This window comes from Pseudomonas sp. KH_050 (genome assembly GCF_057838875.1).
Map to the genome: position 1 here is coordinate 5,815,001 of NZ_CM174478.1, position 114,845 is coordinate 5,929,845.

Below are 114,845 nucleotides of genomic sequence, written 5' to 3' on the forward strand. Positions count from 1 at the left end.
GTCAGTTTTGAATGCAGTTCCCAGGTTGAGCCCGGGGATTTCACATCCAACTTAACAAACCACCTACGCGCGCTTTACGCCCAGTAATTCCGATTAACGCTTGCACCCTCTGTATTACCGCGGCTGCTGGCACAGAGTTAGCCGGTGCTTATTCTGTCGGTAACGTCAAGACAACCACGTATTAGGTAACTGCCCTTCCTCCCAACTTAAAGTGCTTTACAATCCGAAGACCTTCTTCACACACGCGGCATGGCTGGATCAGGCTTTCGCCCATTGTCCAATATTCCCCACTGCTGCCTCCCGTAGGAGTCTGGACCGTGTCTCAGTTCCAGTGTGACTGATCATCCTCTCAGACCAGTTACGGATCGTCGCCTTGGTGAGCCATTACCTCACCAACTAGCTAATCCGACCTAGGCTCATCTGATAGCGCAAGGCCCGAAGGTCCCCTGCTTTCTCCCGTAGGACGTATGCGGTATTAGCGTCCGTTTCCGAACGTTATCCCCCACTACCAGGCAGATTCCTAGGCATTACTCACCCGTCCGCCGCTCGCCACCAGGTACAAGTACCCGTGCTGCCGCTCGACTTGCATGTGTTAGGCCTGCCGCCAGCGTTCAATCTGAGCCATGATCAAACTCTTCAGTTCAAACATCTTTGGGTTTTTAAGAAACCCTAAACTTGGCTCAGCAATCGTTGGTTACATCTTTGATTTCTCGCGGAGTAACTTGTGATGCTGATAATCTTGTTGACTATCAGTCTGACTCCACAAGCACCCACACGAATTGCTTGATTCAGTTGTTAAAGAGCGGTTGGTTAAGATCTTTCGTCTCAACCGAGGCGCGCATTCTACGCTTTCCTCTACTGCTGTCAAGCGGTTATTTTCAGAAGTTTTCAAAGTTTCCTTTTTAACTTCAACCACTTGGCGCTTCCGATCACTCGTTGGCGGGAGGCGAATTCTACAGCGTTACTCGCTGCTGTCAACACCTGTTTTACACCGCTTTCGACCGAGTGGATCGAACCGTTACCAGGGCCAAACAAACCGACTCTAGCAACTCCTTCTGGACTTCGATGAACTGAAGCAACTCGCTGCCGAAAACTGCGTAACTCATTGTTTAGCAAGGAGTTTTCCGTTTCGACTGCGCCGGAAGTGGGGCGAATTATAGACTTCCAGGATCTGCCGTCAACACATAATTTCACAATTGTGTCATATAGGCCAAAAACGCCTCTAAAAGCAAAAGGCCGGCCCCTTATTCAATAAAGGAGCCGGCCTTTCCCACCCTGTTACTTACAAGCTAGGAAATGCGAACTGCGAAGCTTCATGGCTGGCACGTTGCGGCCAGCGCTGGGTAATCGCCTTGCGCCGGGTATAGAAACGCACACCGTCCGGGCCATAGGCATGCAGATCACCAAACAGTGAACGCTTCCAGCCACCAAAGCTGTGGTACGCCACTGGAACCGGCAGCGGTACATTGACGCCGACCATGCCGACTTCAATCTCGTCGCAGAACAACCGCGCGGCTTCACCGTCACGGGTGAAGATGCAGGTGCCGTTGCCGTACTCGTGATCGTTGATCAGTTGCATGGCCTCTTCCAGGCTATTGACTCGCACGATGCACAGCACCGGGCCAAAGATCTCTTCTTTATAGATGCGCATCGCTGGCGTGACGCGATCGAACAGGCAGCCTCCGAGGAAGAAGCCCTCTTCGTGGCCCGCTACGCTCAAGCCGCGACCATCCACCAGCAGCTCGGCACCGGAAGAAACGCCGTCTTCTATATAGCCACTGACTTTGTCGCGAGCCTGACCCGAGACCAATGGCCCCATGTCCAGGCCACAGGAAGTCCCGGCACCGATTTTTAGCGCCTTGATCTGCGGCACCAGTTTGCTGATCAGCGCATCCGCTACCTGATCACCAACACACACAGCCACCGAGATCGCCATGCAGCGCTCACCGCACGAACCGTAAGCCGCGCCCATCAAGGCACTGACCGCGTTATCCAGATCCGCATCCGGCATCAGCACCGCATGGTTCTTCGCGCCACCCAAGGCCTGCACACGCTTACCGCGCTTGGTGGCTTCGGAATAGATGTATTCGGCAATCGGCGTCGAACCGACGAAACTCAGCGCTTTGACTTCCGGCGCTTCGATCAATGCATCGACCGCACCCTTGTCGCCATGCACCACACTCAGAACGCCTTTTGGTAATCCGGCTTCCTGCAGCAGCTGGGCGATCAGCAAGGTCGAGCTCGGATCACGCTCCGAAGGCTTGAGGATGAAGCAGTTGCCGCAGACAATCGCCAGTGGATACATCCACAGCGGCACCATGGCCGGGAAGTTGAACGGAGTAATCCCGGCAACCACGCCCAACGGCTGGAAGTCGGACCAGGCATCGATGTTCGGGCCGACGTTACGGCTGTACTCACCCTTGAGGATTTCCGGAGCCGAGCACGCGTACTCGACGTTCTCGATGCCGCGCTTCAATTCGCCGGTGGCGTCTTCCAGGGTCTTGCCATGTTCTTCGCTGATCAACTGGGCAATACGTGCTTCGTTCTGCTCAAGCAATTGCTTGAAGCGGAACATCACCTGGGCGCGCTTGGCCGGTGGAGTGTTACGCCAGGCCGGGAATGCCGCCTTGGCCGAGTCGATGGCTTTCTGCACGGTTTCGCGGCTGGCCAAAGGTACTTTGTGAATCGGTTGACCGGTGGACGGGTTGTACACGTCAGCGCTGCGACCGTTGTCGGTCACCAGTTCGCCGTTGATCAAATGCTGGATAAGGCTCATGCAGGGCTCCTGAAAAGTTGTCCACAGGCGCGCATCGCGGCGCACCTGTTGTTCGTTCTATATAGAAGGGCGAATCAATCGATCTTGTTCAGCACTTCGCCGACCGCGTCGAACAGGCGATCAAGATCCTGCGGCTTGCTGTTGAAGGTTGGGCCGAACTGCAGGGTGTCGCCGCCGAAGCGCACATAGAAACCTGCTTTCCACAGAGCCATACCGGCTTCGAAAGGACGCACGATGGCATCGCCGTCACGCCCGGCGATCTGGATCGCGCCGGCCAGGCCGTAGTTGCGGATGTCGATGACGTTCTTGGTGCCCTTCAAACCATGCAAGGCGTTTTCGAAGTGAGGTGCAACTTCTGCCACGCTCTGTACCAGGTTTTCCTTCTGCAACAGATCCAGTGCCGCCAAGCCGGCCGCGCAGGCCACCGGGTGGGCCGAGTAGGTGTAACCGTGAGGGAATTCCACCGCATATTCCGGTGTCGCTTGATTCATGAAGGTTTGATAGATCTCTGAGCTGGCAATCACCGCGCCCATCGGAATCGCACCGTTGGTGACTTGCTTGGCGATGCACATCAAATCCGGGGTCACACCGAAGCTGTCGGCACCGAACATCGAGCCGGTACGACCGAAGCCGGTGATCACTTCATCGAACACCAACAGGATGCTGTGCTGATCGCAGATTTCGCGCAGACGCTTGAGGTAACCCTGAGGCGGAACCAGCACACCGGCGGAACCTGCCATCGGCTCGACGAACACTGCGGCGATATTCGACGCATCGTGCAACTCGATCAGCTTGAGCAGTTCATCGGCCAGGGCGATACCGCCCTGCTCCGGCATGCCACGGGAGTAGGCATTGCTCGCCAGCAAGGTGTGCGGCAGATGGTCGACATCCATCATCGCCTGACCGAACATTTTGCGGTTTCCGTTGACGCCGCCCAGGCTGGTGCCGGCGATATTCACGCCGTGGTAGCCACGAGCCCGACCGATCATTTTGGTCTTGGTCGACTGACCTTTCAGACGCCAGTAGGCACGAACCATTTTCACCGCGGTGTCCGCGCACTCGGAGCCGGAGTCGGTGAAGAACACATGATTCAGGTTGCCTGGAGTCAGCTCGGTGATTTTTTCTGCCAGCTGGAACGACAGCGGGTGACCGTACTGAAAGCCCGGCGAGTAATCGAGGGTGCCCAATTGTTTGGAAACCGCTTCCTGGATTTCCTTGCGGGTATGCCCGGCACCGCAGGTCCACAGACCGGACAGCGAGTCATAGACCTTGCGGCCTTTGTCGTCGATCAGGTAGCTGCCTTCTGCTGCAACGATCAGCCGCGGATCGCGCTGGAAGTTGCGGTTGGCGGTGTACGGCATCCAGTGGGCATCGAGCTTGAGTTGACTGGCCAGGGAGACCGGAGCGTTTTCAGGCAAGTTCATGAGCAAAACCTCGCAAGGCAAAAGGCAGCGTAGGGATCAAAAGCGTTCTTGCAGCTAAATTGCCACGGGGATAAAGTCTGTGAAATCCAACTATTCTAACCTTCAGTCAGGCACACACTAAACTATGAGCAGTCGTCGCCCCGATCCGCTGGCACAAGTCAGTGACTTTGACATCCGCCTGCTGCGCATATTTCGCAGCGTAGTCGAATGTGGCGGCTTCTCCGCGGCGGAAAGCGTATTAGGGATCGGCCGTTCCGCCATCAGCCAGCAGATGAGCGATCTCGAGCAGCGTCTCGGATTACGTTTGTGCCAGCGTGGTCGTGCCGGATTCTCCCTGACCGAGGAAGGCCGCGAGGTCTATCAATCGGCCTTGCAGCTATTAAGTGCGCTGGAAAGTTTTCGTACCGAGGTCAACGGACTGCACCAGCACTTGCGTGGCGAGTTGACCATCGGCCTGACCGACAACCTGGTCACCCTGCCCCACATGCGCATCACCCATGCCCTCGCACAATTGAAGGAGCGGGGGCCGGACGTGCAGATTCAGATCCGCATGATTGCCCCCAACGAAGTGGAGCAAGGGGTACTCGACGGCCGCTTGCATGTCGGTGTGGTGCCACAGGCCAGCGCGCTTTCGGGCCTGGAATATCAACCGCTGTACAGCGAGCGTTCGTTACTCTACTGCGCGGTCGGGCATCCGCTGTTTTACGTCGATGACAAACAACTGGACGATCCGCGCCTCAACAGCCAGGACGCCATCGCGCCGACCTTCCGTTTGCCGGCCGAGATCCAGGCGCATTACCAGGCGCTCAATTGCACCGCCAGCGCGTCGGACCGCGAAGGCATGGCGTTTCTGATTCTGACTGGGCGCTACATAGGTTATCTGCCGGATCATTACGCCAGCCTCTGGGTGCAGCAAGGTCGACTGCGCGCACTGAAACCGATGGCGCGGTTTTATGACCTGAGCCTGGCGTCGGTCACCCGTAAGGGCCGGCGCCCGCACTTAGTGCTGGAAAGCTTTCTGGAAAGCCTGGCGGCAACCCGGTAAATCCGGTTTTTTATGGTGCCAAGGCTTGTCTGATTCTTGTGGGTACGCTATCAAGCCATTGGTCACACCCACAGAACTGCTCGGAAACCTCCATGACCCTTGAAGTCCCTGCTCACACCGGCAAGCCTGCCAGCCGTATTCGTCAAAAGAACGAAGAGGCAATCATCAAGGCCGCTGAAGACGAGTTTGCTCGTCACGGGTACAAAGGCACCAGCATGAATACCATTGCGCAGAACGCCGGGCTGCCCAAGGCCAATCTGCATTATTACTTCACCAACAAACTCGGGCTGTACGTGGCAGTGCTGAGCAACATCATCGAGTTGTGGGACAGCACCTTCAACACCTTGACCGCCGAAGACGATCCGGCCGAAGCGCTCAGCCGCTACATCCGCGCCAAGATGGAGTTCTCCCGCCGCCAGCCACAAGCCTCGCGGATCTTCGCCATGGAGATCATCAGCGGCGGTGAGTACCTGAGCGAGCATTTCAACCAGGACTATCGCACCTGGTTCCAGGGCCGCGCGGGCGTATTCCAGGCCTGGATCGATGCCGGCAAGATGGACCCGGTCGATCCGGTACACCTGATCTTCCTGTTGTGGGGCAGCACCCAGCACTACGCCGACTTCGCCACGCAGATCTGCCGCGTGACCGGCCGCAGCAAACTGACCAGGCAGGACATGGACGACGCCAGCAACAATCTTATCCAGATCATTCTCAAGGGCTGCGGCCTCAAGCCAATCCTTTAAAAGATACCGCACATGCCTTTTACCCTCACCGGCCTTTGCGAATACCGCGAAGAAATTCGCAAAAGCCGTTTCATCGCCCTCGCCGCCCCGATCAGTAGCCCCGTTGATGCTCAAGCCTTTATCGAGCAATACAGTGACCTGAACGCCTCGCACAATTGCTGGGCCTGGAAACTCGCCGATCAATACCGCAGCAGTGACGACGGCGAGCCGGGCGGTACTGCCGGAAGGCCTATTCTGGCGGCCATCGAAGCCCAGGATTTCGACCAGGTCGCGGTGGTGGTGATTCGTTGGTATGGCGGCATCCAGTTAGGGACTGGCGGCCTCGCCCGGGCCTACGGCGGCAGTGCCAATAAATGCTTGCAAGGGGCCGAGCGCGTTGCATTGATCAGTCGGGTACCACTGCATTGCGCCTGTGGTTTCAACGAATTGGCGCTGGTCAAACTGCGGGTGACTGAACTTGGCGGCTTGATCCTGGAAGAAAGTTTTACCGCCAATGGCGTGGAGTTGCAGCTGGCGGTTGGTGAAGCGCAGATTGATATTCTGCAATCGCAACTGGCGGACCTGAGTCGTGGGCGTATTCTGTTGCAACGCTAGTGTCCCGATCAGGACAAAAACAAACCAGAAAATCGCACGCCCCTACAGTGCACCGCGCTGCGGTTTTTTTGGTGCAATCCACCTACCCGCTACTCGCTGAACTTGCCCACATCTACTGTGCACCCGACTGTGGATAACCTGAGCACATTCCCCTGCAACCCTTCTGCAACGTGGCTTTGCGGGCACTGTTCATTTTTTGTCCAATTGCCTGTCGCCAAGACTAATCCCGCTGCAAAACAATCAGTTAGAGCGGTATATCGCCTTTAGAAGAAAGCCCACGAGTGCTTATACCCAGGCTTTTGGCTTGCGCACAAATACTGTGGAGCAACCTGTGGATAAGCCGTGCAAGGCTGGCTCAGTTGCATAGGTGGCATAGCTCGCAGCCGGCTGCTCATTTTTTAATCAGCTGCGACGGGGCAACACCGGGCCTTATCCACAGGCTTGCCCTGAATTGGGGCAGGCGGGGCATCAAGGGTTCAATCCTTGTGGGAGCGGCGGTGTATTGCTGTGCAGTCCACATTGAGGTGACTCCAACTATTCAAGGAGCACACAGGCTAAAGCCTGGAGTATGCTCCAGGGTCAAGCTCCAAAGAGTCTTCAAGATGCGTATCGGTGAATTAGCCCGGGCCAGCGCTGTCAGCCGCGATACTCTGCGCTTTTATGAGCAACTCGGATTGATCGCCGCCCAACGCAGCGCCAACGGTTACTGCGACTACCCGGCTGATCGGGTGCGACTGGTGCTCTACACCAAGACCGCCCCAACGCCTGGGATTCAGCCTCGGTGAAATCGGCAGCAGCGTTGCCGGCCTGTGGAACGCCGTCGACCCGGACAGCGCCGTCACCCAATTGCTGCAAGACAAATTGACCCTGATCGAAACCCGCATTGCCGAACTCGGCGAACTGCGCCAGGAGTTGCAACTACGGCTCAGCCAGAGTTGTCCCTTAAGACCCTGATGTGCTTTTCTCAAGGAACCCGTTTATGAACACTGCAAAAAACGCACTCATCATCGGTGCCTCCCGAGGCCTGGGCCTCGGGCTGGTGAAACGCTTGCTGGCCGACGGCTGGCAAGTCACCGCCACCGTGCGCAACCCGCAGAAAGCCGAGGACTTGCAGGCACTGGGCAAGGTCCGGATCGAGCAACTGGACATGGATGACCAACACGCCGTGATCGCCCTGAGCCAACGGCTGAAAGACCAGGTGTTCGACCTGCTCTTCGTCAACGCCGGGGTCAAAGGCCCGGATGATCAGACGCCCGGCAACGCCACCCTTGCCGAAGTCGGCCGGCTGTTCTTTACCAATGCCGTGGCCCCGATCAATCTGGCCCAGCGCTTCGCCCGGCAGATCCGCCCGGACAGCGGTGTGCTGGCGTTCATGAGCTCGGTGCTCGGCAGCGTGACCATGCCCGATGCCCCGGAGCTGGCGCTGTACAAGGCCAGCAAGGCGGCGCTGAACTCCATGACCAACAGCTTCGTCACTCAACTGGGCGAGCAGAAGCTGACGGTGCTGTCGCTGCACCCGGGCTGGGTGAAAACCGACATGGGCGGTGAAGGCGCGGACATCGATGTCGACACCAGTACCCAAGGGCTGATCGAGCAGGTGAATGCTTATGCGGGTAGGGGTGGGCATCATTTTGTGAACTACCGGGGCGAGACGATTCCTTGGTGAGGACGAAAAGATCGCAGCCTGCGGCAGCTCCTACGCCGACCGCGATCTTTTTCGCTATCCGCGTGTAAACCCGATCCGTAGGAGCTGCCGAAGGCTTCGATCTTTCAGGCCTCACGCAACTATTTGAAGCTATCGCACCAAATCCGGAATCTGAGTAAACTCCAAACCTCGCCCACCCCGGCGACCCTGGATCAGCAGACAGGGCAACACTGAGCTGGCGAACCTGAACCCAACTTTCAGAGGAGCCGGCTAATGCCTGCGACCCGTATCTGGTTAAAAAACCCCCTGGCCATTTTCACTGCCAACGCGCTCGATGCCCGTGGCGGTCTGGTGCTGCAAGACGGTTTGATCATCGAAGTACTTGGGGCCGGGCAACAACCCGCCGCACCCTGTGGACAAGTCTTCGATGCTCGCGAGCATGTGATCCTTCCCGGGCTGATCAATACCCACCATCACTTCTATCAAACCCTGACCCGCGCCTGGGCGCCGGTGGTCAATCAGCCGTTATTCCCCTGGCTGAAAACCCTGTATCCGGTCTGGGCTCGATTGACCCCTGAGAAACTGGCATTGGCGAGCAAAGTTGCTCTGGCCGAGTTGCTGCTGTCTGGCTGCACCACGGCGGCCGATCACCACTACCTGTTCCCCGAAGGCCTGGAAAATGCCATTGATGTGCAGGTCCAGAGCGTGCGCGAACTGGGCATGCGCGCGATGCTCACCCGCGGTTCGATGAGTCTGGGTGAAGCCGACGGCGGGCTGCCGCCACAACAGACCGTGCAGCAAGGTGAAGTGATTCTCGCCGACAGCCAGCGCCTGATCGTCGAATACCATGAACGTGGCGACGGCGCACAAATCCAGATTGCCCTGGCGCCCTGCTCGCCGTTTTCCGTGACGCCGCAAATCATGACGGCCAGCGCTGAACTGGCCAACAAACTCGACGTACGCCTGCACACCCACCTCGCTGAAACCCTCGACGAAGAAGACTTCTGTCTGCAACGTTTCGGCCTGCGCACCGTGGACTATCTGGACAGCGTCGGCTGGCTCGGGCCACGTACCTGGCTAGCCCATGGCATTCATTTCAACCCGGATGAAATTGCTCGCCTGGGGGCGGCCGGCACCGGCATCTGTCATTGCCCGAGCTCGAACATGCGCCTGGCTTCAGGTATCTGTCCAACCCTGGATTTGATCGCAGCAGGTGCACCCTTGGGTCTGGGTGTGGATGGTTCGGCCTCCAACGACGCGTCAAACATGATCCTCGAAACCCGTCAGGCGCTGTACTTGCAGCGCCTGCGTTATGGCGCGGAAAAAATCACTCCCGAGTTAGTGCTCGGCTGGGCCACCCGTGGTTCGGCGCAACTGCTCGGGCGCAGCGATATCGGCGAACTGGCGGTGGGCAAGCAAGCAGACCTGGCTTTGTTCAAACTCGATGAGCTGCGCTTTTCTGGCAGTCATGATCCGTTGTCGGCACTGTTGTTGTGTGGCGCGGACCGGGCGGACCGGGTGATGGTTGCCGGCAAATGGCGGGTAATCGACGGGCAGGTCGAGGGGCTGGATCTGAAGGGGTTGATTGCCGATCACAGCCAGGCGGCCAGGCAATTGATCGCAGGCATCTGACCCGACACCAACCTAATATGGGAGCAGGAAACGATGAGCGACAGACTGCGGTGAGTTGCTAACGTTTCGTTACACCTTGGCGCAGCAGTGGCTGGCAGCACCCGGCGAAATATCCGACCACTACCTGCGCCGAATTCCTGCTGTCGCACCTATTCTTATCGGCGAGAACTGCAGGCTATGTAATGAACCGGCTGGTCAGGTTTTTGCCAAAGTTCTCAGCGTCGACCTGTAGAATGCCACCCTTGCACCTGATGAGATTTCAATATGTACGACTGGCTGAACGCCTTGCCCAAGGCCGAACTGCACCTGCACCTGGAGGGCTCGCTAGAGCCTGAGCTGCTGTTCGCCCTGGCTGAACGCAACAAGATCGCCCTGCCATGGGACAACGTTGAAACCCTGCGCAAGGCTTACGCCTTCAACAACCTGCAAGAGTTTCTCGACCTGTATTACCGGGGCGCGGACGTACTGCGCACCTCTCAGGACTTCTATGACCTGACCTGGGCTTACCTGTTGCGCTGCAAGGCGCAGAACGTGATTCACACCGAACCGTTCTTCGATCCGCAGACCCATACCGATCGTGGAGTGCCGTTTGAAGTAGTGCTTAACGGTATCGCCAGCGCGCTGAAAGATGGCGAGCAGCAACTGGGCATCACCAGCGGCCTGATCCTCAGCTTCCTGCGGCATTTGAGCGAAGCAGAAGCGGAGAAAACCCTTGATCAGGCCTTGCCATTTCGCGATGCGTTTGTTGCCGTCGGCCTCGACAGTTCCGAGCTGGGTCACCCGCCGAGCAAGTTCCAGCGAGTATTCGATCGCGCCCGCCACGAAGGTTTCCTGACTGTCGCGCACGCTGGCGAAGAAGGCCCACCCGAGTACATCTGGGAAGCCCTCGATCTGCTGAAAATCCAGCGTATCGACCATGGTGTACGCGCGATCGAAGATGAGCGGCTGATGCAGCGGATTATCGACGAGCAGATTCCGTTGACCGTCTGTCCGCTATCCAATACCAAGCTCTGCGTGTTCGACGACATGTCACAGCACAACATCCTCGACATGCTCGAGCGTGGGGTGAAGGTCACGGTGAACTCGGATGACCCGGCGTATTTCGGCGGTTACGTCACCGAAAACTTCCACGCCTTGCATACCCATTTGGGAATGACTCAGGACCAGGCTAAACGCCTGGCCCAGAACAGTCTGGATGCACGCTTGGTCAAACCGTAAGACCGCTATCGCGGGTAAAGCTGATTGCCACAGATCCCACGGTCCTGTGGGCGCGTGGCTTGCCGGCGAAGAACGATGCATCTGACAGACCGCAGTAATTCTTCGCGGGCAGGCTGCAGCCAGGTGCTAAGTGACCATCTGCAACTCGGTCACCCTGGCGAATCTGGCAATTTCACGCTGCCCCAATGGGGTGATCTGCAGGGCGCGGGATTGGCTCGGGATGCTCAGCCAGCCAGACTGCATGAACAACTGCAGCAACCCGGCGCCCAATGCGCCACCCAAATGGGCCCGGCGCTCGCTCCAGTCCGGGCAGGAACAGGCAATCTGGGCATTTCGCTGGGCAAGCGCCTGGATAAAAATACCTCGGCTCGCCAACTGATTTGCGCCCTTGTTCGTGACGACGATGCGTTGATGCGTCTGCTCGATCCAGCCGGCATCGAGCAATCGTTGATACAGATCAGCCGCCAGTTCGCCACCCAGATGGTCATGACAAATCCGCGCCTTGAGCAACGAGGACGGCGGGGTCTGGGCTCCTGTCGGGGAGAGGTTGCGCTTGAATATGTCCGGCATCGCCCGTGGTGCGCTGGCGATAGAAGCGTTGGCCAGGGCTTCGACTGCGGCACCTATTTCGGGAGCGGCCAAGCGAAAAAAACGCTTTCGCCCACGCGCTTCGACTTTCAACAGCCCTCCGGCAGACAAGCGCGCCAGATGCGCGCTGGCCGAAGACGGTGACAAACCTGCCAGTAACGCCAACTCTTCGGACTGCCGGGCTGTTCCGTCCATCAAAGCCCACATCATCGCACTGCGCTTCGGGTCCGCCAGCAGCGTAGCAATCTGGCTGATGCAAGGTGCATATTCCATGTGTTCACTCCCTGTTGAATCATTCGTCTACAGCGCTGAGACATAATGGCCAGTAATGTATCACCGGCCAAGACGTGAAAACCGCCAAAAACCGGGCGATGTTACAAACTAAAGCGATCAACTCCTTCGAAACCACCCAATAGTCCAACGTCGACGATTGGCTGCTCAACCGAAATAAACACGGTTCCTCATCCCCGAAATCAACGGCAGAGAAATAGGCCGGCGCTAGTATAAACGTGAAAACCAAGGGCTCCCGCCGCGAGGAAACCTTTGAAGGTGATAGTTCCTGAAAGAATTATCTCTTTTTTGAGGCGGTTAATGATCGACAGCAAATGGGACGGGACTCTGAGCGGATAATTTCTCACAACGCAACTTGATCATTTCACGCAACAAGTTCACCGGTTTACTTAATTGCGCGCGGTGTGCACACAATAAATTCAGCGGCGCGCGCTCACACAGCAACTCGGGCATCAGCACTCGCAACCGTCCTGCCAACACATCGGCGGCCACATCAAGCCAGGACTTGTAGGCAATCCCCGCCCCTGCCACGGCCCACAAGCGCACCACATCGGCATCATCACTGAATCGATCGCCGCTGACCGTCAGCCCCACCTCGCGCTTGCCATCATGGAAACTCCAGTGATCGTGAACCCGGCTGCCAAGCATGAACAACAGGCAATTATGCTGAGCCAATTGCTCCAGTTGCCGGGGCTCACCATAGCGGGCCAGATAATCGGGAGCAGCGCACAACACCCGACGGTTCTGCGGCGCAATCGGCAACGCCACCAGGCTGGAGTCTTCCGGTTCGCCATAACGTATTGCGATATCCACAGGTTGACGGAACAGATCGGCAATCCGGTCGCCCAACAACAAGCGCACCGTGAGCTTCGGGTGTTCGCGCTGGAATTCATCGAGCCAGGGCAACAACAGGTTGCGGCCGAAATCGGAAGGCGCCGACAACTGCAAAATCCCGCTCACCTGATCCTGCCCGCTGGCCAACAACCGCCGGCCTTCGTCGAGATTGCTCAATGCGGCCCTGGCGTACTCGAGAAACCCCTCGCCCTCAGCTGTCAGCCGCAGGCTGCGGGTCGAACGCGCCAGCAACCGGGCCCCCAATTGCTGCTCGATTCGCTTTAACGCGGCACTGGCCACCGCCGCCGACATATCCATCACCCGCGCCGCAGCAGACAAGCTGCCCAAGTCAGCGGCACGCACGAACAACTGCAAATCATCGAATCGCAACATCGCCATCACCGACCGATTATCAAAAAAATATTGAAAGAGAGTGCTGTTTTAGCGGGTTTTATCTGCGAGAGAAATAGCCAATGATCTGCCCAATCGACCATTGCCTCCAGGAGTTCTCATGAAAGCCATTGCCTACTACGCGTCCTTGCCGATCAACGACCCGAGATCCCTGCAGGATATCGAGCTGCCTGAACCCGTGGCCGGCCCTCGAGATCTGCTGGTTGAAGTCAAAGCCATCTCGGTCAACCCGGTGGACACCAAAGTCCGCCAGAACGTCCAGCCAGAAGGCGGCGCGGCCAAGGTTTTGGGCTGGGACGTGGCCGGAGTGGTCAAGGCCGTTGGTAGCGAAGTCAGCCTGTTCAAGGCCGGTGACAAGGTCTACTACGCCGGCTCCATCGCCCGTGCCGGCGGCAACAGCGAGCTGCACGTGGTTGACGAGCGGATTGTCGGCCACATGCCTAAGACCCTTGGTTTCGCTGAAGCCGCCGCATTGCCGCTGACCGCGATTACCGCGTGGGAACTGCTGTTCGAACGCCTGCAAGTGGCTGAAGGTAAAACCGACCAGGGTCAAAGCCTGCTGATCGTCGGTGCCGCCGGTGGCGTGGGTTCGATCCTGACCCAACTGGCCAGCCGACTCACCGCCCTGAAAGTCATCGGCACCGCGTCACGTCCTGAAACCCGGAGCTGGGTGCGTGAACTAGGGGCGGATCTGGTGATCGATCATAGCCAACCGCTGAGTGAAGAACTCCAGCGTGCCGGCCAGACACACGTGACCCACGTCGCCAGCCTGACCCAAACCGACCAACACTTCGATCAATTGGTCGAAGCGCTGGCGCCCCAAGGTAAACTGGCATTGATCGATGATCCGAAGGTGCTGGACGTCACCAAACTCAAGCGCAAAAGCCTGTCGCTGCATTGGGAGTTCATGTACACCCGTTCGCTGTTCGAAACCCCCGACATGCTTGAACAACACAAGCTGCTTGACCGCGTGGCCGAGCTGATTGATGCCGGCACCTTGAAAACCACGGTTGGCGAACACTTCGGCAGCATCAATGCGACCAACCTGCAGCGTGCCCACCAGCTGCTGGAAAGTGGTAAATCCAAAGGTAAAATAGTACTCGAAGGCTTCTGAAACGCAGTCTCCGGGGGAGTCATCCGCAACCGCTGTGGGATGCGGATGACACCGTCAGTCAGAGACTTGACCCTTGTCATATTTACGAGGGCATTCGGGGTCTACACTCGGGGCCACTGCAATGTTGTCTTTTACTTGAGGAGGTCAGCAATGAAGATCCTGATAAAAGAACCGGCAAAATCTCCAAGCCACCAGTGGCAAGTCCGCATCGACCAACATGTGGTGACGTTCCGCAGTGAAGCAGAAGCCCGCGCCTTTGCCCAGACCCTGGAAACCCGACTGCAGGCCCCCCATCAATTTCCCGATCGTCAGCAGCAAGCCGTCAGCTGATTCAGGCCGCCACTTGTGCTGCTATCCGCGCGTTTTGCAGTCGGCGGGTGACCATGGCCACGCTCACCGCAAGTATCCCGCACAGACTGATCACCATCGCCATCGGCATGGCGCTGCCGTCATGCAAAACGCCTACCAGTGACGCCGCCCCGGCGGCGACACTGAATTGCAGACAACCGAGCATCGCCGAGGCACTGCCCGCCCGCGCACCTTGACCGCTCATCGCACAGGCCGAGGCATTGGGAATGATGCAACCCAGACTCGCAATGCAAATAAACAGCGGCACCAGCAGCGGCCACAACTGCGGGGTATGCAATGCGCTGACAGCCAGCAGCGTCAATCCGGCAGCCAGATAAATCCACACCGTACGCGCCAGCAAAAAGGCTGGTCCGTGCCTGGAGAGCATCCGCGCATTGATCTGCGCCACCAGGATAAAGCCCGCCGCGTTGCTGCCGAACAGCCAGCCAAAGTGCTCCGGCGGTACCCCGTAGAGTTTGATGAACACAAAGGGCGAACCGGCAATGTAAGCAAACATCCCGGCGATCGCGATCCCGCCGGTCAAGGCATGCCCGAGAAAGACTTTGTCTGCCAGTAACCGACCATATTGGCGCAAGGCGCCCGACAACGGTTGGCGTGGCTGATGGGCCGGCAGGCTTTCCGGTAGCCCCAGGGCGACGGCCAATGCCGACAGGGCACTGAACAGAGTCAGCACGATAAAGATCGACTGCCAGCCATAGAGATTGACCAACAGCCCGCCGAGCATTGGCGCGAGGATCGGCGCCAGCCCCATCACCAGCATCAATTGCGAGAAGACTTTGGCCGACGCTACCGCATCGCACTTGTCACTGACCACCGCCCGGGAGATCACCATCCCCGCACAGCCTCCCAGGGCCTGCACGAAGCGCGCGCCGATCAGCCAATCGAGACTGGGCGCAAAGGCACAGGCCAGGGATGCCAGGGTGAACAACGTGACCCCGACCAGCAGCGGAATCCGCCGTCCGAAACGATCCGCCACCGGACCATAGGCCAGTTGCCCGATGGACAAGCCCAGGAAATAAGCCGCAAGTGTCAGCTGGATGTGTTTTTCATCGGTGCCGAAGGCCAGGGCCATCGCCGGAAAACCCGGCAGATAAAAATCGATTGCCAGCGGTGCGAAAGCGCTCAGGGCGCCAAGAATCAGGATTGTGCGCAGGTTCATCAGGCATCCAGGTAAGCGTCGGTCAGCAGCCCGACAGTCTAGCCGCGCTTGGATGCCTTGAACATTCCGATAGGTCGCTAACTAATAAAAAGACTCAAGCGAGCTTCACCCCATAGCCTTCTTCGCTGATCAGGCTGATTACTTCATCTGCCGACAGCCGGCTCTCAATGCCCACCTCTTTGGCGCCGAGATCGACCTGAACACTGGCCGCCGGATCCTTGGCCTGTATAGCCTGAGTAATGGCCCGAACGCAGTGACCACAGGACATGCCTTGAACATTGAATACTTGCATGGGTGTAACTCCTTGAATGAGGGAATGTGGCCATCCTCGACCTTGTCACCATGGCAAGGTCAAGTTCTGAAGTGATCTGCCGGGCTGGCAATCGGCGCGCTGCTCGGCCAAGCTTCGTCATCCATGACACGATCAGGAGACTCAGCCCATGCGCTGGTCAGCCTTTAGCCTATTGAGCATCCTCAGCCTTTTCGGTGCCTCGCAAACGGCCAGCGCCGCTGGAGAAGATTACGCTGTGCTGATTATTTCCCGTGAGCGCCTGGAGGTCGCAACCTCCTGCGAAATCGGGGTGTACATCCATGATCATCTGTCAGCTCGATTGTTCCAGGAACAAAGCACCTCGTTCAATCTGCCACCGGGCAATGTTTCGCTACGGCTCAAGCTATTGCCGGGCCAAGCCCCGGGCTGCCAACCGGGCATGCTGGCTCCGGGTTCGCAGACCATCACCCTCAAGGCCGGTGAAATTCAGAAATACCGGATCGCCATGACTCAGGATGGGATGTACCTGAAACGGGCGGGGCTGGGGTATTGATCAGGTTGGGTGTATTGGGCAATTGTGGCGAGGGGGCTTGCCCCCTCGCCACAACAAGCCCCCTCGCCACAGGTTTTGCATTTGGTGCCAACAAAAAACCTATTGACCTTGCCCGCATGGCAAGGTTGATCCTGTAGGCAATTTCTACAGGGAGTTTCCTCCATGCCCGAATCAACCATCTTCGATCTGCCGATTGCCGGCATGACCTGCGCCAGTTGTGCCGGGCGTGTCGAGCGTGCCTTAAACAAGGTCATCGGTGCCAGTGCCGTCAGCGTTAACCTGGCCACTGAACAGGCCCGTGTCCGGGCGCCGAGTGACAGCCTGCCGGCGCTGATGCAAGCCGTGCAGCAAGCCGGTTATAGCATTCCGGCCCAGAGCCTGGAATTGAGCATCGGTGGCATGACCTGCGCCTCCTGCATCGGTCGGGTCGAGCGTGCACTGGGTAAAGTCGCCGGAGTCAAAAGCGTCAGCGTCAACCTGGCCAACGAACGTGCGCACCTCCAGTTGCTGGGCCAGGTCGATCCTGCGACGTTGATCGCGGCCGTCAGCAAAGCCGGATACTCCGCCAGCCTGTGGCAAAGCGAACAAGCGACTTCAACTGATCAAGAACAGCATTTGCGTCGCGAGCGCTGGGCCTTGCTGCTGGCGATCATGCTGGCGCTACCACTGGTATTGCCGATGCTGGTGCAACCCTTCGGTCTGCACTGGATGCTTCCCGCCTGGGTGCAATTTGCCTTGGCGACGCCGGTGCAGTTCATCTTTGGTGCGCGCTTTTATGTCGCCGCCTGGAAAGCTGTTCGGGCCGGTGCCGGGAACATGGACTTGCTGGTGGCGCTGGGCACCAGCGCTGGTTATGGCTTGAGTCTTTATCAATGGGCAACTGCGACTGCGGGCAGCATGCCGCACCTGTATTTCGAAGCGTCGGCGGTGGTCATCGCCCTGGTGCTGCTCGGTAAATACCTGGAAAGCCGCGCCAAGCGCCAGACCGCCAGCGCCATCCGCGCCCTTGAAGCCTTGCGCCCGGAACGGGCGATGCAAGTCATCGACGGCCGTGAGCAGGACGTCGCCATCAGCGATTTGCGCCTCAATGATCTGGTCATGGTCAAACCCGGCGAACGTTTCCCGGTGGACGGTGAAGTGCTCGAAGGCCAGAGCCATGCCGATGAAGCACTGATCAGCGGCGAAAGCCTGCCTGTGCCGAAACAGCCCGGTGACAAAGTCACCGGCGGTGCGATCAATGGCGAGGGCCGTCTGCTGGTGCGCACCCTGGCCCTGGGCGCGGAAACCGTGCTGGCGCGGATCATCCGCCTGGTGGAAGACGCCCAGGCCGGCAAGGCGCCGATCCAGAAGCTGGTGGATAAAGTCAGCCAGGTATTCGTGCCCGTCGTCCTCCTGCTGGCCCTGGCGACCCTGATCGGCTGGTGGCTGTATGGCGCCCCCCTGGAAACCGCAGTGATCAATGCGGTCGCGGTATTGGTGATCGCCTGCCCTTGCGCCCTGGGCCTGGCCACCCCCACCGCGATCATGGCCGGGACCGGCGTTGCGGCCCGCCACGGCATTTTGATCAAGGACGCCGAAGCCCTGGAGCGTGCCCATGAAGTCAGCGCAGTGGTCTTCGACAAGACCGGCACCCTGACCTCCGGCACTCCGCAAATCGCCCACCTGCGCGCCGTCGACGGAAACCAAAGCACCTTGCTGCAACTGGCCGGCGCCCTGCAACGCGGCAGCGAACACCCGCTGGCCAAAGCCGTGCTCGACGCCTGCTCCGCGCGCAATCTACCGGTGGCCGAGGTCAGCGCCAGCCAATCCCTCACCGGTCGTGGCATCGCCGGCACGCTGGACGACCGCCAATTGGCGCTGGGCAATCGACGCCTGCTGGTGGAAAGCGGCTTGAATGCCGGTCCCCTGAAACAAGCCGCCGAAGATTGGGAAACCGAAGGCCGGACCCTGTCCTGGCTGATCGAGCAAAGCCCGCAACCACGCGTACTCGGCCTGTTTGCATTTGGCGACACGCTCAAGCCCAGTGCCCTGGCGGCGGTTCAACAACTGAGCGCGCGCCACATCAGCAGCCACCTGCTGACCGGCGACAATCGTGGCAGCGCCCGGGTCGTCGCCCAGGCACTGGGTATTACCGACGTGCACGCCGAAGTGCTGCCAGCCGACAAAGCCGCGACCGTCATGGAGCTTAAGAAAACCGCGGTGGTGGCCATGGTCGGCGACGGCATCAACGACGCCCCGGCCCTCGCCGCGGCCGATATCGGCATCGCCATGGGCGGTGGCACCGACGTCGCCATGCAGGCCGCCGGGATCACCCTGATGCGAGGCGACCCGCGGCTGGTACCGGCGGCGCTGGAGATCAGCCGCAAGACCTACGCGAAGATTCGCCAAAACCTGTTCTGGGCCTTCGTCTATAACCTGATCGGGATTCCACTGGCGGCATTCGGCCTGCTCAACCCGGTATTGGCCGGCGCCGCCATGGCCTTGTCCAGCCTCAGCGTGGTGAGCAATGCGCTACTGTTGAAAACCTGGAAGCCCAAAGACCTGGAGAAAGCTGAATGAACATCGGCCAAGCAGCCCGGCAGAGCGGCCTGAGCGCGAAGATGATCCGATATTACGAATCGATCGGCCTGCTCAAGGCGGCCCATCGCACCGACAGCGGCTACCGTGTGTATGGCGAGGCCGACCTGCATACCCTGGCCTTCATCAAACGTTCTCGGGATCTGGGATTCTCCCTGGAAGAGGTCGGCAAACTGCTGACGCTCTGGCAGGATCGGCAGCGCGCCAGTGCCGACGTCAAGGCACTGGCTCGCCAGCATATCGAGGAATTGAACCTGAAGATCCGCGAGCTGGGGCAGCTGCGTGACACCTTGCAGGACCTGGTCGAACACTGTCACGGCGATCACCGGCCCGACTGCCCGATTCTCAAGGAGCTGGCGTCGGGCGGATGCTGTGAGAAGGGTGTGGCCTGAGCTGTCCTGGTGCCAGTCAAGGGAATAAGCGTCGAACACAAAATGCCCGCCAGGCCAGAGATTTACAACACTCACAAAAAATCCGGCCGAGGCCGGATTTTTGTTTAGCCGATCACTGCATCCAGGGTGGAGGCGGCTCTTCGGCTTTACTTGGTGGCGCGTCGTCTGCGGCGCGCACCGCTTGCTTACGCTCTTCATCGAGGCGTGCGGCTTCGATCTCACGGATGATGCCGACGACGTCTGCCAGCTCTTGCGGCTCGTCGAACTCACCGGTCAACACGCTAGCCGGGTGCAAAGTGCCGGCTTCGTACAAGGCCCACATCTCCTTGGCGTACTGGGTGCGCCTCAACTCCGGAGCGAAACGCCCGAAATAAGACGCCATGTTGCCGACATCCCGCTCCAGCATGCTGAACGCATGGTTGTTGCCTGCCGCGTCCACCGCTTGCGGTAGATCGATGATCACCGGACCGGTCGGCGTGAGTAGCACGTTGAACTCGGATAAGTCGCCATGCACCAGACCGGTACACAACATCAGCACGATCTGCTGGATCAGGAAGGCGTGGTACTCAAGCGCCTGTTCCTGATCGAGCACTACGTCGTTCAGACGTGGCGCCGCGTCGCCATACTCATCGGCGATCAGTTCCATCAACAGCACGCCTTCAAGGAAGTCGTACGGTTTGGGGACTCGCACACCAGCCCCGGCCAGACGGAACAACGCCGCCACTTCGGCATTCTGCCAGGCGTCTTCGGTTTCTTTCTTGCCGAACTTGGAGCCCTTGGCCATCGCTCGAGCCTGTCGGCTGTTGCGCACCTTGCGACCTTCCTGATACTCGGCTGCCTGACGGAAACTTCGTTTATTCGCCTCCTTGTAAACCTTCGCGCAACGTAACTCGTTGCCGCAGCGCACCACATAAACAGCTGCTTCTTTACCACTCATGAGTGGGCGCAGCACCTCGTCGACCAGACCGTCCTCGATCAGGGGTTCAATGCGTTTTGGAGTCTTCATCAGCTTTTATTGTGGGTCCTTTATTACCAAACACGCGAATGTCACTCGTTATACGGCAATCCTCTCACCGGGGGGAGAGGTTGCCGACCTATGAACGCCTTAGATGCACTCAATGTGCCAGATAAATCAGACAAAACCGCCGACTTCGATCGACCGCTCAGAATCATAGCCGAGAGTCCTGCCAATGTTGGAGACAAGAAATCAGGGAATGTCCGACAGATGCCGACGCCGCGGCACCAGGTCATTCGTAGGATTTTTTCCAAACAGCCTCAATTTTCCCTGCCGCCAGCCGAAGTCATCGGAGAGAAACGGATTTTGTCCAACAATCAGAATAAAGACGCCAGCTCCTCAAAGGGAGGCTCCTGATGGAGACCACCCACCTTGCAGGGTGAAAGGGACTGCAAGCAACACCGCAAGGTTTTACGGCTGCCGTTAATCCGCGAGTCATCAGCACTTCGTGGACTTATAAGAAAAAAAATCTGGAGCGCGGATGAACATCAAACAAAAACTGACATGGGCCTTTGCAGTTATTGCCTGCTTGCCCGTGATACTGGTCGCCACCCTGGTGGTGCTGAACCTGCGCAGCGAGGCCAAGGACGATTTCGTCGACGGCAGTAGTCGCGAAATTCGTCAAGTCAGCAACGCCATGCAAATATTCTTCGATGGCATCAGCCATAACGTCGATTATCTGGCAACCCAACCCCTGATCAAGAATACCGATGACAGCCTCAAGACCTACATGAGTGCCAACGCGGCGGACATTCCACAGGGAGAGATGGACAAAAAGATCTTCACCCTGCTCGAGAGCCTGGGCACCAGTCATCCGTCTTACGCCTACGCGATTGTCGGGACCAATGCCGGCGGCTACGTTTCCTGGCCAGACGATGCCAAGCTGAACAACTACGACCCGCGTCAGCGTCCCTGGTACAAGGCCGCCATGGCCAATCCGGGCAGACCGTTTCGCACCGAGGCTTACTACTGGGCAGCGGAGAACGCGACCTATGTCAGTACCGTGCGCACCATCAGCAACAAACTCGGCAGCCCGGGCGGCGTGGTGAGTATCGACGTGACGCTCAAACAGCTCACCGAAATCGTCAAACAGATCAAACTGGGTGAAACCGGTTACCTGATGCTGATGGAGAACACCGGCACCGTGCTGGTCGACCCCAAGCAACCTGAGCACAATTTCAAGGCGCTTGGCAGTCTGGGCGAGGGTTATGCCCAACTGGCCAAGGCCGGCAAAGGCCTGGTGGAAGTCGAACTGAACGGCGAGCGCTACATGGCCAATGTCTGGCCGTCGGAACAGCTGGGCTGGACCTTTATCGGCCTGATCAAACAAACCGAGGTGATGAGCTCGGCAACCCAATTGACCTGGTTGATTGCGATCATCGCCGCGGTGTTGGCGCTGATTTTCGCAGTGGTCGGTGCCAGTTTCGCCAGCCTGATCGTGCGACCGATCCGCAGTGTTGCCAGCGGCCTGGAGGGGATCGCTCAAGGTGAAGGCGACCTGACGCAGAACCTGCAGATCCGTGGCAGCGATGAAACCGCGCAACTGGCCAGCTGGTTCAACCAGTTTCTGGCGGCGATCCGCAGCCTGATTCAACACATCGGCCAGGCCGCGACCAAGATCCTCGCCACCTCCCAGAGCTCGACCCGGGTCTCCAGCGACATGGCCGAAGCCGCCGGGCGCCAGCGCGAAGCAGTGGACATGGTCTCCACCGCCTTCCACGAAATGGTCGCCACCGCCAACGAAGTCGCGCGTTCCTGCAGCCAGGCCGCGGATTCAGCGGACAGCGGCCAGCGCCAAGCCCGCGAAGGCCAGCAACAGATCGATGCCGCGGTCAGCAGCGTCGATCAGTTGAGCCAGGAGATCGAACAGTCCGCGCAGTCGATGCAGCAACTGGAGCGCGACAGTAATGACATCCAGTCGATTCTGGGCACCATCCGCTCCATCGCAGAGCAAACCAACCTGCTGGCCTTGAACGCCGCCATCGAAGCCGCCCGTGCCGGTGAACAAGGTCGCGGTTTTGCGGTAGTGGCCGATGAAGTGCGAGCCCTGGCCAAACGTACCGCCGACTCCACGGCAGAGATCGACGGCCTGCTCGGCAATCTGGCCAAGCGTACCAGTCAGGTCGCGCAGCAAATGCACGCCAGCCTCGAAGTGTCGCAACAGTCGGTCAGCCGCATCGGCCTGGCGCGTAGCAGCTTCGGGCAAATCCGCGAGTCAGTGGACGTGATCCGCGACATGAATACCCAGATCGCCACCGCCGCCGAACAACAACATCAGGTGGCTGAAGACATCAACCGCCATATCAGCCAGATCCATGGCGATGCGCAATTGGTGGCCGAACTGGCCACCTCGGCGCAGCTGGACTCCCGGAGTTTGGCGGGGTTGTCGAATGAGCTGGATGTTCTGGTGAGAAGATTCCGCACCTGAGGCAAGATCAAAAGATCGCAGCCTGCGGCAGCTCCTACGCCGGCCAGGTGCCACCGCAATTGATCGGGTGAACGCCTCCCCGTAGGAGCTGCCGCAGGCTGCGATCTTTTAGCGGTGTCAGTATTTGAACAACTCCCCCGGGGTAAACCCGAACAACCCCTTGAACGCCGCAATGAACGCCGAGGTCGAGTCATAGCCACAAGACAGCGCGGCAGTGGTCACGCTGTCACCCTCCTCCAACGTGCTGAGTGATGACAACAAACGCATGCGTTGCCGCCAGCCGCGAAAACTCAAACCGGTTTCGCGCTGGAACAAACGCATCACGGTTTTTTCCGAGGTCCCCAAGCGCTGCGCCCATTCGCGCAAGCTGACGTTTTGTTCGGGGCTGGCGATCAACTCGTTGCACAGCCCGAGTAATCGAGGCTGGCGCGGTAGCGGCAAGGAGAAGCCGACTTCCGGCAAACTCGCCAACTGGTCCAGCAACACCTGCACCAGGCGCGCTTCGCGACTGTCACCCGGTGGATAATCCACCGGCAACTGGCAAAAACTCTTGATCAACTCTCGCGCCAGCGATGTCACTTCCAGCACCCGACAACGCTCTGGCGCCCAGGCGCAGTCTTCGCGGCGCACATACAGGCTGCGCATTTCCGCGCGCATGGACGTCACGACCTGATGCTCCAGATCGGCCGGAATCCAGATGCCCCACTGTGGCGGTGCAAAGAAACTGCCCTCGGCGGTGTGTACACCGAGTACCCCGCTGATGGCATAGGAAAATTGCACCCAGTCGTGGCGATGAGGTGGCGTCCAGGAGCCGGCACTCAGGCTTTCAGCCCGGGCATACAGCGGACGCGGCAATGCCGTCAGGGTGGGGATTTGCCGTTCGAGTTGACGCTGTTGTCCGTTAGTCGGCATTGATTGGCCTTATGTCGCAAGACGGCTGATAGCACCGACGTTAGGCTAAGTCATCAATCCTTACAATCTCCCGGGTGCCGGATATGCATGCCTTCAAACACCTCAAACGCGTGGTCACCGACTGGTTCTTGTGCGGCATGCTGGTGGCGACGCTGCTGGCGTACCTGTTCCCGCGCTTTGGCGCCTCGGATGGCGCGATGCATGCCGAGTGGGTGGTCAATACTGGCGTGTTCCTGGTGTTCTTTCTGCACGGGGTCAACCTGTCCAGCGAACAGATCAGCCACGGTCTGAAGAACTGGCGCCTGCACCTCATGGTGCAGGGTTTCACCTTCGGAGTATTTCCGCTGATCTGGCTACTCAGCGACAAACTGCTGGGGACCCACGTCCCGTCGCTGCTGATGCTCGGCTTCTTGTACCTGTGCGCCCTGCCCTCGACCATCTCCTCCTCGGTGGCCCTGACCGGTAGCGCCGGCGGCAACGTACCGGCGGCGATTTTCAATGCCAGTCTGTCCAGCGTGCTGGGGATTTTCCTCACGCCGTTGTGGGTGAGTCTGGTGATGGGTAGCGGCGCGGGTGGGATAGATCTGGGTTCGACCTTGCTTGATCTGTGCGCGATGTTGTTGTTGCCGCTGGTAGTGGGCCAGTTGCTGCGTCCATTCTGCGGACGGTTTTTCGCCCGGCACAAGCGCTATACCAACATCGTCGACAAGCTGGTGATCCTGTTGCTGGTCTACGCCGCATTCTGCAACTCGATGGTTTCAGGGATGTGGCAGCAGCAGGGCAACTCGGTGATTCTCAGCGCTCTGGTCGGCAGCGTGATCCTGCTGGCCATCATCCTCTGGATGACCACCCGCACCGCCCGCGCCTTGAGATTCAGCCCGGCCGACGAGATCGCCGCAGTGTTCTGCGCCAGTAAAAAATCCCTGGCCGCCGGCGCACCGATGGCGGCGCTGATCTTCGGCGCCAACCCGGGCCTGGGTCTGATCCTGCTGCCGATCATGATCTATCACCCGTTGCAGTTGATCGTCTGCTCGGTGTTGGCCGAGGGTTACGCCAATCGCAATCGGCTGATCGCCGAGCAGCAAGGTGCAGCGACGGTCAGCGCTCGATAATCACCGTCACGCCCTGGCCAGCGGCGGCGCAGATCGAGATCAAGCCTCGGCCCTGCCCTGCGGCGTCCAGCAGCTTGGCGAGGTTGGCAACAACCCGTCCGCCGGTGGCGGCAAACGGATGCCCGGCGGCTAATGAGCTGCCCTTGACGTTGAGCCGACTGCGGTCGATGGAACCCAAGGGCGCGTCCAGGCCGAGGCGGGTCTTGCAATACTCCGGATCTTCCCAGGCTTTGAGGGTGCACAACACTTGAGCGGCGAAGGCCTCATGGATCTCGTAGTAATCGAAGTCCTGCAGCGTCAGACCATTGCGCGCCAGCAAGCGCGGCACTGCATACACCGGGGCCATCAACAGCCCCTCCGCGCCTTTGGCGAAATCCACCGCCGCGGTTTCACCATCACGTAGATACGCAAGGATCGGCAAGCCACGCTCCTTGGCCCACGCCTCACTGCCCAGCAGCACCAGCGCCGCACCATCGGTCAACGGTGTCGAATTGCCTGCGGTCAGCGTGCCCTTCGCGCTGCGTTCAAATACCGGCTTGAGCGACGCGAGCTTTTCCAGGGACAGATCCGGGCGCAGGTTGTTGTCGCGGGTCAGACCAAGGAACGGCGTCATCAAATCGTTCTGCCAGCCCTCGGCATAAGCGGCGGCCATTTTCTGATGACTGTCCATCGCCAGCTGATCCTGCTCGGCGCGCGGGATGTTCCAGGTCTGCGCCATCAGCTCGCAATGCTCGCCCATGGACAGGCCGGTGCGCGCCTCGTTAATGCGCGGAAGTTCGGGCTTGAGATGATGGGGTCGCAGTTGCAACAGGGTTTTCAGCTTTTCGACGGTAGTTTTGCTGCGATTGACTTGCAGGAGAATCCTGCGCAGGCCTTCACTCACGCCGATGGGCGCATCGGAGGTGGTATCGACGCCGCCCGCGATGCCGCACTCGATCTGCCCCAGGGCAATTTTGTTCGCCACCAGCAGCGTCGCTTCCAGGCCGGTACCGCAGGCCTGTTGAATGTCATAGGCCGGGGTAGTCGGTGATAGCCGCGAACCGAGCACGCATTCGCGGGCCAGGTTGAAATCCCGCGAGTGCTTGAGCACCGCGCCAGCCGCCATTTCGCCCATACGCAGACCGTGCAGATTATAACGTTCGATCAAGCCTTCGAGCGCTGCGGTCAGCATCGTCTGGTTAGTCGCGGTGGCATAAGGGCCGTTGGAGCGGGCGAACGGAATACGGTTACCGCCAATAATTGCGACGCGGCGCAGTTGAGTCATGAAAAGCTCCCTATGGTTATCTGCAAATGGAAGCGAGCTTGCTCGCGAATCAGCCGCCGCGCTCGATCGGCCCGACCGCGTCAGCGTGCTGACGGCAAGCCTGCTCCCACAAAAGCTGAAATCGCAGGCAGTGAGCTCCGGCTCGAACTAACCTGCTGTGAGTGCTAGCCCCCACAAGCGTAGGCCGTATCTCGCCGATCGAACGATTGTTTGTCATTCACGGTCCACACTTTGAATCCCAGCTGCTGGAGAGCGTTCCATGTCTGACCGCTATATCGACTTCGCCAACTCGGCCATTGGCCACCGCCTGGTAGGGGCCCTTGGCCTGCCGTCACCGGTACGTCTGGAGCGCTGGGAGGCCGGACGCCTGCGGCCCATCGAAGGGGCATTGTTGATTGGCGGCGGCCCGCTGGTGCAGAACATCAATGCGTTCGGCAACAAACTGACCGATGCCATTTACAGCTATGGTCCCGAGCCGCTGGTAGCGCCCGCCTGGATTCCCGGCCACGGCCCGAAACTCAAGGCGGTGGTGTTTGATGCCAGCGCTATCGTCCAGACCGATCAACTCAAGCAATTGCGCGAATTCTTCCAGCCGCTGTTGAGAAACCTCGATCACAGCGCCCATGTGCTGATTCTCGGGCGCGCACCAGAAACCCTCAGCGATCCATTCGCCGCCAGTGCCCAGCGGGCGCTGGAAGGTTTCAGTCGTTCGTTGGCCAAGGAATTGCGCAACGGCGGCACCTTGCAATTGCTGTATGTCGGCGAAGGCGCCGAAGAGCAGCTCGAGGGCGCGCTGCGGTTTTTCCTCTCGCCCAAAAGTGCCTATGTTTCCGGACAAGTGCTGCGCCTGAATGCCTGCGCCAGCCAGGTGCAGGACTGGAGTCGGCCGCTGGCCGGGCGCAAGGCCCTGATCACCGGTGCGGCACGGGGCATCGGCGCGTCGATCGCGCAGACCCTGGCCCGGGATGGCGCCGAAGTCATCCTGCTCGACGTACCGCCGGCCAAAGCCGATCTCGATGCCCTCGCTGCACGCTTGGGTGGGCGCAGTATCGCGCTGGATATTTGCGCCGAAGACGCCGCAACGCAGTTGATCGAAAATTTGCCGGACGGCATCGATATCGTCGTGCACAACGCCGGCATTACCCGCGACAAAACCCTGGCCAACATGACCCCGGAATTCTGGGACGCGGTGCTTGCGGTCAATCTCAATGCACCGCAGGTATTGACCAAGGCGCTGCTGGACAGCGGCACCTTGCGCGACAATGGTCGAGTGATTCTATTGGCCTCCATCAGCGGCATTGCCGGCAACCGCGGGCAAACCAACTACGCTGCGAGCAAGGCCGGGCTGATCGGCCTTGCCCAGGCCTGGGCGCCGCTGCTGCAGGAGCGCGGCATTAGCATCAATGCGGTGGCGCCGGGCTTTATCGAAACCCAAATGACTGCGCACATTCCTTTCGCCCTGCGCGAAGTCGGGCGGCGCATGAGTTCTCTGGGTCAGGGAGGTTTGCCCCAGGACGTCGCCGAAGCCGTGGCCTGGCTCAGCCAGCCGGACAGCGGCGCGGTCAGCGGGCAGGTATTGCGCGTCTGCGGGCAAAGCGCATTGGGAGCATAACCATGGCAGTCAACTGGCACCCCTTGAACCACGCCCCACACTTGCCCGAGCTGTATGTGCGGGCGGCCACGCGGCGCAAGATCACCGGCACCACGCTGCCGGAAGACGGACTACGTTGCTGGGTCGATGTCGACCACAAACGACTGGAGGCTTATCGAAGAGTCTGCGGCTTTGTCGGCAATGGCTTGCTGCCGCAAACCTTCCCCCATGTGCTGGCGTTCGCCTTGCAGATGCAACTGCTTACGGCCAAAGACTTCCCTTTCCCGCTACTGGGGCTTATCCATCTGGCCAACCGCATCCGCGTCTTGCGGCCCATGGGTGGCGTCAGCAGCGTACGGGTCAGCGTCCACGTGCAGAACCTGCAGCCTCACGCCAAAGGTGCGGTGTTCGATCTGATCACCACCCTCGAAGATCCCCTCGGGCTGCTATGGGAAGCCGAAAGCCGCATGCTGTGCAAGGGCGTCGAGTTACCGGGCGAGCCCATCGTCGAAGAGCAAAGCCCGGCAGTGACCTTGAGCGAACTGACTCGCTGGTGGGCTCCCGCGGATATCGGCCGGCGCTATGCCAAAGTTTCCGGGGACTACAACCCGATTCACCTGAGCGCCGCCAGCGCCAAACTGTTCGGTTTCCCCCAGGCCATCGCCCATGGTTTGTGGAACAAGGCGCGCACCCTGGCGGCCCTGAGCGAGCACCTGCCCGCCTCCAAGGTAGAGATCACGGTGGAGTTCAAGAAACCGGTGCGTCTGCCCAGCGAGGTGACACTGCTGACCAGCGCACCGGGCTCCAGTGGAGACTTGCAATTGATAGGGATCGGCGACCTGGAACATATGACCGGCAGTTGGCGGCCGATTACCTGAGACCGCGACTCAACCGCGCCGGATAAGAAACACTCCGGCCAGGATCAGCACCAGCCCGGCAATCTTGCCGGCGCTGATCGGCGCTTCGCGAAAACCCGCCCAACCGAAATGGTCCAGCGCCAAGGCCATGCCCAACTGCCCGGCCAGCACCAGCGTCATGAACAACATGGCGCCGATGCGCGGCCCGGCAAACGCCGCGGTGGTGATGAAGAACGCACCGAGCAGCCCGCCGCTCCAGTGCCACCAGGTCAGGCTTTTCAGCGCGCTCAGGGTTGGCACTTCACGTTGAACCATGACCAACAGCAGCAACGCCACGCACCCGACAAAAAAAGAAACCAATGCCGCCGCCAGAACGCTGGAAACCTGCTTGGCTAGCTGACCATTGATCCCTGCTTGCAACGGCAGAAAGGCACCGGCGATAAAGGGCAGGCAAAGCAGCCACCAGACAGGGGCGGGCATAGTGTTCTCCAGCGGGGGAATGAGGCGCAGCAGTATACGACAATGCCTATAAATGACCGGTGTACGCGAGCCCTTGTAGGAGCTGGCGCAGCCTGCGATCTTTTAAGGATTATCGTGATATCGCGGAAGGAATGCACAACCCTAAGAATTGGCCTGATACACCATCGGCTGCGGAAACAGGTTGTTCAGGGTTTCCAGCAGGCGCACGTGATAGATGGGTTTGCGGAACAGGTCCAGCACCTGCAGCCGCAGCATGTCACTGACGTCGTCCTGGTCGGCATGCCCCGAGGTCACAATCACCGGCAAGTGTTGGCGCGAGGTGTGTTCACGCAGGCGCTTGATCAGCGACATGCCGCTTTCTTCCGGCATGCGCAGATCAGTGATCACCAGCGCGATATCCGGGTTGCGAGTCAAGTGTTGCAAGGCGAGCTTGACCGAGGTCGCGGTAAAGCAACAAAAGCCTTCGCCCTCCAGCAATCCCGCCAATTCAAGGAGGGCGTCCTCTTCGTCGTCCACAAGGAGAAGCTGTTGTCGTGGAGATGATAGGAGATTCATGCGCAGTACCTGTGACTGAGTAGGCAATCGAATAGGATCGAGATTAGCCGATTACGGGACAACCGTCCCGCCAAGTGCCTGCTTGGGTTCGGACAATTGGGTTGCGCGACTCCCACAGGTTATGTGCCAATCACGCCAGCTGCGCCTGGCTCGGATTCCTTGTGGGAGCTTGCTCGCGATTGGGTCTTCCATTCAACAATTGCTCATCTGACGAATCGCGCCCTACACCTTCACCTGACACTCCGGCGAGTCCACCTGGTCCAGTGCCTTATCCACCAATAACTTACTCAGTTCGATCAACTGGTAAATCGCCAACCCCACGCTACGCAGCGAGCCTTCGAGTTCGAAAGCCAGGTCGCTGGCGATGGCCTGGGCGCCAGCCAGCGTTTCGGAGGCATTGGCCAGCAGCGTTTCACTATCAAGGTCTGGGGCTACGGCGAAGAGGTTGAGCGGGTTGGGGATTGCCAGCCTGGGCCTGTCGGATACCGGCGGCAGGTAGTGATCAAGCGCGCGCTGAGCCGCCTGATGGAGTTTGTTGGAGTCGAGTGATTCGTAGGGGGAAATGCTGGGGGTTTCAGGGGGGTTGGGGGTGACTTTATGCATGGTGAAGCTCCATTCAATTAGCTGGAGTTCGCCACCACTGCGACCAAGCAGAAGGGTGGCGAGCTGTACGCAGGTTGGTCGACCAGGGAATGGAAACCCGGCAGGGCCTAGGCCCTCCCACGCACAGCTCGCCATAAAGCAAGCACAAAAAAACCGCTCGCGCGGCACTGTGCGCCATTCTAAACCCGGGCGACCAAACCCGATCGCTGATTTTGCAGCGACACGCGAAGACTAGTCGCTGGCCTGCGCCAAAGCAACACGAAAGCCTGTCGGAAAAGTCCTAAAATCCAATCCCTCGGAAGCAGGCTTGGCGCAACCCCTTGTGGCGAGGGGGCTTGCTCCCGCTGAGGCGCGAAGTGGCCCTAAAATCTGCAACCCAGTTGTGTCAGGCACACCCTATTCTCAGGGTTTGCGACTGCTTCGCAGCCGAGCGGGGGCAAGCCCCCTCGCCACAGTGAGTTACCAGGTCACTAAAGTGCCGCCCGCTTCGTCAACGCCGAATGCCCTGGCGCCAAGGCCAGCGCCAGTTGCGTGCGATTGTGCATCTGGGTCAGGCGCAGCACTTGGGATACGTAAAGTTTCACGGTGTTTTCGGTGATACCCAGTTCGCAGGCGATCTGGTAGTTGGTTTGCCCCTTGCTCACCAGGCGGGCGACGTCCAATTGGCGCGGTGACAGCTGATTGAGGATGGCTGGAATCTCGCCGGCTTGAGTTTCGCTCGCCGCCTCCCGTCGAACCTCGTCAAGGTCTTGATAAAGAGTGTCGATCGAATCGGCGAGGCTTTGCAGTTTTTGGTTCAGATGGCTCAATTGAAGATGTTTCACGCGCTCCTGCACGACCCCTTCCTGGCGCCGCAGGCCTTCGAGCAATTCATCCAGATCGACAGGCTTCTGGTAGTAGTCGGCGACCCCGGCACGCAAGGCTTTGATCACTTGCTGTTTGTCAGACGCCTTGGTCAGCATGATCGCTTCGAACACTCGCTGTTTGCCGGCGAGCTCCTGCAGTGCCTGCACCAGTTGAATGCCGCACGGTTTTGCCAGGTGCAAATCGAACAGCACCAGACCGATTTCAGGGTCTTCGCTAAACCGTTCGATGGCTTGCTTGCTGGATGTGCAGGGAATGCAACGGTAACCGCTGCTTTCCAGAAACCTACACAGTTCGTCGAGCATCTGCGGCTGATGGTCGACTACGAGTACTTTCATCGGAGAATTAAGCTTGATCACGTGCGACTCCATGCCGGGCAAACCGAAGACTGATTTTTCCTGCACCGACAGCCAATGGCTGTCCACGCACTGAAAATAGACGCACTTTTTGACTGTGTACATAACGCTCATAGCTCAGGCGGCTAATTGATCCAGGCGACGGCCAGCAACATCCCGACCAGAACGAACGGCGCAAAGGGTTGTTGGGTCGATTCGTTAGGATCCAGGTATTGCAGATGGGCTCTAAGTTTTTTGTTTATCAGCGGCCAGAGCCTGGGTGCCATGAGCAGCCAGACGATACTGGCGATGCCCGCACCAATGAAGGTTCCCAACAGGTGCATGGTGTCGCTCGCCAACCCCAGTGCTGCCATCAGTTTCACATCACCCGCCCCCAGGCGCCCCATTGCATAGCCAGGCAAGGTGAAGGCCAGCGCCAGCAAGAACGCCCCAACCCCCTGTTCTGCGCTCGCTCCCATCCAGGTGGTGCTGTTCCACAGCAAATACACCAGGGCAATGATCGTCGCGCCAAGGGTCAAACTATTGGCAATTTGGCGTTGCTGAATGTCCTGCGCAGCGCAGAGAGCCAACCAGATAAATAGCATTAAGCTCTGCATCAGGTAAAAAGCGTCCCTTTTGGCTGAATGATTCTATGCTGACATGACGTAGTACTGTCAGGGTAGACGCACTGATGAAGGTAGGCCTCCCAAGAACGCAAAAAGGCGCCGTGGCGATTGAATTCGCTTTGGTATTTGTGATTCTTTCGCGGTATTCATCGAGCACTCCTTTGCCTGCAGTTTGCCACCTGTGGCGAGGGGGCTTGCCCCCTCGCCACCATTAATGTGTCGGACGACATTAACCTTCCAATCAATATCCGCCCTGCCTCGGCGGGTAATTGGCCAATATCCTGGCCACGGTCTCGCGCACGGCGGCGCTACGGTCTGCCGGGTTAGGCGTGCTACTGAGCGTTTGCTCGTCACTGCCTCGCCAGACCAGCTTGCCGTCCCTGGCATCCAGCAGGTCGATCTGAATGGTCGCGACCTTGTAGGTGACATTGCGGGTTTCGTACATCGGCGCTCCCCAGTAACCGTGCCATGGACTACCCCAGTAGCCGCCACCGTAGTTGGTGGTGACTTGTTGCTGACGATTTTCGACGATCAGGTAGGTCTGCACATTGAGGTCGCCTTTGGCGCCGGACGCCGGACGCAAACCGCGTTGATCGAGCTGATCACTGACCGCCTGGCGGATGCGCTGCTCGGTCAGGTCGCTCTTGATCCGTGGATCGTCCGGGCGATATTGCAGAGCGGGTTCTTTCCAGCTCCAACTGCGGTAGGCAGCGAAGTCACGACTGGCATCGAAGTCCTGATTGACCTGGCTCTGGCAGGCGCCGAGCAGTACGGCGAAAGCCAGTAAGGAAAGATGGCGGAACATGATTATTCTCCGGTTGAAGACATGAACCTGAGAGGGAGTGCCTCAATTAGGAGGATACGCCGACATGGCCTTTTCCACAGCTTCGCGTAATGCATCGGCGCGTGCGCTCATGCTGCCCTGGCTGCTGGTTTCGGCGCTGGCGCTCCACACCGGCTGGCCACTCGCGGCGTCGAACAGATCGACCCGCACCACCACCACTTGCACCTCGTAGGTGCGCACGATCGGCACCGTGTTATACATCCCGTAACCGCTGCCGTAACGGTTGTAACCGCCATAGCCATAACCGCCATAACCGTAATCGTCTCGCACCTGACGCAGGCGCGTTTCCAGGCTCACATCGGCGCTGACCCACAGGTCCGCCGGGCGGTTGTCATGCAGCGGGCGCAAACCACGTTGGTCGAGACCATTGCTGACCGCTTCAGCGATCTGCGCTGAATCGGCCCATGCCGAGCCCGTGGGCAAATGCCCGTTGAGCCAGGCCCAACTGCGGTAGCGAGCGTAGTCCCGTTGTGGCGCCGGGTAGGCGCTGGGGTCGAAGGTGTTGGCCGCCTGCGGCGGCGCTGGCGGAATCGGCCTGGAGCTGGCGACATAAGGATTACTGCCCTGACAAGCGCCCAGCCCCAGGCACAACAGGAATAATCCGAAACGGCGTTTCATTTCCCTCTCCACTAAATAGTGGCCTGTGTGGCTAGTTCTGTTAGTCCACCAGACCACTTAAACCGGACGGCAGATCCAGTGCAAATAGCGCCCAAGACCGGCAAAGCTTGGGTGACGACGATGGGCCAGTTCCATTTCCAGCAAGTCCAGCAACTCGGCGCGGGCCTGGAATTCCACCGGCATATAGTCGTGAAAAACCCGTACCCCACTCTGGGTTTCGACCGTCCACAGGCCTTCAAGTTGCGCGGCCAATTCACGCGGATCAAGCGGCTGCTGTGGCGTCAGGCTCTGCTTTTCACCGGCCATGTCGTTCTTGCGCATCTTGCGGAAGTGGCCCTTGAGCAGGTTGCGGTAAATCAGCGCATCACGGTTGTAGAACGCCAGCGACAGCCAACCGTCCTTGGTGGTCAACTGATGCAGCACCGGCAAGATTGCATGGGGTTCGGCCAGCCATTCCAGCACTGCGTGGCACAGCACCAGGTCGTAAGGCTCGGTGAGTTGACCCAGCAGGTCCTGCCAGGGCGCCTGAATGAAGGTCGCGGTCTGCCCGGCCTCGGCGAAACGCTGGCGAGCGCCTTCGAGCATCGGTTCGGCAGGTTCGGCCAACGTCACCTGATGCCCGCGCTGGGCCAGCCACAAGGACATATGGCCCAACCCTGCACCGATATCCAGCACCCGCAGCGGGCGATCCGGCAAGGTTTCGGCCAGATCGGCCTGGAGCACCGCGAGGCGAATCGCGCCTTTGGCTCCGCCGTAGATTTTCTCGGCAAAACGAGTCGCCAACTGATCGAAATGACGATCACCCATCAACTGAACCTCCGTTCACTGTCCGCCAGCTTGCTGCGTACCACCTGCTCCATGTCCAGCCCCAGTTCGCTGCACAGCAACAATAGATAAAGCACGATGTCACCGACTTCCTGTCCGGCATGGGCAAGTTTTTCCGGTGGCAATTGCCGCGACTGGTCCTCGCTGAGCCACTGGAAAATTTCGACCAGTTCAGCCATTTCCACGCTGGCGGCCATGGCCAGGTTTTTCGGGCTGTGGAATTGGCGCCAGTCGTTACGGTCGCGGATGGCGTGCAGGCGTTCGGTCAGTTCGTCTAGGTTCATCGGGCTCTCCTGAAGGCGTATAGCTTCGGGGGGATGATCGCAGGAAGCAAGTGCAGCGGACGGCCTGCTAAACCTCGGTAAGTCTGCAATCATTCGCGAGCAAGTCGGATCGCCGCACCGCCGCGCCCACAAGCATCATGGCGTTCCTGTGGGAGCGGGCTAATCCACAACGCTGAACTCGACCCGTGCCGTCTGCCCGCCTTCATCCAGCACACTGAGCTGATAGCGACCGAGCTGATCGAAGGTTGCGTTGATGCTGTCCTGATTGGCGCTGTCGCCCAGCGGTGCGCCATTGATGAACCACCAGCGTCGCCCGCTGCCGCCCAGGGCCGAGAGATTCAAGCGCAACAGCTCCTGACTGGCGGCCGGGCGCCGCAGTTGGTCGCCTTCGCGCACGCCGACAATCGATAAGGGCGACGCGGCCGACAGCATCGGCCCCGGACATTCTGGATCGTTGGCGGGCAAGCGTGCTTCACGACGCTCCACCCTTGGCAACCAGGGTTCCAGCGGTGCCGGCCATAAGGCGATGTCACGCGCCACGGCACCCGGGCATTTGGCGTCGACCCGCAAGCCCTTGGCGTTGACCTGGATTTTCTCCAGCAAGCCGACACCCAGTGGCTGGTCCAACGCCTGCAAGGTGGGTGGCGTGGTGCCGTCCAGGGTCCAGGCGAATCGCTGGCGCCGGCAATTGGGGTCGCTACGGTTCATGGGCTGGCCCAACGGCCAACAGATCGCCGCCACGCCGACGTTCATCGGCACCGGCTGTACCGGGACGCTGACTCCGCGCTGGCTGTCGCGGTTGATCAATACATCGTGGACTTGCAGCATCAGCGGCGCTGCCGAGGCCAGGCCGAACTGGCCCGGCACCGGGGTACCGTCCGGGCGGCCGATCCAGATGCCGATCAGGTACCGGGGACCCACGCCAATCGCCCAGGCATCACGAAAACCGTAACTGGTGCCGGTTTTCCAGGCCAGTACCGGGCGTTGCACCAGCTCGGCGCGGGGGTCGCGATCGGGTCGCGCCTGGCCGCTGAGAATCCGCCGCACGATCCATGCCGAGCCCGCCGACAACAAGGGTCGCTCACGCAGTACATCGTCCGGTTGCAATCGAATATTGGCGCTCTTGCCGCCACGGGCGAAAGCGCTGTAACCACTGACCAGGTCCTCCAGACGGCTGCCGGCGCCGCCGAGAATCAACGACAGATTCGGCTCGGCCAATGCCGGCAGTGTCAGCGGCACTCCGCCAATGCGCATCTCGGCAGCAAAGCGTTTTGGCCCGTAGGCTTCGAGCAGTTGCACTGCTGGCAGATTCAGCGATGTCGCCAGCGCGGTACTGGCCGGCACGGCACCGCTGAAGCCCATGGAGAAATTGCCCGGCCGATAGTCGCCATAACGGCGCGGCACGTCCTGCAGCAGTGATTCGGAATGGATCAGCCCGGCGTCCATGGCCATGCCATAGAGGAAGGGTTTGAGGGTCGATCCGGGCGAGCGCATGGCACTGATCATGTCCACATGACCGAAGCGCCTGGCGTCGTTGATATCCACTGAGCCGAGGTAGGCGCGTACTGCCATGGTCTCTTCTTCGACCACCAGAATCGCTGCAGACGTATGCTCCGGCAAGCGCGCGCGCCAACCCAGCAGCAAGTCTTCAAGACGTCGCTGCAAGGTCGCGTCGAGGGTGGTGCGGATCAGTGGCGGGCTGTCCGCACGGTTCAGGCGTCGCGCCAGTAACGGCGCGAGGCTTGGTTCCAGGCGTGGCGCCAGCAGCAGGGGTTCTTCCAACGCTTCGTCGACCGCTGACTGCGGCCATACCTGGAACTGCGCCAGACGCCGCAAGACTTTGTCCCGGGCCACTTGAGCCCGCGCCGGGTGGCGGTCCGGGCGCAAGCGACTCGGCGCCTGGGGCAGAACCGCCAGCAGCGCCGCTTCGGCGTGGGTCAACTGCTGCGGTGGTTTGCCCAGATATGCCCAACTGGCCGCCGCCACGCCTTGCAACGTGCCACCGAATGGTGCGCGGTTGAGGTACAGGTTGAGGATTTGATCCTTGGACAGGTGCCATTCCAGTTGCGCGGTGCGCCAGAGTTGCCGCAGTTTGCCGAACAACGTGCGCGAGTGCGGATCAAGCAACCGCGCGACCTGCATCGACAACGTGCTGCCGCCCGACAGGACACGGCCGCCAGTAAGGTTCTGCCATGCGGCACGGCCCAACGCCAACGGGTTCACACCGGGGTGTTGGTAGAACCAGCGATCTTCGTAGGTCAGTAGGGCATCGAGGTAATACGGCGAGACCTGGTGGGTCTCCACCGGATAGCGCCATACACCATTGGCATCGGCAAAACGCCACAGCGGTGTGCCGTCTTCGGCCAGCACCACGCGCGCGAGGTCGTCCTGGGGCAAGGGCAGCGGCCAGAGGCGGTCGGCAAGCCAGAGTAGCGCGATCAAAAGCACCAGGCAGCCTGAAGCCCACCGCAGAAATCTGACCTGTGGGAGCACTCTGCCTGAAACACCTTGCCGTCCCGTTCGCTGGCAAACCCGCCGCCACAGGGATCGCAGAGGTTGAATAACTAATCGCAAACTCAAACCGGCAAACCTCTATGCTTCAGGGAACTCGCCAACACACATGATGGCCCAAGGCTCAGGTCTGGTATCAACGCCAACTCTCTCATCAGGACGCATACATGCAGGTAGAAAGCTTTTTCGAATGGCTCGGCCAGGCACTCGGCTCAGTCATCCGGTTTATCGTCGATGGCCTCAGTGGGTTGTTCAATCTCCTGGCCAATGCCGGCAGCAATTTCGTAGAAGGATTATCCCGCACGCTCGGCATGGATGCCTCGATCATCAGCCTCATCGCGCTGATCGTCGGCCTGATGCTGTTGTACTCGGCAATCCGCGCCTTTATGCGGGCCTCGATCATCATGGGAATTATCTGGCTGATGTTGGGGCTGTGGTTGTTGAGCTGGATTATTCATTGAGCCTGTGGCGAGGGGGTTTGTCGGAACGCCGCATCGCCCCGCTGGGGGGCGAAGCGGCCCTGAAACCTGCAACCACATTTTGTCAGGCACACCGCATTCACAGGCTTTGCGGCTGCTGCGCACCCGAGCGGGGGCAAGCCCCCTCGCCACAGGTACCGCGCCTTGCTCGAAATCATCTTCCCTTGATCACCATCTGCGGTGGAGTTTCGCCCACTGCCTGCCAGTTCGGCCGGTACATCGACTCTACTTGCGGCGGTGGTACCCGGTAGATACCCGGTGTGACGGCTCGCGCCAGGTACAGCAGGTGCGTGGTGCCGTAGCCGTCCAGGTTCATCGCCGCGACGTAGCGGTCATCGCGGAATTCCTGATGCTTGAGGCTGGCGTTCTGCATCGACTCGCGCCATTCCTTGACCTTGCGGCTGGCGTTTTCCAGGCTCGCGGCACTCTGGGCCAGATTCTGGTTTTCCAGTTCCAGTCCCGCCGGCAGCATGTCCACCACCAGGGCGTCCGGCACTCGCTGTTTGGCGCTGACCGCCAGGTGCACCAGCACCAGATCACCGCTGGCCAAGGCCTTGAGGTTCAACGGTTGGCCATTCATGCCCAGGTACTCACGACGAATGCTCAGGTTCACCCCACCGGCGACCGGCGCCTGTTGTGGATAACCGGAAATGGTCAGCTGCTGGTACACAGGTTCGCTGCCTTCATTGTGCAGGGTCAACGGCAAACCCAGCAGCGCACCTTCGAGTTTCAGGCCTGGCTGGTTATTGCTCAGCTCACGGGTTTCATCCCCACTGTGCAATTGCGCCGTCCAGCTGGCTTCGGGTTTGCCCAGCAAGCCACGACCTGCGAGGAACAGTGAGTTGCGCTCCTGGGTCGACAGGTATTGGCTGGCGGCCAGTTGGTCGGACAACTCGAACAGACGCTCCTCACGTTTGCCCTTGGCCAGGTCATTTTCTTCGAGCAGTGCCAGGATCAGCGCCTGATCGCGCAGCGGGCTGCCATAGTCGGCGAGCCAGTCCTTGCTGGTGCGTGAGGCCGTCAACCCTGCGATCAAGGCCTGATCGGCACGTGGCTGGTCACCCATTTTCTGCAAGGCGATGGACAGTTGCACCAGCGGCAGGCCGGAACGGGCATCGGTGCGACGCTCGAACAGACTGCGCAGCGCGCCCAGCGGCGCCTGTTGGCTGCGGGCTAATACCAGACCGGCATAGGCTTGCACCGCGAAGCGCGTGTGTTCGGCATTTTCGCTGTAGTTCACTTCGATCAGGTTGCGCTCCTGCAGATAACGCAGCAGCCGTTCACTGGCTTTTTTCAGCGCCTCGGGCGGCACCGCGAAACCTTGCTCGCGAGCACGCAGCAAGAAGTCGGTGACATAGGCCGTCAGCCAGTACTCTTCTTCACCATCAGCACCCCACAGACCGAAGCTGCCGTTGTAACGCTGCATGCCCAGCAGGCGTTCGATGCCCAGTTCGATCTTGCGCTTGCGATCGGCATCCGGCTCGCCTTCCAGGCCCAAGCGTTTGAGGCTCGCGGCGTCAGCATAAAGCGACGGATACAGGCCACTGGCGGTTTGCTCCAGGCAACCATAGGGGTAAGCCTTGAGCGCGCGGATTTGTTCGCCAAGGTTCAGCGGTGGCCGGCTCGACAGGCTGAGCAGGGCTTCACGTCCGGCGGGTTCGAAAGCCGCCAGTTCAGCTTCCGGCAGCTCCCACGGCTGATCCTTGAGCACCGCGCGGTAATGTTTGAGCATCGCCGGATAAGCCGGGCGCACACCCAGGGTCCATTCGCGGGTAAACGGCGGCAGGCTCTCACCCGGCAGATCGAGGCCATTGACCAGCACCTTGACCTTCCCTTGGCCCAAACCACCGAGCGCCTGCACCGGAATCCGCAGGGTCGTGCGTTGGCCCTGGGTCAGTTGCACGTTGTGGCTCGCTTCACCGAGCAGGCCCAACTGGCCCTCGGCACTTAGCTGCACTGTCAGTTTCTGCGCTTTGCCCGAGAGGTTCGACAGGTCCAGGGCCAGCGTCGTCTGGTCACCACCGGCGAGGAACCGCGGTGCCGAGAGCTCGGCAATCAGCGGCGCGGCGATCACCGTTTTACCTTCGGCCATGCCATAACGGTCGTCGGTCCAGGCCTGGGCCATCAAGCGCAGTTCGCCGTTGAAGTCCGGGATGTCGACGCTGACTTCGCCCTCGCCTTGCTCGTTCAAGGTCACCGGTGCGCTTTGCAGGGCAACGATGGTCACGCTGGTATCGGGGCGCTTGCCGCCCTTGGCCAGTGCCGCGTCACCGCCGAATGCCAGGCTGGCCAAACGGCCCTGCCCGGCCTCGATCAGTTGCCCATAGATATCAAGCTGGTCAGCACCGTAGGCTTTGCGACCGAACAGGCTCGAGTACGGATCCGGGGTCGGGTATTCGGTGATATTGAGAATGCCTACGTCCACCGCGGCTAACAGTACATGCACCTGTTTCGGTACGCTGCCGTCAGCATTTTTCGCCTGGATTTTCACTGTCAGTGGCTGTTTCGGACGCATTTTTTCCGCGGCACTCAGCGTCAGGCCGAGTTTGCGCTGGGTCCTGTCCAAGGGCAGATGCAGCACACCAACCGCACGTTTCGGGGTGATGTTGGCCTTGCGCTCACCGGGACGAATCACCAAGGCGCTGACATACAGGTCATGCCGCAACCATTTCGGATCGAGCTTGACCGCGAAGCTTTTGCCTTCGGCCGGCACGTCGATTTCCTGCCACCACAACGGGCCGTCGGCGGACTCCACCAGCAGATAGCCCTGACCGGCAGCGGGCGGGGTGACGGTCACATTGGCCGTATCGCCATCGCCGTAGGCGGGTTTATCCAGCGCCAGCTTGACTTGATCCGGACGCACTGCGCCGCCTTCGGCGTTGTCCTGAGAGCGGTAGCCTGCCCAGAAACGCAAGCTGCTGACCAGGCCGGTCTGCGGGTCTTCGACTTCGACGCGGTACGGGCCCCACTCCACCGGGAAGCTGACTTTCGCGGTATCTCCAGCCTTGATACTGACGGTTTCTTCGTCAAGGTTGAGGAATTTTTCGTTGAAGTGATAGCTCCAGCCATCGTTCTCCGAGTAGTTCCAGTAGTAATCACGGCGCTCGCGCACCAAGCGCACCTTGAGGTTGTCCGCCGCCAGTTTCTGGCCTTCATTGTTGGCCACCAGCAACTCGAATTCGACCGGACCGTCGCCGTCGGTTTCTTCACCCTCGAACAAGGCGCGCAGCCCTGGCAGCCGATCCGCCGGCCATACCGGCTGGACCACGCGACGAGTAATCGGACGGCCTCCGGACTCCTGCAGGCTGGCCTGCACGATCAGTTGCAGCGGCGACCTGGCTTCGGCCCATTTGCTTTCAAGGGCGATAACCGCTTCGCCATCGGCGTCCAGTGCGGTTTCGTCCAGTTCCAGATCCTGGCTCAACTCTTCTTCGGTGACCGAGCCGAACTGATAGCCCGGCAAGGCTTTGACTGCCTCACGCAGCGGACGCACATAGACCTGGCCGCTCAGGCGATTGCCCGAGGCCGGGGCACCGTAGAGATAGCGGCCGTTGACACTGATCCGGGCGCTGTCCGTTGGTTTGATCGGAGCATCGCTGCCTTTGAGCTCAAGGGCCAGACGCTCGGGCAGGAAGTCCTCGACCAGGAACTCATAGAGTTGCGGCTTGCCGTCGCCCAGATCGAACACCAGTTGCCAGCGTCCGGTCGGCGCCTCGCCGGCCAGTTGCAATTGGTATTGATAGAGGCCGGACGCATCGGCATCCCAGACGAATTTGCGGCTGACCTGTTCATCCGGCCGACGCACTTCAACACTCACTGGCTGAGGCTTGACCGCGTTACCGTCCTTGTCCCGCAGCAAGGCGTTGAGCAGCACGGTTTCCCCCGGGCGATATAAATCGCGCGGACCAAACACGAAGAATTGCAGTGGATGGGCTTGCGGTCCGCCGATATCGAATTCGGCCAGGTCCAGTGCGGCACTGTTCAGGCGCAGCATGCTGGTCTGCTCACCCTGGTGAGCCAGCAGCACTTCGGCTTTTTTCGGCAGAGGCAACTCGGCGTGGCCGCCCTTCTCGGTCTTGCCTTGGCCAACGACCCTACCGTTGCTGTCGAGCAGCTCGAGACTGACGTCAGCCAGGGCTTTGCCGCCTTCCAGCGCTTGCGTGAAGACGTCCAGACGATTCTGATAACGGTGCACCGACAGGCCGATATCACTCAGAGTGAACAGGGTTGCCGGTTGCGAGTAGTTGTAGGTGCCGGAAGCGCGCATCACCGCCAGGTAAACGCCGGGCTGCTGCAACTGTTTGAGGCCGGCGATCGGCAGCAACAGGGTTTCCCGGGTATTGCGTGCCGGGTTCAGGTCGAAACGACCACCGTAGACCAGCTCGGCCATCGGCAGTAGTTCGCGCGACTCATAACTTTGCAGGCTGGAGCTGCGGCCCCACTGGCTGAGAAAAGCCGGTAGCGCCTCGGGTTTGATGCGGAAGAACTCGACGTCGATCTTGTCGACGTTCAGCGCGATCACTGGCAGGCCTTCGGCCAGACGGGTCGGCAGCAGGGTGCCACGGCTGGCGAAGCCTACGGTAGGTTGCAGGTCGCGGGTTTCCAGGCGGCTGACGTACTCGGCGGCGAGCGTGGCGTCGTTCACCCCGCGCAGGCCGGGGTCTATGGTCAGCACCAGTTTGCGTTGCGGCTCGAGGTGGCGCAGACGCAGCTCCATCAGGTTGTCGGAGAGTTCCCAGGCGCCATCGAGCTTGCCGGTTTTGCTGTCCACCAGGTGCAGTTTTTCGGCAAACTTCTGCTCCGGGTCCAGCGGCACCGAGAAACTCACCGACAGCGTACTCGCGCCATCGAGCTGAACCTCGGAAACGTCCACCACGCTTAACTCACGGCCGACGTAGCGCTGCTTCAGCACCTCGATATCCGGCAGCGCCTTGGCCTTCGGCGCGCTGACCGTCGCTGGAGGGGCAGCAGGCGCAGCGGGGGCCGCGGCGGTCGGTGCCTTATCCGGGGTCGACGAATCGCAAGCGCTTAGCAGCACCAGCGCACAGGCCAGGAACAATCCTTTGTTAAGCATGAGGCACTCGTTGGCAGGGGTATCGAAGGTTTGAACTATATATCACTGGCGCCAAACCGGCTGAACGCCAAGATCAAAAGATCGCAGCTTGCGAAAGCTCCTACAGACGGCGGGGTGTCATGCCGTTCCGCAGCCCATATAACCTGCCAACATTGGGGCAAGCCCCCTCGCCACAAAGGCTCGGCACCAAACCTGCTCCTACCGTTACAATGCCCGGTCTTGCAAGGAGCCTGCATGTCCACCCTGATCACCGACTGGCGCCACCGCCTGACCCATCACCGCGTCTGGGCTCTCGCGGCGCCGATGATTCTGTCTAATATTTCTGTTCCATTAGTGGCGCTGGTCGACAGCACGGTGATCGGGCACCTGCCCCACGCCCACCAACTTGGCGCCGTAGCGATCGGCGCCAACCTGTATGTGTTTCTGGCCTGGTCCATGGGTTTTCTGCGCATGGGTTCCACCGGGTTCGCCGCCCAGGCCGCCGGGCGCGCCGACGGTGCGGCGCTTCGGCAAATCCTGTTGCAGGGGTTGCTGTTGGCCATGGGCCTGGCGCTGCTGCTCGGGATCATCGGGGTGCCGCTGAGTGGCGTTGCCTTGCAGCTGATGCAGCCTTCTGCCGAACTCGACCAGATGACCCGGGACTTTTTCCATACCCGACTGTTCGGGCTGCCGGCAGCACTGGCCAGTTTTGCCCTGGTGGGCTGGTTCCTTGGCACCCAGAACGCACGCGCGCCGCTGGCGATTCTGCTCAGTACCAACCTGGTAAACATCGCGCTGAACCTGTGGTTCGTCCTCGGTCTGGAATGGGGCGTGGTCGGCTCGGCACGGGCCTCGGTCATCGCCGAATGGACCGGTGCCCTGATGGGTCTGGCCATGACCCGCAAAGCCTTGCGTGCCTACCCGGGGCACATTGCCTGGGTCGCGCTGACGCTGTGGCAAAGCTGGCGACCGCTGCTGGCGGTGAATCGGGATATCTTCATTCGCAGCCTGGCGCTGCAATCGGTGTTTTTCCTGATCACCGTGCAGGGCGCGCGGCTGGGCGACGCTACGGTTGCGGCCAATGCCCTGCTGCTCAACGGCTTGCTGTTGACCGCCCATGCGCTGGACGGCCTGGCCCATGCCGTGGAAGCCCTGTGCGGGCACGCCATTGGTGCCCGTGACCGGCAGGCCTTGCGCCGCTCGCTGGTGGTGGCCTGTGGTTGGTCGTTGCTGATCAGCCTGGGCTTCGCCGGCTTGTTCCTGGTGGCAGGTCATCTGTTCATCGAATTGCAGACCGATATCCAGAGTGTGCGCGATACAGCCTTCAGCTATTTACCCTACCTCGCTGTACTGCCGCTGATTGCAGTCTGGAGTTACTTGCTCGACGGCCTGTTCATCGGTGCTACCCGGGCCCGGGAAATGCGCAACGGCATGTTGCTGAGCGTCATCCTGGCATTGCCGTTTGCCTGGGCTCTACAGGGCTACGGCAATCACGGCCTGTGGCTGACATTTCTGTTGTTCATGCTGCTACGAAGCCTGACCCTCGGCGCTTTTGCCTGGCATCTGCGCAAAAACGACAGCTGGTTCAGCGCCAGCCACCACTGATCAAAGCACCCTGTTCAGGGCGAATGACGCTCCCAGATATGACGCAAGTGCTCGAGGCGCTCACTCGGGGCGCTGCCACTCAATCGTTCGGGAACACTGGCCACCGGGTAACGCAGACGCAGTCGCAGCCAGCCATCGAGCACGGCGTTGTCCCGAAAGCCGTGCTCGAGTCCCTCCTCCAGATGGCACCAGATAGTGCTGTAGTCATTCCCCGTCGAACGACTCCACTGATAGGCATGGCGCTCCAGCAGGCATGCTTGCAGCTTGTCTTGTTGGCGGCGGCTCAGGCCGGGTTCTATGACCAGCCTGCTGCCCGGCAGTCGTGGATTCATCAGGTGCTGCCAGCCCAGGCTACCCACCGCCTTGTCGGCCCAGGTCCCGCCATACCAATACAACTGACTGATCGGCCCCAACCAGTCACTCAGTTCGCGGGGGTCACAGGCATCGAAGAAATAACTCGCGGTCTGTGGGTTGTAGTAGCTCAAGAGGCCTTTGTAGTGCAGCCCCAAGGTGACGGTGAGCATCCGTCGCAGGTGCATCAACAGCTCCTGTAACGGTGCCGCGCTGACCAGGAACAATCCTGGCCAGGCCTGTGGTTCGGACTGACTGAGCGCAACCAGCGGCGAGTGTTGATCCAGCGCGATCAATAACGGTCCATGTCCACTCAGCGAATGCACATCGGTACTCTCGAAAAGTGCCCGGCAGCGGACTCCGGCAAAGCGTTGGCGCAGCAGCAAGCCAGACTCCGGTGAGCTCGGGAGATCGAGCAACAACCATTGGGCTGCATGCCTTGGCATCCCGGCGATATTCATACCCCACCACTTTTACCGGGCCTGGCCAGCAAGCGACACGTGCAGATGTTTTGTTTGCAGTGAGTGAAGCTGCCACCTTCAGGCAGCAAACACAGCAACACCAGAGGGTGGCTGGCCTGCACCAGCGCCAGCAATTGCTCCTGTTCAGGCAGGGGTGGCGGTTCACTGGCTATCGGGACGCTGGCGGCCGATCGCTGCCGCGCCTCGAGAATGATCTGCGCACTTAAAAGACTGAGACCTGCTGCGTCGAGCTTGACCGCACTGTTGCCGACCTTGAAGTGCATTTCACTGCCAGCCTCGAACCTCAGCTCAAGCCCGTTTGCCAACCGGATGCTTTGCCCGGCCCCGACAAACTTCGCTGGATCGAGGTCAACATGCAGCAATGCAGGCTCCTCGCACGATCCTGCGGCCACAGGAAGTGTCTTATCCCCCGGCACATTCGCCGTACCGAACACCGCCGCTGGCAGGAAGCCAATGATCAGTGGCTGGTCGGGATCCCCCTGGGCAAAACTGACCAGTACCTCCATGCCGGCTTGCAACCCTTGAGTCGTTTCGCCTGCAAGCTCATTCGATACGGGTACCCAACAGGGGTCTTGATTAGAGCCCTGGCCCTGATACAGCCACTCAAACTGCACCGCGATCATCCCCTGAGGGGCTGGCCCGGCATCCACTACCCAGGCTCGCTGGATGCTGCTCATTCGCGGTTCTGGCAACGACCTGGCAGGCACGAAGGCGACTTCCCGGGGCGTAGCGCGGAAATGATTGCGGTACTGACACACCGATGGCAACTCACCGGAAAACGCCGCGCTCGACTCCGACGCCGCTGCCTGAACCCCCTGATGCTGGACGCTGGTCAGTAGCCAGAGGTGGTTCCAATCGGTAAAAGGGTGCCCGGACAAGCGCATGAGTGAACCACTGCGCAGCAACGCGAGATCGCTTTGGCCCTCGGCAACGTGTTCGGCCCGCTCACCGGGCTCATCTGCCCTGAGCTGTACATGCACACTGAATTTGCGGATTGCAGGAGCCTGCCCTTCGGTCGAAAAAAAGCAGCTGTCGCTTCGACGAAAACTCCTCTGCGTATCGGCAAACACCACGCAGTGGCCGCACCGCTGATGCTGAAAGTGATAATGGATTCTTTCTTGCGCACACAGACGCTGGAGAAACTGCAGATCCGACTCTCGATACTGGGTGCAGTAATCTCGCGCCCGATAGTCAGCAGTCAGCTCAAGACAATACCCCCCCTCCCGAATACCGTGTTCATGCAGCACCCGATTGATGATTTCAGGCACCGTAAGGCGGGTGAAAACACGCTGATTGTAACGTTGCGCCAGACACGCCAGCTTCGGCCCCAGCCGCACGCGACAAAGCCTTTGGGGGGCGCAATGAAGGTCTTGGCTGAGCCCGTGAATCTGCCCATGAATACCGCCCTGGCCATCGGAAATCTGAAGGTAGGCGCAGCGATACATAAGCCCCCCCAGGTCCAGCTGCGGGTCATCGATGATCAGGTGCAACTCGAACACGAACGGTTCGCTGATGGATTCGGTGCCGGTAAAGGCCAAAACGTTAAGGGGATGGGGCAGACCCGCTATGTCCAGACGAAAAAACGGTTCGCTGACTGGATTGGACATCGAGGTTTCTCTCTACAGGAGGGCGACCGGGGATTCTCGCTGAGAGACATGGCCGAGTAGAGAGCAAGAGTACAAATCAGGAAATGGACTACATGAAATGCAGACCGGATCTCTATGATCCTTCGAGAGCCAACAGCCTGAGCCGCTTATGTCTGAAAGATAAAGAAAGATCGCACCAGGCCATCTGTAAAAAAACCCACGCGTTGCGGTGAATTTTCAGACAGCCTGGAGCAACCGATTACTGGCTCAAGACGACAGGTAAGACGAGCGAGTCAGGCCCAGGCGCAGAGCGTCGAGGAACTGGGTACGCTCAGCGGCGGTGATCTTCGCGCTGGCAACTTTGTCGCGGTAGTGAGTCATCAACTCTTCCGGGGACAAATGCACATAACGCAGCATGTCCTCGATAGTGTCGTGAGTTTCGATACCGGCGCTGTACACCGAGCCATCCTGGTTCTGGTAGATGTTCACCGAATCGGTGTCACCGAACAGGTTGTGCATATCCCCGAGGATTTCCTGATAGGCACCCACCAGGAAAATCCCCAGCAAGTAATCTTCACCATCTTTCAGCGCATGCACCGGCAGGCTGGTCTCGATGCTCTGCTCATCGACGTACTGCTTGATCTTGCCGTCGGAGTCGCAGGTCAGGTCTTGCAGCACGGCACGGCGCAGCGGCTCTTCGTCGAGGCGGTGCAGCGGCAGGATCGGCAGCACCTGGCCAATCGCCCAGGTATCCGGCAGGCTCTGGAATACCGAGAAGTTGCAGATGTACTTGTCGGCGAGTTTGTCGTTGAGTTCGTCGAGCACCTGACGGTGGGAACGTTGACGGGCTTTCAACGAGTTGTGCAGGCGACGGCAGACGGCGAAGTAGCACTGCTCGCCCAGGGCTTTGTCGGCCAGGGTCAGCTTGCCATCGGCGTACTGGGCGGCAATGTCGCTCATGTAGTGCGTGGCGCGCCAATAGGTCTCGGTAACCATTTCAATGTCGGTCGGGCCCAACAGGTCCACCAGCCATTGCACGGTTTCCGGCAGGTTTTCCTTGTTTTCGATGACTGGCACGTCGTCGTTATGCTTCTCGACGTCGGTCACCTGGACCACCAGCATAGCGTGGTGGGCAGTCAGTGAGCGGCCGCTTTCAGAGAAGATATTCGGATGCGGCAGGTTCTGCGCGTCGCAGAATTCCTTGAGCATACCAACCACGACGCCAGCGTAGTCGTCCATGTCGTAGTTGATCGAGCTGGCATTGCGCGAGTGAGTCCCGTCGTAGTCGACACCCAGACCGCCGCCCACGTCGATGTGATCGACCGGCAGGCCGAGGTTGCGCAATTCGCCGTAATAACGGATCGCTTCCTTGAAACCGTGCTGGTAATCCGCCAGGTTGGCGATTTGCGAGCCCATGTGGAAGTGCAGTAAGCGAATGCCCTGATCCAGGCCGGCCGCGCGGAAACGCTCGACCACCGACAGCAGTTGCGCGGCGGACAGGCCGAATTTGGATTTTTCACCACCGGTGTCCGCCCACTTGCTCGAAGCCAGGGAAGACAGACGCACTCGCAGGCCGACCTGTGGCTTGACTTTGAGCGAGGCGGCTTCTTCGATCACCAGACCGACTTCGGATTCTTTCTCGATCACGATGAACACATTGTGACCCAGCTTCTGGCCCATCAGCGCCAGGCGAATGAACTCGCGGTCCTTGTAACCGTTGCAGACGATGGTCCCACCTTTGGGAGCCAGGGCCAGTACCGCCAGCAGTTCCGGCTTGGAGCCGGCTTCCAGGCCAATGGATACGTCCTGGGTGGCGATGATGTTCTCGATCACCGCTTCTTGCTGGTTGACCTTGATCGGATACAGCGCGGTGTACTTGCTCTGGTATTCCAGACGCTCGATGTTGGCGTCGAACGCGCCGGTCAGCTGCCGTACGCGGTCTTGCAGGATATCCGGGAAGCGCACCAGCAGCGGCAAGGACAGGCCGCTTTTACGCAGTTCGTCGACTTGCTCGTACAGATCGATAGGCGAGCTGTTCGGGCCGTTCGGACGAACTTCGACGCGACCGGCGTCATTGATCGCGAAATACCCGGCCCCCCAATGGCGAATCCCATAAACACTGCGGCTGTCCGCAACTGTCCATTGGCTGCCATCGTCTTTGCGTGTGCGTCGTACGGACATCGAAGTCCCCTATAAATGAAGTCATAGAGCGTCGCCTGAGATCAGGCTGGCGCAGTCTAAAGAGTAAAAGTGACGATTAGCCTGCATTCGAGGGGGATAGACCTCACATACAGCGCGGAGTTTAGAAACCGGTCATGAACAGGCTCTGTGAAAACCATGGAGACGACGGCAAACCTGAATCCGATCAGGGTTGCATCAAGTCGGGGTGGTCTTCACAGAGGCTGCTAGCCGCCGGATTTCTTCGCTTTGAAACCGAGTTTGATCAGCTCTGCCAAGAGTAGCTCGACATGCTCGCCCTGGATCTCGATGACCCCGTCTTTCAACGTGCCACCGGTGCCACAACGCTTTTTCAGGGTCGTGGCAAGCGCTCCGAGCGCGTCTTCAGCCAACGGCACGCCGGTGATGGTGGTCACCGTCTTGCCGCCACGGCCCTTGCTTTCGCGTCGCACGCGAGCAATGCCGTCGCCGGCAGGGATAACAGTTTGTTTGCAGATGCAGGCATCCACCGGCTGGCTACAGTCCGGGCAATGTCGACCTGCGTCGGTGGAGAATACCAGGCCACCAAGGGCGGCGAAGGATGCGGCTTTTTTGGCCACCGGCAATCCTCTTGTGAGGACAAAGACTGGTCGAAGCACAATGGCCGTGCCATCGACCGCGAAGCCCCACTCAGGCAGGGGCAGCGCTACTGAACCGGTACAACACTGTGTATGCGTGTGGGAGCTGACGAGTGCAACGAGGCTGTGATCTTTTGATCTTGACTCAGAAGCAAAGTCAAAAGATCGCAGCCTGCGGCAGCTCCTACAAAAAGCAAAACCGGTCCAGCGTTAAAAGGTCGCGCAGTGTAACGGCAAAAAGCCGACTTGCTAAGAGCCAATCGGCGCCAATTTATGCATCTTATGCGACGTCTGCGCCTTGTGCGCGCAGATAACGCTTCAAGGCCGCCAGAGAGTCCGGGCAATAAGGCTTGCACTGAATATCCTGCATCACCTGGTCGATCGGCATGAAGCGCGCTTCCAGCACTTCCTCCGGCTGCAGACGCAACGGTCCGTCCCAGACCGCCGAAAACGCCGAACACCAGAGCCGATTGCCGGTGTCTTCAAAGAAAAAGTGATCATGAGCGGTCAACGCCACACCGCTCACCCCCAGTTCTTCTTCCAGCTCACGGGCCGCCGACTCGGCGTAGGTCTCGCTCGCCAGCACCATGCCACCCGCCGCCACGTCCCAGTAACCGGGGTAGATGGCTTTGCTCAGGGTGCGCCGATGCACACACAGCTCACCGGCAGAATTGAACAGCATGATGTAGGTGCCGCGCCCGATCAGCCCGCGTTCGCGCAGATCGGAGCGGACCAGGGCGCCGAGCAGATTATCCTGCTCATCGACCCAGGCGATGTGTTCGGCATCCGAGGCCGCGCGATGGGCGGCCTCATTCGAGGTAGCGACCATGACTCAGCCCTGGGAAAGCAATTGACGCAGATCGATGACTGCAGCGTTGGCCCGCGAGATGTAGTTGGCCATGACCAGCGAGTGGTTGGCCAATACACCGAAGCCGCTGCCGTTGAGGATCATTGGGCTCCATACCGGTTCCTGGGAGGCTTCCAGCTCACGAATGATCTGGCGCACGCTGACCGTGGCGTTCTTCTTGGCCAGGACATCGGCAAAGTCGACTTCGATGGCCCGCAGCAGATGGGACAACGCCCAGGCCTGACCGCGGGCTTCGTAGAACACGTTGTCGATCTGCAGCCACGGAGTTTCCACCACCTCTTCATCAACCTGCGGCACCTGACCCGGGGCCATGACTTCGGTTTTCAGCGCAGTGTTGAGCTTGACCCGGCCGACGCTGGCCGACAGCCGTTGCGACAGCGAACCCAGACGGGTGCCCACGTCACCCAACCAATTGTTCAGGTTGTCGGCACGGGAATAGAACAGCGCGCCCTTCTGGTTCGGATCGGACAAACGGGTCTGGTAACGGGTCAGGGAGTTGATCCCTTCCTGATACTCGGACTCGCTGGAAGGCAGCACCCAGCTTTTGTTGTCGAAGTTGAAGCGCGGCTCGGCCTTGGCCAGATCAGCGTCCTCGGCGGACTGCGACTGGGACCGGGCGAAATCCTTGCGCAGGGCACGGCTCAGGTCACGGACCTGCACCAGCACGCCGTATTCCCAGCTGGTCATGTTGTCCATCCACAGGCCCGGCGGGAAACGGTCGTTGGAAATATAACCGCCCTGCTTGGTCAGCAGCGTACCGGCAACGGTCTTCAGGGTTTCCACCGTGGTGTACCCGATAACCATCTGCTTGCCTTGTATCTCGGACGCTACCTGAGCGTTCTGCTGAACCGGAAACAGTGCCGGCTCCTGGCTCCAGTACCAACCCAGGACAATGGCCACCAGCAGGTACAGACCGAGCAACGTAGCCAGTGCACGGCTGAACAGCAAACCTCCGAAATAGCTGCGGGTTGCCGATTTCGGTTCAGCGGCACGTTCAGGCGCGCTGCCTGCGCGGTTCTTCCAGTCCAGCATGGCTATATCCTTTCGATCTCGGAATTCATGGGTTCGACCGTAACCCTACCCCATCGTGCCTCGGCCGGAGCGAATTTATCGCTCACGATACCCGGCGCTGCACGATTGTTGCGGATCACCGGCCCACTATAAATGAAGCACAGTCGCGAGCCTATGCGACCCGTGGGTCAGCAAATGAATTACGCCGCCTCACAGTTTATTGACGTACGACACTCATACAATCGAAAAGAGGTGCTAGCATAGAGCCACCATTCAATCTCAGCATGCCCCCTAACTAGTAGTCAGGATATGACCGAGCCAGAAGACCCCAGCCGTGAGCGCCTCAAGCACCACTTTGCCCAGCGGGTAATTCATCAGGCACGTCAGATTCTTGAGATATGGCAACGCCTGCAGCGTAGTGAATGGTCTACCGTCGACCTGTCGGAGCTGAGCGAAGCCAACCTGCGCCTGCTGCGGTTCGCCGAACGATTCGAACAACCCGAACATGCGAAGCTGGCACGCAGTATCGGCGATTCGCTGCAAGCGGTGGATGCTAACCGCGGGCGTCTGAGCAGCGGGTTGATCACCGATCTCAACCGCTTGATGCAACGCTTGTCACGCACCGGCCTGCGGCAGGGTGACCAGCTCGAACAAACCTTCCTGCCACCGCTGCGCAAGCCGATCTACGTGATGCTGCAAGATCACGACCGTGCCGAGCGGCTGGCCAAGCAGCTTGAGTTCTTCGGGCTCAGCGCTCAGTCGCTGGACAGTGTCGCGGCGTTTCGCTCCTCGCTGGTGGAGCGGTTGCCCGCGGCGATTGTCATGGATGTCGACTTCTGTGGCACCGGCATGGGCCTGAAATTGGCGGCCGAAGCCCAGGAAGGCCTGGAGCACAAGCTGCCACTGTTGTTTTTCAGCCTGCACGAAACCGACACTCCAACCCGTCTTGCGGCCGTGCGCGCCGGCGGCCAGGAGTTTCTGACCGGCACCCTCGAAGCCTCGAGCCTGCTGGAAAAAATCGAAGTGCTGACCTGCGTTGCCCAGTACGAACCCTATAAAGTGCTGATCATCGATGACTCCCGGGCCCAGGCCTTGCACACCGAGCGCCTGCTCAACAGCGCCGGGATCGTCACCCGGACCCTGATCGAGCCGATCCAGACGATGGCCGAACTGGCGGACTTCCAGCCGGACCTGATCATCCTCGACATGTACATGCCAGCCTGCACCGGAACCGAACTGGCCAAGGTGATCCGCCACAACGACCGCTACGTCAGCGTGCCGATCATCTACCTGTCGGCCGAAGACGACCTGGACAAGCAGCTCGATGCCATGAGCGAAGGCGGCGACGACTTCCTGACCAAGCCGATCAAGCCGCGCCACCTGATCACCACCGTGCGCAACCGCGCGGTCCGGGCACGCAATCTCAAGGCGCGGATGGTTCGCGACAGCCTGACCGGCCTGTACAACCACACCCATATCCTGCAACTGCTCGAAGACTGCAGCTTCCGCGCTCGCCGCGAAAGCAAGCCGCTGAGCTTTGCGATGCTCGACATTGACCACTTTAAACGGGTCAACGACAGCCACGGTCATCCCATGGGCGACCGTGTGATCAAGAGCCTGGCGCTGTTTCTCAAGCAACGCCTGCGCAAGACCGACTTCATCGGGCGCTATGGCGGTGAAGAGTTCGCCATCGTCATGCCTGATACCGATGTCGGGTCGGCCTATAAAGTGCTCAATGAGATCCGTCAGCGTTTTGCCGAGATTCATTATCCAGCGCAACCTCAGGATCTCTGGTGCACTTTTAGCGCCGGTGTTGTAGAGCTGAGCGAAGACTCTGACAGCCTGATGATGGCCAGCCAGGCAGACGAAGCGCTGTATCGCGCCAAGCACGCCGGACGCAATCGTGTGCAAGCCGCTCTACCATCAAAGCAAAGTGCCACTTTTTCCTCGTAATCCATCGAGTCGGTCATAACCCTGTAACAGAAACGCAATAACTTCAGGCGCTTACGATTCTGTCGTTGGTAGAGCCACGATGCGCCTGAAGCTGCTGACCAATCTCAATACCCTCCTCTTAGTCGCCGTTTGCCTCGCCCTGGGTGCCACACTCTGGTGGTCGCAACGGGCGCTGGAGCGACCCTACCTGTTGATGGAACGCTACCTGGGCTTGTCCCAGCAGTTCCAGAATCAGGTGGCGCGCAATATCCAGGACTACCTGACCAGTGGCGATGCACTGCGCCTGAGCAGCGCCAGCCAGGCCATCGAAACCTTGCACCAAGAGCTGGACGAGCTGCCGAGCGAGCTGGCCCAGAGCTTGCGCCCAAGCCTTTCGAGCCTGAGTGAGTTCAGCAAGACCGAGTTGCTGGCCGCGGGCAAACTCGCTGGTGATCCACAAGCCTTGCTGCTCCAGGCCGAACGCGAGCTGGGGGCCAATCTGGAGCAACTCAGCCACTACGCAACGGGCGCCAGTAACCCGAATGCCAGCGGCTATTTGCCTTTGTTACTGGTGGCGTCGCAGCACTTGGCCAAACTGTCGCTGGCCCGGGACAAGCTGGTCAGCAGCGGCCGTAGTGAACTGGCGGCGGATGTCGAGCGCGAAGTCAGCAACATCCGCAGCCAGGCCGAGCAGCTGGAAGCCCGGGCATTGTTAGGCGTCACCGCCAGCAGCGAATCGAACAGCGGCGACTTCGCCGCCATGATGGGGCTGGAGAACACTGAAAAAAGCATCGCCGAAGATACTGGCATTGGCCTCAAGCGCGAACTCAACAGCCTGCTGACGCGTTACCCGGCCGAGCTCGCCCGCACTCGCCAGCAGATCCAGCAACGCGCTGAACTCAGCGCTGCGACGCACCTGAAGATCACCGCGGTTACCCAGGCGATTGCCGGCCTGGAACCCGCCGTACGCGCCCAGCACGGGCAGATCCAGAGCGAGGTGAGGATCATCCAGGGCTTGATGATTGGCTTGATCCTGTTGATTGCGTTGCTCATCGATACCTTGCAACGGCGGCTGGCGCGTGTGCTGACCAACCTCGCGCCGGCCTTGTCGACCTGGGCCGAGGGTGACTTCAGCCGGGATATCCAACTGGGCAACACCAACCGCGAGTTGCACGATATCGAAGCGTCGCTGAATCGACTGCGGGCGTATCTGGTCGATCTGGTGGGAACCATCCGGCAAAACGCCGAACAGGTCGCCGGCAGCAGCCGCGCTCTGGCCGAGTTGAGCAGTGGCCTGCACAGCGGCGCGGAACGCCAGGCCGGGGATACCGCACAAATTCGCGACTCTTTGGGTGAGCTGGAGGCCACCATCCAGCAGGTAGCCGGCGATGCCAGCCAGGCCGCGGACGCCAGCCGTCATGCCGGGCTCGCCGTCGAGCACGGGCAGAAAGTGATCGGCCTGAGCCTCACGGGGTTGCATGCCCTGGTCGGCGAGGTGCAAGGCAATGCGCAGATGATTGAACACCTGGCCGAAGAGTCGGCGACCATTGGCGGCGTGCTCACAGTGATCCGCTCGATTGCCGATCAGACCAATCTGCTGGCCCTCAACGCCGCCATCGAAGCCGCTCGCGCCGGGGAAATGGGCCGGGGTTTTGCGGTGGTCGCCGAAGAGGTCCGCACCTTGGCCCAACGCACCGCCGGCGCCACCGCCGAGATCCAGACGCTGATCGCTGGCCTGCAACTGGCCGCCCGTCAATCGGTAGAAGGCATGCGCGCTCAGGTCGAACACGCTGAGGCCACGGCGAGCCAGGCGCAAGCGGCTGACGGCGCACTGGATGAAATCGTCGGGGCTATCCAGACCATTTCCGACACTGCCGTGCGCATCGCCGATGTCACCGCCCAACAGAGCGGCGCCGTCAGCGAAATCCGCGATCACAGCGAGCGGATTCACCAGCTGGGTGGGGATAACCTGCTGAGGATTGGTGAAGGCCGTAGCCAGGGTGAACATTTGTTGGCGTTGGGCGGGCAGTTGCATACGGCCGTCCAGGCATTCAGGGTCTGAAAGGGACCCTTGTGGCGAGGGGGCTTGCCCCCGCTGGGTCGCGTAGCGACCCCAATGCCTGCGACAGTGTTTTTCTGACGGAACGCATTAACCGGATTTACGACTGCTTCGCAGCCGAACGGGGCGATGCGGCGTTCCGACAAGCCCCCTCGCCACAAAAGCTCGATCGCCTCAAGGACGATCCCCCCTCCCTGCACTCCCCCCCACTCCGCTATGATGCGCACACTTCCGATACGCGAGATCGCTATGCGCCGCTTGCTCTACCTGATGCTGTTATTGCTCGCCCTGCCGGTGACCGCCGGCGGGTTGCTGGACAGTCGCCCCGGTTCGACCCTGGGTGCGATCAATAACAGCGCCGACTTCCTGCCGGTACGCGAAGCCTTTCAGCTGAGTCTGGTAGAACGGGCCGCGCAATCGATCAAGCTGCGCTTCGTCGCCAGCGAAGGTTATTACCTGTACCGCCATCGCTTTCAGTTCCGTACCGAGCCCGCAGACGTCACGCTGGGCGGCGCACAGTTGCCTCAGGGCGAGCAAAAACACGATGAGTATTTCGGCGACGTCGAGGTCTACCACGGGATTCTCGAGGTAGAACTGCCGCTCCCGGCCGGCGAACAGCGCGCCTTTACCCTGGCAGTGACTTACCAAGGGTGTGCCGACAAGGGCCTGTGCTACCCGCCAGAAACCGAGCGCCTGAGTATCGCGGGCAAGGCTTCTCCAACAACCAGTACCGATACCCCGGCCAGCGACCTCCAGACCCGCTGGAACTGGCGCGAACTGGCGCTGTTCTTCCTCGCGGGAGTGGGACTGACTTTCACCCCTTGCGTGCTGCCCATGCTGCCGATCCTCTCCGGCGTGGTCTTGCGCGGTCAGGTCGGCGGCTGGCGCGGCTTCAACCTGTCGCTGGCCTACGTGTTGCCGATGGCGGTCTGCTTTGCCCTGCTCGGGGCACTGATGGGCATGTTCGGCGCGCAACTGAATCTCCAGGCACGCCTGCAATCGGCCTGGGTGCTTGTGCCGTTCGCGCTGTTTTTCGCGGTGTTCGCCCTGGCCATGTTCGGCATCTTCGAATTGAAACTGCCCCATGCCATCAGCAGCCGACTGGATCGTGTGGCCAATCGCACCGAAGGCGGTTCCTTGTGGGGCGCAGCAGTGCTCGGGGTGGTCTCCAGCCTGCTGGTTTCGCCCTGCGTTTCGGCGCCATTGGCCGGCGCTCTGCTTTATATAAGTGCCAGCGGTGACGCCTTGGGCGGGGCACTGAAACTCCTGCTACTGGGCTTGGGCATGGGCGCGCCGTTGCTGCTGGTCGCCACTGGCGGCGCGGCCTGGCTGCCGAAAAGCGGCCCATGGCTGCTCTACGTTAAAAATGCCATAGGGGTGCTGCTGCTCGGGCTGGCGATCGGCTTGCTCAGTCGGGTGTTGCCCGGCCAGGCCACCTTATTGCTGCTTGGCTTGCTGGCGGCCGGTGTCGGGCTGTTTCTCGGCGCCCTGGAGTTCATTTACAAACCACCCAGACAACGCCTGGCGCAGCTGTTGGGGATGTTTTTGTTGTTCTACGCGCTGGCCTGCTGGTACGGCGCATTCAGCGGCCAGACCGACCCGTTGAGTCCGATCGGCCGCTCACTGGCCGTCAATTCGGCCACTGGCATCCCGGTTCAAAGCGCCAGCCCATGGCAGACCATCAATACCCCTGTGGAACTGGATCGTGTTCTCGCCGAGGCCAGAAACGCTGGCACCCCGCTGCTGCTCGACTGGTATGCCGACTGGTGCATCAGCTGCAAAGTCATCGAACACGAGGTGCTTAACGACAGCAACGTCGTCGAACGCCTGAAAGGTTATCGGCTGGTGCGGTTTGACATGACCGCCAGCAACCGCGAACAACGCGCCCTGCTCGACCGTTACAAACTGTTCGGGCCGCCGGCACTGATGCTTTTCGGTAAAGACGGTCTCGAACACGGGGACGTGAGGGTGGTCGGCGAGATCAATGCAGCGGACTTCGCCGAACGTGTCGCCAAAGCAAATGACCGGTTTTAATTAACTGGTCATTTATTTCGCGCAAACATCGGACATTGTGCTGGCTATTGCAGAGAACTGGACAGTCACAAAGGCTTTGCGGCATAGTCGCCGGGTTCTGACAACTGCACACAGATAACAAGGAACTGCAGATGGCGACCCTACTGGTTTTGCACGGCCCCAACCTGAACCTGCTCGGCACCCGTGAACCGGGCGTCTACGGTGCGGTCACCCTGGCTCAGATCAATCAGGATCTGGAACAAAGGGCGCGCAATGCCGGCCACCATTTGCTTTACCTGCAAAGCAACGCCGAGTACGAATTGATCGATCGCATCCATGCCGCCCCTGGCGAGGGTGTGGACTTCATCCTGATCAATCCAGCAGCTTTTACGCATACAAGCGTGGCATTACGTGACGCGCTGCTGGCGGTGAGCATCCCATTCATCGAAGTGCATTTGTCTAACGTGCACAAACGCGAACCTTTCCGCCATCACTCTTACTTCTCCGACGTAGCGGTGGGAGTGATCTGCGGCCTTGGCGCCAGCGGTTATCGACTGGCCCTGGAGGCCGCCCTGGAACAGCTTGAACAACAAGCTAAACGCCCCTGACCGACCCTTGGGAGTTGATGATTCATGGATATCCGTAAAGTTAAGAAACTGATCGAACTGCTGGAAGAATCCGGCATCGACGAACTCGAGATCAAGGAAGGCGAAGAGTCCGTACGGATCAGCCGTCACAGCAAAACCCCGGCTCAGCAGTTCTACGCGCCTGCACCTATGGCTGCTCCGGCTGCCGCGCCTGTCGCTGTCGCCGCACCCGTTGCCGCAGCGCCTGCCGCACCGGCCGCGCCAGCGCTCAACGGCACCGTTGCCCGCTCGCCGATGGTGGGTACGTTCTATCGCAAATCTTCCCCTTCCTCGCCGTCCTTCGTTGAAGTCGGTCAGAGCGTGAAGAAAGGCGACACGCTGTGCATCGTCGAAGCCATGAAGATGATGAACCACATCGAAGCTGAAACCAGCGGTGTGATCGAATCCATCCTCGTTGAAGACGGCCAGCCGGTTGAGTACGACCAACCGCTGTTCACCATCGTTTGAACCGCGGAGAGCCAACGATGTTGAAACCTGCGAAGCTGGAAAAAGTGCTGATCGCCAACCGCGGTGAAATTGCCCTGCGGATCCTGCGCGCCTGCAAAGAGATGGGCATCAAGACCGTCGCCGTTTATTCCACGGCCGACAAAGAGCTGATGCACCTGGGCCTGGCTGACGAATCCGTCTGCATCGGTCCGGCATCTGCCGCAAAGTCTTACCTGCACATTCCGGCGATCATCGCGGCTGCTGAAGTGACTGGCGCCACCGCCATTCACCCGGGCTACGGTTTCCTCGCGGAAAACGCCGATTTCGCCGAGCAGGTCGAGAACTCCGGCTTCGCCTTCATCGGCCCGAAAGCCGAAACCATTCGCCTGATGGGCGACAAGGTTTCAGCCAAGGACGCCATGAAGCGTGCCGGCGTACCGACTGTTCCGGGCTCTGACGGTCCGCTGCCGGAAGACGAAGAAACCGCGCTGCGCATCGGTCGCGAAGTCGGTTATCCGGTGATCATCAAAGCCGCTGGCGGCGGTGGTGGTCGCGGCATGCGTGTTGTGCACAACGAAGAAGACCTGATTTCCTCGGCGAAACTGACCCGCTCCGAAGCCGGCGCAGCGTTCGGCAACCCGATGGTCTATCTGGAAAAGTTCCTGACCAACCCACGCCACGTGGAAGTCCAGGTGCTTTCCGATGGCCAGGGCCATGCCATCCATCTGGGTGACCGCGATTGCTCGCTGCAACGTCGCCACCAGAAGGTTCTCGAAGAAGCGCCGGCGCCGGGCATCGACGAGAAAGCACGCCAGGAAGTCCTCGCTCGCTGCGTCAAGGCTTGCATCGACATCAACTACCGTGGCGCGGGTACTTTCGAGTTCCTGTACGAAAACGGCGCGTTCTATTTCATCGAAATGAACACCCGCGTTCAGGTTGAGCATCCGGTTTCGGAAATGGTTACTGGCATCGACATTGTCAAGGAGATGCTCAGTATCGCCGCTGGCAATAAGCTGTCGTACACCCAGGATGACGTGGTCATTCGTGGTCACGCGCTGGAATGCCGGATCAACGCCGAAGACCCGAAAACCTTCATGCCATGCCCTGGCACGATCAAGCATTTCCATGCCCCGGGCGGCAATGGCGTGCGTGTCGATTCGCACCTGTACAGTGGCTACGCAGTGCCGCCGAACTACGATTCGTTGATCGGCAAACTGATCACTTACGGTGCAACCCGTGAAGAAGCCATGACGCGCATGCGCAACGCGCTGGATGAAATCGTTGTCGACGGGATCAAGACCAATATCCCGCTGCACCGCGACCTGGTCCGCGATCAAGGCTTCTGCGAAGGTGGAGTGAACATCCACTACCTGGAACACAAGCTGGCTGCCCAGCATTAAGATGTGATCCAGACCGACAAAGCCGCTTTCGAGCGGCTTTGTCGTTTCTGAGAAAAGCCAAAAGATCGCAGCCTGCGGCAGCTCCTGCAAGGGACTGGCGTACACCTGTAGGAGCTGCCGCAGGCTGCGATCTTTTCGGCTTACACCCCATGGTCGTCTTCTGCGTCGCGCTCGCGTAAACTGGCGGGCTTCTCGTAGCCTTCAGGCTGCACACTACATTTTTCAAAGGTGCCCGCCATGCCTTGGCTGCAAGTCCGTCTCGCCATCAGCCCAGAACAAGCCGAAACCTACGAAGACGCTTTCCTTGAAGTCGGCGCTGTTTCGGTGACGTTCATGGACGCCGAAGATCAGCCGATCTTCGAGCCGGAACTCAATACCACTCCGCTGTGGTCCCACACCCATCTGCTGGCCCTGTTCGAAGACGGCACCGAAGCCGCCAGCGTGCTGGCCCATATGGAACTGCTGACCGGCGGCCCGCTGCCTGAGCACCAGAGTGAAATCATCGAGGACCAGGACTGGGAACGCAGCTGGATGGACAACTTCCAGCCTATGCGCTTCGGCCAGCGTCTGTGGATCGTTCCGAGCTGGCACGCCGCACCGGAGCCGGACGCAGTCAACCTGCTGCTCGACCCGGGCCTGGCGTTCGGTACCGGCACCCACCCGACCACAGCACTGTGCCTTGAATGGCTCGACGGTCAGGACCTGAAGGGTTGCAACGTGCTGGACTTCGGTTGCGGCTCGGGAATCCTGGCGATTGCCGCCTTGCTGCTGGGTGCCAAAGAAGCGGTCGGTACCGATATCGACGTGCAGGCGCTGGAAGCTTCCCGCGACAACGCCGGGCGCAACAACATCGCCGAAGAGCTGTTCGCGCTGTATCTGCCGCAAGATTTGCCACAGGTTCAGGCCGACGTACTGGTCGCCAATATCCTCGCTGGCCCACTGGTCTCGCTGGCTCCGCAACTGTCCAGCCTGGTCAGGCCCGGCGGTCGCCTGGCACTGTCGGGCATCCTTGCCGAGCAGGGCGAAGAGGTTGCCGCGGCCTATGCTCAGGACTTCGAGCTGGACCCGATTGCCAATCGCGAAGGCTGGGTGCGCATTACCGGCCGTCGGCGCTAGAATGGACGCCTGCATAATCCGGATTGCCGCATGACCGACAGCTTCGTCACCCAGTGCCCGCATTGCCAAACCAGCTTTCGCGTCAGCCACGCGCAATTGAGCGTGGCCCGCGGGGCAGTTCGTTGCGGCTCATGCCTGCAGGTGTTCAACGCCGCGCGGCAGTTGCTCGAACAAAGCGCCGGCAAGCCCCCCCTCACAGCCGACGCGCTAGCCGTGCCAGCCGTGCCCCGGGCAATCAGCCAGAAACAGTGGTCGGCCGCCGAACTCGACCTGGATGACCTCGACGAAGAGCTCGCCAGGCTCGAACAGCGGGAAATCCAGCCGATCACGGATCTCGACCAAAAGCGCAAGCCCCGGGAGGATTCGCTGAGCGCACACAGGGAGATCACCGGCGGTGAGGAAGAGCAATGGACTGGCAGCCTGTTCAGCGAACCAGCGGTCGACCGCGCAGACGCGAACGAACCAATTGAGCCTTTGGCCAACGCAGACAGCCAGCCGATAGACCCGATCGTAGAGGCGGACAGACCCGGCCGCACCGAACCCTCACTGTCCTTCGAGCTTGACGATCTGCGGGATGAACCCGAAGCACCGCTTGTACACCTGGAACAGGCGTCGCCAGCGCCAGAACATTTCGAGCGCCTGAGCGCGACAGATGTCGCCGACGAAGAACTGCTGGAGGCCGAGCCGCCGCGCAAGAAGCGCGCACGCAGTGAGCCCGGTTTGCACGACGAGGTGTTGCAGGACTTGATCGATGAACCGGTGCAAGTCGATTGGCAAAAGCGCCGCTCCCCCTGGGGTCGACGTTTTCTCTGGGGACTGCTGATTCTGCTCGGCGCTGCAGCACTGGCCGGTCAATACATTGCCTATCACTTTGAGGAACTGGCCCGCCAGGACCAGTATCGTCCGTGGTTCCAGCAACTGTGCCCGCAAATCGGCTGCACGGTACCGTCCAAAGTCGATATTGCCCGCATAAAGAGCAGCAACCTGGTGGTTCGCAGCCATCCGGACTTCAGCGGCGCACTGATAGTCGATGCGATCATCTACAACCGCGCCCCCTTCTCCCAGCCCTTCCCGTTGCTGGAACTGCGCTTTGCCGATCTCAATGGGCACTTGATCGCCAGTCGGCGCTTCAAACCCGGCGAGTACCTCAACGGCGAGCTTGAAGGCCTGGCAGAAATGCCACCCCAAACACCGATCCATATTGCCCTGGACATCCTTGATCCCGGCCCCAAAGCCGTTAATTACAGCCTGAGCTTTCATTCGCCCGAGTGAAACGCTTCAGTCAAGCGGCACGGCTAAGGATTGACGGCGCTTTTCTGACTTCCTCGTCTCGAACCAAACTGCTGGCGATAACAGAATAACTGTTCAGATTTTATCCAATTCAGCCTTTATCCGGTCATCGAGAGCGGGTATCATGCCAACCCTTTTTCGAACTCTAATGATCCGGCCCCACACCAGGGAAGTCCTATGTCGGCGGTACGCATCGGTCCATATACATTGCCCAACGGCTTGATTCTCGCTCCCATGGCGGGGGTCACTGACCAGCCCTTTCGTCAGCTGTGCAAACGGTTGGGCGCAGGCCTTGTAGTCTCGGAAATGGTCACCAGCGATATGAGCTTGTGGAACAGTCGCAAATCGCGTCTGCGCATGATCCACGAAGGTGATCCCGAGCCGCGCTCGGTACAGATCGCCGGCGGTGATGCACAGATGCTGGCGGATGCCGCTCGCGCCAACGTCGAGTTGGGCGCACAGATTATTGATATCAACATGGGTTGTCCGGCGAAGAAAGTCTGCAACAAGGCTGCCGGTTCCGCGTTGTTGAAAGACGAAGACCTGGTGAAGGAAATCCTGCACGCCGTCGTGGCAGCAGTCGATGTCCCGGTCACTTTGAAAATACGTACCGGCTGGGACCGGTCGAACAAGAACGGCCTGACGGTGGCGAAGATCGCCGAGCAGGCAGGTATCACGGCACTGGCGGTCCATGGACGGACCCGCGCCGATCTGTACACCGGCGTTGCCGAGTACGACACCATTGCCGCGATCAAGCAGGCGGTGTCGATTCCAGTCTTCGCCAACGGCGATATCGATTCGGCCGAGAAAGCCCGGTACGTGCTTCAAGCGACCGGCGCCGATGGTTTGTTGATTGGCCGGGCCGCTCAAGGGCGGCCATGGATTTTTCGTGAGATCGAGCACTTTCTGCGTACCGGCGAAACACTCCCGGCACCGGAGCTGTTCGAGGTGGAAGGTATTCTGCTGGAGCATCTGGCCGCGCTGCATGCCTTCTATGGGGATGTCATGGGCGTACGCATTGCACGCAAGCATGTGGGCTGGTATCTCGCAACCTTGCCGGGCGCCAAGGAGTTTCGCGCCCAGTTCAATCGTTTGGATGAAACGGAAGCACAGTGCGCCAACGTTCGTGAGTTTTTCGCCGAGCGTTACATGAGCCTGGTGAAAGGGGACGCAGAAGGGGTGGCCGCATGACGATGATGACCGAGACTTTAGTGAGTGGAACAGCACCCGTGAGCGACAATGTGAATTTGAAACAGCACCTCAATACACCGAGCGAAGAGGGTCAAACCCTTCGCGGGAGTGTCGAGAAAGCGCTGCACAACTATTTCGCCCACCTTGAGGGCGCTGCCGTCACGGACGTGTACAACCTGGTGCTGTCCGAAGTCGAGGCGCCACTGCTCGAATGCGTGATGAACTACGTCAAGGGCAACCAGACCAAGGCCAGTGAGCTGCTGGGGCTGAACCGCGGCACCTTGCGCAAAAAACTCAAGCAGTACGATCTGCTGTAAGCATTCAATCAAACCAGAAAGGCGTCCGCGTAAAACCGGTCGCCTTTTTTGCTGACTCCTTTGCTTTTGATGGAAATCGAAATGACCGACCAGACTACCCGCCTGCCGATCCGCCGCGCCTTGATCAGCGTTTCCGACAAGACCGGGATTCTCGACTTCGCCCGCGAGCTGGAAGCGCTGGGTGTCGAAATCCTTTCCACCGGTGGTACCTTCAAGCTGCTGCAGGACAACGGCGTGGCCGCAGTGGAAGTCGCGGACTACACCGGCTTCGCAGAAATGATGGACGGTCGGGTCAAGACCCTGCACCCGAAAATCCACGGCGGGATCCTCGGCCGTCGCGGAATCGACGATGCCATCATGAACGAGCACGGCATCAAGCCGATCGACCTGGTGGCAGTCAACCTCTACCCCTTCGAAGCCACTATTTCCAAGCCGGGTTGCGACCTGCCTACCGCTATCGAGAACATCGATATCGGCGGCCCGACCATGGTTCGCTCCGCGGCCAAGAACCACAAAGACGTGGCCATCGTGGTCAACGCCAGCGATTACAGCCAGGTCCTGGAAAGCCTCAAGGCCGGTGGCCTGACTTACGCTCAGCGCTTCGACCTGATGCTCAAGGCCTTCGAACACACTGCCGCCTACGACGGCATGATCGCCAACTACATGGGCACCGTTGACCAGACGGCCGAGACCCTCGGCACCGAAGGCCGCAGCCAGTTCCCACGCACCTTCAACAGCCAGTTCGTCAAGGCTCAGGAAATGCGCTACGGCGAGAACCCGCACCAGAGCGCGGCGTTCTACGTGGAAGCCAAGCCTGCCGAAGTAGGTATTGCCACCGCGACCCAACTGCAAGGCAAAGAGCTGTCGTACAACAATGTGGCAGACACCGACGCCGCACTGGAATGCGTGAAGAGCTTCGTCAAACCGGCCTGCGTCATCGTCAAGCACGCCAACCCGTGCGGCGTCGCAGTCAGCCCTGACGCCGAAGGCGGTATCCGCCAGGCTTACGAACTGGCCTACGCCACCGATACCGAATCGGCGTTCGGCGGCATCATCGCCTTCAACCGCGAACTGGATGCCGAGACCGCCAAGGCTATCGTCGAGCGTCAGTTCGTCGAAGTGATCATCGCGCCAAGCGTCACCGAAGAAGCCCGCGCCATTGTCGCCGCCAAAGCCAACGTACGCCTGCTGGCCTGTGGTCAATGGTCGGCCGATCGCGCCGCGGCCTGGGACTACAAGCGCGTCAACGGCGGTTTGCTGGTTCAGAGTCGCGATATTGGCATGATCGGCAGCGAAGACTTGAAAGTGGTGACCAAGCGCGCCCCGACCGAGCAGGAGATCAATGACCTGATCTTCGCCTGGAAGGTCGCCAAGTATGTCAAATCCAACGCCATCGTCTACGCCAAGAACCGTCAGACCATCGGCGTCGGCGCCGGCCAGATGAGCCGCGTCAACTCCGCGCGTATCGCCGCGATCAAGGCTGAACACGCTGGCCTGCAAGTGCAAGGCGCGGTCATGGCTTCGGATGCATTCTTCCCGTTCCGCGACGGCATCGACAACGCGGCCAAGGTCGGCATCACCGCGGTGATCCAGCCAGGCGGCTCGATGCGTGACAATGAAGTGATTGCAGCAGCTGACGAAGCCGGCATCGCCATGGTCTTTACGGGCATGCGCCACTTCCGTCACTGATAACGCAGTTGCCCCTGTAGGAGCTGCCGCAGGCTGCGATCTTTTGACTTTGCTTTTAAGATCAAAAGATCGCAGCCTGCGGCTCCTACGGTGGCATGCAGCGCTCCCACAGAATTAGCGTCATCCGAGGTTTTTGAAATGAATGTTTTGATCATTGGCAGCGGTGGCCGTGAACACGCCCTGGCCTGGAAAGTGGCTCAGGATCCGCGTGTGGTAAAAGTATTCGTCGCTCCGGGCAACGCCGGCACCGCCATTGAAGCCAAGTGCGAAAACGTCGCTATCGACGTGCTGGCCCTTGAACAGCTGGCCGACTTCGCCGAGAAAAACGTCTCACTGACCATCGTCGGTCCGGAAGTGCCACTGGTGGCCGGCGTCGTCGATCTGTTCCGTTCCCGCGGCCTGGATTGCTTCGGCCCGACTTCCGGCGCCGCCCAACTGGAAGGCTCCAAGGCGTTCACCAAGGACTTCCTGGCTCGCCACAAAATCCCGACCGCCGACTACCAGAACTTCACCGAGATCGAGCCGGCCCTGGCTTACCTGCGTGAAAAAGGCGCACCGATCGTGATCAAGGCCGACGGCCTGGCCGCCGGTAAAGGCGTGATCGTCGCCATGACCCTCGCAGAAGCGGAAGAAGCCGTACGTGACATGCTCGCCGGCAATGCGTTCGGCGAAGCCGGTTCCCGGGTGGTGATCGAGGAGTTCCTCGACGGCGAAGAAGCCAGCTTCATCGTCATGGTCGACGGCAAGAATGTTCTGCCGATGGCCACCAGCCAGGACCACAAACGCGTCGGCGACGGCGACACCGGTCCGAACACGGGCGGCATGGGTGCCTACTCCCCTGCCCCGGTGGTCACCGCCGAGGTGCATCAGCGCGTGATGGATCTGGTGATCTGGCCGACCGTGCGCGGCATGGCCGAGGAAGGCAACGTCTACACCGGCTTCCTGTATGCCGGTCTGATGATCGACAAGGCTGGCAATCCGAAAGTCATCGAGTTCAACTGCCGCTTCGGCGATCCGGAAACCCAACCGGTGATGCTGCGCCTGCAGTCGAGCCTGGTGTTGCTGATCGAGGCTGCTCTGGCCCAGGCACTGGACAAGGTCGAAGCGCAATGGGACCCACGTCCAAGCGTGGGTGTCGTTCTGGCAGCCGGTGGCTATCCTGGTGATTACACCAAGGGCGCGGCCATTGAAGGTCTGGATGCAGCGGCCGCGCTGGAAGGCAAAGTCTTTCACGCTGGCACCGCACTGAAAGACGGTCAGGTGGTTACCGCCGGCGGCCGAGTGCTCTGCGCCACTGCGTTGGGCCAGAGTGTCGATGCGGCTCAACAGCAGGCTTACAAATTGGCGGCTAAAATCGATTGGCAAGGCTGCTTCTACCGCAAGGACATTGGCTACCGTGCCATTGCCCGCGAGCGTGGCGAAAATCAGGAATAAGCTATCCGTTCGGCCAGGCAGGGGTCTCAGACCCTTGCCGTGCTATTCCAGCCCCGCGCATAGTTACAATCTGGCATCAACCTACGAAGGGATTTCGCCGTGCGCTGGCTCAGGATTGCCATAGGTTTTACCCTCAGTCTGCTGACTCTGCTCTGCTTGCTACCAGCCCAGGCCGCGCAAGGCAGTGGCTGGGCGGTATTGCTTGACGAAACGGCCGACCTGCAACTGAGCGACATCCGCTCTGCCCGCTACACCAACCAATTCAGCCCGATCGAACTGAACCGGCTGACCGCTGCCGAGCCCGATGGCGCTTTATGGTTGCGCTTCAAACTCCAGCCGGACAAACACGAGCAACTGCTGCGCATTTTCGCGCCAGATCTGGCTCAACTGAATCTATACGTGCTCGACGACGACAAGCTGATCGAGCAATTGAACACCAGCACCGATCAACCGCAAGCCCAGAGGCCATTGCCAAGCAGCGACTTCATGCTGCCGCTGCCGCAAAGTCAAAACGTCCTTGAGGTGTATGTGCGGCTGGTGTCCGAGCACCAGCTGCGGCCTTACATCACCTTGGAATCGGCGGTCATGACCGCGGCAGATCAAGGCCAGACATTGATCTATGGCCTGCTGTTCGGCTGCCTGGCGATGCTGATCCTGCATAACCTGACGCGCTACGCCTACACCCGCTCCAGAAGCAGCATCTGGCTGGCCGCCTGTGAAGGCCTGTTGTTGCTCAGCCTGCTCCTGCTGCTGAATCTGCCAGGCCCCTGGCTGCCGGACTGGTACGCCATACAAACTCCCGGCGCCTATCTGGCCTTGCTGCTGACCGCCCCCTGTGGCCTGATGTTCGCCTATCGATTCTTCGCCCCACTCGGCCCCCATCCGCTGAACCGGTTGTTGCTCGGCGATATCCTGCTGACGACCCTGTGCAGCCTGCTGCTGTTTGTCGACACCCTGCCGCTGAATATCATCACCTACGCGCTGGTGGCGCTCGCCGGCCTGAGCATACTGTTCGTCGGTGCTTATCACTGGCAGAAAGGTTACCGCCCGGCTCGACTGTTCGTGGTGGCCATGGTGATCTTCAACATCGGCACCTTGATCATCCTGCCAGCGCTCCTGGGGCTGACCCTGGTGGCGCCGCAAGGCCTGATCATGACGCTGCTCGGGTTCATCTGCCTCAGCGGCCTGTTGATGAGTATCGCCCTGGGCGAGCGTCAACGCAGCATCACTGAAGACCGTTTCTGCATCAGCCGCGACCTGGCAGCCAGCAACGCCGAGATCAACGCCAAAGCCGAGTTCCTGGCGAAAATCAGCCACGAGATCCGCACCCCGATGAATGGTGTCCTGGGCATGACCGAGTTGCTGCTGGGCACCCCCCTGTCGGTCAAACAACGAGACTACGTACAGACCATCCACAGCGCCGGCAATGAACTGCTCACATTGATCAATGAGATTCTCGACATCTCCAAGCTCGAGTCCGGGCAAATCGAGCTGGACGATGTGCAGTTCGACCTCAACGCCCTGATCGAAGACTGCCTGAGTATTTTCCGGGCCAAGGCCGAGCAGCAGAATGTCGAACTGATCAGTTTTATTCAGCCGCAAGTCCCGCGGGTGATCAGCGGCGACCCGACACGCCTGCGCCAGACCTTGCTGAGCCTGCTGGAAAACGCCCTGAAGAAAACCGACGAAGGCGAAATTCTGATCGTCGTCGCCCTGGACGAACGCAGCGCCAAACCGCGGCTACGCATCGCGGTCCAGGACAGTGGCGTCCCCATGGAAGCCAGCGAGCGCGAAGCCCTGCTGCACGCCGAACTGCACAGCAAGAACTTCCTCTCGGCGACGAGACTGGGTGGCAACCTGGGGCTGGTCATCGCCCGCCAACTGATCCTGCTGATGCACGGTGAATTCGGGATCAAAAGCGGTAACAACAGCGGCAGCACCCTGTGGCTGACCTTGCCGCTGGATCCGGAACGCCTGGAACATCCGACCTCGGACCTCGATGGCCCGCTGCAAGGTGCCCGTGTGTTAGTGGTCGATGACAATGAAACCTGTCGCAAAGTCCTGGTGCAACAATGCAGCGCCTGGGGCCTGAATGTCAGTGCCGTGCCTTCCGGCAAAGAAGCGCTGGCCCTGTTGCGGACCAAGGCGCACCTGCGCGACTACTTCGACGTGGTCCTGCTCGACCAGAACATGCCCGGCATGACCGGCATGCAACTGGCGGCGAAGATCAAGGAAGACCCGAGCCTGAACCACGACATCCTGCTGATCATGCTCACCGGCATCAGCAACGCGCCGAGCAAGATCATTGCGCGCAACTCGGGAATCAAACGCATCCTGGCCAAACCGGTTGCCGGCTATACCCTCAAGACCACCCTGGCCGACGAGCTGACCCGACGCAACAAAGGCCTGGTCGTGCCCCACCACGCACCGTCGGGCATACCTGTACCGATCAAGGTACCCAGCGATTTCCGCATCCTCGTCGCCGAAGACAACAGCATCTCGACCAAAGTGATTCGCGGCATGCTCGGCAAGCTCAACCTGCAGCCGGACACCGCCAGCAACGGCGAGGAAGCACTGCAAGCGATGAAAGCCCAGCGTTACGATCTGGTGCTGATGGATTGTGAAATGCCAATCCTCGACGGTTTTTCCGCCACCCAGCAGCTTCGCGCCTGGGAAGTCGGCAACCAGCGTATGCGCACTCCGGTCGTCGCGCTCACCGCGCACATCCTGACCGAGCACAAGGAGCGCGCGCGCCAGGCCGGCATGGACGGACACATGGCCAAACCGGTCGAGCTATCGCAACTGCGCGAGTTGATCGAACATTGGGTGACTCAACGGGACTTGCAGAATCAGTTGGCTGTTCAAATCTCCTGAGCCGACAGTTTGCGCAGCGCCTGATAGACTCCCCATCGCCCTCTTTCGTTGCGAGCCCCCACCATGCTCCACGTGCTGTTCAGCGTTTACCTGAAGATGCTGGTGCTCTATAGCCCGTTCTTCGTTCTGTCCTGTTTCATCAGCCTGACTCGCGGCTATTCCAGCAAGGAACGTCGGCGCCTGGCCTGGAAAGTCGCTCTCGCGACCCTGGTCTCCAGCGTCTTGCTGTATCTGTTCGGACGAGTGATTTTCAGCGTATTCGGTATCACCGTGGACGCCTTCCGCATCGGCGCCGGGAGCGTGCTGTTCATCTCGGCGCTGGGCATGGCTCAAGGCAAGCTGGCGGTGCAGACTGATAACGTACAGCAAGACGTAACCATCGTCCCGCTGACCATTCCCCTGACCGTCGGCCCCGGCACTATCGGCGCCCTGCTGGTCATGGGCGTCAGCCAGCCGCACTGGGACGACAAGCTTACCGCCATCCTCAGCATCGCCCTGGCCAGCTTTACCGTCGGCGTGGTGCTCTACTTGTCGCACCGTATCGAACGCATCCTTGGCGATCAGGGCTTGCAGATTGTCAGCCGGTTGATGGGGCTGTTCGTCTGTGCGCTGGCAGCGCAGATCATCTTTACCGGGATCAGAGGGTATCTGGTGCCTTGAAGCATTTCGCGTGGATCTGCCCGGATGAGGTTGTAGATCAGAGATCCAACTCTTGGATACTGAGCATTGCATGTTTCGCAACAGAGGCAGCCACCTTGTCTCTGAATGTTGCGTAATGCCGTGTATTGAATGTGATAAGCGCCATGATCTCTACAGAGTTTTCCATAATCTCTTCGCGTTTCAAGAACAAGAGCCTGGAGACCTTTCGTGTTGTAGTGAATCGCTTATGGTAGAGCGCGATTTCGATTTTTCCGTTACCTTTCGCGATACAAGGCATGACTTGAAAAAAACGGCTATCGCCTGAAACGCTGGCAATGTCCAAAGCATCAAGTGCAGATTTTTTGCGTTTCAAGGCCTCTAGAGCTTGCCTTGCGGGAACCGCGAACTTTTCGTCAAATACCTGATTCATCTGCTCAAACGTGGTGTGCCCTGCCATATCACCTGCACCGTTACCCGCCCCGGCAGGAACCGCTATATCACATCCCAAGTACTTGAGGGTGTTCATATAGTAGTCAAACCAGTCACCCGCCAAACCATCGAGAAGAGCCAATCGGGTTACGTACTGCGAGTGCAAATGACTCAAGTAGACATCTTCTCTGTCCTGAGCGGACATGGCATCATCGCAGATCACGATACTGGCCCCTACCACGGCCGCTTTCGGTGCAATCTTATCAGCCCACTCAATATTCATTGAGCCCACCCTTTTTGACCAGATGACTCTCGCCATTAATGAGTTTGGTGATATCCATGATTTTTTCAGTCTTTCGATCGCCCAGCGATGTAACAATAACACTACGTTGCTTTTCATACAGAAGTTCGGACAGGCCTGCCTCAAAGCTTTTCAACACGACATCACCCACCAACTTATCAGCAGAAAATTTCTGCATCATTGGATTCAATCGCACCGCCTCTGTGGTTTGGAATTCAATGTAGACATTAGTTATCGACGGACCCGCACTCGCAAAAATGACCTGGAGCCTGACCTTGTAAATTGGCTTATCTGAGGATTCAACTTCGACAGCACTTTTAATATGCGCTCTCAACAACTGAGCAGCAGAGGTCGAGTCTGATAAGTTTTCTAAAACCCTTAACGCTCGCATCGACGTGTCAACGGTTTCGCTCGGCTGGATCTCTCCCAGCATATGGCGAACCCAATCAAAAATCTTGTAACGTTTATTCTGCTCAGGGGAAAAATGGCTCCATGAGCTTTTAGGCAGTAGCCACGCGTTTCCAAGCACGTCGAGATAGGAGTCATACCAGGCGTCCGGAGCAGCCGAAGCGGAAATACGTTTATTGGAAACCAATTGTGCGAACAGCGTCGAATACAGAACATCCTGCCTGTCTTGCTCCTCCATATTGGACGACATTAACACTACTGAGCCTGCACTTATAAAAACAGAGTATTCTTTGTTCATTTTTTCGTCCTGCTGTTTTAGTCACTGGTGGCTACGTAGTAGCCGCCAGCAGATCAGGTAGGATCAGAGTTCATACTCGGCGATTTTCAGAACCGCACGATCACCCAGCTTTTGCGCAACCATATCCCTGGTTTTGTTGACTATCGTCGGAACCATTGTCATGTAGCACTCGCCACGGTAGAGGTCTACCGAAGCGCTGTTCCAATCGACAAAAAGTACTCGGGTCTGGTTCGACTTATTAGTAAAGTTCACTACCCCCAGCGCCATGATCACTTCACCACCCGGGTTCTCAATGCACGATGCCAGACCAAAGCCACCGGTACCGGAGTCCTTGACATTGCGCTCGAACAATTGCAGTGGTTTTTCAGTACTCTGCAGTGCCTTGATGGCATCACCTGCCACTTTTAACATGAGTGCAGAAGAAGGGCCTGGAACCGCGACGGTTGCCAACACCGACGCCAATATTTGCAAGGCCAGCTGATCCATCTTGAAACTTTGTCCAGAGGCGGACGTAGAATCATAATAATCTTTTAGTATGAGCCAACCGTAATCCTGCATGACTTGAAGAAAAAAGAAATAGCGTTCCTTGCGCTGCTTGTCACTTGGGAATTTCTTATTGGCCGCCAGAGTGGCAAACAAATAACTATGCTGGATATCCTGTTGATTCTGGCTCGACATGCCGGAGACAAATGCCAGAACACCATCACCTACAACAGAGGCACGATCAGGCTTGAGCTCGTCAAAGTTCGGGAGCGCTAAAGGCCGAGCACTGACCGTTTCTACGGGAGAAATATCATACTGGCTCAAACGTTCTATACGATCAGGTAAAGTATCGACAGCGAAAACATCATTACTCATAAATAACTCCATTTATTTATTATTTTCAAGCCCTCGTGGACTTGCGAAGAAAATTACACCCTCATCAAAAGCGACTCAATCCATTAGTTGTAACCAAACACTTTTCCAGCACGCCACTGCGCAGAGCACAAGCCCAGCCGATATAATCTTTAATATAAGAGCAGCACGACACTTTGCCGTGCAGACTCAAACGTTCTATTGCCTCTGGACATTACCACCTCTGAAATTTCACGACCGATCATGGGAGTGATCGGTCGGATAATCAGGGTTTGTTCTCATACCAACGCGGCGTATATACCCACTCGCCACCGTTGACACGCGGGAACACACAGGTAGTAGAAGAACCGACTAACACCATGGTTCGCATATCCACCTGATCCGGCGTCAATGCCCCCAAGGTAGTGACTCGCAGTGTCTGACCCGGCCGCCCAATATCACGCCCCAACACCACGGGCGTTGCACCCGTGCGATGTTGCGCGACGATTTCAAGGGCACGCCCCAGTTGCCATGGGCGAGAACGGGAGATCGGGTTGTAGAAGGCCAGGGCCAGGTCAGCCTGCGAAGCCAGGTCCAGGCGCTTCTCGATGATCGCCCACGGTTTGAGGTTGTCCGACAGTGACAGCACGCAGAAGTCATGGCCCAGCGGTGCACCGGCCTGAGCGGCGGTGGCCAGGGAGGCGGAAACGCCTGGGAGGATTTCCAGGTCGACGTTGTGCCAGCCTGGTTCAGTCGATTCGTGCAACGCTTCGAGTACCGCTGCGGCCATCGCGAACACGCCAGGATCACCGGACGAAACGACAACAACCGAGCGCCCTTGGGCGGCCAGTTCGAAGGCATGCCGAGCACGCTGCATTTCTTCGCGGTTGTCGGTGCAGTGCAGCACCTGATCGGCGCGGAACGGCCCGGCCATACGCACATAGGTTTCATAACCAAGCACATCATTGGCCTTGGCCAGCTCGGCTTTCACCGCCGGCACCATCAGTTCGGCAGCGCCAGGGCCGAGGCCGATTACCGCCAGGCGGCCACGAGGGCGACCAATCTGCGAAGGGTCCAGCGGCTGATGAGCGACGCTGATGGCAATGCCATCACCCACACACAGCGGTGGCAATAATTGCGGCACAGCGTGTTGCGCCAGCTCGCTGACACTCCCGGCAGCGGCCGCGAAACGCAGGGGCACGCCCAACTCGAGTGCGGCTTCACGCAACTGCGCACTGGCCACTTCCGTGTCGGCAGCCAACAGGCAGGCAACCGATTGAACGGCGATCTTCGCTTCATGCAATGCCGCGCGAATCGCTGATGCAAGGTCCGCTACACTGGCGCTCACCGCCACCAACACACAGCGCGGATAGATCAGCAGTTCATTCGCCACAGGTGCACGCTCGGCACAACCGACATGAATCGCCAGCCGCGCTTGTTGATCTTCCGGCAACTGTGCCTGAGCCAACCAGGGTGCCTCGCCTTCGATACGCACGCTTTGGCCGGCGAGTAAGTCCGAGACAAAGCGCTTGCCCAGTTCCAGATCGCCCAAGGCATAGCCACTGGGAGGATTCAGCAGACAGGTGCCGAAGCGCAGTTCCCCACTGGTGGTGATGGCTGGTGCGACGCCCAGTCCGGCGGCAATTTCTCGCGCCAGGACGTTAACCCCGCTCAACCCCCCGAGCAACGGCACCACTGCACTACCGTCTTCAGCGACGGCCAGTACCGCAGGCTCCGCGCCTTTTTCCAGCAACAGTGGCGCCAGGGTCCGGATCACGATCCCGGCGGCGCACAGGGCGATGATCGGCGTGTCCTGCTGATAGAGCTGACGCAGGGTCGCACCGAATTCATGATAGGTCCGGTCGGCGCCTTCGACCCGCTCGGCCAGGCCGTGGATCAATGCGTCCGGGTACAGCTGCTGGAGCTTGCGCGCAGTGGCGAGGCTGCCATTGCCCAGAATGACAATGGCCGGGGCAGAACGAGTCATCAACCTTGCCACCTTTCACCGGGAACAATGATCAGCGAGAAGTACGGCGAGGACATGGGTTCGACCTGATCCAGCGGCACGATCTTCTGGTTGACCATGGTTGCGCGCTCGACATACAGCGCCCGATCCGCCAGCCCGAGCTCTTGCAGGACCTGACGAACCTTGGGGAAGTTGCGCCCCAGCTTCATGATGACCGCGGCGTCAGCATCGGCCAGACGGCGCTTGAGGTCTTCGGCGGGCAACACACCGGACAACACCGACAGGCTCTGATTGCGATACACCAACGGCGCACCCAGCACCGAAGCGCCGCCGAGCATCGAGCACACGCCCGGCACCACTTCGGCTACGTAGCGTTCGGCCAGGCGGTCATGCAAGTACATATAGGAGCCGTAGAAGAACGGGTCACCTTCGCAGATCACCGCCACATCGCGACCGGCATTCAGATGCGTGGCGATTTCCTCGCCGGCGGCATCGTAGAAATCGCTGATGACTTGCTCGTAAGACAAGGGTGCCGGCAACGCTTCGGTGGTCACCGGATAGACCAGCGGCAGCAAGGTTTGCGCGTCCTGCAGATGGGCTTCGATGATGCCGAAGGCATTGCCCTTCTTGCCCTTGGCGACGAAGTACGCCACCACTGGCGACTCACGCAGCAGGCGCAGGGCTTTGACGGTAATCAGTTCCGGATCACCCGGGCCAACGCCAAGGCCGATCAAACGTCCAGGTTGCTGCATTATTCGATCTCCGTGGCCAGGGCATTGACGGCGGCGGCGGCCATGGCGCTACCGCCCAGCCGGCCTTGCATGATGACAAAGGGCACGCCACGACTGTCCGCGGCGAGCATCGCCTTGGACTCGGCGGCACCGACAAACCCCACCGGAAAGCCAAGAATCAGCGCCGGTTTTGGTGCGCCAGCGTCGAGCATTTCCAACAGATAGAACAGCGCAGTCGGTGCGTTGCCGATCACCACCACGCTGCCTTCCAGATGCGGGCGCCACAGTTCCAGCGCGGCGGCCGAACGAGTGTTGCCGAGTTCCCGCGCCAGGTCCGGCACGCTTTCATCGCGCAGGGTGCAGATCACCTGATTGTTGGCGGGCAAGCGCGTACGGGTGACGCCCTCGGAGACCATTCGCGCATCGCAGAGAATCGGCGCACCGGCCGCCAGCGCATCGCGTCCGGCTTTGCCCGCGCCCGGAGAGAATTGCAGCCCGTCGATCGCGTCGACCATGCCGCAGGCGTGGATCACTCGCACCGCGAGTTTTTCCAGGTCGGCCGGGATGCGATCCAGGCGGGCCTCGGCGCGAATGATCGCGAACGAGTTGCGATAGATCTCCTGACCGTCGCGGATGTAATCAAGCATCAAGGTGGCTCCGTGGGCGGGCGTCAAGCAATGCGCCAACCGCTTCAATTGTGAGGTGACGCGCGTGCAGGGCACCGAAACCCGGCTGTTCTGCATCGCGAAAATAGAGGTCATAAAGACCGGGGGCAACGGCCAGCAAGGTGACAGGCGCACAGTGCGCGGCGGCGCAGGACCGCTGGCAGCCCGACAGATGCACACTCAGGGCATTGCCCTGGCGTTGCAGCAGCGCGGCCAGTTGCCGGGCGTCACCCTTGGTCTCGGCCAGGCCTTTGCCGCAGCCGCTTGAGCCGGTGCAGGCAATCAACTGCGCCAGGGCCTGATCGGGCGAACACGCCAAGCCCAGGTGTTGCAGGCGGTGCGTCACGTCCGGCGCATCTTGCGGGCGAATATTGGGCAGCAACAGACTTTGCCAAGGGGTAAAGCGCAGGCTGCCATCGCCGAACTCACTGGCCAGTTGCGCGGCACCGCGCAGCATCACCGGATCAAGACGACCCAAGGGGGTGGCGGCGCCGACATAGACTCGATCGCTTTCACGCTGTGGATAAGTCCCGATATGCAGCAGCCTGGGCGAGTGCGACCGCTGCCAACCGGTGATTACGACTAAAGGCACGCGCCCGGCCAATGACTGCAAAAAGTTATCCACCGGCAGTTCTGCCAGCAAATGGCGCATGCGTGTCTGATCCGGACGGGCCAGATCAAGGAACAATTCCAGCACCGCGACCACCAGCGAGTGCCCCTCGGCCAGCGGCACGGCGGCCAATGGCGGGTCGGTGGGACAGCCCGCCAGGCCGAAGGCCAGCAGCCACTCACCGTTCGACTCAAGCGCCGACAACCACAGGTCATGGGGATGTTCGAGCATCGCCAGCGCCTCGCCGCCATCCAGTTGCACGGCGAATTTGGCCGACAGGTCGTGGAAGCGTTGGTGATTTTGCAGAGTGCCAAGGATCTGTTCGGCAAGCGGTCGGGTGTCGATCAGCCGGTACCGATCGATCCCGGCGCTTGGGCTGAGCATCAGATTGCGCACATCGTCACCGGCCGCCGTGGCCGGGCCGAGTCCGGCGGCGAGCAGGCTGTCGATCAGCGCTGGCTGCTCGCTGCCAATCCCGCGAATCTGCAGGTTGGCGCGATTGGTCGCCTCGATCACCCCGGCGGCATAACGCTCGGCCGCGTCGGCCACCGCGCAGGCTTGTGCCACGCTGATCGAGCCGCCGGTCAGTTTGATCCGGCAGATACCGCCGTCCAGCGCAGGGACGATTCGCAGTAACCCCGGGCAAGCCGAGGGGCGTAAAGCAGCGGACATCTGGCGTTCGTTCAAAGGGTCACCGGCTCGAGGTAGAAGCGCTTCGCGGGCGAAGGCGCGGTATTATGCCTGCTTTGTCCGAAGGCATGAAAAGCCTGCCCGTCGGAACGCATGGTTTGAGGAATATAGATGGCCCCCTGGCTGACTGTAGTAGGCATCGGTGAAGACGGTTTCAGCGGTCTGGGCAAGAACGCCCGACGCGCGCTGTTGGGCGCTGCACGGATTTTTGGCGGCCAGCGGCAACTGGATTTGTTGCCGGTGTGCATCCGCGGCGAGCGACAACTGTGGCCCAGCCCGTTCTCCCTGGAAGCGCTGCTGGCGCAACGCGGCGAACCGGTGTGTGTGTTGGCCAGCGGCGATCCGATGCTGTTCGGGGTCGGCGCCAGCCTGGCGCGGCGAGTAGCGAGCGATGAGATGCAGGTGTTGTCCGCACCGTCCTCCTACTCGCTGGCGGCGGCTCGATTGGGCTGGCCGCTGCAAGAAGTGCTGACGCTCTCGGTGGTCGCCCGCCCTGTGGCGGCCCTGAGTGCGCAACTGTTCAGCGGCGTTCGTTTGCTGGTGCTGAGCAACGATGGCCAAAGCCCCGCCGCCATCGCCACGCTGTTACGTGAACGGGGTTTCGGCCCAAGCCGGCTCACGGTGCTGGAGCATTTGGGCGGCCCGGCTGAACGACGCGTCGAGGGCATTGCCAGCGATTGGAGCGAGCCGAACATCGCCGATCTGAATCTTGTGGCCATCGAGTGCATCGCCGAACCCGACGCTCCGCGCTTATCGCGACTTGCCGGGCTGCCGGATTCGGCCTTCCAGCACGACGGCCAACTGACCAAACGTGACGTGCGCGCCATCACCCTCGCCCGCCTGGCTCCGGTGCCCGGTGAGTTGTTATGGGACGTCGGCGCCGGCAGCGGCTCGATCGGCATTGAGTGGATGCGCGCCCACCCCAGCTGTCGTGCCCTGGCCATCGAGGCCGATGAGGGGCGCCAGCACCTGATCGAACACAACCGCGATGCCCTCGGCGTACCCGGTTTGCAGTTGATAGGCGGCAGCGCTCCACAAGCGCTGGCAGGCCTGGAGCGACCGGAAGCAATCTTCATTGGCGGCGGCGTCACCCGCAATGGCGTGCTCGACACCTGCTGGGAACAACTCAAGCCTGGCGGCCGGCTGGTGGCCAATGCCGTCACCCTGCAAAGCGAAATGACCTTGATTGCCTGGCGCGAACAGCACGGCGGTGAGCTGACCCGGATTCATATTGCGCAGGCGCAGCCTCTGGGGGACTTCGATACCTGGCGTCAGGCATTGCCGATTACCTTGCTGGAAGTGACGAAGCCTTTCGATGCGTGACGAAACCGCCGAACAACCCGCGCCCCTGCGCAGCGGCCTGACCACTGGCAGCTGCGCCACCGCTACCAGTCTCGCCGCCGCCCGCTTGTTGCTCAGCGGCATCAGCCACGATGCGGTGCACATTGTCCTGCCCAAAGGCAAGCAGGTACAGATGCGCCTGGAGTTTTGCCGTCTCGCCGAGGGAGGGGCCGAAGCCGGGACGATCAAGGATGCCGGAGACGATCCGGACGTCACTCATGGCGCGCTACTGTATTCCCATGTGCGTCTGAATCCCGAGCCGGGCATACGTTTTACTGCAGGCCTTGGTGTTGGCACGGTCACTCGGCCGGGCCTGGTCCTGGGCGTCGGCGAGCCGGCGATCAACCCGGTGCCGCGCAAGATGATCAGCGATCACCTGCTGCAACTGGCGCAAGAACGCAATTACGACGGAGGCTTCGAGGTCACGGTCAACGTCGAGGGCGGCGAAGCCCTGGCACTGAAAACCATGAACCCACGGCTGGGCATTCTCGGCGGTCTGTCGATTCTCGGCACCAGCGGCATTGTCCGGCCGTTCTCCTGCGCGGCTTATATCGCTTCGATTCATCAAGGTATCGACGTCGCCAAGACCAATGGCTACCTGCACATCGCCGCCTGCACCGGCAATGCCAGCGAAGACACCATGCGCAGCGTTTACGACCTGCCGGAAATCGCCCTGATCGAGATGGGCGACTTCGTCGGTGCGGTACTCAAGCACCTGCGCAAAGTGCCGGTGGCTAAACTCAGCATTTGTGGCGGCTTCGGCAAGATCAGCAAACTCGCTGCAGGGCATATGGATTTGCACAGCCGCCATTCGAGCATCGACTTGCCGCAACTGGCGCAGTGGGCCGCGGACGTCGGCGCGGATGAGGCCTTGCAGCACCTCATCACCCAGGCCAATACCAGCCAACAGGCGTTGGCGATGGCCAGTGCCGCGGGCATCGCTCTCGGTGATGCCGTGTGCCAGCACGCCCTGGACTTTGCCCGTAGCGTGGTGCCGGCGCAGGTTCAGGTCGAGGTATTTGCCATTGATCGTCAGGGTGGCATCGTCGGCCACGCGGGAGCTATTCAATGAAACGTTTGTTGTTGCTCGGTGGCGTGACTGAAGCCCTGGCGATTGCCCGCACCCTTGGCCCGCAACATATCTATAGCCTGGCCGGCATCGGTCGGGTGCCGACGGACTTGAGCTGTCAGGTCCGGGTCGGCGGTTATGGCGGCGCGGCGGGTCTGGCGCAATTCATCCAGGACCAGGGCATCGATTTGCTGCTGGACGCCACCCACCCCTACGCCGCACAAATCAGCCAGAACGCCGCGACCGCCGCACAATTGAGCGGCATCCCCTGCTGGGCGTTGCGGCGCCCGGCGTGGCAGGCACAGGCAGGTGATGACTGGCGTGAAGTCAGCGACTGGACCGAACTGGTTGAAGCGCTCAAGCCTTTCAAACGTCCACTGTTCACCCTGGGCCGCGAGCCTCTGCAGCATCTGGATGAAATTCCGGACGGACAGTTCTGGACCTTGCGCGCGCTCGATCAGTACCCCGGCAATGAGCGCTGCGAAGTGATTGGCGCCCGTGGACCGTTTCTGCTGGACGATGAACGTGAGCTGTTTGAACGGCGGCAGATTGATGTGCTGATCAGCAAAAACAGCGGCAGCACTGCCACCGAGCCCAAGCTGGAAGTGGCGCGGGAACGTGGGGTGCCAGTGTTGATACTGAAAAGGCCAGAGTTGGTGGAGGTTGAGCGGGAGTTTGGAAACGGGGCAGAGATCCTGGAAGCCTTGGTAAAACAGGGGCTGGTGTCCACCATTTGAATTTCTGCGCTGCGAAAACCGCTGCGACGCTGGCGACTTTACACACAACACTATACGAAAGACCTGACTGGCTCAGATTGTGAACCCATAGGAGAAGGGGTCTCGGAAATGCGAGTTCATTATGGTCCCGGGTATCGGATCTATTTCACGCGCAAAGGCGAAGTAATCTATCTACTACTCACCGGAGGCGATAAATCGACTCAAAAACGAGACATCAAACGTGCCAAGCAAATGGCGCAAAACCTCGGAAGTGAGGAGTAAGAACATGACCGAACAATTTACCCGTTTCGATGCCGCCGAATATCTGAAGACACCCGAAGATATGGCGGCGTACCTTGATGCCTGTTTCGACGAAGACGCAGGCGACGGCGTACTGATACGAGCAGCTCTCAACGATATAGCCCGAGCTCAAGGCATGACTCAGGTTGCACGGGATGCCGGTCTCGACCGTGAAAGCTTGTACAAAGCGCTCGGCAGCAATGGCAATCCGGAATTCGTGACTATCATGAAGGTGATGAAGGCCCTCGGCCTGAAACTGCACGCCACAGCAGCCTGATCGCTCTGTGACACCAAACCTCACGCGGACTTTTTACTTATCGACCCTGATCAGGCTAAATACCCCCGCTTGATCGTCCCCACAACCGGATTTGACCATGTCCCGACAACGGCTTGCATTTGCCTGGATCGCCTGCTTCGCAGTGCTGTTCAACATGCTCGCCATGCCGATTTCCGGGACGATGGCCCAGGCGGCGAATCAGTCGCCGGCCGAGCAATTGTTGTGGGGCAGTTTCTGTTCCTCGAACGGCACCCGGCTGGTGGCTATATCGTTGGGCACGCTTGAGCAGAAGGCCCCGCAGAACGACGATCACTCCAACATGCAGCACTGCTGGTGCTGTTCAGGCTCGGCGCCGTTGGTGGCGTTGCCGGGGCATGTGCCACACCTGTATTTCGCACGTTTCGAGCCCAATCGAAGCCTGCCGCCGCCCACCCTTGAGGCACCCACGCCGCGCCAGCAATGGCCGAGTCTCAATCCCCGCGCCTCGCCTCTGGTTTGATTCCTTCTCGCAATTGATCTGCGTTTTGAATCGTTCTGGAGAACTGCCATGTTGAAACAAACACTGCTTCTAGCCGCGTTGCTGTTGCCTGCCTGCTTTGCCAATGCTCACGAATACGTTGCCGGCGAGTTGCAAATCGCTCATCCCTGGTCGCAGGAACTGCCGCCGAATGCCCCAACGGTCGCGGCCTATTTTGCCATCCACAACAACGGCAAAAGCACCGATCGCCTGCTCAGCGTGGCCTCGCCGATCGCCGGCCTCGCCCAGTTGCACGAGCATGTGAAGCAAGGCGAGCTGATGAAAATGCAGCAGGTACCGAGCGTGGATATCCCTGCCGGCGGTGAAGTCACCTTCGCCCCAATGGGGTACCACGTGATGCTGCTGGAGCTCAAAGACCGCAGCCTGCTGAGCGACGGCAAGCGTTTCCCGCTGACCCTGCATTTCGAGAAGTCCGGCGACGTGACGGTGGAGGTCGCGGTGCAGAAACAACCACCCGCCGGCACCGAAACGCACATGCACCCCCAGTAACTACAATCTGAAAGTCCTGTGGACACTCTGCGCTCGCCACGCGCCGGGCGATCCGTGCCACGTCAGCGCTCTTCGCGAGTAAGGCGCGGCAGCTGGATCAGCCTGTTCGCCATGCTGATGATCTTTATCGGCCCGCTGACTTCTCAAGCGATGCCGATGGATCACGCCATGCCGAACATGTCGATAGACATGCGCATTGACGAGCCCGGCTGCCACGACGCTTCGCCACTCCACCCCAAACCCGCCGAGCAGCAGATGCTCTGGGAGAAGTGCGGGTATTGCGGCCTGCTGTACAACTGTCCGGCGCTGCCTGGCGGCCTGTCGTTCGCGGCATTCGACATGCCGCCAACATCGACTGTCATCAGCCCTTCTCCGCGCCTGGGTCATGCACGGCAAACGGTATTCCCCGGCGCCCGCACCCGCGCCCCGCCCATCGTCAGGTAACCCCCCTACCTCAGATCACCCGGCCGACTGTAGAAAAGGCAGCCGCACGCTGTGGTGTTTGAGCGAGTGGCTGCCAAGCGGTCAAAAACCAGACAACTAGAACAGATCCACGCCAACGCGGAGCGCGTCTGATGAACCAACCAAAAGTGTCTTTCTACAACCTGGCCTGGCGCTGGCATTTTTATGCCGGGCTGTTCGTCGCGCCGTTCATGGTGATGCTGGCCCTGACCGGCATCATTTACCTGTTCAAACCCCAGCTCGACCCGTTGATGTACGGCAACCTGCTGAACGTCTCCGCAGACCATCAAACCCTCAGTGCCGATGAGCAATTACGGCGTGTGCAAATCGCTTATCCACAGGGGCACGTCACGCAATACCTGCCGCCGGTCAATACCGAGCGCAGCGCGCAGTTCGTGGTGCAAAACGACGGCAATGAACTGAACGTGTACATCGATCCGTATCGCGGAAAAATCCTCGGCGACCAGGACGCCAAGAGCAACCTGCAAGCCATCGCCCGAGCCATTCATGGTGAGTTGATGATCGGCACCGTGGGTGATCGACTGGTCGAGCTGGCCGCCGGCTGGGGCATCATGCTGGTGGTTTCCGGCTTGTACCTATGGTGGCCGCGCGGCAAGTCGTCGGCCGGCGTACTGTGGCCGCGCTTGAACAATCGTGGCCGGCTGTTCTGGCGCGATCTGCATGCGGTGACGGGTTTCTGGGGCGCGGCGTTGCTGTTGGTGATGCTGCTCAGCGGCATGACCTGGACCGGCGTCTGGGGCAAGCAATACGCCGAGCTCTGGAACCGTTTCCCGGCGGCCATGTGGAACGAGGTGCCGAAGTCCGATCGCGAGGCCCGCGACCTCAATACCGCAACGCGCCAGACCGTACCATGGGCCATGGAAAACACGCCGCTGCCGGTGTCCGGCGACCATGCCGAACACATGGCTCACGCGGCAGCGACAACCGCTCCCGCCGCACCTGCCATCGCCTTGCAAGACGTGCAGGACATCGCCACACAGCGCCAGGTCGAACCCGGCTACAGCATCACCTTTCCGACCACCGCCAGCGGTGTGTTCACCATCGCCGTGTTCGCCGACGACCCGCGTAACGACGCCACCCTGCATGTCGATCAATACACCGGCAAGGTGCTCGCCGATGTCCGTTGGCAGCACTACAACAGCGTCGCCCGCGCCACGGAAATGGGCGTGATGCTGCATGAAGGCAAGATGTTCGGAACGCTCAATCAGATAGCGGTTCTGCTGGTGTGCCTGATGATCCTGCTTAGTGCGGTCAGTGGCGTGGTGATCTGGTGGAAGCGCCGCCCGCAAGGTCGGCTCGGTGTTCCGCCGCTGCGCCATGACCTGCCGAAGTGGAAAACCGCGATGGTCATCATGTTTGCGCTGGCGGTGGCATTTCCGTTGGTCGGTGCGTCATTGATCGTGGTGTGGATTCTCGATCGGCTGCTGCTGTCACGACTGATCGGGAAAGCTGAGTCCGCTTCATCTTCAAGTTAAGGACGGCGAGGTACATGCAACGGCTGTGAAGGCTCGACAATGCCGGCCGGCAATAAATCGTCGGCGAACGAGCTTTTGTGGCGAGGGGGCTTGCCCTCCTGGCCACAGGCTCAGCGCACGACCAGCTGCTCCAAGGTGGCGCACGCTGACGCACCACTCGCTTGACCTTGTCCCCTGATGGTGCGCCGCAGTGCGCCCTCTCACCGAAAAACACGACACTTCCCTGCCTTTCACCGACTGGGCACAGCCCTTGCAAAAGCCCCTTCAGCGTCCGTATCTGCCAACCAAAAAAAACATGAGCTCATGGAGATCGCACAATGAAGCGTCGTAGCTTGATCAAGGCTTTCACACTCTCGGCATCGATTGCCGCGATGGGTTTGACCTGGAGCATCCAGGCCGCCGAGACCATCAAGGTCGGGATCCTGCACTCCTTGTCGGGGACCATGGCGATCTCTGAAACGTCGCTTAAAGACATGGCGCTGATGACCATCGAGGAGATCAACGCCAAAGGCGGCGTCAACGGCAAGATGCTCGAGCCGGTGGTCGTCGACCCGGCGTCGAACTGGCCGCTGTTCGCTGAAAAGGGTCGTCAGTTGCTGACCCAGGACAAGGTTGCGGTGGTGTTCGGTTGCTGGACTTCGGTGTCGCGTAAATCGGTGTTGCCGGTGTTTGAAGAACTCAACGGCCTGCTGTTTTACCCGGTGCAATACGAAGGCGAAGAGATGTCGCCGAACGTCTTCTACACTGGCGCGGCGCCAAACCAGCAAGCGATCCCGGCGGTGGAGTACCTGATGAGCGAAGAAGGCGGCAGCGCCAAGCGCTACTTCCTGCTCGGTACCGACTACGTCTACCCGCGCACCACCAACAAAATCCTGCGCTCGTTCCTGCACTCCAAAGGCGTCGCGGACAAGGACATCGAAGAGGTCTATACGCCGTTCGGCCACAGCGATTACCAGACCATCGTGGCCAACATCAAAAAATTCTCGGCCGGTGGCAAAACGGCGGTGATCTCCACGGTCAATGGCGACTCCAACGTGCCGTTCTACAAAGAGCTGGCCAACCAGGGCCTGAAAGCCACTGACGTTCCGGTGGTGGCGTTCTCGGTCGGTGAAGAAGAACTGCGCGGCATCGACACCAAGCCGCTGGTGGGCAACCTCGCGGCGTGGAACTACTTCGAATCCGTCGAGAACCCGGTCAACCAGAAATTCGTCGCCGACTGGAAAGCCTATGCCAAGAAGAAAAATCTGCCAGGCGCCGATAAAGCCGTGACCAACGACCCGATGGAAGCCACTTACGTCGGCATCCATATGTGGGCGCAGGCCGTGGAAAAAGCCAAGTCCACTGACGTCAACAAAGTCCGTGAAGCCCTGGCCGGCCAGACCTTCGCGGCACCGTCGGGTTATACCCTGACCATGGACAAGACCAACCACCACCTGCATAAGCCAGTGATGATCGGCGAGATCCAGGCCGATGGTCAGTTCTCGGTGGTCTGGCAGACCGAAGGCCCGATCCGCGCCGAGCCTTGGAGCCCATTCATTCCGGGTAACGACAAGAAGCCGGATTATGCGGTGAAGAGCAACTGAGCCACTGGGGCTTGAGCATGGAGCTCGAGCCCGACACAACTCCTGTGGGAGCGAGCCTGCTCGCTCCCACATTTAGTTCGCGCAAGGCCAATGATATGCCCACTGCCCTTTACCGCTTCATCTTCGCTCTCGCGCTGCTATTGCCGATAGCCGCCCATGCCGGCGACGCCGAAGACTTCGTCGTGGCCAATCCCGTGCAGCAAGCCAAACTGCTGGAGGCCTGGGCCGCGCAGCCCGATCCGGCCCGCATCGAGCTGATCAATGCCTTGCAACAAGGCCAATTGACCGTCGATGGCCAAGCCAAAACCCTGCGCCTGAACAACCGCCTGCGCGGTCTGATCGACACCGCGCTGGCCAGCCATCAACTGCTTGCCGCTGACGCCAAGGTGCGTCTGGCGGCTGCGCAACAACTGCAGAAAAGTGCCAAGCCGGCGCAATTGAAATTCCTCGACCGACAACTCGCCGGTGAACAGGATCAAGGCGTTCATGCCGCCCTGAGCCTGGCCCTGGCCAACCTGCAACTGGTGGACAGCGATCCGGCGGTGCGTCTGGCGGCCGTGCGGCTACTCGGAGAAACCGGAGATCCGCTGGCTCGCACCCGTCTGGAAAGTTTGCTCGAGGCCGGCGTCGAAGCCGACACCAACGTGCGTACCGCCGCCGAAACCAGCCTGGCCCAAGTCAAACGCAAACTGATGGTCGGCGAGATGCTCGGCCAGGCCTTCAGCGGTATGTCCCTGGGTTCGATTCTGCTGCTGGCGGCGCTGGGTCTGGCGATCACCTTCGGCTTGCTCGGCGTGATCAACATGGCCCACGGCGAGATGCTGATGCTTGGCGCCTACGCAACCTATATGGTGCAGTTGCTGTTCCAGCGTTTCCTCCCGCAAGCCATCGAGTTCTATCCGCTGGTGGCGCTGCCGGTGGCGTTTTTCGTCACCGCCGGGATCGGCATGGCGCTGGAGCGCACGGTAATTCGCCATCTCTACGGCCGTCCTTTGGAAACCCTGCTGGCGACCTGGGGCATCAGCCTGATGCTGATCCAGCTGGTGCGCCTGCTGTTCGGAGCGCAGAACGTCGAGGTCGCCAATCCGGCCTGGTTGTCGGGCGGCATTCAAGTGCTACCCAATCTTGTGTTGCCGTACAACCGCATCGTGATCATCGCCTTTGCACTGTTTGTGGTGCTGCTGACCTGGTTGTTGCTGAACAAGACCCGCCTCGGCCTGAACGTGCGCGCCGTGACCCAGAACCGCAACATGGCCGCCTGCTGCGGCGTGCCCACGGGGCGAGTGGACATGCTCGCCTTCGGCCTCGGTTCGGGTATCGCCGGGCTCGGTGGCGTGGCCTTGAGTCAGGTCGGCAACGTCGGTCCGGACCTGGGCCAGAGCTACATCATCGACTCGTTCCTGGTGGTGGTGCTCGGCGGTGTCGGTCAACTGGCCGGAAGCGTGCTGGCAGCCTTCGGCCTGGGCATTGCCAACAAGATCCTCGAACCACAGATCGGCGCCGTACTCGGCAAGATCCTGATCCTCGCGCTGATCATTCTGTTCATCCAGAAACGCCCGCAAGGACTCTTCGCACTGAAAGGACGGGTGATCGACTGATGAACCAGCCCCTGATGCTCACGGCTACGCAAAAAGCCGGAACCAAAGTCACCCTGATCGTCGGCAGTCTGGTGCTCGCACTGCTGCTGGCCTTGCCGCTGCTATCGCTGTTGGCGGCGGACAATCCGCTGCATGTCTCGGCCTATACCCTGACCCTGGTGGGCAAGATTCTCTGCTACGCGATTGTCGCGCTGGCGCTGGATCTGGTCTGGGGTTACGCCGGTTTGCTGTCCCTCGGCCACGGCCTGTTCTTCGCCCTCGGCGGTTATGCGATGGGCATGTATTTGATGCGCCAGACCGCGGGCGATGGGTTGCCGGCGTTCATGAGCTTTCTGTCGTGGACCGAATTGCCCTGGTACTGGACCGGCACCAGCAGCTTCCTATGGGCGATGTGTCTGGTGGTGCTCGCGCCGGGCTTGCTCGCGCTGGTGTTCGGTTTCTTCGCCTTCCGCTCGCGGATCAAGGGCGTGTACTTCTCGATCATGACCCAGGCCCTGACCTTCGCCGGGATGCTGCTGTTCTTCCGCAATGAAACCGGGTTTGGTGGCAACAACGGTTTCACCAATTTCCGCAGCATCCTCGGTTTCGGCATCACCGAACCAGGCACTCGGGCGGTGCTGTTTGTCGCCACTGTACTGCTGTTGGTCGCCAGCCTGTTCATCGGCTGGCGCCTGGCGCAGAGCAAGTTCGGCCGGGTGCTGACGGCCCTGCGTGACGCGGAAAACCGCCTGATGTTCTGCGGCTACGACCCGCGCGGTTTCAAGCTGTTCGTCTGGGTATTGAGCGCGGTGTTGTGTGGCTTGGCGGGTGCGCTGTATGTGCCGCAAGTGGGGATCATCAACCCCAGTGAAATGTCGCCGACCAACTCCATCGAAGCGGCAGTGTGGGTCGCTTTGGGCGGTCGCGGCACATTGATCGGGCCCCTGCTCGGCGCCGGTGTGGTCAATGGCATGAAGAGCTGGTTCACCGTGGCCTTCCCTGAGTACTGGCTGTTTTTCCTCGGCGCGCTGTTTATCGTCGTGACCCTCTATCTGCCTAAAGGCGTGATCGGCCTGCTGAAGAAAAGGGGCGACCAATGAGAATCACACCGACCGCTGAATTCATGCTCGAACCGATTCTCGAACCCAACAAAGACCAGGGCAGCAGCCGCGATGCCATCGGGCTGGGACAACGTGTCGAAAAAGGTCTCGACACCCGCCACGGCACCATCCTGACCCTGGAAGACATCAGCGTCAGTTTCGATGGTTTCAAAGCCCTGAACGATTTGAACCTGTACATCGGCGTTGGCGAATTGCGCTGCATCATCGGCCCCAACGGTGCCGGAAAAACCACGCTGATGGATGTGATCACCGGCAAGACCCGGCCCAGCCACGGCAAGGCCTGGTTCGGCGAGACCCTGGATTTGACGCGAATGAGCGAAGTACAGATCGCCCAGTCCGGGATCGGTCGCAAGTTCCAGAAGCCAACAGTGTTCGAAGCCTTGAGCGTGTTCGAGAACCTTGAACTGGCGCAAAAAACCGACAAGTCGGTGTGGGCCAGTCTGCGGGCCAGACTCAATGGCGAGCAGAAAGACCGAATTGCCGAAATCCTGGAAACCATTCGCCTGACCACCTCGGTCGATCGCCCGGCAGGATTGCTGTCCCACGGTCAGAAGCAGTTTCTGGAGATCGGCATGTTATTGATGCAAGACCCGCAACTGCTGCTACTCGATGAGCCCGTGGCGGGCATGACCGACGCCGAAACCGAATTCACCGCCGAGCTGTTCAAGAGCCTGGCCGGCAAGCACTCGCTGATGGTGGTGGAACACGACATGGGCTTCGTCGGCTCGATCGCCGACCACGTCACGGTGTTGCACCAGGGCAGCGTGCTGGCCGAAGGCTCGCTGGAGCAGGTGCAGGACAATGAGCGGGTGATCGAAGTGTATTTAGGCCGATAACCGACCTCCCCCGCAGGAGCTGCGTAGGAGCTGTCGAGCGAAGCGAGGCTGCGATCTTTTGATCTTCTTACATCACACCTCAGCAAGATCAAAAGATCAAAAGATCAAAAGATCAAAAGATCAAAAGATCAAAAGATCGCAGCCTGCGGCAGCTCCTACGAGAGCGGGTCTGTGTGAACCACAAGGAATTCCAACATGCTACAAGTCGACAAGCTGCACCAGTACTACGGCGGTAGCCACATCCTGCGGGGTCTGTCGTTCGACGTGAAGGTCGGCGAGGTCACCTGCCTGCTGGGGCGTAACGGCGTCGGCAAGACCACCCTGCTCAAATGCCTGATGGGCCTGCTGCCCGCCAAAGAGGGTGTGGTGAGCTGGGAAGGCAAAGCTATCACCGGGTACAAACCGCACCAGCGGGTGCATGCCGCAATCGCCTATGTGCCGCAAGGCCGGGAAATCTTCGGCCGGCTGACGGTGGAAGAAAACCTGCTGATGGGCCTGTCACGCTTTCCAGGCTCCGAAGCCAAAGAGGTCCCGGCGTTTATCTATGAGCTGTTCCCGGTACTGCAGCAAATGAAGCAGCGCCGTGGCGGCGATCTGTCCGGCGGTCAGCAGCAACAACTGGCTATCGGCCGTGCCCTGGCCAGCCGCCCTCGCCTGTTGATTCTCGATGAGCCCACCGAGGGCATTCAGCCATCGGTGATCAAGGAGATCGGGGCGGTGATCAAAAAGCTTGCAGCACGCGGTGACATGGCGATTCTGCTGGTGGAGCAGTTCTATGATTTTGCCGCCGAACTGGCCGATCAGTATCTGGTGATGTCCCGGGGTGAGATCGTCCAGCAAGGTCGTGGCGAAAACATGGAGGCCGAAGGTGTACGCGGGTTGGTTACGATCTAATCTGTAGCGTCCTGACGATAACTGGAAATCATGAATCTTCCTGCCCATACCACACTGTTCACCCCCAGCTGGCACGCCGAGCTGGAACTCGGCTACGCCCGCTTCGGCGACAGCACGCGTCCGGTCCAGCGCCGGCACAAAGGTCCGCTGCGAGTGCAGAAGCATTTGTATGCCGAAGGGCCTGAAGTCTGCCAACACATCATCGTTCACCCACCGGGCGGGATTGCCGGCGGCGACCGGCTGGACATCAGCGCCCATGTCGGCGCCGATGCCTGGGCGCAATTGACCAGCCCCGGTGCGGCCAAGTGGTATCGCGCCGCCGGCCCGGCCTACCAGACGCTGGACTTACACGTTGCAGCCGGTGCGACGCTGGAATGGCTGCCGCAGGAAACCATCATCTTCAGCGCCGCCCAGGCCGAACTCAGCACGACAATCGAACTTGAAGGCAACGCCAGGTTGTTCTACTGGGATGTGGTGGCGTTGGGGCGCCCGGCCAGCGGCGAGCGCTTCGATCTGGGGCATTTCCAGGCGCAACTGGATATCCGCCGCGACGGGCAGTTGCTCTGGCATGAACGCCAGCGCATTGTCGCAGATGACGGTTTGCTCGACTCACCGATCGGGCTCGACGGGCAGCCGGTGTTTGCGACCTTGCTGGTAACCGGTGAAATTGATAGCGAATTGCTGGAAGTCTGCCGCTCGTTGCCCAATCCGGTGCGCGGTGACCTGACCCAGCTGCCGGGGTTGTTGGTCGCCCGTTGTCTAGCGAGTGAAGCCTTGCAGGCACGGGGCTGGCTGATCGATTTGTGGCGGTTGCTCAGGCCGGCCTTGCTCGGCCGCGAAGCCATACCCCCCAGAATATGGAGCACATGAACACCGCCCCCCTGCATATTCAACACAATTTGACATGGACCCATAATGGACCTGACACCACGCGAAAAAGACAAGCTGCTGATCTTCACCGCCGGCCTCGTGGCCGAGCGGCGGCTGGCCCGCGGCGTGAAACTCAACTACCCGGAAGCCATGGCCTACATCTCCGCCGCCCTGCTCGAAGGCGCCCGTGACGGCCGGACCGTGGCCGAACTGATGCACTACGGCACCACCCTGCTCAGCCGCGAACAAGTGATGGAAGGCATCCCGGAAATGATCCCGGAAATCCAGGTTGAAGCGACCTTCCCCGATGGCACCAAACTGGTCACCGTCCACCAACCTATTGCCTGAGACCGCACCATGACTTACAGCATTCGTGATGCGCAGCATGCCGACCTGCCAGCGATCCGCGACATCTACAACGATGCCGTGCTCAACACCACGGCGATCTGGAACGAACAAGCCGTCGACCTCGGCAATCGTCAGGCCTGGTTCAGCGCCCGGCAATCCCAGGGATACCCGATTCTGGTAATTGTCGACGGCGACAACAGCGTACTGGGCTACGCTTCGTTTGGTGACTGGCGGCCTTTTGATGGCTTCCGCCACACCGTCGAGCATTCGGTTTACGTGCGCAGTGACCAACGGGGTAACGGTCTCGGCCCACGGCTGATGGAAGCGCTGATCGAGCGCGCCAACGGCTGCGGCAAACACGTGATGGTCGCGGCCATCGAGAGCGGCAACACAGCCTCGATTCGCCTGCACCAACGAGCCGGCTTCACCATCACCGGTCAGATGCCCCAAGTGGGCACCAAGTTCGGCCGCTGGCTCGACCTGACCTTTATGCAGCTGACCCTCAACCCAGGCGCGGAGCCCCCAGTCGCCCACCAGGAGTAATTTCCGATGAACGCCGCTCAACTGCGTCGAGTCCATGCTGAAAGCTTTGCGCACTATCGCCAGGGTTTGATTGAACTGCTGCTCGAGGCCGTGGGTTATGGCGCCAATGTCGGCTTCATGGCAGACCTGGATGCCACTCAGGCCCGCGCTTATTTCGATGAAGTGCAGGCGAACCTTGAGCAAGGCAACCTGCTGCTTTGGGTTGTGGTCAAGGACGAACAGGTACTGGCCAGCGTGCAGCTTGCACTCTGCCAGAAAGCCAACGGGCGCAATCGCGCCGAAGTGCAAAAACTGCTGGTGCGTGAACACGCACGGCGACGTGGCCTGGGCCAGCAGTTGATGAGTGCCCTCGAGATTGCCGCCAGCCAGCACAAACGCGGCATGCTCTACCTCGACACCGAAGCCGGTTCGGGCGCCGAAGACTTCTATCGCACCCAAGGCTACACCCGTGCCGGTCAAATCCCCGACTACGCCTGCAACCCGAGCGGCAAGTACCGCCCGACTGCCCTCTACTACAAAATCCTCGGAGCCGTTGAATGATCCCCGGTGAATATCAGATCCAGCCCGGCGACATCGAACTCAACGCCGGACGCCGCACCTTGAGCCTGAGTGTCGCCAACCGCGGCGACCGGCCGATCCAGGTCGGCTCGCACTATCACTTTTTCGAAGCCAATGACGCTCTGACCTTCGACCGCGCCGCCAGCCGTGGAATGCGCCTGAACATCCCGGCCGGCACTGCCGTGCGCTTCGAACCGGGGCAGACCCGCGACATCGAGCTGGTGGACCTGGCCGGACTGCGCCGTGTATTCGGGTTTGCCGGGCGGGTAATGGGTGATCTGGATTGAAATTTTCGGCGCCCCCGAAAAGATCGCAGCCTGCGGCAGCTCCTACGCCGACCGCAGGCACCCGCGATCTCGTGTGATCACCCCCACCCCCCCAATTTCGCGCTCCTACCCATCCCCCGTAGGAGCTGCCGAAGGCTGCGATAGCGAGCTACGCGAGCGGTCTCAAACCCAATTGAATCCCAAGGCAAACCCAATTAAACCCCAAGGCAACCCCATGAAAATTTCAAGACAAGCCTACGCCGACATGTTCGGCCCTACCGTCGGTGACAAGGTCCGCCTGGCCGATACCGAGCTGTGGATCGAGGTGGAAAAAGACTTCACCACCTACGGCGAAGAAGTGAAATTCGGTGGCGGCAAAGTAATCCGCGACGGCATGGGTCAGGGCCAGTTGCTCGCCGCCGGGGTCGTCGACACCTTGATCACCAACGCGCTGATCATCGACCACTGGGGCATCGTCAAGGCTGACGTCGGTCTCAAGGACGGGCGCATCGCCGGCATCGGTAAGGCCGGCAATCCGGACATCCAGCCCGACGTGACCATCGCCGTCGGCGCCAGCACCGAAGTCATTGCCGGTGAAGGCATGATCCTCACCGCCGGTGGCATCGACACCCATATCCACTTCATCTGCCCTCAGCAGATCGAAGAAGCGCTGATGAGTGGCGTCACCACCATGATCGGCGGCGGCACCGGACCTGCCACCGGCACTAACGCCACCACTTGCACCTCCGGGCCCTGGCACCTGGCGCGCATGCTGCAGGCCGCCGATGCGTTCCCGATGAACATCGGTTTCACCGGCAAGGGCAACGCCAGCCTGCCGGAGCCGCTGATCGAACAGGTCAAGGCCGGGGCCATCGGCCTCAAGCTGCACGAAGACTGGGGCACCACACCGGCGGCCATCGACAATTGCCTGAGCGTTGCCGACCAGTACGATGTGCAGGTGGCAATCCACACCGACACCCTGAACGAATCCGGCTTCGTCGAAACCACCCTCGCCGCGTTCAAGGGCAGAACCATTCACACCTACCACACCGAAGGCGCGGGTGGCGGTCATGCCCCGGACATCATCAAGGCCTGTGGTTTCCCCAACGTTCTGCCGAGTTCGACCAACCCGACCCGGCCGTTCACCCGCAACACCATCGACGAACACCTGGACATGCTGATGGTCTGTCACCACCTGGACCCGAGCATTGCCGAGGATGTGGCCTTCGCCGAAAGCCGTATCCGCCGCGAGACAATTGCCGCCGAAGACATCCTTCACGACCTCGGCGCCTTCTCGATGATCAGCTCCGACAGCCAGGCCATGGGCCGTGTCGGCGAAGTCATCACCCGCACCTGGCAGACTGCCGACAAGATGAAAAAGCAGCGCGGCCCGCTGCCGGGTGATGGCGAAGGCAACGACAACTTCCGCGCCAAACGTTACATCGCCAAATACACCATCAACCCGGCAATTACCCACGGCATCAGCCATGAAGTCGGCTCGGTCGAAGTGGGGAAATGGGCCGATCTGGTGCTCTGGCGCCCGGCATTTTTTGGCGTCAAACCGACCCTGATCCTCAAGGGCGGGGCGATTGCCGCCAGCCTGATGGGCGACGCCAACGCCTCGATCCCGACACCGCAACCGGTGCATTACCGGCCGATGTTTGCGAGTTATGGCGGATCCCTCCACGCCACCAGCCTGACGTTTATCAGCCAGGCTGCGCTGGAGGCAGGGATTCCCGAGTCATTGGGTCTGAAGAAGAGAATCGCAGTGGTCAAAGGCTGTCGTGAGGTGCAGAAAACCGACCTGATCCACAACGACTATCTGCCGAGCATTGAGGTGGATTCGCAGACCTATCAGGTTAAGGCCGATGGTGTGTTGCTGTGGTGTGAACCGGCTGATGTGTTGCCGATGGCGCAGCGGTATTTTCTGTTTTGACCCCCTGACAAGAAAACCCCGAATGCCGCTTCATTGGCGACATTCGGGGCTTTTGGCTTTTGGGAAGAGATCTATGATCCAGGTGCGGATCGACCGCGACGTACCATCAGTTTTCGGTGTCCGCCCCAGACATTTCCATTTTCGTCAGTTGCGCTATGACCCCTGTCTCTGTATCCCGGTACTCCTTTAGCAGCGCCTCATTCTTGAGTCTGAACGCTTCACTTGTCATGGTGCCCAGGGTGTCCGCTAACGTCTCCAGACTGGCGATAGTCGAGGCCAACGCCTCCTCGAATTTCGACGCGTATTTTCTTTTCAAAAATGTTTGCCAGAAATCACGCTGGGTGGTCGCATCGATCTCTGCCGGCGAATTATCCATAGCCAGTACCTTGAGCTGTGCGTCGTCAAGCATCGCTGCCGTAACATCGGCCACTGCGGTGAACCTGGCCTGATCTGGCTGCCCCGGCAACCCCAACCTGTCCTTCAGACCGAGGCGATAAGCCAGGCGTATTTCTACCCTGTCAATCAGCAAAACTTCTTGCACTTTTTCATCCAGAGTCATATCGGTTTCAGCGATAGCGTGAATCCGCTCATCGGCGATTTTTTCCGCAATCTTTTCAACCTCGTCCAGCCGAAACAAACCTTTTGCCAGCTTTAAAAGTTCCGATGCTGCCTGCTTATCATCGCTCAGCGTCAGCCCGTCTCGGGCCAGGATCTTGACTTCCAGTCGGCTGAAAATCAGCGCAGCCCCGTCAGCACAGGTTTCCACGTCTCCTGCCAACGCATACAACTCGGTGCGCAGTTCTTGCGATTGCGCGGCGGCATCCAGTAGTTTCCATACCCGCGCCTTCAGGTCTGGATATGACTTCTCAAAGTCCGCTGTATCCTTCAGGCCCTCTAATAGCCTGAAGAACTCCTCACTCTCACTGGTCGTCCTGCCAGCCTCACCCCCTTGAGCTTCCCTCTCGAGAAGCTCTTGATCTAAAAGGTTCCACTGCTCCGTCCTTGCAGCCCTGTCACTGGCTGGGGTATCGGTCAGCCAGCGCTCAAGCCTCGCGCTGGAACTCGCTAGTGGCGCAGCCGGCGCGGCAGGTGCAATTACCCCCGGAATCACCTCATCCTGAGAGAAGCGCATCCAGGCATGCGCATAATCTTCCAGCCCCTGGGGCGTAAACGGGTTCTGATCCAGACCCGTCGACGCAAATACCCTCCTGGCAGCGTCTGCATGCTCCGCGGACGGATTCAGGATTTCGTCAGGAGCCCGCCCGATGTAATTGTCACGCAAGTCGAGCTCATACAGCCTGGGCAAATCCAGCAACCCGGCCGGCCACTCGACCAGACCGGTGTTGTACAGACTGATACGGCCCAACGCCGGCATTCGGCTGAAGTCAGGAGCCCGGCTTAACGGCGAGTTGCTCAGTCGCAACGTCTCCAGAGTCGAGCAGGCCTCCAGCGTTTCGAGCGAGCTCGGGCTCAGTGCAATGGTGTTTTCGCCAAGATCGAACCCCCGAAGCGTCGGTATGTCCACCAGTGCACCCGGAAGGCTTTGCAAATTATTCCCCCCCAGATCCATCTGTTTCACGTTGGGGAAAGCCTTCAGGAAATCATCAGGCACCTGGCCAAGCCCCATGCCGCGAAGGTTCAACACACGCACATGAGTGAACGTCGCTCGGGACAATACCGGAAGTTCCGCCACGTGCATTCCTGCCAGATCGAGTCCTTCGCCCAAAGGATCAAGTCCATCGAAGAACTGATGACGATCCAGTTTTTGCCAGCACCTCTTGAACCGCTCTGCGGTGACCTGCTTGTCATACTCACTCACCGGTTCAGCAGAGCCATCGGACAGCACCCGAGAAGTCGGCTTCTTCACCCAGGATTCCAGTTCATCTGTCAGACTGGCGAACTCCGCCTCGAAGTTGACCAGGTAGAGTTCACGCTGGGTACCAAAACGCTCAAGCAAACGATCGACCTCCGCCGTCGTATACTCGGGAAAAAGAGTCAGCACCCGTGCCCGATCTACCGTTTGCCGCCGGCTGACGCCTACCCCGCGCCCGCTCAGTGGATAACCCAGACGGCCATCAGACCAACGCTTCGGTGCTTTGAACCAGGGCTTGATCGGCTGCATGTTCAAAACCGGGCGTAGCTCATCCCGCGAGAGCGCATGCTGTTTGACCAACGCTTTCAACTCCGGCCCCTGCCCCACGTGAGGCAGACCCAAAGCGGCGCGATGGGTATCGGGCAAGGCATGCTGAAGGGCGGCATAGAGATCGTCAGCGCCGTGCAATTGACCATCTTCCTCATCACGCGCCTCATACGATCCTTTTTCGTTTCGCACCAGAACCTTGCGACTTGCAGCATCCTCAGGGCCAACACTGGCGCGCAGTGTTCCGTCGAATGAGCCGTCCCGTACCTCAATCCGTAAACCGTTCGGCCAGCCGGGCAGCTTCTTGAGTGTATTGAGCACGAGATTCTCTGTGTCCGCACTTATCAGTGCGTCCAGGTAAAGCCCCTCGAACGCTCGCGACAGACGCACTTCGCGCTGGACCCAGCGCAACTCCTCCGCCAGCCCTAACGGTATGGGTTTGGTCTGCAGCCGGTCGGTGAAGTCCCACTTGTTCATTTGTTGTCGTTCGGTACTGCTCGCGTCGGCCAACAGCCCTTCGATAACGCTCGCGGGCACGCTGGGATAGCGCCCTTTAATCAGCTTTACCCGAGGATCGCTATCCCTGGTCTTACTGGCGTAATGGTCATTGAATATCTCGGCTTTATGGCTTTCGGCAAGCTTGGCGATGTTCCCACGCAGTGTCTCGATGCGCTCTTCCAGAGAACCACGGGGGGTTCCAGGATTTTTGCCGAGCACCCCATTGGTTTCGCTCTCATCGAGGCTTTCCAGGAGCGTTTTCAGCAGCTTCCCACTCCGTACCTGCGCATCATTTATCTGCACGGTCCGTGTCGCGCCCTTTGGATTGACGTATTCCCAAACCGTCTTCGTCTGCGCGTCGAGAACCCGTATCGATACCGTATCCGGCCATTTGCCATAACGCGTCATGACATGCAGTTGATCGATCGAATAATCCTCGGCTGACCGTGTGGCGCTGTCACTCTTCATGTCGGCGATAAATTCCTCGAGCTGCCTGTAAACGTCAAATCGACTGATCGTATCGGCCAGCATGGGCGCAGGCGGCTCGTTCTCGACATGCATTTTGCGCAAGACGTCTTCAGAGGTATCACTGACACTGCGGATCTGCGCAAGCTCAGCATCGCTGAACTCACTGACAGAGTGACCGAGGCGCCTCATCAGCTCAGTCCCCTTCCAGGTCCGGGGTTGGTCCACTTCATGAGTCCAGGCCCCGGAACCGTTATGGTTCAACTCGGGCGTATAGGCATCCGGGCGGGCAGGTTGCTGAATCCTGTATTTACCGCTAGTCGGCTCCTTTTTCACCGCATAGTACTTATCCTCCAGCGGCAAAATGTCTTGACCATCGTAACGATGCAGGCCCAGATCATCAGGCTTCGTACTCAGCGTCGGTATTTTCTGCTCATAGCCTTCCAGCGAGGGCTTCCATAAAAGACTCTTCCCGTCAGGCATCTTGACGGGTTTCAAAGCATCGACGACGCCGGGAACATTGATCGCGGGTATCACTTTTGCACCCGCTGCGATAAAAGCGACATTCAACGCCACACTCGAAAAGTGTTCCCACATCTCTTTGAATTCGCCTTGCTCGGCGGCCTCGATTCCCTCGAACGCCTCGGTCATCATCTGAGCGGCGCCAACCACCAGCATGATTTCGCCAAGCCCGGGCACCACAAAGGCGGCAAGGTTGAACACGCTCAAGACCGCGCTGATGTAACTCTCCATTTTTTTGAGCCGGGCTTGTTTGTCTTCATCGTCGGTAGGAACCGCCACCGCCCGGGCATCATTGATGATTTTGTTGACTCTCTCCTGGCGCAGATACTCCCAAAGATTGCCCTGAACGGCATTTTCCCCTATCGACAGACGCACGCTCCGCTGATTCGGGATGGGCGTGTAATCCTCAGACTGCGTATAGGTTTCAGTCGGATCGAGACGTATGCCCAATGAACGGAAAAAACTCCCCTGATCGCGTTGTGGAACAAAACGGCTAAAAAAAAGCCGATAAGCCGACGTATGCAAACGCGCCTTCAGATCAACTTCGAAATCCACTGACGATGCGTACTCTTTGAGAGGCTGAAGCGGATCACCCGGAATATAGACGACCAAGCGCTCGACACGGTCGCTGCTCTGGCGATCGGGACCGATCAGCACAATCGCGCTCAGGTCGACATCCAGCATCTTCAGTCCGGCATAGCCCACCGCTCGCCCATCCAGGGTGATACCGGGCTTGTTACCCACTACCTGCAGCAGCATCTGATAGGCATCGGCGCTGATGCCTGACTTCACCCCATCCGCTCCCGGCGTCAGATGCTGCATATAGGCCACCTGTGCCGACACAGCCAGCATGTGCTTTTGGTTGCTGCTGAGTGTGGTGTCTACTACCGCACGCTCCCAAGCGTCATCTGGCGTGAGAATGGCACTGATATGCTTCTGATATTGGCGCCCCAGGTCCAGGCTGCGACATAACTCGGCAAACGCCTCGGGGGCGATCGATACAGCCTGCTCCATGACCGCAAACCGGGTCGCCATGACCTCGCCGTCGTAAGAACTCCATCGGGTAATGATTTGGCAATCGTCACAGCTGCTTTTCTGCGCTTCATCAGGCTCGAAGTTACCCAGCGCCGCCTCCAGCAAGGTGATACCCCGATAGACATAATTCAGTGAAGAGTCTGTCTCCTGATCCACTACAAGAAACTGATAATAGTCGTTTCTCGGTGGTGCCCCGAAACGGTACTTACGGGCAAAAAAAACCTCCCTGACATTTAGCGCCAGTTTGAATTTATCCTGGATGGCCTGGGTCAGTAACGGTTCGGCGAACTCAAAGATATCCTGAATGCCACCCAGAATTTTATCGACGCTATTGAGCGAGTTACGATAGTCGGCATGACTTTCTTTCAAAGCGACTTTCATCGCAGAAGACGCTTTTTTATACCAGTCGGGAAGAACCAACTGATGGGCACTGAGTTCTTTTTGTCTTTTATCGGAAGCCCCCGTATACCACCCAGGAACTTTACCCTTCAAAAACTCATCATTAACCCCGTTGTTCTCGGGCGACAAGGACGGCAAACCTTCCATAGATTCTACAGCTCCATGTTGTGACATTGATAACGACCTAAGGCATTTATAGAGAGACTCAGCTTACTCATCGACGCCTGAAAAAATAAAATCAAATAAACTCATTTAACTCACCAAATAACAGCCAGCACACGTCTAATAAATCGTCATGAAAAATAACTAAGTACCACCTTGTTAACACATCAAGGCAGACACCTTCGTCAGTGCTTGCAGCAGGGGAACGACAAAGGCGCCAGAATGCGCCACACTTCATGACTATCTCTGTCCAGCAAGGTCACCGGCCATGCGCCTGTCCGAATTCATCGTGCAACACGTGGATCGCATCGTCGATGAGTGGGAGCAATTCGCCAAGGCCATCGCACTTGACGTCGACTCAATGAGCCGTGCGATGCTGCGCGACCATGCAAAGTCGATCCTGCTGGCCGCGTCACGGGACATGCAGACCGCACAGAGCGCCAGCGAACAGGCCGCGAAAGCCAAGGGCGAAGGGCCGGAGAAAACCCCGAGCCTGGATCAAGCCGCGGCCAGCCACGGTGAGCTCAGACATACCGTCGGTTTTGACCTGGTGCAGATGACTTCGGAATTTCGGCATTTACGCGCCTGTGTGATTCGCCTGTGGGTCAACAGCCTGGAGTCGCCGGAACTGGCCTATTTCCAGGACATGATCCGCTTCAACGAGGCCATCGACGAAGCCCTGGCCGAGTCCACCGCGGCCTATGCCGAGCAGGTCGATCGTTCGCGGGATATCTTCCTGGCCATTCTCGGCCATGACCTTCGCGCCCCCTTGCAGGCCGTGAGCATGTCCACCGAGATGCTGGTGCGCAAAGCCAAACTGGATACCGATGCGCTGACCTACGTTTCACTCATCAAGAACGGTGCCCGCCATATGGCCGTGATGGTCAACGATTTGCTGGAGTTCGTGCGCAGCCGTCTGGGCAACGGCCTGCCCATCGAACCAACGCTCATGGACCTGGCCAGCGCTGCGCAGGCCGCTATCGATGAAGCCTGCGCCGGGCAGCCCGACTGCACTGCAACCTTGAATGTCCAGGGAGACACCCAAGGGGAATGGGACCGTGGACGGCTTGATCAATTGCTGCAGAACCTGATCGGCAACGCGCTGCAGCATGGTGCCAATAAACGCCCGGTGACCTTGAGTATCACCGGCGGCGAAGAGCAGGTGATCCTGACCATACACAACTATGGCGAGCCGATTCCCGAAGACGCCCAGGTCACCATCTTCGACCCGTTGGTACGCAGCGCCAGCGAGGAGATCGCCGGTCGTTCCACCAGCCTTGGCCTGGGGCTTTTCATTGTCCGGGAAGTGGTGATTGCCCATCAGGGCACGATCGAAGTCAGCTCGAATGAGGCAGACGGCACGACCTTTACCGTGGTGCTGCCCAAGCGCTCGGGGCAAGCGCAAGCTTCCTAGGGATGGTTGGGGTTTTTCTGACAGGTTTTGAGGGTTGCGCTGGTTGATGGGCGCGGATAACCTTCTTGGGTCGCTGCCAATTCAGCGACCGGGCCTGGAAACCCGAGGAGCAAAAAGGCGCGACAGCGTCCACATAACACATGCCGACGCTTTTTTTGCGCCCGCAGTTCTGCGTTATGGCGGCTGTGCGTGGGAGACCTTCGGGTCTGCCGGGTTCCTTTTGCCTCGGTTTTCCAGCCCGCGCATAGCTGCCACCCTTTCGTCTGGAAACGAAAATGGCAGCTCCTCATGAGCAAAAGGGAGCTTTACCATGAAAAAAATCACCCCCGATCCACCAGAAACCCCCAGCGTTCCCCCCTACGATCCCTTCGATTCCAAAAAGCTCCACGAGGCTGCCGAACGAGCCCTCGATCACCACTTCAAGCCATCCCTCGACAACCTCCGCAGTTCCGATACCTCGACGACGAACCTCTTCACCGTCGCCACCCACATCGACACCGAAAGCCTGCTGGCCAACGCCTCCGAAACGCTGGCGTCGATCAATGCCATTGCCGGCGACCTGGCCTTTGACCTCGAAGGCTCGCGTCGCAGCGTGGCGTTGGGGATTTATCAGATGATCGAGTTGTGCAAGTTGTTGGTGGATCAGGCGCTGGAGCAGGTGGATCAGCGGGTTTGTCCGGGCAAGGGTTAGAGCGTGGTTTGTCAGGTAGACATTGGGTGAATGCAAGACCATCGCGAGCAAGCCCGCTCCCACAGGCTATGGGCCGATCACACTATCGTGGCCTGACATAAATCCAAATGTGGGAGCGGGCTTGCTCGCGATAGCGGTCTCAAGGACAACAATGGTCTCGGCTTTACTCCACCACCAACCGCCCCAACCGCTGCTTGAGCATCCGATTCTCGGCCCGCAGTTGCTGGACCTCCTCGAGCAGGTCCAGGGCCAGGGCGACCCCTTCCCATTCCAGCTCAAGATCGCGCCGCAGCTTGGCCGCGCGTTTGGCCAGGGCCAGTTCGTAGTCGGTAAACAACCAATCCTTGGGCGCCTTGCCCTGAGGTTCGAGGATGCCGTGTTCGACGATTTCGATCACGTAGGCAGCCGACAAATCGGTCACCTCACAGAATTCTTCCATGCCCAGTTGAACGATCAGGGGACTGCTCATGATCAGCTACTCCAGTGTTCTCTCGGGTTAAAAGCGGCTTTTTCCGCCAGTTCCTGCCACAACGCCTTGATCTCGTCGCCGCAGTGTTTGGGCATGACCGCTTTCAATTGCACGAACAGATAACCACGGTGGCCTGCCTTATTCAGCAGGCCATGGCCTTTGACGCGCATGCGCTGACCATTCTGGCTACCGGCCGGAACTTTAAGATGGATCTTGCCGGTCAGGGTCGGCACGGCGACTTCGGCCCCCAAAGCCAGTTCCCAGGGAGCCAGCGGCAGGGTGACGATCAGGTTCTCGCCTTCGACATCGAATTTCGGATGCGGCGCAAAGCGGATGATCAGATACAGGTCGCCATTGGGACCGCCACCCACGCCAGGTGCGCCCTGGCCTTTGAGGCGGATTCGCTCGCCGTCGGCCACGCCGGCCGGAATCTTCACATTCAAGCTTTTGCTGGTATTGCTGACGTGCTGGCCGGCGGCGTTGTACTGCGGCACCTGGAAGCTGACTTTCTTTGACTCGGTCGACAGGGTTTCCTCAAGAAAAACCGCTAATTCCATTTCCACGTCTTGCCCTCGACGACCGGCGCTACGGCCTGATTGTCCACCACTGAAACCACCACTACGCGAGCCGAAGATCGAACTGAAGAAGTCCGAAAAATCGCCGCTGTCCTGAGCACCGAAGCCGCCCGCGCCGCCACGTCCCTGCCAGCCCGGCGGACCCTGGAACGGCTGGCCGTGCTGACCATATTTGCGCAGGTCGTCGTATTCGGCGCGCTTGTCGGCACTTTTCAGCGCTTCATAAGCTTCCGACGCGTCCTTGAACTTGCTCTCGGCGTCCTTTTCCTTGCTGACATCGGGGTGGTATTTGCGCGCCAGCTTGCGGTACGCGGCCTTGATCGCCTTGTCATCCGCAGTCGGCTCCACACCGAGTATCTTGTAATAGTCTTTGAAGTCCATCGAGGGAATCACCATCCGTTATCGATATCGCGCAGCCAGGTACAGCATGCTCTGTTTGGCAGCATTTGGATTGACCGATCTCAATCTTGTGACCGGGCAGCGCTTCAGAAGTTTATCGACAACCGGCGCCCAACTCTTGAATTTGCGCGGGTTGCCAGGGCCATGCCTGCAAGTTTGGGGCGAAGGATAGCCTTTCAAGACACTTATCGCTGCGATTTAGCGGATAGTCGGCCTACGATTCTTCGCCGCACTGACATACACTGCGCGGCCGTTTTTTAACCGGAACTCGATAGACATGAAAAACGCATCTCCAGCCCGTGCCTGCGGCATCGACTTTGGCACGTCCAACTCCACTGTCGGCTGGCTGCGCCCCGGCATGGAAACGCTTATCGCGCTGGAGGACGACAAAATCACCCTGCCCTCGGTGGTCTTCTTCAATATCGAAGAACGCCGCCCGGTCTACGGTCGGCTGGCGCTGCACGAATACCTGGAAGGTTACGAAGGCCGGCTGATGCGCTCGCTCAAGAGCCTGCTGGGCTCCAAGCTGATCAAGCACGACACCAGCGTGCTCGGCACGGCCATGCCGTTCAAGGATTTGCTCGGGCTGTTCATCGGCCAGCTGAAAAAGCGCGCCGAGGCGACCGCCGGTCGCGACTTCGAAGAAGTGGTTCTCGGCCGTCCGGTGTTTTTCGTCGACGATGATCCGATGGCCGACCAGGAAGCAGAAAACACCCTGGTGGACGTGGCACGCGCCATTGGCTTCAAGGATGTGTCCTTCCAGTACGAACCGATTGCCGCCGCCTTCGACTATGAGTCGACCATCGAACGCGAAGAGCTGGTGCTGATCGTCGACATCGGCGGTGGTACTTCTGACTTCTCGCTGGTGCGTCTGTCCCCCGAACGCCGCGCCATCGACCACCGCCACGACGACATCCTCGCCACCGGTGGTGTGCATGTGGGTGGTACCGACTTCGACAAGCAGCTGAGCCTGCAGGGTGTGATGCCGCTGTTTGGTTACGGCAGCCGGATGAAGAGCGGCGCTTATATGCCCACCAGTCAGCACATGAGCCTGGCGACCTGGCACACCATCAATTCGGTGTACTCGCAGAAATCCCAGTTGGCACTGGGCAGCATGCGCTATGACATCGAAGACACCGGTGGCATCGACCGCCTGTTCAAGTTGATCGAACAGCGCGCCGGGCACTGGCTGGCGATGGAAGTGGAAGAAACCAAGATCCAGCTGACCCACGCCGAAAGCCGTCACGTGCCGCTTGATCGCATCGAGCCGGGTTTGAGTGTGGAATTGAGCCGGACTATGTTCGAGTCGGCCATCGACAATCAGCTGGAACGCATCCGCAACAGCGTCACGCAATTGCTCAACGATGCCGATGTACGCGTCGATCAGGTCGATACGGTGTTCTTCACCGGCGGCTCGAGCGGCATCCCGGCCCTGCGCCAGAGCGTCTCGGCGATGCTGCCGAACGCGCGGCATGTCGAAGGGAACATCTTTGGCAGCATCGGCAGCGGTCTGGCGATCGAGGCGAAAAAGCGCTACGGCTGATTCAGCGCAGATCCCATGTGGCGAGGGGGCTTGTCGGCACGCCGCATCGCCCCGCTCAGCTGCGCAGCAGTCGTAAATTCAGCATATGCGGTGTGCCTGATAGAGCCGGGTTGCAGATTTTAGGGCCGCTTCGCGACCCAGCGGGGGCAAGCCCCCTCGCCACAAAGTAGCCAGCGGCTTCTTGTGCCCGCGCTAAACCAACCCCGCCAGCTTCAACTCACTCTTCAGATACGCGTAGTAAATCGGCCCCGCCACCACCCCGGGTAAACCGAACGCGGCTTCGAATACCAGCATCGCCAGCAGCAACTCCCAGGACTTGGCACTGATCTGCCCTCCGACGATCCTCGCGTTGAGGAAGTATTCCAGCTTGTGGATAACGATCAGATAACCCAGCGCCGCCATCGCTACCCAGATCGACAGTGACAGGCCGACGATGGTGATCAGGGTGTTCGATATCAGGTTACCGATGACCGGTAGCAGGCCGAGCAGGAAGGTCAGCACGATCAGGGTTTTGGTCAGCGGTAATTTGATCCCGAACATCGGCAGGACCACCGCCAGGAAAATCCCGGTGAAGAAGGTATTGAGCAGGGAAATCTTGATCTGCGCGAAGACGATATTGCGAAACGCCTTGACCAGCAGGGTCAAGCGATCAAACAACGCCGCAGCCAGCGGTTTGCGCTGGGTGAGATCCGGTATCCGCTGCAAGGCGATGATCGCGCCGAGCACCATGCCGATCAGCAGCGTCACGAACATGTGCGCGGCGTCCTTGCCCACCAGTTGCAGATCACTCAGGTGTTTGCTCAGCCAGTCGCCGATGGCCACACGGAACTCGGCAGCGCTGGCGGGCAGATAAGCGTCGATAAACGGTGGCAACTGCCCGCGGGCCTTGTCCACCACGCCCATGAACTTGTCCAGGGAAGCGCCAGGGTTCTCCGCCTCATGCAAGAGAAAACTGATGGCTCCGGCAAAGATCAGCGTCAGTACGCTGACCACCAAAGTGCCCAGCAATGCCACCGCCAACCAGCGTGCCCGGCGCCCTTCGATCAGCCGTTGCAGTTGTGGAGTGAGCATATTGACCAGCTCGAACACCAACAAACCGGCGAGCAGGCTCGGCAGCAGCCGTAACGGCAAGACCAGTAACAAGCCACCAAAAATGATCACCCAACTGAAGTACAACAGATGACGCTGAGAAAACGTTGGCATAAAGCCTCAAAACGAACGGCGATAAAGGATTGGCAGTCTGCCAGCGTTCAGACGCTGAAGCGAGTGCCTGCATTTTGTGGGAGCGTGCTTGCCCGCGAAGAACGATTACGGGATATATCTGATACACCGCGACGTCTATTTCGCCTGTCGGAGTGCAGACAAACCCTGTTACACCTTCAGCGGATCTGCAAGCTGGTCCTTCGATATTGCTCGGGGGTACAACCGGCCTGGCGCTGGAACATCGCGATAAAAGCTGACCCGGTGCTGTAGCCCATGTCGAATGCAATCTCCTGAATGCTGCGCTGACTGTCCAGTGCTTCGATCGACGCCAGAAAGCGCAGACGCTGACGCCACTCGCCAAAGCTCATGCCCAGCTCGCGGACAAACTGCCGGGCCAAAGTGCGCTCGCTGACATGCACCTGGTCGGCCCAGTGCGCCAACGGATGGTTATCACCTGGTTCGGCCTGCAGCGCTTCGAGCACACTGAGCAGAGCGGGACTGCTGGCGTAAGGCAAATAGCAGGTGTGTACTGGCGCTTGCTGCAATTGGTCGACCAACACTTGAGCCAGGCGAGCATCGGTTTCGTGCTCAGGGATCTTCACGTCGCGAGCAGCGAAGTCCTTGAGGATGGCCTTGAGAATGTCGCTGATCGCCAGCGTGCAGGCTTGTTGCGGCAAGTCGCGGCACAGCTCGGGTGCCAGACAGACCGCGCGATAATTGATCGGCTGGGCGCTGTAGAAACTATGCTCGGTATCCGGCGGCACCCATACCGCGTATTGCGGTGGTGACATAAAGCGCCGTCCGGCAATCTCCATATGCATCACTCCGAAGGCAGAGTACTCGAGAGAGCCCCAAGGGTGGCGGTGAGCCGATGCGTGGCTATGGGCGTCGAAATCGGCGTAGCGAAAGTACACCGCAGAAGGCAAACCGCTGAAACTCAGAAGGTCGATAGACTTTTTGTTCATGCTGTCCGAATACAGAGGCGGGTTGTCTGGATCGAAGTATAGGCATTGATCCGGACAGGTGGATAATTCCCCTTCATTAACGCTCTGGTTTTTCCCCCATGCAATACGCCTATCCGCTGCTGGCCATTTTTATCTGGGCTGGCAATACCGTGATCAACAAACTGGCAGTCGGGGCGATTTTTCCGGCCGAGATCGGCTTCTACCGCTGGCTGCTGGCAGGGATTCTATTCACGCCCTTCATGCTCAAGCCGGTAATCGCCCACTGGCCAATGATCCGCCCGAACCTCGGTAAGATTTTTGTTCTCGGGGTACTGGGTATGGCGGTGTATCAAAGCCTGGCCTACTTCGCCGCAACCCTGACCTCGGCCACTAACATGGGGATCATCCTGTCGCTGATGCCTTTGATGTCGCTGGCCATGGCGATTGCCAGCCTGGGTCAACGCCTGACCGCCGGTGCGCTGGCCGGTGCGCTGCTGTCGTTCGCCGGGGTGTTGGTGGTGGTGTCCTCCGGCAGTCTCGGTGTGCTGCTGGAACACGGCGTGAACCTGGGCGATGCGATGATGCTGATCGCCACCCTGGCTTATGCGATCTACAGCACACTGCTGAAAAAATGGCAGCTGCGTTTACCACCGCTGGTGTTGCTCTACTTGCAGGTTTTGGTGGCAATCGTGGTGCTTTTTCCGCTGTTCCTCGCCTCACCGAAAGTCGGCCTGACCCTGCAGAACAGTCCACTGGTGCTATATGCCTGTCTGCTAGCCTCAATGATCGCTCCACTGGCGTGGATGCAAGCGGTGATACGCCTGGGGCCGAGCCGTACGACGTTGTTCTTTAACTTGTTGCCGCTGATCACCGCATTGATTGCCGCCGTGGTGCTGCAGGAGCAATTGGCGCTGTATCACCTGGTCGGTGGCGCGCTGACCTTGGGTGGGGTGATTGTGTCGGAGCGTTGGAGGACGGTGTTGGGGCGCAGGGCCAGAGTTGCCTGACACATTCAATTACAAGCCCGCCACCTTCAACCGCTGTGCATGTTCGACAAACAACCGAACAGGCTCGGCGCCCTTGCCTACCAATCCCAGGGACTGGTTGACGATGTCGAAGTGGTCCAGCGGATACTCATCGCCGATCACCGTGCCCAGATGGGAGCTGTAGCGCCCGACCATCCCGTCACAATGCCCGGCTTCGCGGACGAAGGTCCTGGCGAACAGCCGGCAACTGCGGTTTGTGCTATCGAACAGATTGCGTCCACGATTGGTCTTGCCCGGTTGCAAGGTCCCGGACCAGGAGTAATAGCGCACACCATTGACCACCTCGGCACCCTGCCCGCCCCACGTGTCGGGCAAACCCTGTGGGTACTTCTGATTAAACAGCGCGACGCCTTCGCTCGTCAGCGACTGGTGTGAAGCATGGATATCCACTGGCAATTTCGGACCGCGATAACCGGTGTCCAGCAGGCTCATCAAGGCCGCGATCAGTCGAATCAGCACTTTCAGCACCCGCCCGAGGGGGCTGTCGCCCGGGTAATGGGTCTGCAGATAGTCCGCCAGCTCCGACCCATGGTTGGGCCCCGCCACCGAAGTCACCGAGGCCACCCAATCCGGGCGCTTGGCCGCGGCATAACGCGCGGTGAGCGCCCCTTGGCTGTGGCCGAGCAAATTGACTTTGCTGGCGCCGGTCTCGCGCAGAATCTCTTCGATGCGTATCAACAATTGCTCACCACGCACCTCACAAGAGTTGAGCGGCGAGACCTGTACCGCGATCACCGTCGCCCCGCCTCGGCGCAAGGCCGAAATAATCCCGTACCAGTACGGGTACAGCACCAGACGGATAAACCCCAACATCCCCGGGACCAACACCAATGGATAACGGGTGGCGGATTCTTGCGACATGGGCGTACGTCCGTGAACTGAGCTGATAATGCCATCCTAGACGCAATGACTGGGGACTGTGCCAGCATCGGCCGTCGGCATGACAAGCCCGTGACGTTATTTCAACCCGACCACTCCCGCCACGATCAGCCCGACTGACACCAGCTTGATCGCCGTCAGACTCTCACCCAACAACGCAAAACCGAGAAACACCGTGCCCAGTGAACCGATAGCGGTCCAGATCGGGTAAGCGATACTCACGGGCAGCTCGCGCATGGCCAGGGTCAAAAACCAGATCCCGCCCACCGCCGCCACCACTGTGAGCAGCGACGGCCAGAGTCGGGTAAAACCTTCGGCGTACTTCATGCCCATGGCGAAGGTCACTTCGAAACCGGCGGCGATCAGCAAAAACACCCAGGCCATGATGCCTTCTCAAAACACCTTGGCCAGCGCCAGCAAACGCTGTTCAGCCTCGGCAGACGAGATCAGGAAGGTGCGTTCTGCCGACTCTTCACCCTCGGCCGCAACCACCGTGATGTCATCGATGCCAATGAATCCCAGTGCGGTGCGCAGCAGCGGGTCGGCATGATTCATTGCCTCGTTCTCACCACCGGGGCCGAAGCCGTGTCCGCCGCGGCTGGTAATGACCAGGGCCTTTTTGCCCCGCACCAGCGGCTCATACTGAGCGACGCCATTGTCCAGCGTATGGTTGAACGTCAGGCCCAAACGCACAATCTGGTCGATCCAGGCCTTGAGACCGCTGGGAACACTGAAGTTGTGCATCGGCGTCGAGATCACCAGCAAATCATGTCCCAGCAACTCCGCCACCAGTTCATCGCTGAACGCCAGATCGGCTTGCATCGACAATGGCCGGGCTTCTGGCTCGGGGCAGAACGCAGCGGCAATGAATCCCTCGTTAACCGGCGGGATCAACGCCCGGCCGACTTCGCGACGAGTCAGCTGTGACTCCGGGCGAGAGGCCTGCCAAGCTGACAGAAACACCTCGGCCAGGCGCCGGGAGTGAGAACGCTCGCCACGTGGGCTGGCGTGTACCGCAAGAACTCTGTTCATCTGAATCTCCTTGAAAAGGCTAATCTCTAGACCAAACTGCTTTGAAGCTTGTGGCTTGCAGCATGAAGCTCGCAGCTGCTCCTGTTCAAATGAGCAGAAGTCATTCAGGATGAATTAATTTCATCCATGGAGCCCTCAGATGTTTGCCTCGCTGCCGCTGACCGCCCTGCGCGCCTTCGAATCCGCTTCGCGCCTGCTGAGTTTCAAGGCTGCGGCTGAAGAACTGTCGGTCACTCCGACCGCGGTCTCTCATCAGATTCGCTCGCTGGAAAGCTGGCTCGGAGTGTCGTTGTTCGAACGTCTGCCACGCCAGGTGCGCCTGACCGAATGCGGCGAACGGCTGTTCCACAGCCTGCATGGCGCATTGCTGGAGGTCGCGCAAAGCGTCGATACCCTACGACCACAACGCAGCGGCACCAATTTGATGATTTCCACCACGCCGGCATTTGCCGCACTGTGGCTGGTGCCGCGACTGGGGCGCTTCTATGCCCGCCATCCCAACATTAACCTGCGCCTGGACACCCACTGTGACGTCATCGACCTGCAGCAGGATGCGAGCATAGACCTGGTGATTCGTTACAGCCTCGACGGCTACCCCAATCTCTATGGGCTATGCCTGTTCGACGAATGTTTCGCGGTCTATGGTTCACCGGAGCAAGTCGCTTTGGCCGCTACCCGGCCACCGACGTTGATCAGCGTGCGCTGGCACAATTCCAGACTTTACGCCCATGGCTGGGAAGCCTGGTGCGAGCAGGCCGATGAGAGCTGGCTCGAGGGTCAGCCGGTGATCCGTGAATACGACGAAGAACATTACGCCCTGCAAGCGGCGATTGCCGGTCAAGGCCTGGTGCTGGCAAGCAACATCCTCGTCTCGGAAAGCGTCGCCGGCGGTTTGCTGCAGCCCTATCGCCCGCAGATCCATGTTGGCGGCGCCGGTTATAGCGCACTCTGCGTACCGGGGCGCGAGCGACATCCGCCAGTGCGGGCATTCTTCCAGTGGCTACGCGAAGAGGCATTGCTCTCGGGTCATGCCCAGCCCGTCAATTGAGGAAAACCAGACTGTGAATCAGAAGCACTGGATGCCCCAAAAGATCGCAGCCTGCGGCAGCTCCTACGCGTTTTGCGTACACCCGTTAGTACATGGGTGTTGAATCACTTGGTTGGTTTCACCGTCACCGGCGCCTTGCCCTCCTTCATCTGCGCCAACAACGGCCCGCACTGGTTCGGTTCTCCGTTACTTGGCGCAACCAACGCCAGCAACCCCGCCGCAGGCCCGGCGATAACGCCCAGCGCCACCATCCCCGCGCCCCGCAACATCAATGGCACACCTTTCACACCGGCAGCCGGCTTGATGAAAGGGCCACGGACATACAGCGGTGAACGCAGGGAGAACAGCCGCAGGCCCTTGGATTCGGGAGTAATGGTCAGGTCCAGCTGCTCACTGGCCATGTTCACCGTGCCATCGATGTAGACAATTGCGTTTTCGGTATCGAATACAAACAAGCGAATCGTGGCCAGACCGGTCTTGATATCAAAATCGGCGGCGGCGCAGTTGATCTTCACTTCCTTGTCGCCAAATATCCTGCTGACCACGTAGTTACCGACATTGAGCCCGGCGAGTTCCATCAGCTCCCTGCTGATGGCTCCATCGTTGATGAGCATTTTCAGCTCGCCGTTGGCGGTCCCCAGCAACGCCGCCACCGAGTTGCCCTGACCGGCGATATCGGCATCACCGTTAAGCTCGCCAAAACTGGCTTTCATCGGTTCGAAGCTCGGAAACAGTTGCTTGAGCTTGAACTTGCGCGCCGTCAGCTTGGCCCGGCCTTCCAGTGGCGTCGTGCGGCCATTGAGGCGAATCTGCGCGTCCAGCTTGCCGCCGGCCACACCAAAACGCAGTGGCTCAAGGCTCAGCTGGCCATCATTGAGAATCAGGTGAGTGTAGAGATCGGTGAACGGTAATCGGGCGCTGTGGACGATACGTTTTCCGGTGAACTCAACGTTTGCATCCATAGCGCGCCAGCGTTCGGTACGAAACTCTTCGACCGGCAGCACCTTGTCCGCCGGCTGCTTGCTTTCGCCACCCCGGGCTTTTTGTTTGGCATTCGAATCGGCACCGATCAGCGGCGCGAGGTCTGCGAACAGCAGCTGGTTCGAGACCAATGCACCGCTGAGTCGGGGGCGAGGCTTGCTGGCGACATAGGCCAGATCCCCGTGAATATCACTGCTACCGATCGTGCCGTTGAATTGCTCATAACGAAACGAAGCGCCTTCGGGCTCCTGCAATTTGGCAACCAGATGGCCTTCGGTGGCATACGCCGGCGAATCCGGCAGCGTTACGCCCGTCAGGGGGTAGAGGTTACCCAGGCTGGTACCGGCCAGTTTCAGGCGCAAATCCAGCGCGCCGAGATTGAGCGGATCGGTGAGTGTCCCGGCCAGTTCGACGCTGGTATCACCGATCTTGACCTGAGCTTGCAGGGGGAAAGGCCGGGCGGCGTCCTGCATCGCCAGCAGGCCGCCGATCTTGCCGCTGCCCGCAAGTTTTTGCTGGCGATAATAGCCTTTGGCCTGCAAGGCAAACGCGTAATCCAGTGGCGCAGCCCCCTTCTCGATGGCCTTTTTCGCCGCTTTATCGCCGACAATGTCGCTGAACGGGATGGGTTTGCCCAACGGATCGATCAGCAGCTCGAGTTGGGTTTTCAGACTTTGATCATCAAGCGTGACCCGACCTTTGTCGAAACCGATGGCCCCTATGTCCAGCACCCAGCTGGAGGGCTCGGCATTCGGGTCTTTCGGGTCGAACTTGAACGTCCAGTTGGCGCGACCATCGGCCAGGCGCTCGAGGGTGGCATTGGGCTCGGTGAGGTCAATGCGCGGGATCACCAGTCGTTGCGCCAGCAATGCCAACGGTGAAACACGCAACTCGACGCGCTTGAGGCTGACCATTTGCGGGTTCTTCGACCAGTCCGGATTGCCCAGGGTCAGGTCCTGCGCCACCACATGCGGCCACGGAACCCAGGCCCGCCAACCGCCCTCGTCAGGTTCGCGCTGCCAGAGCACCGCCAAGTCGCCATTAATGGCAAAAGACCGTTGCAGTTCTTCAGAGACTTTGGCGTTGAGTGTCGGCTTGATCCGGTTCCAATCGAAGAACGCGATGACCAGAACCAGTACGGCGAACAGTACAACCAGACTGGCGACTGTCCAGGCGAAAATTTTACGAGTGCGCGTCATTGCACGGGGCTCCTGATTACGGCTAAGCGTGCGAACCGAGACGCACGTGTGAAGCGCCAGGCCTGGAATCGACCCGCTATGAACTACGACTGGCAAATGGCCCGCAGGTTTAATACCAAGGGCAATTTAAACGCAACCTTCGATGATTTCTGACCGGCCCCGTCAGAAGGCGTTACCGCACCAGGCCTATCGCGAGGCGACTGCGGGTCGAAAATACCCACATAAAATTTAACAGAACTCCACGGAAAAGCCTGTTCTAGAGCCTTGTCGCCGGACAATCAATTCCGTTGATTATTACCATTGCCCTTATGAACTTCTCTATCGACTTAGCGCGAGTAACACTAGCTTCGTACTCACTTTGTCACCCATCATCCACGGAGCACCCAATCATGAAACGCCAACTACTGCTTAGCCTGACACTCTCGATACTGGCCGCCAATGCTTTCGCCTTGCCTGCTGCCGAGCAAGCCACACCTCAAGTAAAAGAAAGCCACTCGGTGTTCAGCCAGACTGTCGCTGAAGATGGCTATGACAGCACTCCTCAAGGTCAGACTGTCGCCGAAGATGGCTATGACAGCACCCCTCAAGGTCAGACTGTCGCCGAAGATGGCTACGACAGCACCCCTCAAGGTCAGACTGTTGCCGAAGATGGCTACGACAGCACTCCTCAAGGTCAGACTGTTGCCGAAGATGGCTATGACAGCACCCCTCAAGGTCAGACTGTTGCCGAAGATGGCTACGACAGCACCCCTCAAGGTCAGACTGTTGCCGAAGGCGGTGCTGATCGCCTGGCTGAACGTCATCAGACTGTGAGCTGAGCCCATGGTGGCCTTGGAAAAAAGCCCGATCCCTGGATCGGGCTTTGATTTTGTGTAAGTACCCCCCGCAATTGCTCAACCCGCCTCTTATCTCCTCTCTACTCAAGTTCGACGCCGGCAAAGTTGATTTGCTAGAGTGCTCCGCTGTCCTTGACCAGAAATCAGCCACCCGATGCTGCCCCGCGCCGAACAGAAACAACAGACCCGCAACGCCTTGATGGATGCTGCCCGCCAGTTGATGGAAAGTGGCCGAGGATTCGGCAGCCTGAGCCTGCGTGAAGTGGCGAAAACCGCCGGCATTGTTCCCACGGGCTTTTATCGACACTTTGCCGATATGGACCAGCTTGGACTGGTGCTGGTGAGTGAAGTCGGTCAAACCTTCCGCGCCACCATCCGCCTGGTGCGGCACAACGAGTTCGTCATGGGCGGGATCATCGATGCCTCGGTGCGGATCTTTCTCGACGTGGTGGCAGCCAATCGTTCGCAGTTTCTATTTCTGGCCCGTGAACAATATGGCGGCTCGCTGCTGGTACGTCAGGCGATCGGCGCCTTGCGGGAAGACATCAGCTCGGATTTGGCAGCCGACCTGGCCTTGATGCCGAAGCTGCAACACC

Annotated in this window: 99 protein-coding genes, 1 rRNA gene and 5 pseudogenes (2 of these 105 running past the window's edge); 62 read left to right on the plus strand and 43 right to left on the minus strand. The window is 59.7% G+C overall.

All coding sequences use genetic code 11. The features are described 5' to 3' along the window. The 3 genes from AC3IUA_RS26765 to aptA all read right to left on the minus strand — a co-directional run. Positions 1–643: ribosomal RNA gene (locus tag AC3IUA_RS26765) — 16S ribosomal RNA — on the minus strand (it extends 896 nt beyond the left edge of the window). 639 nt (positions 644–1,282) lie between these two features. Next, positions 1,283–2,776 carry a CoA-acylating methylmalonate-semialdehyde dehydrogenase gene (locus AC3IUA_RS26770; RefSeq protein ID WP_489357824.1) on the minus strand — a complete coding sequence of 498 codons (1,494 nt, stop codon included), beginning with the start codon at positions 2,774–2,776 and terminating at the stop codon, positions 1,283–1,285. A 74-nt stretch (positions 2,777–2,850) separates the two neighbouring features. Continuing rightward, positions 2,851–4,200: an omega-aminotransferase AptA gene (aptA, locus tag AC3IUA_RS26775; RefSeq protein ID WP_150807643.1), complete on the minus strand. Its 1,350-nt coding sequence runs from the start codon at positions 4,198–4,200 to the stop codon at positions 2,851–2,853. Positions 4,201–4,324: 124 nt separating this feature from the next. On the opposite strand from aptA, the gene AC3IUA_RS26780 reads away from it, so the two are divergent. The 7 genes and pseudogenes from AC3IUA_RS26780 to AC3IUA_RS26810 all read left to right on the plus strand — a co-directional run bounded on the left by AC3IUA_RS26780 (position 4,325) and on the right by AC3IUA_RS26810 (position 11,077). Next, positions 4,325–5,245, plus strand: coding sequence for a LysR family transcriptional regulator (locus AC3IUA_RS26780; RefSeq protein WP_489357825.1), 921 nt, complete (start codon positions 4,325–4,327; stop codon positions 5,243–5,245). Positions 5,246–5,337: 92 nt separating this feature from the next. After that, entirely contained in the window at positions 5,338–5,988 is a 651-nt protein-coding gene (locus AC3IUA_RS26785; RefSeq protein ID WP_489357826.1) for a TetR/AcrR family transcriptional regulator, read from the plus strand. A 12-nt stretch (positions 5,989–6,000) separates the two neighbouring features. Further along, positions 6,001–6,582 carry an IMPACT family protein gene (locus AC3IUA_RS26790; RefSeq protein ID WP_489357827.1) on the plus strand — a complete coding sequence of 194 codons (582 nt, stop codon included), beginning with the start codon at positions 6,001–6,003 and terminating at the stop codon, positions 6,580–6,582. A 602-nt stretch (positions 6,583–7,184) separates the two neighbouring features. Continuing rightward, positions 7,185–7,536, plus strand: a pseudogene (locus AC3IUA_RS26795) (MerR family DNA-binding transcriptional regulator). A gap of 25 nt (positions 7,537–7,561) precedes the next feature. After that, on the plus strand, positions 7,562–8,248 hold the full coding sequence (locus tag AC3IUA_RS26800; RefSeq protein WP_489357828.1) for an SDR family oxidoreductase: 687 nt from the start codon (positions 7,562–7,564) through the stop codon (positions 8,246–8,248). Between the two features lie 252 nt (positions 8,249–8,500). Next, positions 8,501–9,859: an 8-oxoguanine deaminase gene (locus tag AC3IUA_RS26805; protein WP_489357829.1), complete on the plus strand. Its 1,359-nt coding sequence runs from the start codon at positions 8,501–8,503 to the stop codon at positions 9,857–9,859. Positions 9,860–10,123: 264 nt separating this feature from the next. Then, on the plus strand, positions 10,124–11,077 hold the full coding sequence (locus AC3IUA_RS26810) for an adenosine deaminase (protein ID WP_489357830.1): 954 nt from the start codon (positions 10,124–10,126) through the stop codon (positions 11,075–11,077). A 126-nt stretch (positions 11,078–11,203) separates the two neighbouring features. On the opposite strand, the gene AC3IUA_RS26815 is transcribed toward AC3IUA_RS26810, so the two are convergent. Then, a complete protein-coding gene (locus tag AC3IUA_RS26815; protein ID WP_489357831.1) occupies positions 11,204–11,938 on the minus strand; it encodes an ArsR/SmtB family transcription factor in 735 nt (244 codons plus the stop codon). 315 nt (positions 11,939–12,253) lie between these two features. Next, positions 12,254–13,183: a LysR family transcriptional regulator gene (locus tag AC3IUA_RS26820; protein WP_489357832.1), complete on the minus strand. Its 930-nt coding sequence runs from the start codon at positions 13,181–13,183 to the stop codon at positions 12,254–12,256. A 118-nt stretch (positions 13,184–13,301) separates the two neighbouring features. Here AC3IUA_RS26820 and AC3IUA_RS26825 point away from each other — a divergent pair, with 118 nt between their 5' ends. Then, a complete protein-coding gene (locus AC3IUA_RS26825; protein WP_489357833.1) occupies positions 13,302–14,315 on the plus strand; it encodes a zinc-binding alcohol dehydrogenase family protein in 1,014 nt (337 codons plus the stop codon). A 150-nt stretch (positions 14,316–14,465) separates the two neighbouring features. After that, entirely contained in the window at positions 14,466–14,645 is a 180-nt protein-coding gene (locus AC3IUA_RS26830; protein ID WP_489357834.1) for a hypothetical protein, read from the plus strand. Position 14,646: 1 nt separating this feature from the next. On the opposite strand, the gene AC3IUA_RS26835 is transcribed toward AC3IUA_RS26830, so the two are convergent. Both AC3IUA_RS26835 and AC3IUA_RS26840 read right to left on the minus strand, forming a co-directional pair. Continuing rightward, complete coding sequence (locus AC3IUA_RS26835; RefSeq protein ID WP_489357835.1) at positions 14,647–15,843, minus strand: multidrug effflux MFS transporter; 1,197 nt, start codon at positions 15,841–15,843, stop codon at positions 14,647–14,649. A gap of 94 nt (positions 15,844–15,937) precedes the next feature. Continuing rightward, positions 15,938–16,135 (minus strand): heavy-metal-associated domain-containing protein, encoded by a 198-nt coding sequence (locus AC3IUA_RS26840; RefSeq protein WP_489357836.1) that lies wholly within the window; start codon positions 16,133–16,135, stop codon positions 15,938–15,940. A 148-nt stretch (positions 16,136–16,283) separates the two neighbouring features. Here AC3IUA_RS26840 and AC3IUA_RS26845 point away from each other — a divergent pair, with 148 nt between their 5' ends. The 3 genes from AC3IUA_RS26845 (at position 16,284) to cueR (ending at position 19,636) form a co-directional block, all read left to right on the plus strand. After that, a complete protein-coding gene (locus AC3IUA_RS26845; protein WP_489357837.1) occupies positions 16,284–16,667 on the plus strand; it encodes a hypothetical protein in 384 nt (127 codons plus the stop codon). Between the two features lie 162 nt (positions 16,668–16,829). After that, positions 16,830–19,226 carry a heavy metal translocating P-type ATPase gene (locus tag AC3IUA_RS26850; protein WP_489357838.1) on the plus strand — a complete coding sequence of 799 codons (2,397 nt, stop codon included), beginning with the start codon at positions 16,830–16,832 and terminating at the stop codon, positions 19,224–19,226. Further along, a complete protein-coding gene (cueR, locus tag AC3IUA_RS26855) occupies positions 19,223–19,636 on the plus strand; it encodes a Cu(I)-responsive transcriptional regulator (protein ID WP_150807466.1) in 414 nt (137 codons plus the stop codon). Before AC3IUA_RS26850 ends, cueR begins: the two co-directional genes overlap by 4 nt. Before the next feature lie 112 nt (positions 19,637–19,748). Here the strand turns inward: cueR and AC3IUA_RS26860 are convergent, their stop codons facing one another. Further along, positions 19,749–20,642 carry a PA4780 family RIO1-like protein kinase gene (locus AC3IUA_RS26860; protein ID WP_489357839.1) on the minus strand — a complete coding sequence of 298 codons (894 nt, stop codon included), beginning with the start codon at positions 20,640–20,642 and terminating at the stop codon, positions 19,749–19,751. 90 nt (positions 20,643–20,732) lie between these two features. Here AC3IUA_RS26860 and AC3IUA_RS26865 point away from each other — a divergent pair, with 90 nt between their 5' ends. The 3 genes and pseudogenes from AC3IUA_RS26865 to AC3IUA_RS26875 all read left to right on the plus strand — a co-directional run. Beyond that, positions 20,733–21,008, plus strand: a complete 276-nt coding sequence (locus AC3IUA_RS26865) for a hypothetical protein (protein ID WP_489357840.1) — start codon at positions 20,733–20,735, stop codon at positions 21,006–21,008. Positions 21,009–21,381: 373 nt separating this feature from the next. Continuing rightward, a pseudogene (locus AC3IUA_RS26870) lies at positions 21,382–22,221 on the plus strand (cache domain-containing protein); the annotation flags it as partial. Positions 22,222–22,482: 261 nt separating this feature from the next. After that, a pseudogene (locus AC3IUA_RS26875) lies at positions 22,483–23,079 on the plus strand (methyl-accepting chemotaxis protein); the annotation flags it as partial. A gap of 117 nt (positions 23,080–23,196) precedes the next feature. On the opposite strand, the gene AC3IUA_RS26880 reads toward AC3IUA_RS26875, so the two are convergent. Continuing rightward, a complete protein-coding gene (locus AC3IUA_RS26880; RefSeq protein ID WP_489357841.1) occupies positions 23,197–23,991 on the minus strand; it encodes an AraC family transcriptional regulator in 795 nt (264 codons plus the stop codon). Between the two features lie 83 nt (positions 23,992–24,074). On the opposite strand from AC3IUA_RS26880, the gene AC3IUA_RS26885 reads away from it, so the two are divergent. Further along, positions 24,075–25,103 (plus strand): bile acid:sodium symporter family protein, encoded by a 1,029-nt coding sequence (locus AC3IUA_RS26885; RefSeq protein ID WP_489357842.1) that lies wholly within the window; start codon positions 24,075–24,077, stop codon positions 25,101–25,103. Here the strand turns inward: AC3IUA_RS26885 and AC3IUA_RS26890 are convergent. Then, complete coding sequence (locus AC3IUA_RS26890) at positions 25,090–26,367, minus strand: acetyl-CoA C-acetyltransferase (RefSeq protein WP_489357843.1); 1,278 nt, start codon at positions 26,365–26,367, stop codon at positions 25,090–25,092. The genes AC3IUA_RS26885 and AC3IUA_RS26890 overlap by 14 nt on opposite strands. A gap of 259 nt (positions 26,368–26,626) precedes the next feature. Here AC3IUA_RS26890 and AC3IUA_RS26895 point away from each other — a divergent pair, with 259 nt between their 5' ends. Then, positions 26,627–27,979 carry a 3-oxoacyl-ACP reductase gene (locus tag AC3IUA_RS26895; protein WP_489357844.1) on the plus strand — a complete coding sequence of 451 codons (1,353 nt, stop codon included), beginning with the start codon at positions 26,627–26,629 and terminating at the stop codon, positions 27,977–27,979. A 2-nt stretch (positions 27,980–27,981) separates the two neighbouring features. After that, a complete protein-coding gene (locus tag AC3IUA_RS26900) occupies positions 27,982–28,836 on the plus strand; it encodes a MaoC family dehydratase (RefSeq protein ID WP_489357845.1) in 855 nt (284 codons plus the stop codon). A 9-nt stretch (positions 28,837–28,845) separates the two neighbouring features. Here the strand turns inward: AC3IUA_RS26900 and AC3IUA_RS26905 are convergent, their stop codons facing one another. The 5 genes from AC3IUA_RS26905 to AC3IUA_RS26925 all read right to left on the minus strand — a co-directional run bounded on the left by AC3IUA_RS26905 (position 28,846) and on the right by AC3IUA_RS26925 (position 32,269). Continuing rightward, on the minus strand, positions 28,846–29,295 hold the full coding sequence (locus AC3IUA_RS26905) for a DMT family transporter (RefSeq protein ID WP_489357846.1): 450 nt from the start codon (positions 29,293–29,295) through the stop codon (positions 28,846–28,848). A 141-nt stretch (positions 29,296–29,436) separates the two neighbouring features. Further along, positions 29,437–29,850 carry a response regulator gene (locus AC3IUA_RS26910; protein ID WP_489357847.1) on the minus strand — a complete coding sequence of 138 codons (414 nt, stop codon included), beginning with the start codon at positions 29,848–29,850 and terminating at the stop codon, positions 29,437–29,439. Positions 29,851–30,072: 222 nt separating this feature from the next. After that, positions 30,073–30,453: a DUF6124 family protein gene (locus tag AC3IUA_RS26915; RefSeq protein ID WP_489357848.1), complete on the minus strand. Its 381-nt coding sequence runs from the start codon at positions 30,451–30,453 to the stop codon at positions 30,073–30,075. A gap of 470 nt (positions 30,454–30,923) precedes the next feature. Further along, positions 30,924–31,676, minus strand: coding sequence for a response regulator transcription factor (locus AC3IUA_RS26920; protein ID WP_489362499.1), 753 nt, complete (start codon positions 31,674–31,676; stop codon positions 30,924–30,926). Between the two features lie 122 nt (positions 31,677–31,798). Continuing rightward, positions 31,799–32,269 carry a prepilin peptidase gene (locus AC3IUA_RS26925; RefSeq protein ID WP_489357849.1) on the minus strand — a complete coding sequence of 157 codons (471 nt, stop codon included), beginning with the start codon at positions 32,267–32,269 and terminating at the stop codon, positions 31,799–31,801. Between the two features lie 74 nt (positions 32,270–32,343). On the opposite strand from AC3IUA_RS26925, the pseudogene AC3IUA_RS26930 reads away from it, so the two are divergent. Then, positions 32,344–32,412: pseudogene (locus AC3IUA_RS26930) on the plus strand (pilus assembly protein); the annotation flags it as partial. 107 nt (positions 32,413–32,519) lie between these two features. Here the strand turns inward: AC3IUA_RS26930 and AC3IUA_RS26935 are convergent. From AC3IUA_RS26935 to pbpC, 5 genes are all read right to left on the minus strand, one after another. Further along, positions 32,520–33,083 carry a DUF4136 domain-containing protein gene (locus AC3IUA_RS26935; RefSeq protein WP_489357850.1) on the minus strand — a complete coding sequence of 188 codons (564 nt, stop codon included), beginning with the start codon at positions 33,081–33,083 and terminating at the stop codon, positions 32,520–32,522. A 42-nt stretch (positions 33,084–33,125) separates the two neighbouring features. Beyond that, on the minus strand, positions 33,126–33,740 hold the full coding sequence (locus AC3IUA_RS26940; RefSeq protein ID WP_489357851.1) for a DUF4136 domain-containing protein: 615 nt from the start codon (positions 33,738–33,740) through the stop codon (positions 33,126–33,128). Positions 33,741–33,797: 57 nt separating this feature from the next. After that, positions 33,798–34,547, minus strand: coding sequence for a methyltransferase domain-containing protein (locus AC3IUA_RS26945; protein ID WP_489357852.1), 750 nt, complete (start codon positions 34,545–34,547; stop codon positions 33,798–33,800). Beyond that, on the minus strand, positions 34,547–34,849 hold the full coding sequence (locus AC3IUA_RS26950) for a MazG-like family protein (protein WP_489357853.1): 303 nt from the start codon (positions 34,847–34,849) through the stop codon (positions 34,547–34,549). The genes AC3IUA_RS26945 and AC3IUA_RS26950 overlap by 1 nt, the downstream gene beginning before the upstream one ends. Before the next feature lie 159 nt (positions 34,850–35,008). Then, the gene (pbpC, locus tag AC3IUA_RS26955; protein WP_489362501.1) at positions 35,009–37,321 is read right to left on the minus strand and encodes a peptidoglycan glycosyltransferase PbpC; all 2,313 of its coding nucleotides are present in this window, start codon (positions 37,319–37,321) and stop codon (positions 35,009–35,011) included. Between the two features lie 206 nt (positions 37,322–37,527). Here pbpC and AC3IUA_RS26960 point away from each other — a divergent pair, with 206 nt between their 5' ends. Beyond that, complete coding sequence (locus tag AC3IUA_RS26960) at positions 37,528–37,821, plus strand: hypothetical protein (RefSeq protein ID WP_489357854.1); 294 nt, start codon at positions 37,528–37,530, stop codon at positions 37,819–37,821. A 172-nt stretch (positions 37,822–37,993) separates the two neighbouring features. Here AC3IUA_RS26960 and AC3IUA_RS26965 read toward each other — a convergent pair whose 3' ends face one another. Further along, on the minus strand, positions 37,994–42,913 hold the full coding sequence (locus tag AC3IUA_RS26965; protein ID WP_489357855.1) for an alpha-2-macroglobulin family protein: 4,920 nt from the start codon (positions 42,911–42,913) through the stop codon (positions 37,994–37,996). 234 nt (positions 42,914–43,147) lie between these two features. On the opposite strand from AC3IUA_RS26965, the gene AC3IUA_RS26970 reads away from it, so the two are divergent. Beyond that, the gene (locus AC3IUA_RS26970; protein ID WP_489357856.1) at positions 43,148–44,497 is read left to right on the plus strand and encodes an MATE family efflux transporter; all 1,350 of its coding nucleotides are present in this window, start codon (positions 43,148–43,150) and stop codon (positions 44,495–44,497) included. A 14-nt stretch (positions 44,498–44,511) separates the two neighbouring features. On the opposite strand, the gene AC3IUA_RS26975 is transcribed toward AC3IUA_RS26970, so the two are convergent. The 6 genes from AC3IUA_RS26975 to AC3IUA_RS27000 all read right to left on the minus strand — a co-directional run bounded on the left by AC3IUA_RS26975 (position 44,512) and on the right by AC3IUA_RS27000 (position 51,611). Next, entirely contained in the window at positions 44,512–45,309 is a 798-nt protein-coding gene (locus AC3IUA_RS26975) for a DUF4123 domain-containing protein (protein ID WP_489357857.1), read from the minus strand. Beyond that, positions 45,306–46,937, minus strand: a complete 1,632-nt coding sequence (locus AC3IUA_RS26980) for a type VI secretion system Vgr family protein (RefSeq protein ID WP_489357858.1) — start codon at positions 46,935–46,937, stop codon at positions 45,306–45,308. Before AC3IUA_RS26980 ends, AC3IUA_RS26975 begins: the two co-directional genes overlap by 4 nt. A gap of 246 nt (positions 46,938–47,183) precedes the next feature. Next, the gene (speA, locus tag AC3IUA_RS26985) at positions 47,184–49,097 is read right to left on the minus strand and encodes an arginine decarboxylase (RefSeq protein ID WP_489357859.1); all 1,914 of its coding nucleotides are present in this window, start codon (positions 49,095–49,097) and stop codon (positions 47,184–47,186) included. A gap of 224 nt (positions 49,098–49,321) precedes the next feature. Next, a complete protein-coding gene (locus tag AC3IUA_RS26990; RefSeq protein WP_150804116.1) occupies positions 49,322–49,693 on the minus strand; it encodes a translation initiation factor Sui1 in 372 nt (123 codons plus the stop codon). Between the two features lie 298 nt (positions 49,694–49,991). Next, a complete protein-coding gene (locus tag AC3IUA_RS26995) occupies positions 49,992–50,540 on the minus strand; it encodes an NUDIX hydrolase (protein WP_489357860.1) in 549 nt (182 codons plus the stop codon). A 3-nt stretch (positions 50,541–50,543) separates the two neighbouring features. Beyond that, the gene (locus AC3IUA_RS27000; protein WP_489357861.1) at positions 50,544–51,611 is read right to left on the minus strand and encodes a DUF2333 family protein; all 1,068 of its coding nucleotides are present in this window, start codon (positions 51,609–51,611) and stop codon (positions 50,544–50,546) included. Positions 51,612–51,899: 288 nt separating this feature from the next. On the opposite strand from AC3IUA_RS27000, the gene AC3IUA_RS27005 reads away from it, so the two are divergent. The 14 genes and pseudogenes from AC3IUA_RS27005 (at position 51,900) to AC3IUA_RS27070 (ending at position 70,638) form a co-directional block, all read left to right on the plus strand. Then, a complete protein-coding gene (locus AC3IUA_RS27005; RefSeq protein WP_489357862.1) occupies positions 51,900–53,543 on the plus strand; it encodes a diguanylate cyclase in 1,644 nt (547 codons plus the stop codon). 1,534 nt (positions 53,544–55,077) lie between these two features. Continuing rightward, positions 55,078–55,584 (plus strand): annotated as a pseudogene (locus AC3IUA_RS27010) (methyl-accepting chemotaxis protein); the annotation flags it as partial. Positions 55,585–55,830: 246 nt separating this feature from the next. Further along, positions 55,831–57,615 carry a protein-disulfide reductase DsbD gene (locus AC3IUA_RS27015; protein WP_489357863.1) on the plus strand — a complete coding sequence of 595 codons (1,785 nt, stop codon included), beginning with the start codon at positions 55,831–55,833 and terminating at the stop codon, positions 57,613–57,615. A gap of 131 nt (positions 57,616–57,746) precedes the next feature. After that, entirely contained in the window at positions 57,747–58,202 is a 456-nt protein-coding gene (gene aroQ, locus AC3IUA_RS27020; protein WP_150644101.1) for a type II 3-dehydroquinate dehydratase, read from the plus strand. A 24-nt stretch (positions 58,203–58,226) separates the two neighbouring features. Further along, positions 58,227–58,688, plus strand: a complete 462-nt coding sequence (gene accB / locus AC3IUA_RS27025) for an acetyl-CoA carboxylase biotin carboxyl carrier protein (protein ID WP_489357864.1) — start codon at positions 58,227–58,229, stop codon at positions 58,686–58,688. A 17-nt stretch (positions 58,689–58,705) separates the two neighbouring features. Then, positions 58,706–60,067: an acetyl-CoA carboxylase biotin carboxylase subunit gene (accC, locus tag AC3IUA_RS27030; RefSeq protein WP_489357865.1), complete on the plus strand. Its 1,362-nt coding sequence runs from the start codon at positions 58,706–58,708 to the stop codon at positions 60,065–60,067. Positions 60,068–60,304: 237 nt separating this feature from the next. Then, positions 60,305–61,183 (plus strand): 50S ribosomal protein L11 methyltransferase, encoded by an 879-nt coding sequence (prmA, locus tag AC3IUA_RS27035; RefSeq protein ID WP_489357866.1) that lies wholly within the window; start codon positions 60,305–60,307, stop codon positions 61,181–61,183. Positions 61,184–61,213: 30 nt separating this feature from the next. Continuing rightward, on the plus strand, positions 61,214–62,455 hold the full coding sequence (locus AC3IUA_RS27040) for a DUF3426 domain-containing protein (protein ID WP_489357867.1): 1,242 nt from the start codon (positions 61,214–61,216) through the stop codon (positions 62,453–62,455). Between the two features lie 195 nt (positions 62,456–62,650). After that, positions 62,651–63,664, plus strand: a complete 1,014-nt coding sequence (gene dusB / locus AC3IUA_RS27045) for a tRNA dihydrouridine synthase DusB (protein ID WP_489357868.1) — start codon at positions 62,651–62,653, stop codon at positions 63,662–63,664. Further along, complete coding sequence (fis, locus tag AC3IUA_RS27050) at positions 63,661–63,981, plus strand: DNA-binding transcriptional regulator Fis (protein ID WP_007945216.1); 321 nt, start codon at positions 63,661–63,663, stop codon at positions 63,979–63,981. The genes dusB and fis overlap by 4 nt, the downstream gene beginning before the upstream one ends. 81 nt (positions 63,982–64,062) lie before the next feature. Beyond that, positions 64,063–65,670: a bifunctional phosphoribosylaminoimidazolecarboxamide formyltransferase/IMP cyclohydrolase gene (gene purH / locus AC3IUA_RS27055; protein WP_489357869.1), complete on the plus strand. Its 1,608-nt coding sequence runs from the start codon at positions 64,063–64,065 to the stop codon at positions 65,668–65,670. Between the two features lie 138 nt (positions 65,671–65,808). After that, positions 65,809–67,104 (plus strand): phosphoribosylamine--glycine ligase, encoded by a 1,296-nt coding sequence (gene purD, locus AC3IUA_RS27060; protein ID WP_489357870.1) that lies wholly within the window; start codon positions 65,809–65,811, stop codon positions 67,102–67,104. A 99-nt stretch (positions 67,105–67,203) separates the two neighbouring features. Continuing rightward, on the plus strand, positions 67,204–69,978 hold the full coding sequence (locus tag AC3IUA_RS27065; protein WP_489357871.1) for a hybrid sensor histidine kinase/response regulator: 2,775 nt from the start codon (positions 67,204–67,206) through the stop codon (positions 69,976–69,978). A gap of 63 nt (positions 69,979–70,041) precedes the next feature. Beyond that, positions 70,042–70,638, plus strand: coding sequence for a MarC family protein (locus tag AC3IUA_RS27070; RefSeq protein ID WP_489357872.1), 597 nt, complete (start codon positions 70,042–70,044; stop codon positions 70,636–70,638). Positions 70,639–70,675: 37 nt separating this feature from the next. On the opposite strand, the gene AC3IUA_RS27075 is transcribed toward AC3IUA_RS27070, so the two are convergent. From AC3IUA_RS27075 to cobG, 7 genes are all read right to left on the minus strand, one after another. Continuing rightward, on the minus strand, positions 70,676–71,329 hold the full coding sequence (locus AC3IUA_RS27075) for a hypothetical protein (protein WP_489357873.1): 654 nt from the start codon (positions 71,327–71,329) through the stop codon (positions 70,676–70,678). Then, positions 71,319–72,053 carry a hypothetical protein gene (locus AC3IUA_RS27080; RefSeq protein ID WP_489357874.1) on the minus strand — a complete coding sequence of 245 codons (735 nt, stop codon included), beginning with the start codon at positions 72,051–72,053 and terminating at the stop codon, positions 71,319–71,321. The genes AC3IUA_RS27075 and AC3IUA_RS27080 overlap by 11 nt, the downstream gene beginning before the upstream one ends. A 63-nt stretch (positions 72,054–72,116) precedes the next feature. Further along, positions 72,117–72,911: a hypothetical protein gene (locus AC3IUA_RS27085; RefSeq protein WP_489357875.1), complete on the minus strand. Its 795-nt coding sequence runs from the start codon at positions 72,909–72,911 to the stop codon at positions 72,117–72,119. A gap of 262 nt (positions 72,912–73,173) precedes the next feature. Beyond that, the gene (gene cobJ, locus AC3IUA_RS27090; RefSeq protein ID WP_489357876.1) at positions 73,174–74,874 is read right to left on the minus strand and encodes a precorrin-3B C(17)-methyltransferase; all 1,701 of its coding nucleotides are present in this window, start codon (positions 74,872–74,874) and stop codon (positions 73,174–73,176) included. Next, positions 74,874–75,605, minus strand: a complete 732-nt coding sequence (locus AC3IUA_RS27095) for a precorrin-2 C(20)-methyltransferase (RefSeq protein ID WP_489357877.1) — start codon at positions 75,603–75,605, stop codon at positions 74,874–74,876. Before AC3IUA_RS27095 ends, cobJ begins: the two co-directional genes overlap by 1 nt. Beyond that, positions 75,605–76,231 (minus strand): precorrin-8X methylmutase, encoded by a 627-nt coding sequence (locus AC3IUA_RS27100; RefSeq protein ID WP_489357878.1) that lies wholly within the window; start codon positions 76,229–76,231, stop codon positions 75,605–75,607. Before AC3IUA_RS27100 ends, AC3IUA_RS27095 begins: the two co-directional genes overlap by 1 nt. Next, complete coding sequence (gene cobG / locus AC3IUA_RS27105) at positions 76,224–77,531, minus strand: precorrin-3B synthase (RefSeq protein ID WP_489357879.1); 1,308 nt, start codon at positions 77,529–77,531, stop codon at positions 76,224–76,226. Before cobG ends, AC3IUA_RS27100 begins: the two co-directional genes overlap by 8 nt. 129 nt (positions 77,532–77,660) lie before the next feature. Between cobG and cbiE the strand changes: the two genes are divergently transcribed. The 20 genes from cbiE (at position 77,661) to ureC (ending at position 94,769) form a co-directional block, all read left to right on the plus strand. Next, positions 77,661–78,872 carry a precorrin-6y C5,15-methyltransferase (decarboxylating) subunit CbiE gene (gene cbiE, locus AC3IUA_RS27110; protein ID WP_489357880.1) on the plus strand — a complete coding sequence of 404 codons (1,212 nt, stop codon included), beginning with the start codon at positions 77,661–77,663 and terminating at the stop codon, positions 78,870–78,872. Next, positions 78,865–79,962, plus strand: a complete 1,098-nt coding sequence (locus AC3IUA_RS27115; protein ID WP_489357881.1) for a cobalt-precorrin-5B (C(1))-methyltransferase — start codon at positions 78,865–78,867, stop codon at positions 79,960–79,962. Before cbiE ends, AC3IUA_RS27115 begins: the two co-directional genes overlap by 8 nt. Beyond that, the gene (locus AC3IUA_RS27120; protein ID WP_489357882.1) at positions 79,959–80,696 is read left to right on the plus strand and encodes a cobalt-precorrin-6A reductase; all 738 of its coding nucleotides are present in this window, start codon (positions 79,959–79,961) and stop codon (positions 80,694–80,696) included. The genes AC3IUA_RS27115 and AC3IUA_RS27120 overlap by 4 nt, the downstream gene beginning before the upstream one ends. Next, positions 80,697–80,957, plus strand: a complete 261-nt coding sequence (locus AC3IUA_RS27125) for a type II toxin-antitoxin system RelE/ParE family toxin (RefSeq protein WP_489362503.1) — start codon at positions 80,697–80,699, stop codon at positions 80,955–80,957. A 4-nt stretch (positions 80,958–80,961) separates the two neighbouring features. Continuing rightward, positions 80,962–81,252 (plus strand): addiction module antidote protein, encoded by a 291-nt coding sequence (locus AC3IUA_RS27130; RefSeq protein ID WP_489357883.1) that lies wholly within the window; start codon positions 80,962–80,964, stop codon positions 81,250–81,252. Positions 81,253–81,349: 97 nt separating this feature from the next. Then, a complete protein-coding gene (locus tag AC3IUA_RS27135) occupies positions 81,350–81,751 on the plus strand; it encodes a DUF2946 domain-containing protein (RefSeq protein ID WP_489357884.1) in 402 nt (133 codons plus the stop codon). A gap of 48 nt (positions 81,752–81,799) precedes the next feature. After that, positions 81,800–82,279, plus strand: coding sequence for a copper chaperone PCu(A)C (locus AC3IUA_RS27140; RefSeq protein WP_489357885.1), 480 nt, complete (start codon positions 81,800–81,802; stop codon positions 82,277–82,279). A 27-nt stretch (positions 82,280–82,306) separates the two neighbouring features. Beyond that, entirely contained in the window at positions 82,307–82,723 is a 417-nt protein-coding gene (locus AC3IUA_RS27145; protein WP_489362505.1) for a DUF2946 domain-containing protein, read from the plus strand. Positions 82,724–82,854: 131 nt separating this feature from the next. Continuing rightward, a complete protein-coding gene (locus tag AC3IUA_RS27150; protein ID WP_489357886.1) occupies positions 82,855–84,237 on the plus strand; it encodes a PepSY-associated TM helix domain-containing protein in 1,383 nt (460 codons plus the stop codon). 317 nt (positions 84,238–84,554) lie between these two features. After that, positions 84,555–85,820: an urea ABC transporter substrate-binding protein gene (urtA, locus tag AC3IUA_RS27155; protein ID WP_489357887.1), complete on the plus strand. Its 1,266-nt coding sequence runs from the start codon at positions 84,555–84,557 to the stop codon at positions 85,818–85,820. A gap of 95 nt (positions 85,821–85,915) precedes the next feature. After that, positions 85,916–87,418 (plus strand): urea ABC transporter permease subunit UrtB, encoded by a 1,503-nt coding sequence (gene urtB / locus AC3IUA_RS27160; protein WP_489357888.1) that lies wholly within the window; start codon positions 85,916–85,918, stop codon positions 87,416–87,418. Next, positions 87,418–88,497 (plus strand): urea ABC transporter permease subunit UrtC, encoded by a 1,080-nt coding sequence (gene urtC, locus AC3IUA_RS27165; RefSeq protein WP_489357889.1) that lies wholly within the window; start codon positions 87,418–87,420, stop codon positions 88,495–88,497. The genes urtB and urtC overlap by 1 nt, the downstream gene beginning before the upstream one ends. Next, positions 88,494–89,354, plus strand: coding sequence for an urea ABC transporter ATP-binding protein UrtD (gene urtD, locus AC3IUA_RS27170; RefSeq protein ID WP_489357890.1), 861 nt, complete (start codon positions 88,494–88,496; stop codon positions 89,352–89,354). The genes urtC and urtD overlap by 4 nt, the downstream gene beginning before the upstream one ends. 195 nt (positions 89,355–89,549) lie before the next feature. Continuing rightward, complete coding sequence (urtE, locus tag AC3IUA_RS27175) at positions 89,550–90,248, plus strand: urea ABC transporter ATP-binding subunit UrtE (RefSeq protein WP_489357891.1); 699 nt, start codon at positions 89,550–89,552, stop codon at positions 90,246–90,248. 30 nt (positions 90,249–90,278) lie between these two features. After that, the gene (locus tag AC3IUA_RS27180) at positions 90,279–91,118 is read left to right on the plus strand and encodes an urease accessory protein UreD (RefSeq protein WP_489357892.1); all 840 of its coding nucleotides are present in this window, start codon (positions 90,279–90,281) and stop codon (positions 91,116–91,118) included. A 45-nt stretch (positions 91,119–91,163) separates the two neighbouring features. Continuing rightward, complete coding sequence (gene ureA / locus AC3IUA_RS27185; protein ID WP_074873350.1) at positions 91,164–91,466, plus strand: urease subunit gamma; 303 nt, start codon at positions 91,164–91,166, stop codon at positions 91,464–91,466. 9 nt (positions 91,467–91,475) lie between these two features. Then, positions 91,476–92,009 carry a GNAT family N-acetyltransferase gene (locus tag AC3IUA_RS27190; protein WP_489357893.1) on the plus strand — a complete coding sequence of 178 codons (534 nt, stop codon included), beginning with the start codon at positions 91,476–91,478 and terminating at the stop codon, positions 92,007–92,009. A gap of 6 nt (positions 92,010–92,015) precedes the next feature. Then, complete coding sequence (locus AC3IUA_RS27195) at positions 92,016–92,549, plus strand: GNAT family N-acetyltransferase (RefSeq protein ID WP_489357894.1); 534 nt, start codon at positions 92,016–92,018, stop codon at positions 92,547–92,549. After that, the gene (locus AC3IUA_RS27200; protein ID WP_489357895.1) at positions 92,546–92,854 is read left to right on the plus strand and encodes an urease subunit beta; all 309 of its coding nucleotides are present in this window, start codon (positions 92,546–92,548) and stop codon (positions 92,852–92,854) included. The genes AC3IUA_RS27195 and AC3IUA_RS27200 overlap by 4 nt, the downstream gene beginning before the upstream one ends. Positions 92,855–93,068: 214 nt before the next feature. Further along, the gene (ureC, locus tag AC3IUA_RS27205) at positions 93,069–94,769 is read left to right on the plus strand and encodes an urease subunit alpha (RefSeq protein ID WP_489357896.1); all 1,701 of its coding nucleotides are present in this window, start codon (positions 93,069–93,071) and stop codon (positions 94,767–94,769) included. Between the two features lie 106 nt (positions 94,770–94,875). Here the strand turns inward: ureC and AC3IUA_RS27210 are convergent, their stop codons facing one another. After that, a complete protein-coding gene (locus tag AC3IUA_RS27210; RefSeq protein ID WP_489357897.1) occupies positions 94,876–100,002 on the minus strand; it encodes an NEL-type E3 ubiquitin ligase domain-containing protein in 5,127 nt (1,708 codons plus the stop codon). Between the two features lie 256 nt (positions 100,003–100,258). Between AC3IUA_RS27210 and AC3IUA_RS27215 the strand changes: the two genes are divergently transcribed. Beyond that, complete coding sequence (locus AC3IUA_RS27215) at positions 100,259–101,404, plus strand: sensor histidine kinase (protein ID WP_489357898.1); 1,146 nt, start codon at positions 100,259–100,261, stop codon at positions 101,402–101,404. Positions 101,405–101,714: 310 nt separating this feature from the next. Further along, positions 101,715–102,095 (plus strand): DUF6124 family protein, encoded by a 381-nt coding sequence (locus AC3IUA_RS27220; RefSeq protein WP_489357899.1) that lies wholly within the window; start codon positions 101,715–101,717, stop codon positions 102,093–102,095. A 163-nt stretch (positions 102,096–102,258) separates the two neighbouring features. On the opposite strand, the gene AC3IUA_RS27225 is transcribed toward AC3IUA_RS27220, so the two are convergent. Both AC3IUA_RS27225 and AC3IUA_RS27230 read right to left on the minus strand, forming a co-directional pair. Beyond that, positions 102,259–102,564 (minus strand): chaperone modulator CbpM, encoded by a 306-nt coding sequence (locus AC3IUA_RS27225; RefSeq protein ID WP_489357900.1) that lies wholly within the window; start codon positions 102,562–102,564, stop codon positions 102,259–102,261. Between the two features lie 2 nt (positions 102,565–102,566). Further along, entirely contained in the window at positions 102,567–103,520 is a 954-nt protein-coding gene (locus tag AC3IUA_RS27230; protein ID WP_489357901.1) for a DnaJ C-terminal domain-containing protein, read from the minus strand. A gap of 295 nt (positions 103,521–103,815) precedes the next feature. Between AC3IUA_RS27230 and AC3IUA_RS27235 the strand changes: the two genes are divergently transcribed. After that, a complete protein-coding gene (locus tag AC3IUA_RS27235) occupies positions 103,816–105,081 on the plus strand; it encodes an Hsp70 family protein (RefSeq protein ID WP_489357902.1) in 1,266 nt (421 codons plus the stop codon). Positions 105,082–105,273: 192 nt separating this feature from the next. Here AC3IUA_RS27235 and AC3IUA_RS27240 read toward each other — a convergent pair whose 3' ends face one another. Then, positions 105,274–106,284: an AI-2E family transporter gene (locus AC3IUA_RS27240; RefSeq protein ID WP_489357903.1), complete on the minus strand. Its 1,011-nt coding sequence runs from the start codon at positions 106,282–106,284 to the stop codon at positions 105,274–105,276. Positions 106,285–106,460: 176 nt separating this feature from the next. Further along, entirely contained in the window at positions 106,461–107,249 is a 789-nt protein-coding gene (locus tag AC3IUA_RS27245; protein ID WP_489357904.1) for an AraC family transcriptional regulator, read from the minus strand. 98 nt (positions 107,250–107,347) lie between these two features. Between AC3IUA_RS27245 and AC3IUA_RS27250 the strand changes: the two genes are divergently transcribed. Next, positions 107,348–108,235, plus strand: coding sequence for a DMT family transporter (locus tag AC3IUA_RS27250; protein WP_489357905.1), 888 nt, complete (start codon positions 107,348–107,350; stop codon positions 108,233–108,235). Positions 108,236–108,244: 9 nt separating this feature from the next. On the opposite strand, the gene AC3IUA_RS27255 is transcribed toward AC3IUA_RS27250, so the two are convergent. The 3 genes from AC3IUA_RS27255 to AC3IUA_RS27265 form a co-directional block, all read right to left on the minus strand. Beyond that, a complete protein-coding gene (locus AC3IUA_RS27255) occupies positions 108,245–109,135 on the minus strand; it encodes an esterase/lipase family protein (protein ID WP_489357906.1) in 891 nt (296 codons plus the stop codon). Between the two features lie 96 nt (positions 109,136–109,231). Then, complete coding sequence (locus tag AC3IUA_RS27260; RefSeq protein WP_150643709.1) at positions 109,232–109,537, minus strand: DMT family transporter; 306 nt, start codon at positions 109,535–109,537, stop codon at positions 109,232–109,234. A 9-nt stretch (positions 109,538–109,546) separates the two neighbouring features. Then, entirely contained in the window at positions 109,547–110,185 is a 639-nt protein-coding gene (locus tag AC3IUA_RS27265; protein WP_489357907.1) for an FMN-dependent NADH-azoreductase, read from the minus strand. A 139-nt stretch (positions 110,186–110,324) separates the two neighbouring features. On the opposite strand from AC3IUA_RS27265, the gene AC3IUA_RS27270 reads away from it, so the two are divergent. Then, entirely contained in the window at positions 110,325–111,233 is a 909-nt protein-coding gene (locus tag AC3IUA_RS27270) for a LysR substrate-binding domain-containing protein (protein ID WP_489357908.1), read from the plus strand. 104 nt (positions 111,234–111,337) lie between these two features. Here the strand turns inward: AC3IUA_RS27270 and AC3IUA_RS27275 are convergent, their stop codons facing one another. Next, positions 111,338–113,413, minus strand: coding sequence for an AsmA family protein (locus AC3IUA_RS27275; RefSeq protein ID WP_489357909.1), 2,076 nt, complete (start codon positions 113,411–113,413; stop codon positions 111,338–111,340). A gap of 389 nt (positions 113,414–113,802) precedes the next feature. On the opposite strand from AC3IUA_RS27275, the gene AC3IUA_RS27280 reads away from it, so the two are divergent. Both AC3IUA_RS27280 and AC3IUA_RS27285 read left to right on the plus strand, forming a co-directional pair. Further along, positions 113,803–114,231: a hypothetical protein gene (locus AC3IUA_RS27280; protein WP_489357910.1), complete on the plus strand. Its 429-nt coding sequence runs from the start codon at positions 113,803–113,805 to the stop codon at positions 114,229–114,231. A 172-nt stretch (positions 114,232–114,403) separates the two neighbouring features. Then, a protein-coding gene (locus AC3IUA_RS27285) for a TetR family transcriptional regulator (RefSeq protein ID WP_489357911.1) crosses the window boundary here: on the plus strand, positions 114,404–114,845 show its 5' portion. It continues 191 nt past the right edge of the window; 442 of the gene's 633 nt are visible here — the first part of the coding sequence; its start codon is at positions 114,404–114,406; its stop codon lies beyond the right edge, outside the window.

What these genes read in the sequence shown, in the direction of transcription:
- AC3IUA_RS26770 (WP_489357824.1), bottom strand. Translation starts at nt 2,776, where the DNA reads ATGAGCCTTATCCAGCATTTGATCAACGGCGAACTGGTGACCGACAAC.
- aptA (WP_150807643.1), bottom strand. Translation starts at nt 4,200, where the DNA reads ATGAACTTGCCTGAAAACGCTCCGGTCTCCCTGGCCAGTCAACTCAAG.
- AC3IUA_RS26780 (WP_489357825.1), top strand. Translation starts at nt 4,325, where the DNA reads ATGAGCAGTCGTCGCCCCGATCCGCTGGCACAAGTCAGTGACTTTGAC.
- AC3IUA_RS26785 (WP_489357826.1), top strand. Translation starts at nt 5,338, where the DNA reads ATGACCCTTGAAGTCCCTGCTCACACCGGCAAGCCTGCCAGCCGTATT.
- AC3IUA_RS26790 (WP_489357827.1), top strand. Translation starts at nt 6,001, where the DNA reads ATGCCTTTTACCCTCACCGGCCTTTGCGAATACCGCGAAGAAATTCGC.
- AC3IUA_RS26800 (WP_489357828.1), top strand. Translation starts at nt 7,562, where the DNA reads ATGAACACTGCAAAAAACGCACTCATCATCGGTGCCTCCCGAGGCCTG.
- AC3IUA_RS26805 (WP_489357829.1), top strand. Translation starts at nt 8,501, where the DNA reads ATGCCTGCGACCCGTATCTGGTTAAAAAACCCCCTGGCCATTTTCACT.
- AC3IUA_RS26810 (WP_489357830.1), top strand. Translation starts at nt 10,124, where the DNA reads ATGTACGACTGGCTGAACGCCTTGCCCAAGGCCGAACTGCACCTGCAC.
- AC3IUA_RS26815 (WP_489357831.1), bottom strand. Translation starts at nt 11,938, where the DNA reads ATGGAATATGCACCTTGCATCAGCCAGATTGCTACGCTGCTGGCGGAC.
- AC3IUA_RS26820 (WP_489357832.1), bottom strand. Translation starts at nt 13,183, where the DNA reads ATGTTGCGATTCGATGATTTGCAGTTGTTCGTGCGTGCCGCTGACTTG.
- AC3IUA_RS26825 (WP_489357833.1), top strand. Translation starts at nt 13,302, where the DNA reads ATGAAAGCCATTGCCTACTACGCGTCCTTGCCGATCAACGACCCGAGA.
- AC3IUA_RS26830 (WP_489357834.1), top strand. Translation starts at nt 14,466, where the DNA reads ATGAAGATCCTGATAAAAGAACCGGCAAAATCTCCAAGCCACCAGTGG.
- AC3IUA_RS26835 (WP_489357835.1), bottom strand. Translation starts at nt 15,843, where the DNA reads ATGAACCTGCGCACAATCCTGATTCTTGGCGCCCTGAGCGCTTTCGCA.
- AC3IUA_RS26840 (WP_489357836.1), bottom strand. Translation starts at nt 16,135, where the DNA reads ATGCAAGTATTCAATGTTCAAGGCATGTCCTGTGGTCACTGCGTTCGG.
- AC3IUA_RS26845 (WP_489357837.1), top strand. Translation starts at nt 16,284, where the DNA reads ATGCGCTGGTCAGCCTTTAGCCTATTGAGCATCCTCAGCCTTTTCGGT.
- AC3IUA_RS26850 (WP_489357838.1), top strand. Translation starts at nt 16,830, where the DNA reads ATGCCCGAATCAACCATCTTCGATCTGCCGATTGCCGGCATGACCTGC.
- cueR (WP_150807466.1), top strand. Translation starts at nt 19,223, where the DNA reads ATGAACATCGGCCAAGCAGCCCGGCAGAGCGGCCTGAGCGCGAAGATG.
- AC3IUA_RS26860 (WP_489357839.1), bottom strand. Translation starts at nt 20,642, where the DNA reads ATGAAGACTCCAAAACGCATTGAACCCCTGATCGAGGACGGTCTGGTC.
- AC3IUA_RS26865 (WP_489357840.1), top strand. Translation starts at nt 20,733, where the DNA reads ATGAACGCCTTAGATGCACTCAATGTGCCAGATAAATCAGACAAAACC.
- AC3IUA_RS26880 (WP_489357841.1), bottom strand. Translation starts at nt 23,991, where the DNA reads ATGCCGACTAACGGACAACAGCGTCAACTCGAACGGCAAATCCCCACC.
- AC3IUA_RS26885 (WP_489357842.1), top strand. Translation starts at nt 24,075, where the DNA reads ATGCATGCCTTCAAACACCTCAAACGCGTGGTCACCGACTGGTTCTTG.
- AC3IUA_RS26890 (WP_489357843.1), bottom strand. Translation starts at nt 26,367, where the DNA reads ATGACTCAACTGCGCCGCGTCGCAATTATTGGCGGTAACCGTATTCCG.
- AC3IUA_RS26895 (WP_489357844.1), top strand. Translation starts at nt 26,627, where the DNA reads ATGTCTGACCGCTATATCGACTTCGCCAACTCGGCCATTGGCCACCGC.
- AC3IUA_RS26900 (WP_489357845.1), top strand. Translation starts at nt 27,982, where the DNA reads ATGGCAGTCAACTGGCACCCCTTGAACCACGCCCCACACTTGCCCGAG.
- AC3IUA_RS26905 (WP_489357846.1), bottom strand. Translation starts at nt 29,295, where the DNA reads ATGCCCGCCCCTGTCTGGTGGCTGCTTTGCCTGCCCTTTATCGCCGGT.
- AC3IUA_RS26910 (WP_489357847.1), bottom strand. Translation starts at nt 29,850, where the DNA reads ATGAATCTCCTATCATCTCCACGACAACAGCTTCTCCTTGTGGACGAC.
- AC3IUA_RS26915 (WP_489357848.1), bottom strand. Translation starts at nt 30,453, where the DNA reads ATGCATAAAGTCACCCCCAACCCCCCTGAAACCCCCAGCATTTCCCCC.
- AC3IUA_RS26925 (WP_489357849.1), bottom strand. Translation starts at nt 32,269, where the DNA reads ATGCAGAGCTTAATGCTATTTATCTGGTTGGCTCTCTGCGCTGCGCAG.
- AC3IUA_RS26935 (WP_489357850.1), bottom strand. Translation starts at nt 33,083, where the DNA reads ATGTTCCGCCATCTTTCCTTACTGGCTTTCGCCGTACTGCTCGGCGCC.
- AC3IUA_RS26940 (WP_489357851.1), bottom strand. Translation starts at nt 33,740, where the DNA reads ATGAAACGCCGTTTCGGATTATTCCTGTTGTGCCTGGGGCTGGGCGCT.
- AC3IUA_RS26945 (WP_489357852.1), bottom strand. Translation starts at nt 34,547, where the DNA reads ATGGGTGATCGTCATTTCGATCAGTTGGCGACTCGTTTTGCCGAGAAA.
- AC3IUA_RS26950 (WP_489357853.1), bottom strand. Translation starts at nt 34,849, where the DNA reads ATGAACCTAGACGAACTGACCGAACGCCTGCACGCCATCCGCGACCGT.
- AC3IUA_RS26960 (WP_489357854.1), top strand. Translation starts at nt 37,528, where the DNA reads ATGCAGGTAGAAAGCTTTTTCGAATGGCTCGGCCAGGCACTCGGCTCA.
- AC3IUA_RS26965 (WP_489357855.1), bottom strand. Translation starts at nt 42,913, where the DNA reads ATGCTTAACAAAGGATTGTTCCTGGCCTGTGCGCTGGTGCTGCTAAGC.
- AC3IUA_RS26970 (WP_489357856.1), top strand. Translation starts at nt 43,148, where the DNA reads ATGTCCACCCTGATCACCGACTGGCGCCACCGCCTGACCCATCACCGC.
- AC3IUA_RS26975 (WP_489357857.1), bottom strand. Translation starts at nt 45,309, where the DNA reads ATGAATATCGCCGGGATGCCAAGGCATGCAGCCCAATGGTTGTTGCTC.
- AC3IUA_RS26980 (WP_489357858.1), bottom strand. Translation starts at nt 46,937, where the DNA reads ATGTCCAATCCAGTCAGCGAACCGTTTTTTCGTCTGGACATAGCGGGT.
- speA (WP_489357859.1), bottom strand. Translation starts at nt 49,097, where the DNA reads ATGTCCGTACGACGCACACGCAAAGACGATGGCAGCCAATGGACAGTT.
- AC3IUA_RS26995 (WP_489357860.1), bottom strand. Translation starts at nt 50,540, where the DNA reads ATGGTCGCTACCTCGAATGAGGCCGCCCATCGCGCGGCCTCGGATGCC.
- AC3IUA_RS27000 (WP_489357861.1), bottom strand. Translation starts at nt 51,611, where the DNA reads ATGCTGGACTGGAAGAACCGCGCAGGCAGCGCGCCTGAACGTGCCGCT.
- AC3IUA_RS27005 (WP_489357862.1), top strand. Translation starts at nt 51,900, where the DNA reads ATGACCGAGCCAGAAGACCCCAGCCGTGAGCGCCTCAAGCACCACTTT.
- AC3IUA_RS27015 (WP_489357863.1), top strand. Translation starts at nt 55,831, where the DNA reads ATGCGCCGCTTGCTCTACCTGATGCTGTTATTGCTCGCCCTGCCGGTG.
- aroQ (WP_150644101.1), top strand. Translation starts at nt 57,747, where the DNA reads ATGGCGACCCTACTGGTTTTGCACGGCCCCAACCTGAACCTGCTCGGC.
- accB (WP_489357864.1), top strand. Translation starts at nt 58,227, where the DNA reads ATGGATATCCGTAAAGTTAAGAAACTGATCGAACTGCTGGAAGAATCC.
- accC (WP_489357865.1), top strand. Translation starts at nt 58,706, where the DNA reads ATGTTGAAACCTGCGAAGCTGGAAAAAGTGCTGATCGCCAACCGCGGT.
- prmA (WP_489357866.1), top strand. Translation starts at nt 60,305, where the DNA reads ATGCCTTGGCTGCAAGTCCGTCTCGCCATCAGCCCAGAACAAGCCGAA.
- AC3IUA_RS27040 (WP_489357867.1), top strand. Translation starts at nt 61,214, where the DNA reads ATGACCGACAGCTTCGTCACCCAGTGCCCGCATTGCCAAACCAGCTTT.
- dusB (WP_489357868.1), top strand. Translation starts at nt 62,651, where the DNA reads ATGTCGGCGGTACGCATCGGTCCATATACATTGCCCAACGGCTTGATT.
- fis (WP_007945216.1), top strand. Translation starts at nt 63,661, where the DNA reads ATGACGATGATGACCGAGACTTTAGTGAGTGGAACAGCACCCGTGAGC.
- purH (WP_489357869.1), top strand. Translation starts at nt 64,063, where the DNA reads ATGACCGACCAGACTACCCGCCTGCCGATCCGCCGCGCCTTGATCAGC.
- purD (WP_489357870.1), top strand. Translation starts at nt 65,809, where the DNA reads ATGAATGTTTTGATCATTGGCAGCGGTGGCCGTGAACACGCCCTGGCC.
- AC3IUA_RS27070 (WP_489357872.1), top strand. Translation starts at nt 70,042, where the DNA reads ATGCTCCACGTGCTGTTCAGCGTTTACCTGAAGATGCTGGTGCTCTAT.
- AC3IUA_RS27075 (WP_489357873.1), bottom strand. Translation starts at nt 71,329, where the DNA reads ATGAATATTGAGTGGGCTGATAAGATTGCACCGAAAGCGGCCGTGGTA.
- AC3IUA_RS27080 (WP_489357874.1), bottom strand. Translation starts at nt 72,053, where the DNA reads ATGAACAAAGAATACTCTGTTTTTATAAGTGCAGGCTCAGTAGTGTTA.
- AC3IUA_RS27085 (WP_489357875.1), bottom strand. Translation starts at nt 72,911, where the DNA reads ATGAGTAATGATGTTTTCGCTGTCGATACTTTACCTGATCGTATAGAA.
- cobJ (WP_489357876.1), bottom strand. Translation starts at nt 74,874, where the DNA reads ATGACTCGTTCTGCCCCGGCCATTGTCATTCTGGGCAATGGCAGCCTC.
- AC3IUA_RS27095 (WP_489357877.1), bottom strand. Translation starts at nt 75,605, where the DNA reads ATGCAGCAACCTGGACGTTTGATCGGCCTTGGCGTTGGCCCGGGTGAT.
- AC3IUA_RS27100 (WP_489357878.1), bottom strand. Translation starts at nt 76,231, where the DNA reads ATGCTTGATTACATCCGCGACGGTCAGGAGATCTATCGCAACTCGTTC.
- cobG (WP_489357879.1), bottom strand. Translation starts at nt 77,531, where the DNA reads ATGTCCGCTGCTTTACGCCCCTCGGCTTGCCCGGGGTTACTGCGAATC.
- cbiE (WP_489357880.1), top strand. Translation starts at nt 77,661, where the DNA reads ATGGCCCCCTGGCTGACTGTAGTAGGCATCGGTGAAGACGGTTTCAGC.
- AC3IUA_RS27115 (WP_489357881.1), top strand. Translation starts at nt 78,865, where the DNA reads ATGCGTGACGAAACCGCCGAACAACCCGCGCCCCTGCGCAGCGGCCTG.
- AC3IUA_RS27120 (WP_489357882.1), top strand. Translation starts at nt 79,959, where the DNA reads ATGAAACGTTTGTTGTTGCTCGGTGGCGTGACTGAAGCCCTGGCGATT.
- AC3IUA_RS27130 (WP_489357883.1), top strand. Translation starts at nt 80,962, where the DNA reads ATGACCGAACAATTTACCCGTTTCGATGCCGCCGAATATCTGAAGACA.
- AC3IUA_RS27135 (WP_489357884.1), top strand. Translation starts at nt 81,350, where the DNA reads ATGTCCCGACAACGGCTTGCATTTGCCTGGATCGCCTGCTTCGCAGTG.
- AC3IUA_RS27140 (WP_489357885.1), top strand. Translation starts at nt 81,800, where the DNA reads ATGTTGAAACAAACACTGCTTCTAGCCGCGTTGCTGTTGCCTGCCTGC.
- AC3IUA_RS27150 (WP_489357886.1), top strand. Translation starts at nt 82,855, where the DNA reads ATGAACCAACCAAAAGTGTCTTTCTACAACCTGGCCTGGCGCTGGCAT.
- urtA (WP_489357887.1), top strand. Translation starts at nt 84,555, where the DNA reads ATGAAGCGTCGTAGCTTGATCAAGGCTTTCACACTCTCGGCATCGATT.
- urtB (WP_489357888.1), top strand. Translation starts at nt 85,916, where the DNA reads ATGCCCACTGCCCTTTACCGCTTCATCTTCGCTCTCGCGCTGCTATTG.
- urtC (WP_489357889.1), top strand. Translation starts at nt 87,418, where the DNA reads ATGAACCAGCCCCTGATGCTCACGGCTACGCAAAAAGCCGGAACCAAA.
- urtD (WP_489357890.1), top strand. Translation starts at nt 88,494, where the DNA reads ATGAGAATCACACCGACCGCTGAATTCATGCTCGAACCGATTCTCGAA.
- urtE (WP_489357891.1), top strand. Translation starts at nt 89,550, where the DNA reads ATGCTACAAGTCGACAAGCTGCACCAGTACTACGGCGGTAGCCACATC.
- AC3IUA_RS27180 (WP_489357892.1), top strand. Translation starts at nt 90,279, where the DNA reads ATGAATCTTCCTGCCCATACCACACTGTTCACCCCCAGCTGGCACGCC.
- ureA (WP_074873350.1), top strand. Translation starts at nt 91,164, where the DNA reads ATGGACCTGACACCACGCGAAAAAGACAAGCTGCTGATCTTCACCGCC.
- AC3IUA_RS27190 (WP_489357893.1), top strand. Translation starts at nt 91,476, where the DNA reads ATGACTTACAGCATTCGTGATGCGCAGCATGCCGACCTGCCAGCGATC.
- AC3IUA_RS27195 (WP_489357894.1), top strand. Translation starts at nt 92,016, where the DNA reads ATGAACGCCGCTCAACTGCGTCGAGTCCATGCTGAAAGCTTTGCGCAC.
- AC3IUA_RS27200 (WP_489357895.1), top strand. Translation starts at nt 92,546, where the DNA reads ATGATCCCCGGTGAATATCAGATCCAGCCCGGCGACATCGAACTCAAC.
- ureC (WP_489357896.1), top strand. Translation starts at nt 93,069, where the DNA reads ATGAAAATTTCAAGACAAGCCTACGCCGACATGTTCGGCCCTACCGTC.
- AC3IUA_RS27210 (WP_489357897.1), bottom strand. Translation starts at nt 100,002, where the DNA reads ATGTCACAACATGGAGCTGTAGAATCTATGGAAGGTTTGCCGTCCTTG.
- AC3IUA_RS27215 (WP_489357898.1), top strand. Translation starts at nt 100,259, where the DNA reads ATGCGCCTGTCCGAATTCATCGTGCAACACGTGGATCGCATCGTCGAT.
- AC3IUA_RS27220 (WP_489357899.1), top strand. Translation starts at nt 101,715, where the DNA reads ATGAAAAAAATCACCCCCGATCCACCAGAAACCCCCAGCGTTCCCCCC.
- AC3IUA_RS27225 (WP_489357900.1), bottom strand. Translation starts at nt 102,564, where the DNA reads ATGAGCAGTCCCCTGATCGTTCAACTGGGCATGGAAGAATTCTGTGAG.
- AC3IUA_RS27230 (WP_489357901.1), bottom strand. Translation starts at nt 103,520, where the DNA reads ATGGACTTCAAAGACTATTACAAGATACTCGGTGTGGAGCCGACTGCG.
- AC3IUA_RS27235 (WP_489357902.1), top strand. Translation starts at nt 103,816, where the DNA reads ATGAAAAACGCATCTCCAGCCCGTGCCTGCGGCATCGACTTTGGCACG.
- AC3IUA_RS27240 (WP_489357903.1), bottom strand. Translation starts at nt 106,284, where the DNA reads ATGCCAACGTTTTCTCAGCGTCATCTGTTGTACTTCAGTTGGGTGATC.
- AC3IUA_RS27245 (WP_489357904.1), bottom strand. Translation starts at nt 107,249, where the DNA reads ATGAACAAAAAGTCTATCGACCTTCTGAGTTTCAGCGGTTTGCCTTCT.
- AC3IUA_RS27250 (WP_489357905.1), top strand. Translation starts at nt 107,348, where the DNA reads ATGCAATACGCCTATCCGCTGCTGGCCATTTTTATCTGGGCTGGCAAT.
- AC3IUA_RS27255 (WP_489357906.1), bottom strand. Translation starts at nt 109,135, where the DNA reads ATGTCGCAAGAATCCGCCACCCGTTATCCATTGGTGTTGGTCCCGGGG.
- AC3IUA_RS27260 (WP_150643709.1), bottom strand. Translation starts at nt 109,537, where the DNA reads ATGGCCTGGGTGTTTTTGCTGATCGCCGCCGGTTTCGAAGTGACCTTC.
- AC3IUA_RS27265 (WP_489357907.1), bottom strand. Translation starts at nt 110,185, where the DNA reads ATGAACAGAGTTCTTGCGGTACACGCCAGCCCACGTGGCGAGCGTTCT.
- AC3IUA_RS27270 (WP_489357908.1), top strand. Translation starts at nt 110,325, where the DNA reads ATGTTTGCCTCGCTGCCGCTGACCGCCCTGCGCGCCTTCGAATCCGCT.
- AC3IUA_RS27275 (WP_489357909.1), bottom strand. Translation starts at nt 113,413, where the DNA reads ATGACGCGCACTCGTAAAATTTTCGCCTGGACAGTCGCCAGTCTGGTT.
- AC3IUA_RS27280 (WP_489357910.1), top strand. Translation starts at nt 113,803, where the DNA reads ATGAAACGCCAACTACTGCTTAGCCTGACACTCTCGATACTGGCCGCC.